The organism is Pseudomonas sp. 14P_8.1_Bac3, from assembly GCF_025466085.1.
Classification (GTDB): domain Bacteria; phylum Pseudomonadota; class Gammaproteobacteria; order Pseudomonadales; family Pseudomonadaceae; genus Aquipseudomonas.
The window spans coordinates 1-89,084 of the sequence record NZ_JANLOD010000050.1 but is presented as its reverse complement, the minus strand read 5'-3'; the positions used below and the strand labels follow the sequence as shown (position 1 = coordinate 89,084).

Here is an 89,084-nt window from a genome sequence, read left to right as displayed (position 1 = left end):
CTCCCACATTGGCCATCGCCCACCCTCAAAAAATGCGTATTCCTGACCCGACAATAGCCCAGGAATACCGCTCCACACCGCCAAAGTTCCCGATCTAGAGCCTTGTCCATTCAGTCAATTTTTTTCGGGCGATTGGCCATCTTCTCTGAACTTTTAAAAAATGCTTCGGGTCGTAACCAGTAACCACGCCTGGGACGGCCGTTTCAAAACGTGTCAAAGAGTAAGGTTTGCGGCTCCTTGCCCAGGATGGATTTTTAGTTTTTCAGGAGTTATTCCAATGGAGTTGAAGACCATGAAGATCAGCACTTCCAAGTTCCCGTCCAATCACCTGCGCGGTCTGAAACTGGCCGCCCTGGCCATCGGCAGCAGCTTCGTTCTGGCCGGTTGCGCCGGTAACCCGCCGACCGAACAGTACGCCGTGACCCAATCGGCCGTGAACAGCGCCGTCAGCGCTGGCGGCACCGAGTTCGCCGCGGTTGAGATGAAGTCCGCCCAGGACAAACTCAAACAAGCTGAAATCGCCATGCACGACAAGAAATATGAAGAAGCCAGAGTACTGGCCGAACAGGCCGAGTGGGACGCTCGTGTAGCCGAACGTAAAGCCCAGGCCGTCAAAGCTGAACAAGCGGTGAAGGACTCTCAGAAAGGGGTTCAGGAACTGCGTCAGGAAAGCCAGCGCACTGTGCAATAAGCGCCGCCACGACGTACTTCTTACTCGACTTAAAAGGACGAAACCAACATGCGCAAACAATTGATGATCCCTGCCCTGCTGGCTGCAAGTGTTGCACTGGCTGCCTGCTCGACGCCGCCTAACCAGAACCTGGAACAGGCCCGTACCAACTACAGCGGCCTGCAGGCCAACCCGCAGGCAAGCAAAGTCGCGGCGCTGGAAACCAAAGACGCCAGCGATTACCTGGACAAGGCCGACAAGGCTTATCTGGACAAGAAAGACAAAAACGAGGTCGACCAACTGGCCTACCTGACCAACCAGCGTGTCGAAGTGGCGAAGCAAACCATCGCCCTGCGCACCGCTGAAGCCAATCTGAAGAATGCCGCCGCACAACGCGCCCAGGCTCGTCTGGATGCTCGCGATGCACAGATCAAGCAGCTGCAGGACAGCCTGAACGCCAAGCAGACCGATCGCGGCACGCTGGTGACCTTTGGTGATGTGCTGTTCGCCACCGACCGCGCCGATCTGAAATCCAGCGGCCTGGTCAACATCAACAAACTGGCGCAGTTCCTTCAGGAAAACCCGGACCGTAAAGTGATCGTCGAAGGCTATACCGACAGCACCGGTACGGCTTCGCACAACCAGTCGCTGTCCGAGCGTCGTGCCGGTGCCGTGCGCACCGCGCTGGTGAAGATGGGTGTCGATCCAGCACGCATCGTGGTCCAGGGTTATGGCAAGGAATATCCGGTAGCGGAGAACGGCAGCGCCTCGGGCCGTGCAATGAACCGTCGGGTGGAAGTGACTATCTCCAACGACAACCAGCCGGTGATGCCACGTTCGGCGGTCAGCTCGAACTAAGCGGCATGCAGTAACCAAAAAGCCCCGCCTGAGTTGATCAGGCGGGGTTTTCTACATCTGGCGATCACTGCTTCCTGTGAGAGCGGGCTCGCTCGCGAAAGCAGTGTCTCAGTCGACAACAATGTGACTGGAAAACCGCTTTCGCGCGCGGCCAGCGCCCACAGAGATCGGGTTACTGCTCGAGCTTCTGCGGGGTTTCCTGGCCCATGCAACGCACGGCCTGTTTCTTGTTGTTGACCAATACGCCGGTCAAGCCTTTCTGTTCGGTGTCGAACATCACCAGCACGCCATCGATGCACTGGGCCACTTGCGCGGCAGGTTCCAGGGAGACTTTGTAGTCTTCGCCCGGCACGGTCTTGAGCATGGTGAAGTCGCTGAGCAGCAGCGCATCTTCGGGTTTGGCGAAGTGCAGGTAACCGTAGTACCACAGGGCGCCGACGGTGCCGAGGATGCTGCAGATACCGGTGATGATCAGCGGGATGGCGTTGCGTTCTTCACTCATTGCGGACTCTCTGGTGGTTCATCTTCTGAATTCGGGGGTGCCGGATAATTGGGGATCTCCCCCAGGCGGCGCAGACCGTTGAAGTGCTGCGGGTCGTCGAGGTAGCGCAGCATGACTTTGCGCCACACCGGATCGGCGAAGGTCTGCACGTGCCCACCACGGGTCAGTTGCAGCACCCGCGGCGGCGGCGCAGCTTGATACAAGCGGATGCCGTTGGAAAGGGGCACGATCGGGTCGTCGATGCTGTGGTAGATCAGTTTCGGCACGCCGTTGAGCTGCGCCATGGAGTTGATCGCGCTGTCACCGTCCGGCACCAGCCACGACAGCGGCACCTGGAACGCCCAGGTCAGCCAGGAATTGCTCAGGGCGAACTGGCCGATGCTGCGGTAACTCGCGGGCACGCCATCGAGAACAAAGGCCTTGAGCTGCTTCTGGCGTTCCGGGTGTTGCATCAGGTAATGCACGGCCATCGAGCCGCCCAGGCTTTGCCCAAGCAGGATCAACGGCTTGCCTTTGACCTCCGGCGCCTCGTCGAGCCACTTGAACGCGGCGTCGATGTCCTGATAAATCGCCGGCAAGCTCGGCTCGCCCTCGGACAAACCGTAACCGCGGTAATCGATCAGCAGGACCTGATAGCCCTCTTCCGGCAACCACCAGCTCCCACCGAGATGCATCGGCAGGTTACCGCCGTTGCCGTGCAGGTGCAGCACCGTGCCTTTGACCTCGACGCCTTTTTTCGCCGGCAGCCACCAGCCGTTGAGCTTGAGGCCATCGGCCGTGGTGAGGGTGACGACCCGGTAGTCGAGCTTGGCTTTTTCCGGGGTGAATATCTGCCCGGGCTCGGGGTAGAACAGCAGCGAGCTGCAACCGTTCAGGGTCAGAAGAAGGCAGATGATGCCGAGGATTCTCATCCGTTGGAACCTCGCAGGAAATAGGGCAGGAGCACAAAAAACTGTGGGAGCGAGCCTGCTCGCGATGGCGGCGTGTCAGGCAACATTAATATCAAATGTTATACCGCTATCGCGAGCAGGCTCGCTCCCACAGGTAATGAGTGACTCACAGAATGTTGGAGTAATCCGCCTCGATCCGGTCCAGGCTCAAGTGGTTGAGGAAGTTGGAGAAGCACATCCACGCCGACAACGCGTTCATGTCGCGGAACTGTTCCGGCAAATACTTCGGCGGCACCACCAGACCTTCATCGACCAACTGCCGCAAGGTCCGCATGTCTTCCAGTGTGGTCTTGCCACAAAACAGCAGCGGCACTTGCTCAAGCTTGCCTTTACGAACGGCCAACTGAATGTAGTTGTAAACCATGATGAAGCCCTTGAGGTAGGACAAGTCTTTGGTAAATGGCAGACCGTTCGGCACCGAGCCACGGAAAACACGACTGGCGTTGCCGTAGCTTTCCGCCATCTCGAAGCCCTGCTCGCGGAAGAACTCAAAGACCTGCAGGAAGTCCGCGCCCTCCTCCACCATGTGAATGGCCCGGGTGCGGTTGGTCAGCTTGCGCAGGCGGCTCGGGTAGGAGGCGAACGTGATGATTTCCATGAGGATCGCCAGGCCTTCCTGGGTCACCGTCGAGGACGGTGGGCCTTTGGACAGGAACGTGCAGATCGGCTGGTTCAGCCCGTTGAGCGTGGTGCCTACGTGCACCAGCCCTTCGTGAACTTCCAGGGCGCGCACGTCGCGCTCGTTGAACATCGCGTCGGTGCGGATCTTGATGTAGTCGGCGCCCGCCGCCGCGTCGGCGACGATGCCGTCGGACTCGAATACCCGAATGGTTTCCTCGGCCTCGCCAAATACCTTGCTCAAGCGGGTTTGCAGCAGATTCACGGCGTCCTTGGCGGTGAGGATTTTCGGCTCGTCCTTCAGGTCGCCGCGGCCGTCGATGTTGTTGAGGTAATCGGAGAGCATCAGGCCGAGGTCGGACAGGGTCGGGTCACCGGCGTGAAACGCATCGGACGCCGCGCCGTACAACTCCTGGGAAATCAGCCCGAAATCTTCGGTACCGCGCGCTTCGAGCATGCGCACCACCATCCGGTATTCCTTGCACATGCGCCGCATGATCTGGCCGACCGGGTTGAACTGGCCGAGCTGACGGGTGATGTCACGCTCGATGTTCTGGAATTCCAGTTTCACTTTGCTGGAATCGAAGGACAGCGGCCGGTTGAGGTAGTAGTCGCGGTCCACCGCCGGCATTTCCTTGCCCTTGGCCTTGAGGAAACCCTTGCGGATGTTCTCGTCCCATTTCACTGCATCCAGAACGCGAATCGGCGTCTGCGCCAGCACAATGCGATCGGACAAAATGCGTATCGTCTGCTGGTAATCGTCCACCCGAAACTCCTGTAGAAAACGTTACGTGCTGGGTTTATTTGACTTTGGCCAGGCGCTGGTAGCGCACGGCTTCGACGAAGACATCGGAATTGGCCGGGTCATCGAGGTAAGCGAAGACCTGGTCCATGCTGGAGTTGATCAACACGCCGTCGCCATCGTCGGTCTGAATACCCTGGCCACTGAGGACTTTCTGCCCCAGGGCCTGGTTGATCTGCTCGAGGTCGAGGTTGTAGACCACCAGTTCATGCTGGTCGTTGAGTTCGAATCCGAAGAGGCTGAAATGGCCGCCGAACTGCGCCGGCACCTTCGCCGACAGGTACCAGCGGCTGCCATGGCGCGAAACGGTGAAGGGATAGGCTTCACGTTCCTTGGGGCTGGCTTTGAAATAGCCGACCGCCTGATAGCGATTGTCGCCGAGGCGCGTGATTTCCAGGTTTATCGGCTCGCCCCAGGCGTTGGTGCTGGTCCATTTGCCGAGTAATCCTTTGGGCGCGGGATCGCTCGTGGACAGCGGCTCCTTGAAGGTCACCAGACAGCCACTGAGCAGCAGGAACGACAAGGCGATCACAACGACGCGCCAGGCTTTCATTCAACACTCCCTATGAACACACATCGACCTGATGTTCACACCGCCCCCTGTGGGAGCGGGCTCGCTCGCGAAAGTGGTGTATCAGACAACGGAGATGTTGAATGTTAAACCGCATTCGCGAGCAAGCCCGCTCCCACAGGGAATCGCGTTCCCACAAAGGCTTACACCGACGCCAGTACCAGATGAATGTAACGCGTGAGAATGCCAAGCATTTCGGCTTCAGCGTCGGGCTCGGCGTCGTTGAGCAGGCCCTGATATTCCATCCGTCCGATAATCGCCGTCAACACTTTGGCATCCTGTTGTGGCTCACGGGAACCCAACACTTGGAAAAGCTGACACGTGCCTTGCAGGAGAATTTGCTGATGCGAGCGTACCAGCTCGGCCAGACGCGGGTTCAGCAGCGCCTCCTGACGGAACGCCTGTTCGGCCATCAGATGCTCGCGGCGGTTCATCAACTGGCGATGAACATAGTCCGCCATCAACCGCGCAATGTCGTCCGCCAACCGCGAGCGCGATGCCGGGCTGCCGTCGCCGCTGACCACCAGTTCGCGCAGCAGACCTTCATTGTTGACCCACAACTTGGCCATGAACGCCGCGCTGCGCTCCACATATTGAGCGAAGGTATCGGTGAGCAAATCATCGATGTCCTTGAAATAGTAAGTGGTGGCCGACAGCGGCACATTGGCCTCAGCCGCCACCGCGCGGTGACGCACCGCCCGCACGCCATCGCGCACGACAATGCGCATGGCCGCATCGAGAATGTCCTGTCGAAGCTGCTCACTGCCCTGGCGGCTGGCCTTGCGACCCTGGTACTGGACACTTTCAGCGACCGCAGTGGCGATACCCGCTGCACCCTCTTGAGCCATTGCGCGATTCACGACGGGACGTCCTCTCTTACTTCAAAGTAACCAATTGATACGTTTGTACCAGACAGGCAATAAAAAGCCGCCCATGTCAGGCGGCTTTTTATTTGAAACACTTACGCTTGCGGCCGCATGTGCGGGAACAGGATCACGTCGCGGATCGACGGTGAGTTGGTCAGCAGCATCACCAGACGGTCGATGCCGATGCCTTCACCCGCCGTTGGCGGCATGCCGTACTCCAGCGCGCGAACGAAGTCGGCGTCGTAGTGCATCGCTTCGTCGTCGCCGGCGTCCTTGTCGGCCACCTGCGCCATGAAGCGCTCGGCCTGGTCTTCCGCGTCATTCAACTCGGAGTAGGCATTGGCGATTTCACGCCCGCCAATGAACAGCTCGAAACGGTCGGTGACGTTCGGGTTGTCGTCGTTACGACGGGCCAGCGGCGAGACTTCGAACGGGTACTGGGTGATGAAGTGCGGCTGCTCCAGCTTGTGCTCGACCAGCTCTTCGAAAATCATCACCTGCAGCTTGCCCAGGCCTTCGAAGCCCAGCACTTTGGCCCCGGCTTTCTTGGCGATGGCGCGCGCCTTGTCGATGTCGTTAAGGTCGTCGGCAGTCAGCTCAGGGTTGTACTTGAGGATCGAGTCGAACACCGACAGACGCACGAACGGTTCGCCGAAGTGGAACACCTTGTCGCCGTAAGGCACGTCGGTGCTGCCTAGCACCAGCTGCGCCAGTTCGCGGAACAGCTCTTCGGTCAGGTCCATGTTGTCTTCGTAGTCGGCGTACGCCTGGTAGAACTCCAACATGGTGAATTCAGGGTTGTGACGGGTCGAGACGCCTTCGTTACGGAAGTTGCGGTTGATCTCGAAGACCTTTTCAAAACCGCCGACCACCAGACGCTTGAGGTACAGCTCAGGCGCGATACGCAGGAACATTTCCATGTCCAGCGCATTGTGGTGGGTTTCGAACGGCTTGGCCGCCGCGCCACCGGGAATGGTTTGCAGCATTGGCGTTTCGACTTCGAGGAAGTCGCGCTTCATCAGGAAGCTGCGGATGTGCGCAATCACTTGCGAACGCACGCGGAAGGTCTGGCGCACGTCTTCGTTGACGATCAGGTCAACGTAACGCTGGCGATAGCGCTGTTCGGTGTCGGACAGGCCGTGGTGCTTGTCCGGCAGCGGGCGCAAGGATTTGGTCAGCAGGCGCACGTTGGTCATTTCAACGTACAGGTCGCCCTTGCCGGATCGCGCCAGGGTGCCCTCGGCAGCGATGATGTCGCCCAGGTCCCAGGTTTTCACCGCGGCCAGGGTCTCTTCGGACAGGGTTTTACGATTGACGTAAACCTGGATGCGCCCGGACATGTCCTGGATCACCATGAACGAGCCACGGTTGAGCATGATGCGACCGGCAACCTTGACCGGGATTGCAGCCTCGGCGAGTTCTTCCTTGGTCTTGTCCGCGTACCGTTTCTGCAAGTCTGCGCAGTAGCTGTCGCGGCGGAAGTCGTTCGGGAAGGCATTGCCCTTGGCGCGCTCGGCAGCCAGCTTTTCCTTGCGCAGGGCGATCAGGGAGTTTTCTTCCTGTTGCAGGGCTTGCGGGTCGAGTTCTTGGTCGCTCATGTCTTTAGATATTCCATCACGGGTTCATTGCCCCCGGCCTGTGGCCGGGGATCGCCAGCAAGCCGGCTCCTACAGGGGGTCGCGGTGAATCAATACCGCACGTGTTACAGGCCTTGTTTCAGGCTGGCCACCAGGTATTCGTCGATGTCGCCGTCGAGCACCTTGTCGCAGTCGCTGCGTTCGATGTTAGTGCGCAAATCCTTGATGCGCGACGCATCGAGCACATAAGAGCGAATCTGGTGACCCCAGCCGATGTCCGACTTGGTGTCTTCCAGTGCCTGCGAGGCGGCGTTGCGTTTCTGCACTTCCTGCTCGTACAAGCGCGCCCGCAACATTTTCATCGCGGTGTCTTTGTTGGCGTGCTGGGAGCGTTCGTTCTGGCAACTGACCACGGTATTGGTCGGTACGTGGGTGATCCGTACGGCCGAGTCGGTGGTGTTGACGTGCTGACCACCGGCACCGGAGGAACGATAGGTATCGATTCGCAGGTCCGCCGGATTGATGTCGATTTCGATGTTGTCATCGATTTCCGGCGACACGAACACCGCCGAGAATGAAGTATGGCGACGGTTGCCGGAGTCGAACGGGCTCTTGCGTACCAGTCGGTGCACGCCGATTTCGGTACGCAGCCAGCCAAAGGCGTACTCGCCCTTGATGTGCACGGTGGCGCCCTTGATCCCGGCGACTTCACCGGCGGACAGCTCCATGATGGTCGCGTCGAAACCGCGTTTGTCAGCCCAGCGCAGGTACATGCGCAGCAGGATGTTGGCCCAGTCCTGGGCCTCGGTGCCGCCGGAGCCGGCCTGGATGTCCAGGTAGGCGTTGTTGGCGTCCATTTCACCGCTGAACATGCGGCGGAATTCGAGTTTTTCCAGGGACTCGCGCAGGCGCTCGACTTCGGCAGCTACGTCATCGACGGCGGCCTGGTCTTCTTCTTCGGCGGCCATCAGCAGCAAGTCTTTGGCGTCGGCCAGGCCGGAATGCATTTCGTCGAGGGTTTCGACGATCTGCGCCAGCAGGGACCGCTCGCGGCCCAGTTCCTGAGCGTACGACGGGTTGTTCCAGACATTCGGATCTTCAAGCTCGCGATTGACTTCAGTCAGACGCTCATGCTTTTGATCGTAGTCAAAGATACCCCCGAATAGTTTCGGAGCGCTCGGACAGGTCCTTGATGCTGTTAAGGATCGGGTTGATTTCCATGGCGGGCAGCACTCGTTGGCGAACTTTTGAAAGCCGGCGAGTATAACGGCAAACGGCCGGCAACGGCAGCCCGCCTGGCCGAAAAGGCGCCCCCTGTAGGAGCGAGCTTGCTCGCGAAAAACTAAATATCACCGCTGAGCATCTGGATCTGCGCGTTATCGTTCACGACCATCGCGAGCAAGCTCGCTCCTACAGGGGATTTACGCGATTCCCACCTGATTGCGCCCGTTGTTCTTCGCCAGGTACAGCCCCTTGTCCGCCGCGGAGATCAGTTGCCGGCAATCGCCCCCAGGCTGCGGGGTCATGGTCGACAGGCCGATGCTGATGGTCAGGCTGGAGCCTTCGGTCGGTGCAATGTGCGGGATCTTTAGCGCGGCCACGGTCTGGCGCAGTTTTTCCGCCACCAGGCGTGCGCCGCCCGGTGTGGTGTTGGGCAGGACCAGGGCGAATTCTTCACCACCGTAGCGGGCCGGCAAGTCCGAAGGTCGGGCACTGGCGTCACGGATGGCCGTGGCGACCTTGCGCAGGGCTTCGTCGCCTTCAAGATGGCCGAAGCTGTCGTTGTAGGATTTGAAGTAATCCACATCGATCATCAACAACGATAACTGGCTCTGGTCGCGCAATGAGCGGCGCCACTCAAGTTCCAGGTATTCATCGAAGTGGCGGCGGTTCGACAGGCCGGTCAGGCCGTCCGAGTTCATCAGACGTTGCAACACCAGGTTGGTGTCGAGCAATTGCTGTTGGCTCACCCGCAAGGCGCGGTACGCCGCGTCACGTTGCAGCAGGGTCATGTACGAACGCGAGTGATAGCGGATGCGCGCCACCAGTTCGATGTTGTCCGGCAGCTTCACCAGGTAATCGTTGGCCCCGGCCGCGAACGCCGCGCTTTTGATCAGCGGGTCCTCCTTGGTCGACAGGACGATGATCGGGATGTCCTTGGTGGCCGGGTGATTGCGGTATTCGCGCACCAGGCTCAGGCCGTCGAGACCGGGCATGACCAGGTCCTGGAGGATTACGGTCGGCTTGATCCGGATCGCCTGGGCAATCGCCTGGTGCGGGTCGGCGCAGAAGTGGAAGTCGATGTTTTCTTCTTTCGACAACCCGCGGCGCACCGCCTCGCCGATCATGGCCTGATCGTCCACCAACAACACCATGGCGGCATTTTCGTCGGTCTTGAAGCCGTCGAGCTGTAAATCATTCATGTGCGATCACCTGAGTACTGCCTGGACCAGGATTGCTGCAGAGCGTAGTCATTTAATGAAAATCTCCAGCAATCGTGGCGCTATCTTTTCCAACGGACGAATCTCTACAGCCGCATCGATCGCCGCAGCCGCTTTCGGCATGCCATACACGGCGCTGCTGTCCTGGTCCTGAGCGATGGTCAGGTAGCCCTGTTGCCGCATGAGTTTAAGCCCCTGTGCACCATCGCGCCCCATCCCGGTCAACAAAACCCCGACGGCATCGCCATTCCAGTAACGGGCGACACTTTCGAAGAACACGTCGATCGAGGGTCGATAGATCTCGTTGACCGGCTCGGCGGTGTACGCCAGCGTGCCGTTTTTCAACAAGCGAATATGATGGTTGGTGCCCGCCAGCAGCACGGTGCCGGCCTGAGGTGGCTCGCCTTCCTGGGCCAGGCGCACGTTCAGGCCGCTGACGCTGCTGAGCCACTCGGCCATGCCGGCGGCGAACACTTGGTCGACATGCTGCACCAGCACAATGGCCGCCGGAAAATCCCGGGGCAGGCCCTTGAGCAGCACTTCCAGCGCCGCCGGCCCGCCCGCGGACGAGCCGATGGCGATCAGGCGCAGGCGCGAGCCTGAACTGCGCAGTGGGCTCGGCGCCGGTCGCACCCGATTGCCGCGGTCACCGATCAGCCAGCCGATGTTCATGATTTTGCGCAACAACGGCGCGGCGGCCTCCTGAGCATTGCCGGCGCCGACCGCGGGGGTATCCACCACATCCAGCGCGCCGTGCCCCATGGCCTCGAACACCCGATGCACGTTCTGCTGGCGGTCAACGGTGACGATCACGATGGCGCACGGTGTTTCGGCCATGATCCGCCGCGTGGCCTCGACGCCATCCATCACCGGCATGATCAAATCCATCAGGATCAGGTCCGGGGTATATTCCGCGCAACGCTGCACCGCCTCGGCGCCATTGGCGGCGACCCAGACCACTTCATGCGCCGGCTCGAACGCCAGGGCGCGGCGCAGAGCCTCCACCGCCATGGGCATGTCGTTGACGATTGCGATCTTCATGCCCGCGCTCCCCCGATGAGCTCAACCACTGCATCAAGCAGGGCGTCGTCATGAAAACTGGCTTTGGCTAGATAATAGTCGGCTCCGGCGTCCAGTCCACGACGACGGTCTTCCTCCCGGTCTTTATAGGACACCACCATCACCGGCAGCGACTGCAATCGATTGTCCCGGCGCAACAACGACACCAGTTCGATGCCGTCCATGCGCGGCATGTCGATGTCGGTGATCAGCAGATCGAAGTCTTCCGAACGCAGGGCGTTCCAGCCATCCATGCCATCGACCGCCACGGCCACGTCGTAGCCGCGATTGAGCAGCAACTTGCGTTGCAACTCGCGGACGGTCAGGGAATCGTCGACCACCAGAATGCGTTTGCGCGCCGCTTCAACCGCTTGATTGCCTTGCCGGGCAATTCGCTCCAGGCGCCCGGTGTTGAGCAGTTTGTCCACCGAACGCAGCATGTCTTCGACGTCGACGATCAGCACCACCGAACCGTCGTCGAGCAAGGCACCGGCGGAAATGTCCTGCACTTTGCCCAGGCGCTCGTCCAGGGGCAGGACCACCAGCGTGCGCTCGCCGATAAACCGCTCGACCGCTACGCCGTAAATCGCCTCGCGCTCACGGATCACCACGACCTTGAGGGTTTGCGGGTTGTTCTGGCTCGCCGGGCGCTGCAGCAACTGGCTCGCGGCGACCAGGCCGACATGCCGGCCTTCGTACCAGAAGTGCTGGCGACCCTCGACCTGGACGATGTCCGTCGATGCCAGATCGCACATGCGTTCGATGTGAGCCAGCGGAAACGCGTAGGCCTCGTCGCCGACTTCCACCACCAGACTGCGCACCACCGACAGGGTCAGCGGCACTTCGAGGTGGAAGCGGCTGCCCTCGCCCGCCGTCTGTTCCAGCACCACCGCGCCGCGCAATTGCCGGACCATGTGCTGAACCGCGTCCAGGCCGACGCCGCGCCCGGAGACTTCGGTGACTGTGTCCCGCAGGCTGAACCCCGGCAGGAACAGGAACGTCAGCAGCTCCTCTTCGCTGAGTTGCGCAGCGGTGTCGGCCGGCGACAACTGCCGTTCGACGAGGCTGCGGCGGACCTTCTCCAGATCAACGCCGTTGCCGTCATCGCTCAGTTCCAGCACCAGCAAGCCGGCCTGGTGGGACGCACGCAAGCGGATCAGACCTTCTTCCGGCTTACCCGCCAGCAGGCGTTGCTCCGGGGATTCGATGCCATGATCGACGGCGTTGCGCAGCAGGTGCGTCAACGGCGCTTCAAGTTTCTCCAGCACGTCGCGGTCGACCTGGGTTTTCTCACCCTCGATCTCCAGCCGCACCTGCTTGCCGAGGCTGCGACCGAGGTCGCGGACCATGCGCACCTGACCGGTCAGCACATCGGCAAACGGCCGCATGCGACAGGCCAGTGCCGTGTCGTACAACACTTGTGCGCGCTGACTGGCTTGCCAGGCGAACTCGTCCAGCTCGGCGTTTTTTTCCACCAGCAATTGCTGGGATTCCGCCAACAACCGGCGTGCATCGTCGAGGGCTTCCCGGGCTTCCAGGCTCAAGGTCTGAACCTTGAGATGGGCGTTGAGGTTTTCCAGGGCCCGCAGACCGTTGTTCTGCATGCGTTTGAGGCGCTGCATGGTGGCCAGGTGCGGCTTCAGGCGCAGGGTTTCCACCAGGGATTTGCTCGACAGGTCGAGCAGGCTGTTCAAGCGTTCAGCCGTGACCCGCAGGACGCGCTCACCGTTTTCGGTGGTGCGTTTGGTTTTGCGCGGAGGGACGGCGGGCTCTACCGGCGTGTCCGCAACGACCGGCGCGGCGACGACGGGCTCGAGGTCGGGAGTCAATCGTTCGAACGAGGCAGGTTCCGGCTCGGCGATAAAAGGCGCAATCGGCGTGCTGATCGGCGCGGCGAGCGCGAGCGGATCGAGCAGGCGCCCCATCAACGCCACATAGCCGTCGATCTCTTCGGGCGTCGGTGCGTTGGCCGGCGTGGCGATGCGCATCAGCAGATCGGTGCCTTGCAGCAAGGCATCAATGTGTTCGGGCCGCAGGTACAAGCGGCCTTCCTGTGCGCTGACCAGGCAATCTTCCATCACATGGGCGACGCTGACCCCGGCGTCGACCCCGACGATCCGCGCCGCGCCTTTCAGCGAATGCGCCGCACGCATGCACGACTCGAGGTGATCGGCCTGGGTCGGATCACGCTCCAGCGCCAGCAGCCCCGCGCTCAGCACCTGGGTCTGCGCCTCGGCTTCCAGGCTGAACAGCTCCAGCAACGAGGCGTCGCGCATCTGATCGGGGGTCATGTAAGGCTCCGGGTCACGGCGGACAACAGCTGTTCTTCATCCAGCCAACGCAGGCTGCGACCTTTGAACTGCAACACGCCGCGGGTGTATTTGGCGCTGGCCTGCGTACCCGAGCGCGACGCCGCGTCGAGGGTGCGCTCGTCGATGGCGTGGATGCCATCGACTTCGTCCACCGGCACCACCACCGGCCCGCCGACGGCGGCGATGATCAACATCCGCGGCATCACCCGCGCGCCGGACGCCACGCTGCTGGCGCCATCGAGCCCGAGCAACTCGACCAGCGACAGACACGCCACCAGCGCGCCGCGCACGTTGGCCACGCCGAGCAAGGCCCGTGAGCGCTGGTGCGGCAGAGAGTGAATGGCTTGCAGCGGCGCCACTTCCACCAGGCTGCGGGTGGCCAGGCCGAGCCATTCCTCGCCGAGGCGGAACATCAGCAGCGACCGGGTTTTGACCTCGCTTTCGACCGCGACCGAGAATTCTGCACGATCCTCCTGCCGCAAGGCGTAGCGATCCAGCAAACGCGTGGCAGCCGCCGAATACACCGCGCAATTGCGGCAGTGGATGTGTTCGATCAACAGCGGGCAGGACTTGTCACCGTGGATACCGATGCGGTTCCAGCAATCGTCGATGGCCTGGGCATCTTCATGGGTGAGGCTAAAGGCGTCGGCGGCGTTCATCGTTTGCGCTCACTGTCGGCGCGCTCGCTGCGGGCGGCGCGGTCCTGCAATCGTCGGGCACCCGCCGTGTCGCCCTGGGATTGCAGCAAGGCCGCCAGGTGCATCAACGCGTCGGGATGTTGCGGTTCGAGGTACAACGCCTTGCGATAAAACCCCTGGGCTTCGAACGTACTGCCGGCGACATCGCTGAGCAGCCCCAGCCAGTAAAACACCTGCGCCACCGGTTCGTGGCTGCGCAAATAGCTGTCGCAAGCGGCCCGGGCTTCGGCGCTTTTGCCTTCATTGGCCAGCGCGGCGATGTTGGCCAGCAGCGTTGCGGCGTCCGGGTTGGCGGTTTTGCTCGCCACCGGCAGCGGCGCCACGGTCGCGAAGGGCCGACTGCGAACGGGCGGCGGCACGCTACGCACCGGTTGCCGCACCGGCAACGGGGTTGGCACGAAAGCGCGAATGGGCTCAGGCACCGGGGTGTTTTGACGACTGAACGCAAACGACTGCGGGATGCCGATCGAGCGCATGCCGAACCGCCCGAGCAAACTGCCCTCCGCCGGACCGATAAACAGCACGCCGTCGACATGGGTCAGGCGCTTGAGCACCTCAAAGACTTGCTGTTGAGTCGTCTGATCGAAATAGATCAGCAGGTTGCGGCAAAACACGAAGTCATAGGGCGGTTCGTTGGCCAGCAACGCCGGATCCAGCAGATTGCCGACCTGCAAGCGCACTTGCTCCCGCACCCGTTCGCTGAGGCGATAGCCATCGTTTTCGGCGATGAAATGCCGATCGCGAAAGGTGATGTCCTGGCCGCGAAACGAGTTCTTGCCGTACACCGCGCGCCTGGCTTTTTCCACCGACAGCGGGCTGACGTCCATGCCTTCGACCTTGAACTGATGGGGCTGGAATCCCGCATCCAGCAAGGCCATGGCGATGGAATAAGGCTCTTCGCCGGTGGAGCACGGCAAGCTGAGAATCCGCAACGCCCGCATGTGGTTGATGTCGCCAAGCCGTTTGGCCGCCAGTTTGGCCAGGGTGGCGAAGGATTCCGGGTAACGGAAAAACCAGGTCTCGGGCACGATCACCGCTTCGATCAGCGCCTGTTGCTCGTCCCGTGAGCCCTGCAGGGTGTGCCAATACTCGTCGGCCGTCTGCGCCTTCGACGCGGTGGTGCGCTGGCGCACGGCGCGCTCGATGATCGCCGGGCCCACCGAGGTCACGTCGAGGCCGATGCGTTCTTTAAGGAAATCGAAAAACCGCTGATCGCTGCTCATGGCCGCTCCTCAAGCATTGCCGGGTCCAGCGGTGGCGACGGAAACAACAGCGCGCGAACCTGTTCATCCAGTAGATCGGCGACGCGCACCCATTGCAGCAGGCCCTGCGCATCTTCTCGAACCGGCCCGAGGTACGGCGCCTGGCGATTATCCAGACCGTACGGCTGAAAATCCGCCGGGTTGCAGCGCAGCGTGTCGGTGGCCTGTTCCAGGATCAGCCCGAGCAACTGCGTGGTGGCGGTGGCATCCGCACGGTAATTGACCAGCACTAGCCGCGTGCTGGTGCGCGCCTGCGCCGCGACGCCAAACGTCAGCGCACTGAGGTCGATCACCGGCACCACGACACCGCGATAGGCGAACACCCCGGCGACCCAGCCCGGTGCCTGGGGAATCGGCTTCAAGGGCAGGCGCGGCAACACCTCCGCCACTTCGGTCGCTTGCAGGGCATAGCGCTCGCTGCCGATGCGAAACACCAGGAACAACGCCTGCATCGCCGGTTTCACGGCGGCGCGTTTGGCCGCGAGTTCGCTCATCAGACTTTGAATCGCGACACGCCGCTGCGCAGCCCTACGGCCACCTGGCTCAATTCGTCGATGGCGAAACTGGCCTGGCGCAGGGATTCGACGGTCTGGCTGCTGGCATCGCCCAATTGCACCAGCGCGTGATTGATCTGCTCGGCGCCGGTGGCCTGGGCCTGCATCCCTTCATTGACCATCAACACTCGCGGCGCCAGCGCCTGCACTTGATGGATGATCTGCGACAGTTGCTCGCCGACCTGCTGCACCTCGGACATGCCGCGGCGCACCTCTTCGGAGAACTTGTCCATGCCCATGACCCCAGCCGACACTGCCGACTGGATCTCGCGCACCATCTGCTCGATGTCGTACGTGGCCACGGCGGTCTGGTCCGCCAAGCGCCGCACTTCGGTGGCAACCACGGCAAAGCCACGGCCATATTCCCCGGCCTTTTCCGCTTCGATGGCGGCGTTCAGCGACAGCAGGTTGGTCTGGTCGGCGACTTTGACGATGGTCACGACCACTTGGTTGATGTTGCCGGCCTTCTCATTGAGGATCGCCAGTTTGGCGTTCACCAGGTCCGCGGCGCCCATCACCGAGTGCATGGTCTCTTCCATCCGCGCCAGGCCCTGCTGCCCGGAACCGGCGGCGACCGAGGCCTGATCGGCGGCGGTGGAAACTTCGGTCATGGTGCGCACCAGATCACGCGAGGTGGCGGCGATTTCACGGGACGTGGCACCGATTTCAGTGGTGGTGGCCGCGGTTTCGGTGGCGGTGGCTTGTTGCTGTTTGGAGGTTGCAGCGATTTCCGTGACGGACGTGGTGACCTGCACCGACGAGCGCTGGGCCTGGGACACCAGCGCGGTGAGCTCGGTCATCATGTCGTTGAAGCCGGTTTCCACGGCGCCGAACTCGTCCTTGCGCTCCAGGTTCAAGCGATTGCTGAGGTCGCCGGCGCGCATGATTTCGAGGATCTGCACGATGCGGTTCATCGGCGCCATGATCGCGCGCATCAGCAACAGACCGCAGAGGCCAGCCGCCAGGACCGCGACTATCAAGGAAATGACCATGATGACTTTTGCGCTGGCGACGGCGGCGTCGATGTTGGCCATTTCCTGGTCTGCCACGGCCTTGTTTTCACGCAAGATGTCATTGAGCTTCATGCGCCCCGCCGTCCACGCCGGGGTCAATTGTTCGTTGAACACCTTGATGGCGTCGGCTTCCTGATTGCGCTTGTACAAATCGAGCACCGTGGCCAGGATCTTGCCGTAATCCTCATGGAATTTTTCAAAGGCGGCGAATTCGACCTTGTCTTCGTCCGTGGTGACGGTGGTGCGATAGTTATTCATCGCGTCCTGGACACGGGCTTCATAACTTTTGAAGTCTGCGACGTCCTGGGTACTGATGCCCTGCCCTTGCTTGAGGCCCAGCATTTCCTGGATCTGCAGAAAACTGTCGACCCAGGCGCCCCGGATCGTCGAGCTGTAATACACCCCGGGGAGCGCGTCGTTACCCACGCTCGCTTCGCTTTCCTCGATCTTCAATAGCCGCGAATACGAGACGATGACCATCAGCAACATGATGGCGATAATTACCGCAAAGCTCGCCAAAATGCGTTGGCGCAACGTCCAGTTCTTCACAGTCAGTCCTCGGGGCCGTTTCAAATGCTGGGGAGTATAGCCGAGGGCGCTGTTTCATTTATAAGACAGATGAGTCGCGCTTCTCATCTTGAAGATTGAGGATTGCGGCGGTGCGGAAATTGCCATCGCCGGCAAGCCGGCTCCTACAGAATCGGGGACCGTCAAAAAATGCAGGCGCTGGCTTGCCAGCGATGGCGACCTCAAGAACGGTGCAAGGTCACTGTGAAGCCTGACGCACCTGCTTTTCCAGCTCGACCTTGAGGCCCGGTTCCAGCTTCAACTGGCGGGCGAGTTCCTCGAGATATGACTTCTCCATGAAGCTTTCCTCATCCACCAGCATCACGCTGGCGATGTACATCTCGGCGGCCATTTCCGGGGTAGTGGCGGCGCGGGCCACATCGGCGGGATCGAGGGGTTTGTTCAGCTCGGCATGCAGCCAGTGCTGCAGCTCCTGATCGTTGTCGAGTTTGGTGAATTCACCCTCGATCAATGCGCGTTCGCGCTCATCGACATGACCGTCAGCCTTGGCCGCAGCGACCAATGCCTTGAGAATCGCCTGACTGTGTTGCTCGACCTGCGCTGGCGGCAAGCGGTCCACGGTTTGCGGTTCTTTGTTCGACGCCGCGCCCTGCTGCGCCTGCCAATTGCCATAAGCCTTGTAGGCAATCACACCCAATGCCGCGAGGCCCCCATAGAGGGCGACCTTGCCGCCGACCTTGCGAACCTTCTTGTTGCCGATCAACAGGCCCATCGCGCCCGCCGCCAGTGCGCCGCCACCCGCGCCGGACAACAAACTGCCAAGGCCGCCAGCACCACCGCTGCCGCCGAGCAGCCCACCCAGCCCGGCACCGGACGCCTTGTTCTGCGCGCCACCGGCCTTGTTCTGCAGCAGGTCCTGGCCGGACTTGAGGAGTTGATCGAGCAATCCACGGGTATTCATTTTCGCCGTTCTCCACGAAAGGGTCATTCGGACACTTGAGGCCACCAGCCTAGATCGAAAGTGCCTGGCTCCTCCCGGCGAGAGTGCTTCCAGATGTTGCTTATCTTCTGTAATGCCAAAGTGCCCATCGATTAAAAAGATATACACTCAAGCGAATCGAAAAAACCGCCCACCGGGTACTTATTCATGATGACCTTGCGTCAAATTCGTCATTTCATCGCCGTGGCCGAGACCGGCTCGATCTCCGCCGCCGCGCAAACCGCGTTCATTTCCCAATCGACCCTGACCCTGGCCATCCAGCAACTGGAGCAGGAAATCGGCGTCAGCCTGTTCAACCGCCATGCCAAAGGCATGACGCTGACCCACCAAGGGCACCAATTCCTGCGCCAGGCGCACCTGATTCTGGCGACGGTGGACAACGCCAAACGCAGCCTGCAACAAAGCACCGACCAGGTCGCCGGCCAGTTGATCATCGGCGTGACCAGCCTTGTCGCCGGGTATTACCTTGCGGATTTGCTCACCCGTTTCCAGCGCGCCTATCCCAATGTGGAAATCCGTGTAATGGAGGATGAGCGCCCATACATCGAGCATTTGCTGGTCAGCGGCGAGATCGATGTCGGTGTGCTGATCCTCTCCAACCTCGAAGATCGCCACGCCTTGCAGACCGAAGTCCTGACCCACTCGCCCCATCGTCTGTGGCTGCCTGCCCAGCATCCGCTGCTGGAACACGACAGCATCAACCTGGCGGACGTGACCCGCGAGCCGTTGATTCAACTCAACGTCGATGAAATGGACCGCAACGCCCAGCGCATGTGGTCGGCGGCGTCGCTGCAGCCGCGCATCACCCTGAAAACCGCTTCGACCGAAGCGGTTCGGAGCTTGGTGGCGGCCGGGCTCGGCGTGTCGATCCAGCCGGACATGACCTACCGCCCGTGGTCGCTGGAGGGCGACATCATTGAAGCGCGGCCGATCGCCGACCTGAGCCAGACCCTCGACGTCGGCCTGGCCTGGCGCCGCGGCACCGCACGCCCAGCCCTGGTGGACCCGTTCCTGACGGTCGCCCGCGAGCAACCCCACGGCGGCCGCAAGCCATCTATTTAATCGAACGCCACCTTCAGTATTTAGTATTTGTCGACCTCGGGTCCGGGCACTAGTCTTGGTGCATCTATAAGACGGCCGGCCCCAGTCACAGGGAGCAGCATGGCCACACAAGAAAAGAGAATCCGAAAAATGGCTGGCGCGCAGACCCCGTTGTTCACCGCGTTGTTGATCGATGGCGAGCTGGTCGCGGGTCAGGGTTTTGTCGAGCCGATCCTCAACCCGGCCACCGGTGAAGTGCTGACGCATATCGCCGAAGCCAGCACCGAACAAGTCGAAGCCGCGATCCTTGCCGCCCACCGTGCGTTCACCGGTTGGTCGCGGACCACGCCGCAACAACGCTCGAGCCTGCTGCTCGACATCGCCAACGCCATCGAAAAACAAGCCGACCTGCTCGCCCGCCTCGAATCGCTGAATTGTGGCAAGCCGTTGCACCTGGCCCGTCAGGACGACTTGAGCGCGACCGTCGACGTGTTCCGCTTCTTCGCCGGTGCCGTGCGCTGCCAGACCGGGCAACTCAGCGGCGAATACATGCCGGGGTACACCAGCATGGTACGGCGCGACCCGATCGGGGTTGTGGCGTCCATCGCGCCGTGGAATTACCCGATCATGATGGCCGCGTGGAAAATTGCCCCGGCCCTCGCGGCTGGCAACACCCTGGTGTTCAAACCTTCCGAGCACACGCCGCTGTCGATCCTGGCCCTGGCGCCGGCGCTGGCCGAGATTCTGCCGCGCGGCGTAATCAACATTATCTGTGGCGGCGGTGAAGGCGTTGGCAGCCACTTGGTGAGCCACCCCAAAGTGCGCATGGTGTCGCTGACCGGCGATATCGTCACCGGGCAAAAAATCCTGCAGGCCGCGGCGAAAACCCTGAAGCGCACGCACCTCGAACTCGGCGGCAAGGCCCCGGTGATCGTCTGCAACGATGCGGACATCCAGGCAGTCGTCGAAGGCGTGCGCACCTACGGTTACTACAACGCCGGCCAGGATTGCACCGCCGCTTGCCGCGTCTATGCCCAGGCCGGCATTCACGACCGTCTGGTGGCCGAACTCGGCGCGGCGGTCAGCAGCCTGCGGTTTGCAGGGAAACGCGATGCCGACAACGAGATCGGGCCGTTGATCAGCACCCGTCAGCGCGACCGCGTGGCCAGCTTCGTCGAACGCGCCCTCGGCCAGCCACACATCGAGCGGGTGACCGGCGCAGCGGTGCATTCAGGCGCCGGCTTCTATTACCAGCCGACCCTGCTGGCCGGTTGCAAACAGAACGATGAAATCGTCCAGCGCGAAGTGTTCGGGCCGGTGGTCACCGTGACCCGCTTCGATCAACTCGAACAAGCGGTGGACTGGGCCAACGACTCGGAATACGGCCTCGCGTCTTCGGTCTGGACCCAGAACCTGGACAAGGCGATGCAGGTCGCGGCGCGCTTGCAATATGGCTGCACCTGGATCAACAGCCATTTCATGCTGGTCAGCGAAATGCCCCACGGCGGCCTGAAACGCTCGGGCTACGGCAAGGACCTGTCCAGCGATTCGCTTCAGGACTACAGCGTGGTGCGGCACATCATGGCCCGCCACGGACAGCATTTATAAAAGCGCACTACGCTAACAATTAGCCGTAAAGGCATTGGCTTCACCACGTTCAAAACTGCCCCGACCATAATTAAAGAAGAGGGAATTCCCATGTTCGTGCACAAGACCGCACTGCTCAGTGCAATCACCACCGCGCTGCTGGCCAGTGCCAGTATTCAGGCCGCCGAACCGCTGAAGGCTGTCGGCGCCGGCGAAGGTCAACTGGATATCGTCGCCTGGCCTGGCTACATCGAACGTGGCGAAAGCGACAAGGCGTATGACTGGGTGACCGGTTTCGAGAAGGAAACCGGCTGCAAGGTCAACGTGAAAACCGCTGCGACCTCCGACGAGATGGTCAGCCTGATGTCCAAGGGCGGCTACGACCTGGTGACCGCGTCCGGCGATGCGTCGCTGCGGTTGATCGTCGGCAAGCGCGTGCAGCCAATCAACACCGCGTTGATCCCGAACTGGAAAAGCCTCGACCCGCGCCTGAAGGATGCGCCGTGGTACGTGGTCAACAAACAGACCTACGGCACGCCTTACCAGTGGGGCCCGAACGTGCTGATGTACAACACCAACGTGTTCAAAACCGCGCCGACCAGCTGGAGCGTGGTGTTCAACGCGCAAGACCTGCCGGACGGCAAGCCGAACAAAGGCCGCGTGCAGGCTTACGATGGCCCGATCTACATCGCCGACGCGGCGCTGTACCTGAAGAGCACCAAGCCTGAACTGGGCATCAAAGACCCGTATCAACTCAGCGAAGACCAGTACAAAGCCGTCCTCGAACTGCTGCGCGCCCAGCAGCCGCTGATCCATCGCTACTGGCACGACACCACCGTGCAGATGAGCGACTTCAAAAACGAAGGCGTGGTCGCGTCCAGCGCCTGGCCGTATCAGGTCAACGGCCTGATGAACGAGAAACAACCGATCGCCTCGACCATCCCGAAAGAAGGCGCCACCGGTTGGGCCGACACCACCATGCTGCACGCCGACGCCAAGCACCCGAACTGCGCCTACAAGTGGATGGACTGGTCGCTGCAACCGAAAGTCCAGGGTGATGTGGCGGCCTGGTTCGGTTCGTTGCCAGCGGTGCCAGCGGCCTGTACCGGCAGTGAATTGCTGGGCGCCGAGGGCTGCAAAACCAACGGTTTCGACCAGTTCGAGAAGATCGCCTTCTGGAAAACCCCGCAGGCTGAAGGCGGCAAGTTCGTGCCGTACAGCCGCTGGACCCAGGATTACATCGCGATCATGGGCGGAAGATAAAATCGCCCTCCCCCCTGTGGGAGCGAGCCGGCTCCGGGCGGCGTTCCGACGATGCGGTAATCACAGTCGACATCACCGCTGACTGACCCACCGCCATCGCGAGCAGGCTCGCTCCCACAGGTGATCATCGCCAGAGATATATGTTTTTCAGAAGTCCAGGCAGGGCCGCTGCGACGGCCCTCGCCTAATGGGAGCACCGCACCATGACGCTTGCAGTCCAGTTCACCAACGTTTCCCGTCTATTCGGCGATGTGAAAGCCGTCGACCGGGTTTCCATCGACATCCAGGACGGCGAGTTCTTTTCCATGCTGGGCCCTTCCGGCTCGGGCAAAACCACGTGTCTGCGCCTGATCGCCGGTTTCGAACAACCGAGTGCCGGCTCGATCCGGATTCACGGCGAAGAGGCCGCCGGGCTGCCGCCGTATGAACGTGATGTAAACACCGTGTTTCAGGATTACGCGCTGTTCCCGCACATGAACGTGCTCGACAACGTGGCCTACGGTTTGAAAGTCAAAGGCGTCGGCAAGCACGAACGGCAGAAGCGCGCCGAAGAAGCCCTCGACATGGTCGCCCTCGGCGGCTACGGCGAGCGCAAACCGGTGCAACTGTCCGGCGGTCAGCGCCAGCGCGTGGCCCTGGCCCGCGCCTTGGTCAATCGCCCACGAGTGCTGCTGCTCGACGAACCACTCGGCGCCCTCGACCTGAAGCTGCGCGAGCAGATGCAGAGTGAGCTGAAGAAGCTGCAACGCCAGCTCGGTATCACCTTCATTTTTGTCACCCACGATCAGACCGAAGCGTTGTCGATGTCCGACCGCGTGGCCGTGTTCAACAAGGGCCGCATCGAACAAGTCGACACCCCGCGCAACCTCTACATGAAACCGGCGACCACCTTCGTCGCGGAATTCGTCGGCACCTCCAACGTGATTCGTGGCGACCTGGCCAGGCAACTGAGCGGCAATCCGCAGCCCTTTTCGATCCGCCCGGAACACGTACGGTTTGCCGAAGGCCCGCTGGCCAGCCATGAGATCGAAGTCAGCGGCCTGCTCCACGACATCCAGTACCAGGGCAGCGCCACGCGCTACGAAGTGAAGCTGGAAAATGGCCAGACCCTGAACATCAGCCAGGCCAATAACCAGTGGCTGGACACCAGCGCCCAGCGCCAGACCGGGCAACGCGTCAGTGCACGCTGGGCGCGGGAAGCGATGATCGCGCTGCACGACACCGTCGGCGGGGTGTGAGATGACCAGCGTCGCTCTCCCGCAAACCCCGGCCAGCGGCTCGCCGCTGCGCCGGTTTTCCAACCTGCTGTATCGCCGGCCGAACTTCTACCTGTCGCTGCTGCTGGTGCCGCCGCTGTTGTGGTTCGGCGCGATCTACCTCGGCTCGCTGCTTGTATTGTTGTGGCAAGGTTTCTACACCTTCGACGACTTCACCATGGCGGTCACCCCGGACCTGACCCTGGCGAACTTCACCGCGCTGTTCCAGCCGTCGAACTTCGACATCATCCTGCGCACCCTGAGCATGGCCATCGTGGTGTCGATCGCCAGCGCCATCGTCGCGTTCCCGATCGCTTACTACATGGCGCGCTACACCACCGGCAAGACCAAGGCGTTTTTCTACATCGCGGTGATGATGCCGATGTGGGCCAGCTACATCGTCAAGGCCTATGCCTGGACACTGCTGCTGGCCAAGGGCGGCGTGGCGCAGTGGTTTGTCCAGCACCTTGGGCTGGAACCGGTCCTGCAATTTGTCCTGGGCATTCCGGGCGTCGGTGGCAGCACCTTGTCGACCTCGCACCTGGGCCGCTTCATGGTGTTCGTCTACATCTGGCTGCCGTTCATGATCCTGCCGATCCAGGCATCGCTGGAGCGTTTGCCGCCGTCATTGCTGCAAGCCTCCGCGGACCTCGGCGCCAAGCCGCGCCAGACCTTCATGCAGGTGATTCTGCCGCTGTCGATCCCGGGCATCGCCGCCGGCTCGATCTTCACCTTTTCCCTGACCCTGGGTGACTTCATCGTGCCGCAACTGGTGGGCCCGCCAGGGTATTTCGTCGGCAGCATGGTGTACGCCCAGCAAGGCGCGATCGGCAATATGCCGATGGCCGCGGCCTTCACCCTGGTGCCGATTGTGCTGATCGCGATTTACCTGACCATCGTCAAACGACTGGGGGCCTTCGATGCACTCTGAGAAAGCTTCACTGGGTTTGAAAGTCGCAGCCTGGGGCGGGTTGGTGTTCCTGCACTTCCCGATCCTGATCATCTTCCTCTACGCCTTCAACACCGAAGACGCGGCGTTCAGCTTTCCGCCCAAGGGCTTCACCCTGAAGTGGATTGGCGTGGCGTTCTCGCGGCCGGACGTGCTGGAAGCGATCAAGCTGTCACTGCAGATCGCCGCCGTCGCCACGTTGATCGCCCTGGTGCTTGGCACCCTGGCGTCGGCGGCGCTGTACCGGCGGGATTTCTTCGGCAAGCAGGGCATCTCGCTGATGCTGATCCTGCCGATCGCATTGCCGGGGATCATCACCGGCATCGCGCTGCTGGCGACCTTCAAGACGCTGGGGATCGAACCGGGGATGTTCACCATCATCGTCGGCCACGCGACCTTCTGTGTGGTGATCGTCTACAACAACGTCATCGCCCGTTTGCGTCGCACCTCCCACAGTTTGATCGAAGCTTCGATGGACCTTGGCGCCGATGGCTGGCAGACCTTCCGCTACATCGTCCTGCCGAACCTCGGCTCGGCATTGCTGGCCGGCGGCATGCTCGCGTTCGCGCTGTCGTTCGACGAAATCATCGTCACCACTTTCACCGCCGGCCATGAACGCACCTTGCCGCTGTGGCTGCTCAACCAGCTCAGCCGCCCACGGGATGTACCGGTGACGAACGTCGTGGCCATGCTGGTGATGATGGTGACCATGCTGCCGATCCTTGGCGCGTATTACCTGACCCGTGGCGGCGAGAGCGTGGCCGGTAGCGGCGGGAAATAAATCAATTACAGACAACGCAAATCCCCTGTGGGAGCGAGCCTGCTCGCGATGACTGACTGACATTCAACAATGATGTCGACAGACAGGACGCCATCGCGAGCAGGCTCGCTCCCACAGGGGCCGGTTTCAAAACAAGAATTTTTACGAGGACAATGCCATGCAAACCCAACTCCTGATCAACGGCCAGCTCATCAACGGCGAAGGCCCCGCCCAACCGGTGTTCAACCCGGCCCTCGGCCGCGTGCTGGTGGAAATCAACGAAGCCAGCGAAGCCCAGGTCGACGCCGCCGTGCGCGCCGCCGATGCGGCGTTCGACAGCTGGTCGCAAACCCCGCCGAAAGAACGCTCGCTGCTGCTGCTGAAACTCGCCGACGCCATCGAAGCAAACGGCGAGGAGCTGGCCAAACTGGAATCGGACAATTGCGGCAAGCCCTACAGCGCTGCGCTGAACGACGAGATCCCGGCGATTGCCGACGTGTTCCGCTTCTTCGCCGGCGCCAGCCGTTGCATGAGCGGTTCTGCCGGTGGTGAATACCTGGCCGGGCACACCTCGATGATCCGCCGCGACCCGGTGGGCGTGATCGCCTCCATCGCGCCGTGGAACTACCCGCTGATGATGGTCGCCTGGAAAATCGCCCCGGCCCTCGCCGCCGGTAATACCGTGGTGCTCAAGCCGTCGGAACAAACCCCGCTGACCGCGTTGCGCCTGGCACAACTGGCGTCGGAGATTTTCCCGGCCGGTGTGCTCAACCTGGTGTTCGGCCGCGGTCCTACCGTCGGCAGCCCATTGGTTACGCACCCGAAAGTGCGCATGGTGTCGCTGACCGGCTCCATCGCCACTGGCGCGAACATCATTTCCAGCACCGCCGACAGCGTCAAACGCATGCACATGGAACTGGGCGGCAAGGCCCCGGTGATCATTTTCGACGACGCCGACATTGATGCCGCCGTTGAAGGCATCCGCACCTTCGGCTTCTACAACGCTGGCCAGGACTGCACCGCCGCCTGCCGCATCTACGCGCAGGCCGGCATCTACGAAAAATTCGTCGAGAAGCTCGGCGCAGCCGTCAGCAGCATCAAGTATGGGCTGCAGGATGATCCATCGACCGAACTGGGGCCGCTGATCACCGCACAGCACCGCGACCGCGTGGCCGGGTTCGTCGAACGCGCCGTGGCGCAATCGCACATCCGCCTGATCACTGGCGGCAAAGCGGTTGAAGGCAATGGTTTCTTCTTCGAACCGACGGTGCTGGCCGACGCGCAACAGGACGACGAGATCGTCCGTCGCGAAGTGTTCGGGCCGGTGGTGTCGGTGACGCGATTCACCGATGAAGCGCAGGTGCTGGGTTGGGCCAACGATTCGGACTACGGCCTGGCATCGTCGGTGTGGACCGCCGATGTCAGTCGCGCTCATCGCCTGGCGGCCCGCCTGCAGTACGGCTGCACCTGGGTGAACACGCACTTCATGCTCGTTAGCGAAATGCCGCATGGCGGTCAGAAATTGTCCGGTTACGGGAAGGACATGTCGATGTACGGGCTGGAGGATTACACCGTTGTGCGGCATGTGATGTTCAAGCATTAAAAGCATCGCCAGCAGGCTGGCTCCCACATCTGGAATGCACTTTCCCTGTGGGAGCCAGCCTGCTGGCGATGGCGTCACCCCGGTTTCAAGGCCGAAACCGGCACCACGCACCACCAGGTATCAACGCAGGCAACACACAACAATAACCACCGACCCGGGCAGCGCCTGCCAAGGCCCCGCCACGGTGTCGGACATCCGAAATCTGCCGATTTTCCGGAGCTAACACACCATGAACGCATCACCCGAACTCTCCGCAGCCGCTGCCGACAGCGATGCCGAGCAACTCCGCAAGCTGGGTTACACCTCCAACTTCAACCGCAGCATGAGCCTCTGGGAAAACTTTGCCCTGGGCTTCACTTACCTCTCCCCGGTCGTCGGGGTGTATACCCTCTTCGGCCTGTGCCTGGCCGCCGGTGGGCCGCCGATGTTCTGGGCCTACTTGCTGGTCGGTTGCGGCCAGTTGCTGGTGTGCCTGATCTTCGGCGAAGTGGTCTCGCAGTTCCCGATTTCCGGCGGCGTGTACCCGTGGGCTCGCCGCTTGGTGGGCAAACGCTGGGCGTGGATGGTCGGCTGGATCTACTCCATCGCCCTGTGCGTCACCATCGCCGCGGTCGCCGTCGGCGCCGGTCCTTACCTGGCCGCCATGCTGGGTTTTGAACCGAGCAACAACACCAACATCGTGATCGCCCTGGTGCTGACGCTATTCGCCACCCTGGTCAACCTCAGCGGCACCAAAGTGCTGGCGCGCATCGCCATGTTCGGCTTCCTTTGCGAACTGGTCGGCGCGGTCATCGTCGGCGTTTACCTGCTGATCTTCGAACGTCATCAACCGCTCAGCGTACTGTTCAACACCTTCGACATCAGCATCAACGGCTCCTACCTGCCGGCCTTCCTCACCGCCTCGCTGGCGGGGATGTTCCTGTACTACGGCTTCGAGGCCTGCGGTGACGTGGCCGAAGAAACCCCGAACCCGAGCAAGCAAATCCCGGTGGCCATGCGCATGACCATCTACATCGGCGGCGTCGCCGCGATGTTCGCCTGCCTGGCGCTGATCCTCGCCGTACCGGACATGCAAGCCGTGATCAACGGCACCGACAAAGACCCGGTCACCACCATCCTCAACAACGCCTTCGGCCCGGTCGGTTCGAAAGTGGTGATGGGCGTGGTGATGATTTCCTTCATCTCCTGCGTCATCAGCCTGCAAGCCGCAGCGAGTCGTCTGCTGTATTCCTACGCCCGGGACGAAATGGTCATCGGCAGCTCGCTGCTGAAGAAGATTTCTCCTACGACTCAGGTGCCGGTTGCCGCGCTGTTCGTCTCCGGTGTCCTGCCGGCGCTGATCATCATCCTTGGCTTCTTCCTGCAAGACGCGGTCGCCACCATCGTCAGCTTCGCGGCGATCGGCATCTACCTCGCGTTCCAGATGATCGTCCTCGCGGCACTGTATGCCCGCATCAAAGGCTGGAAACCGAGCGGCAAATTCACCCTCGGCGCCTGGGGCTGGGCCGTCAACATCGGCGCCCTGCTCTACGGCATCAGCGCCATCATCAACATGGCCTGGCCGCGCACTCCGGATGCGGCGTGGTACATCAACTATGCGATGGTGCTGAGTACGGCGATCGTGATTGGCCTGGGGTTGCTGTACATGTGGATTGCCAAGCCGTATGACCATGGGACGGCGCCTGCCGGGGATGCCTGGAAGGTTGGTCGCTAACGTGATTTGCCCCGGGATCAAGTAAGGTCCCGGGGCACGCTCTACCCCTGTAACTGAAGACGAAGGCTCCTACAGTTAACGATTCATTGCATTTCGAAATACATCGCAGGATGGGTAAGTGTCGACGTTGAGCCGCGGAGCTTGCCACGGCTGAACGTCGTTCCTCATTTAAAACCTCGAAACGCTCCTCATCGCATCCACCAGATACCGCATCGCTATCCGGTCGTTCTCCGACAGCTCGCGGTAGCGTTCCACCAGCTTCAATTCCTCCGAATTAAGACGGCGCCTTCGCCGCCCGAGGCCCAGGCAGGGGAAGATTCCCAACATTTCGGTGATGCCTTGTACTTTCGACATGGACGATGTCCCTCTCTACGTCAAAGAAAACTTCAGATACCGCATCGCCCTTCCCTTTTTCAGCCGCCTGTTCGTGTCAACTGAAATCCCACCGGCCTGAGGGCAGAAACCGGTCATGCCCATAGAATAGAAACTATCCGGGCGCTGAAAAGCGGTTTTTAGAGTAATTAGTCGAAAAAAGCAGAAATGCCCTCTAAATCAGAAATGGCTGTGGGAAACGTTTCCCGGAAATGTCTTGTTTCATAGCGATGCCATCGTCGCGCCATCAATGATTTTTTCTCGGCGGGCGAACGGTTTAAGCTATTTGGCATCTGTTTAAAGTCCGCAGCGTTTGGCCGAAGGCATGTCCGAACCTCCATTTTTGATCCGGCACGTGCCAGGAACGGCACCGGATTGTTCACGACAGGTTGTACTTATGCACCGCAGGAATTTGCTCAAAGCGTCCATGGCCATTGCGGCCTACACCGGTCTGTCGGCCAGCGGCCTGCTCGCCGCCCGGGCCTGGGCGGCTAACGACACCGCCGACGGTGAAGCGCAGGCCTTCGATTTCGAGACGTTGAAGATCCAGGCCAAGCAGCTCGCCGGCAGCCGCTATGAGGACACCAAGCAGGTGCTCCCGCCGACCTTGGCGACGATGACGCCACAAAATTTCAATGCCATCCGCTACGACGCCAATCATTCCCTGTGGAAGGATCTGAAAGGTCAGCTGGATGTGCAGTTCTTCCACGTCGGCATGGGCTTCAAGCAGCCGGTGCGCATGTACAGCGTCGACCCCAAGACGCGTCAGGCGCGGGAAGTGCATTTCCGCCCTTCGCTGTTCAACTATGAAAACACCAAGGGCGTCGACACCCAGCAGCTTAAGGGCGACCTGGGTTTCTCCGGGTTCAAGCTGTTCAAGGCGCCGGAGCTGGACCGTCACGACGTGTTGTCTTTCCTCGGCGCCAGTTATTTCCGTGCGGTCGATGCCACCGGCCAGTACGGTCTGTCGGCCCGAGGGCTGGCGGTCGATACCTACGCTAAAAAGCGTGAAGAATTCCCCGATTTCACCAAGTTCTGGTTCGAGACCCCGGACAAGGACAGCACCCGGTTCGTGATGTACGCCCTGCTCGACTCGCCGAGCGCCACCGGCGCCTACCGTTTCGACATTGATTGCCAGGCCAGCCAGGTCGTAATGGCCATCGATGCGCACATCAACGCGCGGACCGCCATCGAGCAGTTGGGCATCGCGCCGATGACCAGCATGTTCAGCTGCGGCACCCACGAGCGACGCATGTGCGACACCATTCACCCGCAAATCCACGACTCGGATCGCCTGGCGATGTGGCGCGGCAACGGTGAGTGGATCTGCCGTCCGCTGAACAATCCGGCCACGCTGCAATTCAATGCCTTCGCCGACACCGACCCGAAAGGGTTCGGCCTGGTGCAGACCGATCACGAGTTTGCCAGCTATCAGGACACCGTCGACTGGTACAGCAAGCGCCCGAGCCTGTGGGTCGAACCGACCACCGCGTGGGGCGAAGGCTCTATCGATCTGCTGGAAATTCCGACGACGGGCGAAACGCTGGATAACATCGTCGCCTTCTGGACCCCGAAAAAACCGGTCGCGGCGGGTGACTCGCTGAACTACGGCTACAAGCTCTACTGGAGCGCACTGCCACCGGTCGGCACGCCGCTGGCGCGGGTCAACGCGACCCGTTCGGGCATGGGCGGCTTTACCGAGGGCTGGGCGCCTGGCGAGCATTATCCGGAAGTCTGGGCGCGGCGCTTTGCGGTGGACTTCACCGGTGGCGGGCTGGACCGTTTGCCGGAAGGCACGGGGATCGAGCCGGTGGTCACGTGCTCCAACGGCGAGGTCAAGGACTTCAACGTGCTGGTGCTCGATGACATCAAGGGTTACCGGATTACCTTCGACTGGTTTCCGACCAATGACAGTGTGGAACCGGTGGAGCTGCGGTTGTTCATTCGCACCAATGACCGGACGTTGAGCGAGACGTGGTTGTATCAGTATTTCCCGCCGGCGCCGGAGAAGCGTAAGTACACCTGAGGGTTATTGATTGGCTGATTTGGCCTCTTCGCGAGCAGGCTCGCTCCCACATCTGGAATGCATCCCCTGTGGGAGCGAGCCTGCTCGCGAAGACGGCCGCTCAGACAACAGATCTCTACCCGCAAACGAAAAAGCCCCGGTCACAACAACCGGGGCTTTTTCATTTCAAGCGTCCATCACGAAACCGAACGCACCGTCCCTTGCGTGGCATTGGTCGGCTGCAACTTGAACACATAAAACAACACCGTCAGCAGCAGCAAAAATGCCGGGCCGACGTACAGCGCCACGCGGGTGTCCGGGAAGTACGCCATCAGGCCGACCACCAGCACCAGGAACGCCAGCGCCAGGTACGAGCTGACCGGGTACAACCACATCTTGTATTTCAGGCCGGCACGTTCGCTGGCACTCAGGCCCCTGCGAAATTTCAGCTGCGCCAGCAGGATCATCACCCAGGTCCAGATTGCGCCGAAGGTGGCGATGGCCGTCACCCAGACGAAGACTTTCTCCGGCACCAGGTAGTTGAGCAGCACGCCTAGCAACAGGGCGAAAATCGACAACAGCAACGCCCGACGCGGCACACCGTTATTCGAGGTCTTGGCGAAACCGGCCGGGGCCTGGCCGTTCTGCGCCAGGCTGTAGAGCATGCGCCCGGTGCTGAAGATGCCGCCGTTGCAGGACGACAGCGCCGCCGTGATCACCACGAAGTTGATGATGCCGGCGGCGGTCTTGATGCCCAGACGCTCGAAAGTCATGACGAACGGACTGCCCTGGGTGCCGATTTCGTTCCACGGGTAGATCGACAGGATCACGAACAGCGCGCCGACGTAGAACAGCAGGATCCGCCAGAACACCGAGCCGATGGCGCTGGGAATGGTCTTCTGCGGGTTCTTCGCTTCGCCCGCGGTCAGGCCGATCATCTCGACGCCGAGGTAGGCGAACATCACCATTTGCAGGGACATCAACACGCCTTGCACGCCGTTGGGCATGAAACCGCCATGGGCCCACAGGTTGGAAATGCCCAGCGCCACGCCGTCGTTACCGAAACCGAAGGCGATCACGCCGACGCCGCCAACGACCATGGCGATGATGGTGACGATCTTGATCAGGGCGAACCAGAATTCGAATTCACCGAAGGCCTTGACCGCGATCAGGTTGATCGAGCCCATGCTGATCAACGCCGCCAGCGCCCAGATCCAGCGCGGCACATCCGGGAACCAGACGCCCATGTACACCGCCACCGCGGTGATTTCCGCGATGCACGTCACCAGCCACAGGAACCAGTAGTTCCAGCCGGTCAGGAAGCCCGCCAGCGGGCCGAGATAATCCTGGGCGTAACGGCTGAAGGAGCCGGCGACCGGGTTGTGCACGGCCATCTCGCCGAGGGCGCGCATGATCACCAGGATCGCCAGACCGCCAATGATGTAGGAGAGCATGATGGCGGGGCCGGCCATTTCGATGGCCTTGGCCGAGCCGAGGAACAGGCCGACGCCGATACAGGCACCGAGCGCCATCAAGCGAATATGCCGTTCGCCGAGTTCGCGTTTAAGCGGGCCGCCCTGAGCGGTCTCGCCGTGGGGCAGGTGATTGCCGACTGGCATGGGGTACAACCTCGTCTTGTTATTGGGTAGGGCCACCGAGTGTCGAAGCGCTGGCCGATAAGCCATTGCTTGCCTGAAACCGGCCCTGCTTCGTGGGCAGAACCGTCTTGTAGGACAAACCTCCAAGATCAGCGGGGCGTGCAGTATAAAAAGCTTCCTACAGGAGTTTTCACTCTATAAACCACAACATTCAGCGGGAACTCTCGGCAAAAGCCCAGCTAGCGGAGGCGCATCACCTGGCTTTTGTAGGAATATTCGTCACCGAAACGGCGCGGAGTATTGCACAGCATTGGTGCATCGTCATGTCCCTACGAAGGTAGAACTTGCAGTGCGATGGCTCTAATCCGGCCTTCACAGCCATGAAGCACTCTGGTAGGAGCTGGCTTGCCAGCGAGGGTCGTAAACGATGGCGCATTGCGCCTGGGTAAGCGCGTTGCCCGAGCGTCCATCGCCGGCAAGCCAGCTCCTACAGGATCGGCGTGGATTCGGGAAATTCGCGACAACCGTGTTCACAATTTTTTCACCATCGCCAACCACCGACTAAGCTTCAGACAAGTCCGATCAATCTGCGTGAATGGATCAGTCGACTATGGGCGCTTTGTGGCAAACCGATTCGAGTAAATCTGTGGTTCCGACTGAACGTGTGGATGAAGCGCCTTTACCTGAAAAACCGCCTCGCAGTCGCACGAAGCACGGCTGGAAGGCTTTCTGGTTACTGTTGTTGATTATCGCGGTCGTCGTGGGGCTGGCGGCCGCCAAGGAAATGCGCACCTCGAAGTTTCAATCCCGCGAAGCCAGCAAGTTTGCCGCAACCCTGACCTATGAACTGAAACCCGGCCCCAGCGATGCGATCCGCTACCCCGGCGCCGGGCCTTTCGACCTGCGTCTGGGATACAGCTCGCTGGGGGAATTCCTGCCGCGATTGATCAAGCGTGATTACGTGGTTGCGGCCCAGACGCGCTTTTCCCAGGCGATGATGGACTACAGCGACAAGGGCCTTTTCGTGCCCTATCAGGAGAAAATCCAGGCGGGGTTGTTGATTACCGACTGCCGCGCGGCGCCGTTGTATCAGTACAAATACCCGCAACAACTCTACTCCAGCTTCGATGCCATCCCGCCAGTGGTGGTGAACAGTTTGCTGTTCATCGAAAACCGCTTCCTGCTCGATCCAAAACAGCCCCGGGCCAACCCCGCCGTGGACTGGCCGCGTTTTGGCATGGCCGCGTGGTCGCAGGTGGCCAAGTTGCTCCACATGCCTGGCCAGTCGGCGGGCGGCAGTACGCTGGCGACACAACTCGAGAAGTACCGTCATTCCCCCGACGGGCTGACGGTGTCGGGCGGCGAAAAGATCCGTCAGATGATTTCCGCCAGCATCCGCGCCTATCAGGCCGGGCCGGAAACCCTTGAGGCGCGGAAAAACGTGGTCCGCGATTACCTCAACAGCGTGCCGCTGTCGGCGGTGCCGGGCCATGGTGAAGTGCATGGCATGGCCGAGGGCCTGCGCGTCTGGTACGGCGCCGATTTCAATGAGGCCAACGATGCGCTGGCCAGCACCGACACCGATCCGAAGGCCCTGGCGGCGAGGGGCCTGGCCCTGCGTGAAATGCTCTCGTTGATGATCGCCCAGCGCCGCCCCTCCCATTACCTGACCAAGGGCCATGACGAGCTGGCTGACCTCACCGACAGCCACATTCGCCTGCTGGCCCAGAACAACGTGATCGATGCACCGTTTGCCGCGGCCGCGCTGGCCAGCAAAGTGACCTACCGTGATTGGCAGGCCCAACCGACAATCCAGCCGATCGAAACCAACAAAGGCATCAGCGTGGCGCGCAGCCGACTGGCTGGGCTGCTCAATCGGCCGCTGTACGACCTCGATCGCCTCGACCTCTCGGCCACCAGCACGTTGCAAGGCGACCTGCAGACCCAGGCCACCGAATACCTCAAGCGTTTGGCCGATCCCGCGTACGCCGCGCAGATCGGCCTGATCGGCGAACGCCTGCTCACCCCCACCAGCACCACCCAGGTGCGCTACAGCTTCACCCTGTTCGAACTGACCCCGGACGGCTCGCGCGTACGGGTGCAGACCGACAGCACCGATCAGCCGTTCGACATCAACGAAGGCAGCAAGCTCGAGTTGGGCTCCACCGCGAAAATGCGTGTGCTCACCACTTACCTGCAAATCATCTCCGAGCTGCACGATAAATACGCCGGGATGAGCGTGCCGGAATTGAAGAAAGTCGACGTACCGGATCAGGATCGCCTGAGCCGCTGGGCCGTCGACTACCTGATCCAGAACAAGGATCGTAATCTGCAAAGCATGCTTGGCGCTGCGCTGGACCGCAAATACTCGGCCAGCCCCGGCGAGGCGTTTTTCACCGGTGGCGGGCTGCACGTCTTCCACAACTTCCGTAACGAAGACAACGGCCGCATACCGACCCTGCGCGATGCCCTGCGCGAATCCATCAATCTGCCGTTCATTCGGCTGATGCGTGACCTGGTGCGCTACACCACCTATTCCGGCCCGAACAACAGCGCCGCACTGCTCGGGGATGACCGCGATCCGCGGCGCCAGGAATACCTGGCTTCCTTCGCCGACCGCGAAGGCACTTCGTTCCTGCTGAAGTTCTGGAAAAAGTACAAAAACAAGGACACTCAGGAGCGGCTCGAAACCTTCCTCGACAGCATGCGGCCGACGCCGATCCGCATGGCGGCGGTGCATCGCTATTTGCTGCCGCAGGCCAGCCAGGAAAGCTTCAACAGCTTCGTGCGCTCACACATGAGCGGCGCCAAGCTCACCGAAAAACTCACGGACGAACGCCTGCAACGTCTTTACGAAAGCTACGCCCCCGGCATTTATGACCTGCCGGATCAGGGGTTCATCGCCAAGGTCCACCCGCTGGATCTGTGGCTGATGGGTTATCTGTTGAATCATCCCGACGCCAAGTGGAGCGACGTCGTCAAGGCCAGCCAGTTTGAACGCCAGGAGGTTTACAGCTGGCTGTTCAAGAGCAAACACAAGGGCGCCCGGGATGGCCGCATCCGCACCATGCTGGAGATCGAGGCGTTCCTCGACATTCACCAGCGCTGGCAGAAAGTGGGCTATCCGTTCGATCACCTGGTGCCGTCACTGGCGACCGCCATTGGCAGCTCCGGCGACCGGCCGGCCGCGTTGGCCGAGCTGATCGGCACCATCCTCAACGATGGCGTGCGCATGCCGACCCTGCGCATCGACAGCCTGCACTTCGCGGCGAATACGCCGTATGAAACCAAGCTGATCAACGACCCCGATGTCGGCAAACGGGTGATGCCGGTGGAAGTGGCCAGGGCCATGCGCGAAGCCTTGTCGCAGGTCGTGGATGCCGGTACCGCCAAACGGGTGTCGGGCAGCTTCGTGACACCGGACGGCAAACCGTTGGGCATGGGCGGCAAAACGGGGACCGGGGACAACCGCATCGAAGCCTTCGGTTCCGGCGGGCGGATTCTGAGTTCGAAGTCGATCAACCGCACGGCGACGTTCGTGTTCTACATCGGCGATCACCACTTCGGCACGTTGACCGCGTTCGTGCCCGGGCGCACCGCCGAAGCGTTCAAATTCACCTCGGCGTTGCCGGTGCAGGTGCTCAAGGGCATGGCGCCCATCCTCACGCCGTACTTGCAGCCGGGCAACAACACGGAATGCCTGCCGGTCGAGGTCGCGCGGCGCTGAAGCCCGTCCGTTTGAATCGGATCAATCCCTTCGTTGTCTCAATCGAGGCCGGGCAACCGTGCCCGACCGTTCGTCGTGTGTACTTGCCTCTTTCTTAAGATATATCTTAAGTTGTATCTAAACACGACAGAGAGAAGGAACAATGAGAGACCATCATTCCCCGCACCGCGAACACGGCGACGGTCGCGACGGCTTCGAAAAACGTCCCGGCCGTGAACGCGGCGGTCGCGGCCCACGGGTGTTTGCTCCGGGTGACTTGAAATTGTTGTTGCTGGCGTTGATCGCCGAACAGCCCTGCCACGGCTACGACCTGATCCGCCAGATCGAAGGCATGTTCGACGGCGCCTACAGCCCCAGCCCCGGGGTGATCTACCCGACCCTGACGTTTCTGGAAGAAAGCGAAATGATCCTGGGCGACGCCGAAGGCGGAAAAAAACGCTACAGCGTGACCGACGCCGGACGTCTGTCTTTAAGCGAGCAAGCGATTGCCCTGGACGGCGTGCGCATGCGCATCGACGTCAGCAAGCGTTCGTTACGCGGGCATGACCGGCCGGCCGAGATCCACGAGGCTGTGCATAACCTGCGCCATGCGTTGCAACTGCATCACGGACGCTGGAGCCCCGAAGAAATCCTGCGGGTCGCCGCGCTGCTCAATGACACCGCCAAAGCCATCGTCGACGGCCCTGCCGTGGCGACCGCAACGGAGAAAACCGAATGACTGAAGTGCTCGAGCAAACCATTCACCGCGTCATGCACGAAATCAAACGCCGTCGCCTGGAGGTCCTGCGCGTGGTAGACCTGACGCCGCGCATGCGCCGCATCACCCTGGGCGGCCCGGAGCTGGCCGGTTTCGTCAGCCTCGGTAGCGACGACCACGTCAAGCTGCTGTTTCCGCAAAACGCCGCGGAACAGGCGGCGCTGGAAACGCTGGTGCTGGGTGCCGGCAAGGACAACGGCCCGATGCCGGCGATGCGCGACTACACACCACGCCGCTACGATTTGGACACGCTGGAACTGGACATCGACTTCGTGCTGCACGGCGATGGCCCCGCATCGACCTGGGCCGAGCAGGCCAAGCCAGGTCAATTTCTGCACATCGGAGGGCCACGGGGCTCGATGATCGTGCCGGACATCTTCGACAGCTATTTGCTGATCGGCGACGAAACTGCCCTGCCCGCCATCGCCCGACGCCTGGAGGGCCTGGCGGCGAATCGCCGGGCGTTGGTGGTCGTTGAAGTGGAGAACGGTGCCGAACAGCAGAAGCTGGACAGCCCGGCGCAGATCAATGTGATCTGGGTATTGCGCGAGGGTGGCAGGAACAACCTGCTGGCCACTGTGAAACAGCTGCAAGTGCCGAGCGGCAATCTGTATGCCTGGGTCGCCACCGAGAGCAAGGTCTCACGGCAGATTCGCCGGGTGCTGCTGGATGAGCATGGGTTGAATGAGCAGTTTGTGAAAGCCGCCGGCTATTGGAAGTTGGGTGATAGCGACGAGGAGTGACAACCTTCGGGCCTCTTCGCGAGCAAGCCCGCTCCCACATTGGATCTGTGTCCATCACAAATCCCTGTGGGAGCGGGCTTGCTCGCGAAAGCGTTTAGAGCATCACTGAAGTTTCGTCGATCTGCCGCGCCACCGATCAATCCCGATCACCAGCAAAGCAATCACAACAAACCCCGCCAACAACCCTCCCGCATTCACAAACACCTGTGGATAACCCAACTTATCCACATCAATGAACGGATAGGGATAAACCGCCAGCAAATGCCCGCGCAGCAGCGCATAAGCGAAGTACACGAGTGGGTAAACCAGCCACCGCGCCAGGTGCCGCAAACGCAAGGTGCCTTTGGGCACGGCCAGCCACCACCAAGCCAGAAACAGCAGAGGCATGACGTCGTGCATCAACTCATCGGCCAGCCACTGCCACCCTTCGGGGTGCCACAAATGGCGCAGCAAAATGTTGTACGCCAGGGCGACCACGGCGATGCTCACGGCGATCCCGCTGCTGACCCATGGCTGTAAAAACCAGCGGCGTGCGGCAGATTCGCGGGAGGTCAGTTCGCAGGTCAATACGGTCGCGACCAGGGTATTGGTCAACACGGTGAAGTAGCTGAAAAAACTCAGCAGCCCGCCCAGCAAACTGGCTGCCAGCGTCCAGCGTGAATAGAAAATCAGGTACAGCTGAATGCTCAGTCCCGCCCAGCCGAGGAAGGCGGCGACGGCCACGAAACCACGGCCCACGGCCGGCCGGAGGCGCATGTTCAGAGCGGCCGCTTGGTCCGCATCAATTTCACGTACAGGCGTTCGACTTTCTCCCGCGCCCACGGGGTTTTGCGCAGGAAGGTCAGGCTCGACTTGATGCTCGGGTCACTCTTGAAACACCGGATGTCGATGCGCTCGGCCAGCCCCGACCACTCGTAATGTTCAATCAGCGCATTAAGGATTTGCTCCAGCGTCACGCCGTGCAGCGGGTTGTTGTTCTGTTCGGTCATGCCGGGCCTTCGAGCGGTGATTGAGTGGGAAGCCGCGCACCTTAGCCGAGGGTGTGTTCCGGTGAAAGGGGCACTGTGTGCTATCAGTCAAATGTAGGCCAAACGGAGCGGATCATCTGCACACGATCCACCGTAGGAGCTGGCTTGCCTGCGATGAGGCCATCGAGCCTTGCATTGATTTTCAGACCGCCATCGCTGGCAAGCCAGCGCCTACAGGGAGAGGCGGCGGACGGGAGATCTACCCCCACACTGTTACCGAATTCGAAAGAATTCATGTCGGGAAAAGCGCTTTCTCTATTTGTAACAGAACATTATCCTTGCGCCCGACCCGCTGAAACGCTTCTGCAACCTGCTTTGCTCCTGCCTGCAGTTCATCCCCCAGAAAAGACCAAGAATTTTCCCCATGCCTTACTTTCAATCATTGCGAGACAGCGCTGTCTGCGCAGCCGTTTCCTCCCGAAACTCCCTGAACCTGATCGGCGGATTCACCGCACTCGGCCTCGCCACCTGCGTTCAGGCCGCACCGGCCTTCGACAGCGAATCACCGTGGATGCTCGGCGACTGGAACGGCACACGCAGCGAACTTTCGGAAAAGGGCTACGACTTCAAAGTCGATTACACCGGCGAAATGGGCAGCAATCTGCACGGCGGCTCTGACCATGACCGTACCGCTCGCTACAGCGATCAGTTCGGCCTCGGCACTCACCTCGACTTGCAGAAGATCCTCGGTTGGGACGGCGCGGAATTTCAGCTGACCGTCACCGAACGCAGCGGCAACAACATCAGCAATGACCGGATCAACGATCCGCGGGTGGGCGGCTTCACCTCCGCCCAGGAAGTCTGGGGTCGCGGGCAAACCTGGCGCCTGACGCAGATGTGGTATCAGCAGGCATTCTTCGACCGCAAGCTCGATATCAAGGTCGGCCGTTTTGGTGAAGGCGAAGACTTCAACAGCTTCCCCTGCGATTTCCAGAACCTGGCGTTCTGCGGTTCTCAGGTCGGCAACTGGGTGGGCGGCATCTGGTACAACTGGCCGGTCAGCCAGTGGGCGATGCGGGTCAAATATCACCTGACGCCGGAGCTGTACGCGCAAATCGGCGCGTACGAGCAGAACCCGTCGAACCTGGATCGCGGCAACGGTTTCAAACTCAGCGGCAGCGGCACCCAGGGCGCGGTCTTGCCGGTAGAGCTGGTCTGGGCGCCGAAGCTCGACGGCCTGCCGGGCGAATACCGCGCCGGCTATTACTACAGCAATGCCAATGCGACCGACGCCTACAAGGACCGCAACGGCCAACCGGCAGCCCTGAGCGGCGAGGCTTATCGCAGCGCGTCGAGCAAGCACGGTATGTGGCTGGGTGCGCAGCAACAACTGACCAGCCGCGCCAGCGACCACTCCCGCGGTTTGAGCGTGTTCGCCAACGGCACGATGCACGACAAGAAGACCAACGCCATCGACAACTACGTCCAGGCGGGCGTCGTCTACAAAGGCTTGTTCGATGCTCGCGCCAAAGACGACATCGGCTTCGCCATGGCCCGCGTCCACGTCAACCCGGCCTATCGCAAGAATGCCGAGGCGAGCAACCAGGCCCGTGCGGTCTACGACTTCGACGACCCGTCCTACCTGCCGCCGCAAGACACCGAGTACAGCGCCGAACTCTATTACGGCGTGCACGTCACGAACTGGCTGACCGTGCGCCCGAACCTGCAATACATCCGCCACCCCGGTGGCGTGGACCGGGTCGATGATGCGCTGATCGGCGGGATCAAGATCCAATCTTCCTTCTAATCAGCACCAGCTCCCACAAGGGCAGTGACAGCGGCCCTTTATCTTTAACTGAACCATGCCCGCGCCGGATCGTCATCTACAGTGAACTTGCGCGAAACAATTTGAAACGTCACGGAGAACCACACTATGAGCACTGATGGTGCTTTGAGTCGAAGCCGTCTATTGCCGACCCTGCTCGGCATTCTGCTTCTGCTAATGGGTCTGGCCTTGCTGGCCGGGGGGATCAAGCTGAGCATGCTCGGCGGCTCACTGTATTACCTGCTGGCCGGCATCGGCCTGGTGGTCACCGGCGTGCTGCTGATGCTGGCGCGCCGTGCTGCGCTGGGACTTTATGCACTGGTGCTGTTCGCCAGCACCGTCTGGGCATTGTGGGAAGTCGGCCTCGACTGGTGGCAACTGGTGCCGCGTCTGGCGCTGCTGTTTGCACTGGGCATCGTCATGCTGCTGCCCTGGTTCCGTCGTCCACTGCTGCGCGAAGGCGCCGCACCGAAGGGCACCGGCGCGCTGAGCGTGGCCGTGGTGCTGGCGGGCGTGGCGGCACTGGCAAGCCAGTTCACCAACCCCGGTGAAATCAAGGGCCAACTGGACCGCGACAGCGTGCCGGGGATGACCAACACGGCGCCGGCGATGCCTGACGGTGACTGGAATTCCTACGGCCGCAGCGCCCACGGTGACCGTTACTCGCCTCTGGCGCAGATCACCCCGCAGAACGTGAGCAAGCTGGTTCCGGCCTGGACCTATCGCACCGGCGACATCCCCGGCCCGAACGATCCGGGCGAAACCACCGCCGAAAACACCCCGCTGAAAGTCAACGGCATGCTCTACGTGTGCACGCCGCACAGCCAGGTGATCGCACTGGATCCGGACACCGGCAAGGAAATCTGGCGTTTCAATCCTAAGCTCTCGACGCAGAACGCGGCTAACTTCAAGGGTTGGGCGCACATGACCTGCCGTGGCGTGTCGTATCACGATGACGCCGTGTATGCCTCCGAGCAGAGCCCGACAGGCGCCGCCAGCCCCGCGCCGGCCGGCAGTGTCTGCCCGCGCCGGATCTTCCTGCCGACCGCCGACACCCGTCTGATCGCCCTCGACGCCGACACCGGCAAGATGTGCGAAGACTTCGGCAACAAAGGCCAGATCGACCTGAGCGCCAACATCGGTGGCTTCAATGCCGGCGGCTACTATTCCACCTCGCCGCCAGCCGTCACCAAAGACCTGGTTGTGATTGGCGGCCACGTCACCGACAACGTCTCCACCGACGAACCGAGCGGCGTGATCCGCGCGTTCGACGTGCACACCGGCAAACTGGTGTGGAACTGGGACAGCGGCAACCCGAACGACACCACGCCCATTGCTGAAGGCAAGGTCTATACCCGCAACTCGCCGAACATGTGGTCCATGTTCGCCGTCGATGAAAAACTCGGCATGCTCTACCTGCCGATGGGCAACCAGACCCCGGACCAGTTCGGTGGCGCACGTACCCCTGAGTCGGAACTGCACGCGGCGGGCCTGACCGCCCTCGACATCGCGACCGGCCAGGTGAAATGGCACTTCCAGTTCACCCACCATGACCTGTGGGACATGGACGTCGGTGGCCAGCCCACCCTGATGGACCTGAAAACCGCTGACGGCGTGAAGCCGGCGGTACTCGCATCCACCAAGCAGGGCAGCATCTACGTGCTGGACCGCAGCACCGGCAAAGCGATCGTGCCGATCAACGAAGTGCCGGTGCCACAAGGCGCTGTCGCCGGTGATCACACCTCGCCGACCCAACCGAAGTCCGACCTCAACCTGATGCCGCCACCGCTGCAAGAGCGCGACATGTGGGGCGTGACGCCGTTCGACCAACTGATCTGCCGGATCGACTTCAAATCCATGCGTTATGACGGCCCGTTCACCCCGCCGTCGCTGCAGGGTTCGATCGTTTATCCAGGCAATTTCGGCGTGTTCGACTGGGGGGGTATCTCGGTTGATCCGGTGCGTCAGATCGCTTTCGTGAACCCGAGCTACATGGCGTTCAAATCGAAACTGATCCCGGCCGCGGAAATCGCCGCCCAAGGCCCGCGCAAGAGCGAAACCGAAGGCGTGCAGCCGAACAAAGGCGCGCCGTACGGCGTAATCCTCGAAGCCTTGCTGTCGCCAATGGGCCTGCCGTGCCAAGCGCCAGCCTGGGGTTATGTGGCAGCGATCGACCTGACCACCGCCAAAGTCCTGTGGAAGCACAAGAACGGCACCGTGCGCGACAGCTCGCCGGTACCAATCCCGTTGACCATGGGCGTACCGAGCCTGGGCGGCACTTTCACCACCGCCGGTGGCGTCGGTTTCCTCAGCGGCACCCTCGACCAGTACTTGCGCGCCTATGATGTGAAAAATGGCAAGCAACTGTGGGAAGGCCGCCTGCCTGCCGGCGCGCAAACCACGCCGATGACTTACACCGGCAAGGACGGCAAGCAGTACGTGCTGGTCGTTGCCGGCGGTCACGGTTCGCTGGGCACCAAACAGGGTGACTATGTGATTGCTTACAAACTGTCCGAGTAAGGTTTAGCAACGATAAAACCAGGGCGACTCCCGCAAAGGAGTCGCCTTTTTTTGGCCGCCACCGAACAAGTGTGGGAGCGGGCTTGCTCGCGAATGCGGTGTGTCAGGCAACATCACCGATGAATATGGAATCGCTTTCGCGAGCAAGCCCGCTCCCACCGTTGAACCGCGTATGGCAGCCGTCGCGACCTGTCCAAACCCTGAACACGCCCCCCGAAATATCCCCTGCCATTGAAACCACCCTCAACCTGCCCCATCTAAGACCCATACCCCATTGCGCAGGTGCCCCATGAGCGACCAGCAAGCATTTCCTGAAGACCCGAGCGAATACGCCGACCCCGAGAACGCCGAACACCCTTCCACCGGCAGAGGCCTCGCCCTCCCTGGCCAGAACCTGCCGGACAAGGTCTACATCATCCCGATCCACAACCGCCCGTTCTTCCCGGCCCAGGTGCTGCCGGTCATCGTCAATGAAGAGCCCTGGGCGGAAACCCTGGACCTGGTGAGCAAATCCGATCATCACTCCCTGGCCCTGTTCTACATGGACACGCCCCAGGAAGACCCGCGTCATTTCGACACCTCGGCCCTGCCGCTCTACGGCACGCTGGTCAAGGTGCATCACGCCAGCCGCGAAAACGGCAAGCTGCAATTCGTCGCCCAGGGCCTGACCCGCGTGCGTATTCGCACCTGGCTCAAGCACCATCGCCCACCGTACCTGGTGGAAGTCGAATACCCGCACCAGCCGACCGAGCCGACCGACGAGGTCAAGGCCTACGGCATGGCGCTGATCAATGCGATCAAGGAACTGCTGCCCCTCAACCCGCTGTACAGCGAAGAGTTGAAGAACTACCTCAACCGCTTCAGCCCCAACGACCCGTCGCCGCTGACCGACTTCGCCGCCGCCCTCACCTCGGCGACTGGCAGCGAGCTGCAGGAAGTGCTCGACTGCGTACCGATGCTCAAGCGCATGGAAAAAGTCCTGCCGATGCTGCGCAAGGAAGTCGAAGTCGCGCGTCTGCAAAAAGAAATTTCCGCTGAAGTGAACCGCAAGATCGGCGAGCACCAGCGCGAGTTCTTCCTCAAGGAACAACTCAAGGTCATCCAGCAAGAACTCGGGTTGACCAAGGACGACCGCAGCGCCGACATCGAACAGTTCGAGCAGCGGCTGCAAGGCAAGGTCCTGTCGGCCCAGGCGCAAAAACGCATCGAAGAAGAAATGAACAAGCTGTCGATCCTCGAAACCGGATCGCCAGAATATGCGGTCACCCGCAACTACCTCGACTGGGCGACCTCGGTGCCGTGGGGCGTGTACGGCGAGGACAAACTCGACCTCAAGCATGCGCGCAAGGTGCTGGACAAACACCATGCCGGCCTCGATGACATCAAGGACCGCATCCTCGAATTCCTCGCGGTCGGTGCCTACAAAGGCGAGATCAGCGGCTCCATCGTGCTGTTGGTCGGTCCGCCGGGCGTGGGCAAGACCAGCGTCGGCAAGTCCATCGCCGAATCCCTCGGCCGGCCGTTCTATCGCTTCAGCCTCGGCGGCATGCGCGACGAGGCCGAGATCAAGGGGCACCGTCGTACTTATATCGGCGCGCAGCCGGGCAAACTGGTTCAAGCGTTGAAAGACGTCGAAGTGATGAACCCGGTGATCATGCTCGACGAAATCGACAAGATGGGCCAGAGCTATCAGGGCGATCCGGCCTCGGCGCTCCTGGAAACCCTCGATCCAGAGCAGAACGTCGAATTCCTCGACCACTACCTCGACCTGCGAATGGACCTGTCGAAAGTGCTGTTCATCTGCACCGCGAATACCCTGGACTCGATCCCCGGCCCATTGCTGGACCGGATGGAAATCATTCGCCTGTCGGGTTACATCACCGAAGAAAAAATCGCCATCGCCAAGCGCCACTTGTGGCCCAAGCAGCTGGAAAAGGCCGGCGTGTCCAAAGGCAGCCTGAGCATCAGCGACAGCGCCTTGAAAGCCTTGATCGACGGTTACGCCCGAGAAGCCGGCGTGCGTCAGTTGGAAAAACAACTGGGCAAACTGGTGCGCAAAGCCGTGGTGAAATTGATCGACGAGCCGAAAGCAGTGATCAAGCTCGGGCCGAAAGACCTCGAGTCGTCACTGGGGCATCCGGTGTTCCGCAACGAACAAGTGCTGTCCGGCACCGGCGTGATCACGGGCCTGGCCTGGACCAGCATGGGCGGCGCTACCTTGCCGATCGAAGCCACGCGCATTCACACGCTCAACCGCGGCTTCAAACTCACCGGGCAACTGGGCGACGTGATGAAAGAGTCGGCGGAAATCGCCTACAGCTACGTCAGCTCGAACCTGAAGTCGTTCGGCGGCGATCCGAAGTTCTTCGACGAGGCCTTCGTCCACCTGCACGTGCCGGAAGGCGCCACCCCGAAAGACGGCCCGAGCGCCGGCGTGACCATGGCCAGCGCCCTGCTCTCGCTGGCCCGCAACCAGCCGCCGAAAAAAGGCGTGGCCATGACCGGCGAACTGACGCTGACCGGGCACGTGTTGCCGATTGGCGGGGTGCGCGAGAAGGTGATCGCGGCGCGGCGGCAGAAAATTTTCGAGTTGATCCTGCCGGAGCCGAACCGTGGCAGCTTCGACGAGTTGCCGGATTATCTGAAAGAAGGCATCACCGTGCATTTCGCCAAGCGGTTTGCGGATGTGGCGAAGGTGTTGTTCTGACAGAGCGCTAACGCCTGTTCGATCGCTTTCGCGAGCAAGCCCGCTTCCACATTGGATCTGTGTCAATCACAAACCCCCTGTGGGAGCGAGCCTGCTCGCGATGGCGTCAGCCCTGACACCGCCAGTTTCCGCCGCTGTCACAATTTGTCTCATCTCGGTTATGCTCGCCGTTCGTCGTGAATGCCGGAGCCACTGACCTTATGTCCCCCACCCGCCTGTTTGTCCCCCTCGCCCTCTCCTTGCTGGCCGCCTGCGCCACGCAACCGAAACAGAACGTGACCGTGGAAAAACAAAGCGAGTGCCCGTTGAAGATGGCCAGTGGGCAAAATCTGATCCTGAGCCTTCCGAGCAACCCGACCACGGGCTACCGCTGGGCGATCCAGGATTCCGCCGGTGGCGTGTTGCGCGCGCTGGGCCCGGAGGTCTATCGAAACCCTGAAGACGCCGGCGTCGTCGGTGCAGCCGGTGTGTCGACCTGGCGCTTCCAGGCGTTCGCCGCCGGTTCCGGACGCTTGCGCCTGACCTCGCAACAGCCTTGGGCGCCGGAAGTGCCGGCGGTGGAAACCTTCGACTGCGCGATCTCGGTCAACTGATCATGGGCTGGCTGATCCTGGCGCTGATGGGCGCGGTGACCTTTATCTACGGGCTGAGCGTGCACGCCGCGCTGCTCTGCCTGCTGGTCAAACCGCTGCCGGTGCTGGCCTTGCTGGGATGGCTGCACGATGCGCCGCCCAGCGAATACCGGCGCTGGATCAGCCTGGGCCTGATTTTTTCCCTGCTCGGCGATGTGCTGCTGGCGTGGCCGGGGGATCTGTTCGTGTTCGGCCTCGGGGCATTTCTGGTTGCGCACCTGGCTTATTTGAAAGCCTATCTGAGCGATTGCCGGCGCCTGGCGCTGCTGCCGCTGATCATCGCCCTGGCGGTGGGCGCGGTGCTGTTGGGGATTCTGATCTCCAATGGTTTGGGCCCGCTGCTGATTCCGGTCATCGTGTACGGCCTGGCCATCACGGCAATGCTCTGGAGAGCCCTGGCCCGCCTCGGCACCGACGTACCCAAACGCTCGGCGCTGCTCGCCGCTGCCGGTGCCGTGGCGTTCGTGTTTTCGGACAGCGTGATTGGCATCAACCGCTTCGTTGCGCCGTTTTATGCAGCGCCATACGTGATCATTCTCAGCTACTGGTTGGGGCAATGGGGAATAACCGCCTCGACTTTCAGCCAGTCCTCCACCCGATGGATTCCCGACACCACTCGTCAGGACTAGTATTTCTGACAGGTCCGATTGCCCGAGCCAGTTGATAGCGTTAAAGCTCCAAAAAAAGGAGCTGACTATCATGAAACCACGTATTCGCCGATTAGACGGCGTCGTCATCGACGGCCCGGAGGAATCGACTACCGCCAAAACCAGCCTTGCCGATATTCCTGCACCGGTCATCACTTCGCCTAAAGCGGGGGACGTTCTTTTTGCCGGGACGATCCCCTTCACGGGGACGGGCGTAGTGGGCCTGGAAACTCTGATCAGCCACCATGAAGAACAGGATGTGTGGCGTAGCATGGGTTTTACCAATGCGTCGGGAATGTGGAGCGGGAGTTTGCCGTTTAATCTGAACAGCTCACTCACTGTCCGAGTGCGGCACCTGGACAACAAGGAGTGGGGCGCCATTTCCGAGCCCGTCACTTACAGGATCGTGCTCCCCCCGCCCGTCCGCGAGTCTCCCCCCGACGGTAGTGCCATTCACCTTGGGCATTTGATCAAAGGCACCGCCGAGTGGGGTGCTGAAGTTCAGATCGAAGTCTTCAACAAACGCACGCCGACGATCGTTCACAGAGCAACCACCGCTATAGACGGGCCCTACGGATTTCAGGTCCGCCCTGATTTCCCGCTCACTGACAATGGCGAAGTACACGTGTTGAGGATACGGCAGGAACGAAATGGCCTGTATTCAGACTGGACCACCTCCGAACATATTTTCATTCTCTGAGCGCATCATCACCCAATGGCTCGCGAGGGACGGCGATAGGCCATAGACCGCTGACCCTTCAAGCAGGCCGCTTCCACAGAGATCACGTTCCACCTGTGGGAGCGAGCCTGCTCGCGAAAGCGATCTCACTCAACACACAATCGTCACAGCCAGCCCCACGGTTTATCAGACAACCCGCGCATCCCCGCGCCAAGTTGGCTAAAATGCCGGCCTTTTCCACCTACGCCGCTGGAACCGCCGTGAGCAAAGAACCCGATCGCCTTTTCGCCCAGCCTTTGGCCCAGGTGCCCGACTTCGCCTTCAACGAGGACGTGGTGCGGGTGTTCCCGGACATGATCAAGCGCTCGGTGCCGGGTTATCCAACCATCGTGGAAAACCTTGGCGTGCTCGCCGCGCAATTCGCCCAGCCCCACAGCGTGCTCTATGACCTGGGCTCGTCCCTCGGCGCGGTGACCCAGGCGTTGCGTCGACATGTGCGCACCGACGGCTGCCGCGTCATTGCTGTGGATAACTCAGCGGCGATGGTTGAACGCTGCCGCGAATACCTCAACGGCCAGGACTCGATGTTCCAGGAGTTGCTGCCGGTCGACGTGATCGAAGGCGACATCCTCGCCCTCGAGTTCCAGCCGGCCTCGGTGGTGGCGCTGAACTTCACCCTGCAATTCATCGCCCCGGACCAGCGCACCGCGTTGCTCGCGCGCATCCGTCAGTCGCTGCTGCCCGGCGGCGCGCTGATCCTCTCGGAAAAGCTGCGTTTCAATGATCCCGAAGAACACGCGCTGCTCACCGACCTGCACGTGGCCTTCAAACGCGCCAACGGCTACAGCGAGCTGGAAATCGCCCAGAAGCGCAGCGCCATCGAAAACGTCATGAAGCCCGACAGCCTCGAAGAACACCGCGAGCGCCTGCTGGCCGCCGGGTTCTCGAAAGTCGTGCCGTGGTTCCAGTGTCTTAACTTTGCCTCGTTGATTGCCTTGCCATGATTGATCTGTCTCCCCTCGCCCGCCGCCTGGCCGGGACGCCGCTGGCCGAATGGGCCAACACCCTGCAAGCACAACTCGACAAGAAAATGGAGAAGGGCCACGGCGACCTCGAGCGTTGGCAAAGTGCGCTGGACGCCTTGCCGAAGATCCAGCCGAGCGAAGTCGATCTGCTCAATGGCCTGACGCTGGACACCGACTGCGATGACGCCACCCGCGCGCAGATGCGTACCGCATTGATGGGGTTGTCACCGTGGCGCAAGGGCCCGTTTGACCTGTTTGGCGTGCATGTCGACACCGAATGGCGCTCCGACTGGAAGTGGTCGCGGGTCGCCCCGCATCTGGACCTGAAGGGCAAACGCATCCTCGATGTCGGCTGCGGCAACGGCTACTACATGTGGCGCATGCTCGGCGCCGGTGCCGACAGCGTGATCGGCGTCGATCCGAACTGGCTGTTCTTCTGTCAGTTCCAGGCGGTGCAGCGGTATCTGTCCGAACCGAACGCCTGGCACCTGCCGTTTCCGTTCGAGGACCTGCCGCCGAACCTGGAAGGCTTCGACACGGTGTTTTCGATGGGCGTGTTTTATCACCGTCGTTCGCCGATCGAGCATTTGCTGGCGCTGAAGGATTGCCTGGTCAAGGGCGGTGAACTGGTGCTGGAAACGCTGGTGATTGAGGGCGATCAGCAACAGGTGCTGGTGCCGGAAGACCGTTATGCGCAGATGCGCAACGTGTGGTTCCTGCCGTCGGTGCCGGCGCTGGAGTTGTGGTTGCGGCGTGCGGGATTCAGCGACGTGAAATGCGTGGATGTGAGCGTGACCACGGTCGAGGAACAGCGCGGCACGGAGTGGATGAAGTACCAGTCGCTCAGTGACTTTCTTGATCCGGACGACCACAGCAAGACGATCGAAGGCTTGCCTGCACCGATGCGGGCGGTAATCGTGGCCCGCAAGTAATCCCGGCCACCACATAATCCTGTGGGAGCGGGCTTGCTCGCGAAAGCGGTGGAGCAGGCAATATCAATGCTGACTGACCCTCCGCATTCGCGAGCAAGCCCGCTCCCACCGGGTTCAATGTCGTATTTCAGATTGCGGGTTTCGCCCGGCGCGCCTTGAAGAACTCGCTCAAAACAGTCCCGCACTCTTCAGCCAACACCCCACCTTCAAACAGCACCCGGTGATTCAAGAAGCCCTGGGTAAAGAACTGCCCCTGGCTCTGCACAATCCCGGCTTTCGGCTCCAGCGCGCCATACACCACCCGCGCAATCCGCGAGTGCACGATCAGCCCGGCGCACATGCTGCACGGCTCCAGCGTCACGTAGAGCGTGCTGCCCGGCAGGCGATAATTGCTGGCGGCCGTGGCGGCGGCGCGGATCGCGACCATCTCCGCGTGGGCACTCGGGTCGTTGCCGCTGATCGGGCAATTGAAGCCGCGGCCGATGATTTCACCGTCCTGCACCAGCACCGCGCCCACCGGCACTTCACCCAGCGCCGCGCCTTGTGCCGCGAGCGCCAGGGCTTCATGCATGAAGTCACGGTCACGGCTGCGATCGATGATCGCCGCAGGACGAATCTGCCGCATCACGCCACCTCGATGGCGGCCATCAGGCCGGTTTCCATGTGGTCGATCACATGGCAATGGAACATCCACACGCCCGGATTATCCGCCACGAGCGCGACTTGCGCCCGCTCGTTCTTGCCCAGCAGGTAGGTGTCGGTGAAGTACGGAATCACCTTGTGCCGGTTCGAGGCGATCACCTTGAAGCTCATGCCGTGCAAGTGAATCGGGTGCTGATACTGAGTCATGTTTTTCAATTCGAAAATGTAGCTCTTGCCCTTTTCGAGCCTGGCGATCGGGCGGTCGGCGCAGGTCTTGTCGGTGATGTCCCAGGCTTTGCCGTTGATTTGCCACAGGCTTGGCGGCTTGCCGTTGTCGACATTCACCGACACCGAGCCGACCCATTCGAAATTGAAGTTGAGTTTCTCGGCATTGGCCAGGTCCGGCTCGGCCACCGGATTGGCGGGCAGCGCCGGCGGCCATGCGGTCGGCGCGTCGCTGTTGGCCACTGAACGGAAGGTGCCCAGGCGCACCGGGCCATTGCGCAACGATAATTCTTCACCGGCCGGCGGTGCCTTGATCGCCAGGCAGATCCGCATGCCCGGCCCGAGCCAGTACTCCTTGCCCAAGGGGCGCGGTTCGATGGGGTTGCCGTCCAGCGCGTAGATCTGCGCTTCGACGTCCGGAATGTTCAGGCGATACGTCAGCGTGTTGTCGAGGTTGAGCACGCGCACCCGGCTGATCTGCCCGGCGGGCAAATCGATCACCGCTTGCGCGACACCATTGATCGTCGCCAGACGCCCCGCGGTGCCGCCACGCGCGGCTTCGCGAGGAATGCTGAACGGCAGAAACGCGCCCTGCTCGTCGACATGCCAGCTCTTCAGGCTCAGGGTTTGCTCGTACTTGAAACCGGTGGCCTCGCGCTCTTCGACGATCAACGGCCCGACGAGGCCGCGACCGAGTTCCTCGCTGCTGTTCACATGCGGGTGATACCAGTAGCTGCCGGCATCCGGCACACGGAATTTGTAATCGAAGTATTCCCCCGGCAGCACCGGCAGCTGCGAGACGTACGGCACGCCGTCCATTTCCAGCGGCAGGCGGATGCCGTGCCAGTGGATGGTCGTGGCAACCGGCAGGTGATTGATGAAGCGCACCCGCAGCCATTCGCCCTGGCGGACGCGCAACTCGGTGCCCGGCGCCGAAGGGCCGAACGCCCAGGCTTCAGTCTTGTGCCCGGCGACCAGCTCGACGTCCAGCGGTGCGGCGATCAGCTCGTAGTCGTGGCCCGCGTCGCCATCGGCCATCCTGCCCAGCCAGTAACGCGACGCGCCACCGGCCCCCGCGCCAACTACCACAAGACCGGCCAGACCACCGAGTATTTGTCGACGGGTAAAGGACATGAACTCAACCACCTCACGTATCAGCGCCGACCCACGGGCCCGCAAAAGGCGAATACGATACACCTGCGCTTGCGAAACAGTAAGGGTGGCGTGGCGGATGGTCACAGCCGGATCGGCCTCTACACGGTAGGGGAACGGAAGTGGCGCTATCTATGTAGTGCACCTGCCTTGAGCGCATGGGCGATGCTCGACGCCCATTTCTCAAGGAGAGAACACATGAATTCAGTTGAACCCCGTCCTCTGCCCAACGCCGCGGACATGGCCGCCCTCAAGGTCCTCGCCGCCCACGTCATCCTGGCCTGCCCGAGTCTGCATGACACCGCACATGAAGTGGCCGCCGAGTTGCTGGTCAAGCATGGGCTCGAACATCTCGACCCCGACCAGGTTTATTTCCACCGGTTCAAGGCGGCGCAAAGCAGTTCGACGTCGTTCACCGGCTGGCAGCACAGCCTCGAAAAACCCTATGAATCCCTGACCCTGACGCAACTGGTCATTCATCGCTTCCGCGCCACCGATCAGGACAACGCCGACCTGCTGGACCTCTATGCCGGGTTCTACACGGCAGGTCCGGAAGCCGAGAATTTCAACGAAACCAATGAAGTCCACCTGCACGGTAACGAGGTACTGAAGGCGTTCTGGGACCTCAACTTCAGCGACATTTATCGCAACAAATTACGCACGTTCTGGAACGACTATGCCGGCGACTTTCGCACCCTGGCCAAGTGCAATTTCCTCAGCCATGCCGTGGAGGCACGGGACAGCGGCCAACTGTCGGACGATGATTTTCAAACCGCGATCAAGGCAGTCATCGGACCGCTGACCTGGCCGGTCAGGCTGAACATGTTGCAAACCGAGACTGCGCCTGGCGAGGGCCTGCACGTCGCCGCGCTGGATGTTGCCGGCCATGTCGCCACTAACCTGCTGCGCATCGTTGATGCCAAGGGCCGGCAGATCGTTTACGTGCCGGGCGAAACCCAGGCCTTCGAAGTGTTTGAAACGCCGTCGGAGCTGCACTGGTGGGTCCTCAATCAAATGAACAAGGAAGCGCCCAGGCGCGCCTTCCTCAATCATTTCTCGCTGGCTGACCGTCAGGCCATCAGCGAGGACATCACTGACCTGCTGAATCGCCTGGTGAGCACCTGGGGCCATGCCGACCATCATCTGATCAATCAGACCGATCAAACCATCACCGCCGATGCCTTCAGCTGGCTGCGCGACTCGACCCGCCAGGCGATGTTCGCCGAAGCGGATTTATCCCTGACCTCCAACGGCGATCTGCGGAAAAAATTATGGATCGGTTACCTGAGCGCCGGCCTGAAGCTGTTTGGTCCGATGGCTGCCGTCGGCTGGCCAGTGGCGTTACCCGTGATCGGCGCCAGCCTGGCCAGCATGGGGCTGAACATCGATCAGGCGGTGAACGGCAAGACAGCCTCCGAACGCAAGGACGGGGTCATCGGTGCGGTCCTCAGTGCCATCGATGTACTGTTCAACCTGCCGTTCCTGAAAGGGGTCGGGTCGGAAGCGGAAGTGGGTGCCGAGGTCGACGCTGCTGAAGCCGCCGAATGGGATGAATACAGATCCGCATTGGATGAATCTGCTCCGCCAGAACAACAGACTCCCGTTAATGAGCAGACCGAGGGCGCGTTGCCGCCCGCGGAGGAAATATCCGCCCTGCCCGCTGAAGCGGCCAAACCGTCCGACATACCGCAAGCGTTTGAAACCAACGAGCTGCTCGACGGCAAAACGCCGATCAGTGAATCGGGGAAATTCCAGGGCATCTACGCGCTTGATTCCGATCCGCCTTACGCGATTTTGATGAACGACACCGCTTACTACGTGCGCTACTTCCCCGACTCCCAGGGCGGTGGTTATTGGGCCATCATCGATCCGGCCAGGCCCAACCAGTTCATCCACTCGTTGCCCGTTCGCCTGAATGCCGAAGGTGTATGGGAGCGCATGCCGAAACTGCGTTTGCCGGCCGGCGGGCAATGCCTGGGCAAAACCTGTGAAGTCGAACTGGAAATGACCGAACTACCCGATGCCACCCAGCCTGTGGCAGACACCCCCGAAACGCCGCAGCCCTCGACATCAAGGACTGCACGCCTGGTCAAAACGCCCTACGACGTTGCCCCGCACGCAAGGGCCAGTCTCCGACAATGGGCGCTGGGCATTCGCGAGACTCACGTTCAAGTGCAGATGGGTCCCGGCGGGGCGCTGGTCATTCCGGATCGCTATGCAGTGAATTTCGCCGATAAAGCGGCAACGCTGCTCTCGTCGGCCAGGCGCTTCTATCAGAACCTGCCGTGGGAAAACCTGCCGCCACGCCCGCCCATCCCGACGGTAGACAGTACAACGACCTTCCGTGAGCTGTTCGAGCGCGCACTCAGCGAGGCACCGGGGCTGGTCATCGGTGAAACCCTGGACCGGATCACCAGCATGCGCCTGGTGATCGAAGACATGCCAACGCTGGCCAGCCAGGGCGTAAAAACCCTTTACATGCGTCGTCTGCTCGCCGACTTCGCTCAAACGGAGCTCAACAACTATTTCAATACCGGCGTCATGTCCAACGACCTGGAAGCGTACCTGACCCGGCTCGGCACCGACCCTGCCGGCCAATTCAATGAGCTGGAACTGGTCAAGACCGCCAGGGCACACGGCGTTCGTGTCCAGGCCATCGACTGCGCAGCCAACTATCGAAAACCGATCGCGCAGACGGCGGTGGATGAGCAGATGATCGCCAGCCACCTGGCCCACGAAATCATGTTCTCGGACAAACTGCTGAACGACTCCGGGAAATGGGTAGTGTTGACCGGCGTGGAAAATACCAACACGTTTCGCGGGCTCGCGGGGCTGAGTGAGCTGGAAGGGGGAATCGGCTTGCGGATCGAAGAAGTCTATCCGGGTCAGGGGCAACGGATTGATCTGGACCCTGGCACTGAGATAGAACGCGGCCCCTTTTTCCATAGCCCTGTTTCGCGTGGAAACGTCGACCCCTTCCACGCCGACCTGCGCTTGCAAATGGAAGCGCCTGCGGTGAGCTGGACGGAAGGGCAAACCAGGCGCCTGCTGTTTCGTCAGGGAATGTTTCTGTTCGAGAAGACCGAGGGTGCGTACACCCTGGTCCACCGGAGCAGCAACGGCTCCGTTGTCCGCACCGCCGTGGAAGCCATGGCAGATGGCAACTACCGCATCATTCGTCCGTCATGGCCCACCATCAGCGGCGTGACTTTCGCCAGCGTGGAAGCGCTGTCAAAGGCGCTGAAGTCGATAGGGCTGAGTCTGCAAAGCCGGGTGCCGGCATGATCAGTCACTAGCACCCTCAACGACCCGCCGGGCCGCGCTCGGCCCGCGCGGGTTCATGCTTCGTGCGCGTGCAGCGCCGTTTTCCCATGCACCCCATCACTCGATACGACACCACGTCGACCTGCCGTCTGACAGACCCGTCAGCGTCCGCCCTGAAATGATCGCGGTTGTTTTCAACCCACCACGATCAAGGAAAGCCTGTGGACACGACTCAAGACGCCACACTGCCCAACGCCGCTGACCGAGAGGCACTCAAATCACTGGTTCCGACAATGGTCGAAGCCTGTCCCGATATGTATGAAATGGCCTGCGCCATCGCCCGGGACATACTTGCCAGACATGACCTGACCCACCTGGCGCCCGAGCAGGTTTACTTCCACCGCTTTCGCGCCGCCCAAAGCAACCCGCTGACCTTCACCGGCTGGGAACACCGGCTTGAAACCCCACGCGAATCGATGACCCTGCCGCAACTGGTCATCCAGCGCTTCAGCGTGCACGACCAGGACAACGCCGACCTGCTCGACGCCTACGCCGGTTTCTACATCGCCGGACCGGATGCCGGCACTTATGACCAAACCAATGAAGTGCGGCTGCATGCCAAAGATGTGCTGAAGGTTTTTTGGGAGATCAACTTCGTCGATCGCTACCGGAAAAAAATCCAATCGTTCTGGCACAAACACGACAAGACCTTCCGCACCCTGGCCAAATGCACCTTCCTCGCCAAGGCCATGGAGGACCGTGAAAGAGGGCGACTCTCGGACGAAAACTTCAAGATTGTGGTCAACGCCGTGGCGGGCAACGTCCGCTGGCCGGTGACGCGCCAGATGCTCGAAGACGAAGCCCCGCCAGCCAAGGGCATACGGGTCAGCCTGCTGAAGATCGGCGGATTCGTGGCCACCGACATCCTGTGCATCGTCGATGCCCGGGGCAGAAAGATGATCTATACCCCCGGAGAAGTCTGGGGCGTGCACGCCCTGCAGTCTGATCGCCACGTGCATTGGTGGGTCCTGTCGAAAATCAAGAAACCCTCCGACCGCAAGCGCTTCATGGCGCACTTTCAAGTCGCCGACCACGACATCATGGAGGACACCTCCTCGCGCCAGAGCGCCAAGCGGAGTTGGCTCTCTCTGGGCAATCCGGGGGCAAATCTCGTTGCCCTGCTGTTCCGTGAACCGCACATCGAAAACGTCGGGCTCAATCATGTGCTGGACCTGCTGACCAGCACCTGGCACAGCAACGATCATCAGCTGGTTGAACACAGCGCCGAAGCGCTGAACGGGGATGCGTTCACGTTTTTGGCGCAGGCGACCCATGCCCGGATGATCAGCGACGCCGAGTTCATGATGCATTCCAACGGCGAGCTGCGTAAAAAACTGTGGATCGGTTACCTGAACGCTTTCAACAAAATGTTCGGCCCCATGGCGGCGGTGGGTTGGCCGGTCGCGCTGGCGGTGGTCGGTGCGGGCATTGCCAACGTCGGCCTGCAGATCGATCAGGCGGTCTACGGCAAAACCCCGGGGGCGCGAAAGTCGGCGGTGACCGCAGCGATTTTCACCGCCATCGATACGCTGTTCAACGCCACCTTCCTCAAGGGCCACGAACTGCCGGAGATCGCCGAAACCTCGATGCTCATCGAGGAAGAAGAGCATCTGCTCCTGGCCGATCAGGCCCGCACCCCGCTGCCGACGCTGGAACAGATCGCGCCGAAACAGGTGCTCCCCGCTGCGCCCGAGGATTTTCTCGCGTCCTTCAAAACCACCATCACCGAAGCCACACTCGCCGACAGCGGACATCCGAAACTGCAAGGGATCATCCAGACCCCGTCAGGCAAGCACTACATCTACATGCGTCGTGCCGCGGGCGACGGTTTCTATCAGGTTCGTTATGTCGAGCAGATGCGCGGCTGGGTGATCGTCGACCCGGCGCACCCCCATTCGTTTTACCGCAACGTGCCGGTGCGCTTGAACGAGGCGCTGAAATGGCAACCGGTCGCGCGCCCCGGCCTGCGCGGTGGCATGAAAATCTTCGGTGACTGGCCTTGGGGACACACGGCCGGTCCGCTGCCCGAGACCGCGACGCCATCGATGCCGTATGACGTTCCGCCGACGTCGACAACGGTGCTGCGGCCGCTGGCAGAAGCCCGTGTGGAGGAGTTTCCGCTGGACAGCGTGCACGGCAGCGACAGTCTTTATCAGGATTTCAAGACGCTGCGCCGCAGCCTGTATGACGACGCCATCGACTTTTACAGCGCCCCGAACATACCGCCACGTCCAGCGGTGCCGATATTCAAACCATCGACCCCGTTCGCTGACATGAGCAAGCGCCTGTTCAAGGCAGCGCCCGGTCTGGTGATCGGTCAGGACACTTCGGGCACAGGCGCCCGGCAAGTGCTGATCGACAACTTCAAGCTGCTGAACAAGCAGAAGGTCAGGACGTTGTATGTGGATCATCTGCTGACCGATTTCCATCAAGCGGATCTCGATCTTTTCCATCGGACCGGGAAGATGCCGACCGCGCTCGAGGAGTCGCTGCAAACCCTGGACAGCCGCTTCGGCAGCGATCCGACCGGCCCCCACAGCTACACGGCGCTGGTCAAGGCGGCGCAGAAAAACCATATCCGCGTGCAAGCCATCGATTGCATGGCCAGCCGCCGCTTCCCGCGCATGGAGCGCACCACGGAGGGCAGCAGCCGCAAGATGATGAACTACTTTTCCGACACGGCGATCCGCGCTGACCAGGCCGCGCGCGGGGCCAATCGCTGGGTGGCGTTGGTCGATGAGGAACGCGCCAGCCGCTTCGATCGCGTCGCCGGCGTCAGCGAACTGGAGGGTGCCGTCTCCCTTCGCGTGGAAGAATTGCCCGTGGTCAAGGCCGGCGGGCTGTCGGCCGATCCGGGCAAAAAAGTAAGAGACCTGATGGGTAATCCCATCGATCTGCTCAAGAGCGACCTGCGCCTGCAACTGGACGCCCCGCCGCCAACGATCACCGCCACCAGTCTCGAGAACGCCTTGCCCAGAAGCGGCATGTTCATGATTCAGGACTCCGCCACGCTCATTCATCGCAGCGGCGACGGGTCATTGGTGCATACGCAGATCCAGCACGACGCCGGCGGCTTTTTCATCGTTCGCCCGCGATGGAGTTCGGTCAGTGGCCGTCATTTTGACAGCGTGCACGAACTGGCCTTGGCCCTGGAGGATGAAGGCCTGTCGCTGAGGCGTGTGCGTATCGATCCTCTGGCGGGACCATCGCCGGTGCGCGAACCGACACCATCCACCTCCGACACGAGCGCGATCGCCAGCGCGGAAACGACGCTGCCCGACACCGCGTTGTTTCGTTCGCCCTATGAAGTTCCGCTACCGCTTCGCGGGAAACTGAAGCAAACCGCTGTGGCCCCTGGCGACCGAACACTGCGCGACGATGTCTCCAGTTTCAGCAGCGACTCACCGGTGCAAGCCTTCAAAGCCCTGCGCAAAAAACTGCATGAAGCGGCCACCGGTTTTTATGCCGATCTGGGTCTTGCGCAGCGCCCGGCGATACCGACCATTGACCCGGCGTCCAGCGCCGAGTCATTCATCGATTGGTGGATCGAACATTTCAACGGGCTGGTCATCGGTGAGAGCCATGCCGAAATCGGCAGCAAACAATGGTTGATCGAACAGATGCCGACGCTGTCCCGCAAGGGCGTGAAAACCCTGTACATGGAGCATCTGTTCACGGACTTCCATCAGGCGGCGCTGGATAACTTCGCCAGCACCTCGGTCATGCCCAGAGACCTTGAACTTTATTTGCAAGGCCTGGATCAGGGGCACATGACCGATCCATCACAGCGTTTCAATTTCCTTGAGCTGGTGAAGGAAGCCAACCGCCATGGCATACGGATCCAGGCCCTTGACTGCATGGCCAGTTATCGACTCGAAGGCATGTACGACCTCAATCAAACGACCCGGCAGCAGATGATGAATTTTTACGCCCACACGGTCATCGACGCCGATCAAGCCGTGCGCGGGCCACACAAGTGGGTGGCCCTGATGGGCAACTCCCACGCCAACACCTATGAGGGCGTCACTGGGGTCAGTGAACTGAGTGAGGCTGTCGGGCTGCGTATCGAGGACGTGGCCAAGGGGAAATCGCGTGGATACGAACCGGACCCGGGCAGAACCTTCGTCGATGACGATGACAGGCCGACAGGCCTGGCCAAGAGCGATCTTCGCTTGCAAATCTCCACGCCGTTCATGGCACGCTCCACATCAGACATCGAGCAGTTGCTGAGCCGCCCGGGGATGTACACCCTGAAGAGAGAGCCCGACGGGATTTGGCTGGTTCACCGGGGACGAGACAACCTCCTTGCGCGGACGCCCATTGACTTTGAGTCCGGACGCTTCTACATCGAGCGCCCCGCCTGGCCGACGCTGCACAGGAAACGCTTCGACAGCATGACGGCGTTGCTTGATGCGCTGAACGATCGAGGGATGACACCGGCCAGTTGATCGAACGTTTTAACCGCGCACAAAAAGGCCGCGTGAGCAGTGTTCACGCGGCCGTTTTGTTGTGGCTATGGGTAGGCCGTTAAGCCGTGGGCAGGATCATTCCCACTCAATCGTCGCCGGCGGCTTGCTCGACACGTCGTAAGTGACGCGGGAGATGCCTTCGATTTCGTTGATGATGCGGCCGCTGACGGTTTCCAGCAGTTCGTAAGGCAGGTGTGCCCAACGCGCGGTCATGAAGTCGATGGTTTCCACGGCACGCAGGGCCACGACCCAGGCGTAACGACGGCCATCGCCGACAACGCCAACCGATTTCACTGGCTGGAACACCACGAACGCCTGGCTGACCTTGTGGTACCAGTCGGCCTTGCGCAGTTCTTCGATGAAGATGTGGTCGGCGCGACGCAGCAGGTCGGCGTATTCCTTCTTCACTTCACCGAGAATCCGCACGCCCAGGCCCGGGCCCGGGAACGGGTGACGGTAGACCATGTCGTACGGCAGGCCCAGTTCCAGGCCCAGACGACGAACTTCGTCCTTGAACAGTTCGCGCAACGGCTCGACCAGTTTCAGGTTCATCTCTTCCGGCAGGCCGCCCACGTTGTGGTGCGACTTGATCACGTGGGCCTTGCCGCTTTTCGCGCCAGCCGATTCGATCACGTCCGGGTAAATGGTGCCCTGAGCGAGGTACTTGATGTTGTCCAGTTTGTTGGACTGGGCATCGAAGACGTCGATGAAGGTACGGCCAATGATCTTGCGCTTCTTCTCCGGGTCGGACTCGCCGGCCAGGTTGTTCAGGAACTGATCTTCAGCGTTGGCGCGGATCACTTTGACGCCCATGTTCTCGGCGAACATGGCCATCACTTGCTCGCCTTCGTGCAGACGCAGCAGGCCGTTGTCGACAAAGACGCAGGTCAGTTGATCGCCGATGGCCTTGTGCAGCAGTGCAGCAACGACGGAAGAGTCCACGCCGCCGGACAGGCCGAGCAGGACGTTGTCGGTGCCGACCTGGGCGCGAACCTGGGCGATGGCGTCTTCAGCGATCTTCGACGGGGTCCACAGGGCTTCACAGCCGCAGATGTCGAGGATGAAGCGCGAGAGGATGCGACCGCCCTGCTTGGTGTGGGTCACTTCCGGGTGGAATTGCACGCCGTAGTAGCCGCGAGCGTCGTCGAACATGCCGGCAATCGGGCAGCTCGGGGTGCTGGCCAGGATGTGGAATTCCTGCGGCATCTTGGTGACCTTGTCACCGTGGCTCATCCAGACGTCGAGGCCGAACAGGCCGTCGGCGTCGATGTGGTCTTCGATGCCATCCAGCAGACGGCTCTTGCCGACCACGTCGACACGGGCGTAACCGAACTCACGCAGCTCGGAACCTTCAACCTTGCCACCCAGCTGTTCAGCCATGGTCTGCATGCCGTAGCAGATACCGAAGACCGGTACGCCCAGGTCAAACACCGCTTGCGGGCAGCGCGGGCTGTCGGCGACGTGCACGGACTCGGGGCCGCCGGCGAGAATGACGCCTTTTGGAGCGAATTCGCGAATCGCTTCGTCATCCATGTCGAACGGATGCAGTTCGCAGTACACGCCGATTTCACGCACGCGGCGGGCAATCAGCTGGGTGTACTGGGAACCGAAATCGAGGATCAGGATGCGGTGAGCGTGGATGTCGAGGGCCATGATTCAGTCTCGTCTAAGTCATTCAGAAACAGTCGTGATTCAGAAACAACTCGGGGCTGAATAAAACAGCCCCGGTTACTTAACGTTTTGCTTGAAGCCTCAACCTACGCGGTAGTTTGGCGCTTCTTTGGTGATCTGTACGTCGTGGACGTGGGACTCGGCCATGCCAGCACCGGTGATCCGCACGAACTCAGGCTTGGTGCGCATTTCTTCGATGTCGGCACTGCCGGTGTAGCCCATCGAGGAACGCAGGCCGCCCATCAGTTGATGGATGATGGCGCTCAGGCTGCCCTTGTAGGGAACGCGCCCTTCGATGCCTTCCGGAACCAGCTTCTCGGCACCCGCGGAGGAGTCCTGGAAATAACGGTCGGAAGAGCCCTGGGCCTGGGACATGGCGCCCAGCGAACCCATGCCGCGGTAAGCCTTGTACGAACGCCCCTGGAACAGTTCAATCTCGCCCGGCGCTTCTTCAGTACCGGCGAACATCGAGCCCATCATCACGCAGGACGCACCGGCAACGATGGCCTTGGACAGGTCACCGGAGAAGCGGATGCCGCCGTCGGCGATCAACGGTACGCCAGTGCCTTCAAGGGCAGCGGCGACGTTGGCGATGGCACTGATTTGCGGAACGCCGACACCGGCGACGATACGGGTGGTGCAGATCGAGCCAGGGCCGATACCGACCTTGACCGCATCGGCGCCGGCTTCGGCCAGGGCCTTGGCGGCAGCGCCGGTGGCAATGTTGCCGCCGATGACCTGCACGTCAGGGAAATTCTGCTTGACCCAGCGAACGCGGTCGATCACGCCTTTGGAGTGACCGTGGGCGGTGTCGACCACCACCACGTCAACGCCGGCATTGACCAGCGCGGCGACGCGATCGCCGGTGTCTTTACCGGTGCCGACCGCCGCGCCAACGCGCAGACGACCCTGGTCGTCCTTGCTGGCCAGCGGGTAAGCCTTGGCTTTTTCGATATCGTTGACGGTCATCATGCCCTTGAGGGCGAACTTGTCGTCGACGATCAGCACGCGTTCGATGCGGTGCTTGTGCAGCAGCTCGCGAACGTCGTTCTTGTCGGCGCCTTCCTTGACCGTGACCAGACGCTCTTTAGGCGTCATCACTTCACGGACACTGGCGTCCAGACGGTTTTCGAAACGTACGTCACGGGAAGTGACGATGCCGACCAAGTCGCCATCGTGCAGCACCGGAACGCCGGAAATGTTGTGCATGCGGGTCAGTTCGAACAGATCACGGACCGTGGCGTCAGCCTCGATGGTGATCGGATCCTTGACGACGCCGGCTTCGAACTTCTTGACCTTGCGGACTTCGGCAGCTTGCTGCTCGATGGTCATGTTCTTGTGGATGATGCCGATACCACCTTCCTGAGCCATGGCGATTGCCAGTCGGGCTTCAGTGACGGTGTCCATGGCGGCAGAAACCAGGGGAATGTTCAGCTCGATGCCACGGGTTAGGCGGGTCTTGAGACTGACTTCGTTAGGAAGCACCTCGGAATAACCGGGCACTAGGAGAATGTCGTCGAATGTCAGAGCTTCTTGGCTGATACGCAGCATCGCGGGGGCTCCCGAGCGGGAAAATGGAAGCGCGCCATTATAGTCAGACACCCCCTCGGGTTCAATGTAAAACTCTGTCTATTATCGCTGCGGTGATCGACGGGACTTTTGCCCCACAAATCCCTGTGGAGCGAGCCTGCTCGCGATGGGCGTCAACGATAGCGCTTGCTGTCTGGATGAACGCGGTGTCTGGGCGTTCATCGCGAGCGTGCTCGCTCCTACAGGTCGTCAGAGTTCGACTTTGACGCAGCTCACCGGCTGATCCAGCCAATCGGCGAACTCATCGAGAAAGTTCTGCTTGAACCCCGCCTCCGCCCAGTTGTTAAAGATGAACCCCAGGTTGGAAAAGCCGCACTCCTGCAGGAACAGAAAGCCGTTGATGTCATCTTCATGCCCGCACTCGGGGCAGGTGAAGTTATCGGTGCGCCCCGGCATCCAGTCTTCCAGGCTTTCGAACAACGCCTCGCCCACTTCCTTGCGGCACTCGGCGCAGCCCGCCTCACCCAGGAAACCCTTGGCCGGCGTATAGATGCAGCGCTTGGTGACGATCTCCAGGCCATTGATCGGCTCACCGAACGGCAACGCCTGCGGGTGCAGCACCACGGCGCGGGCGCCATCGGCGATGGCGTGGCCCATGCGGTTGCCGGTCCGGCCGCAGGTGGTCAGTTCTTCCTTGATGATGTTCTTGCGCACCAGCCAGCGCACGACCGCCCTGGCCCGGGGCTCGTGCACCGGCAGCGTGGAGATTTTCGGGACGATGATGCTCTGGGAATTCATGGTGAAAGCCTGTAACGAATACTGAAGGTTTCCCTGTGGGAGCGAGCCTGCTCGCGATAGCGGTGGGCCAGTCACCCTTGAGTCGGCTCAGAAACCGCTATCGCGAGCAGGCTCGCTCCCACATGAGGAAAAGTGGCCGGCAGCTTAATGCCTGACACACCCAGGTCAAGCACTCAAATACCGCCCGATCAAGGCAATCCCGCTGACCAGCACCAGCCAGGTCACCAACCGTACAAACGCCTCCCGAGACAGGCGCAGGGTCAACCGCCGGCCGATCCACAGCCCCAAGGCCATGGCGGGCAGCAAACACAGGGCCAACATCAATAAGGGTAGCTCGGCATACACCCCCGCGACAGCGAACAAGCTCAGGCGCACCACGGTGCTGCAACTGATCAGCGCACTCTGAGTCGCCCGCGCCGCGTCTTTCGACAATCGGCTGTTCAAATAGATCGCATATAAAAAGCCACCGCTGCCAAACAACGCACCGAACATCCCGCCCACCGTGCCCATCGGCACCGCCCAGGCGGCCGACAACTGCGTCGGGCGGGTCTTCACCCACAGGCTGTAAATCGCATAGGCGCTGATAAACAGCCCCATCAACAATAGCAACACATCGGAATGCAGGTTCAACAGAAAGATCACCCCCAGCGTGCACCCCACCGCCATGCACGGCAGCAGTCGCAGCAACTCCGGTTTCGCCACGTCCCGGCGCGACGGCAGCAGATTGCCGAACGCGGCGACGAAATCCAGCAGCACGAGCAACGGCACGATCTTCGACAGCGGCATGAACAGAATCAGAATCGGCCCCGCCACCAGCGCGGTGCCGAACCCGGCAATGCCGAAAACGATGTAAGCGAGGGCGATGGCCAGGCCGATCACCAACCAGTCCGTCGGGCCGAAGGGCCATTGGTTTAACAATTCGAGCACTCTCTTCCCCTGTCGTCCTTGAAACCCGCGGACAACTTTACCCCTTGTAGGAGCGAGCCTGCTCGCGAAAGCGTCGGTACATCCAAGAAAAATGTGTCAGCCAAACCGCTGTCGCGAGCAGGCTCGCCCTACCAAGGGATGGTGTTGGCGATGGAGATTGAGCAGCGAATACCTTTAAACTGCGCCCCATGATTAAAGATCCCTTTGCAAGACTCGGCCTCGATCGTGAAGTTCTGACTGTCAGCCAGCTCAACGGCCGCGCGCGGGTGTTGCTCGAAGACGTGTTCAGCAACATCTGGGTCGAAGGCGAAATCTCCAACCTCGCCCGCCCAGCGTCCGGTCATGTGTATTTCACCCTCAAGGACAGCGGCGCCCAGGTGCGTTGCGCACTGTTCCGGCAGAACGCCGCGCGGGTGCGCCAGGCGTTGAAGGACGGCTTGGCGGTCAAGGTGCGCGGCAAGGTTTCGTTGTTCGAAGGCCGAGGCGACTACCAGTTGATCCTCGACACCGTCGAACCGGCCGGCGACGGTGCGCTGCGCCTGGCGTTCGATGCCCTGAAGGAAAAACTCAGTGCCGAGGGCCTGTTCAGCGCCGAGCGCAAAGTGCCGCTCCCCGCGCACCCACAGCGTATTGGCATCATCAGCTCGCCCACCGGCGCGGTGATCCGCGACATCATCAGTGTGTTCCGCCGTCGTGCGCCGCAGGTGCAACTGACGCTGATCCCCACGGCGGTGCAAGGTCGCGAAGCCACGGCGCAGATTGTCCGCGCCCTGAAACTGGCGGACGCCCGCGGTTTCGATGCGTTGATCCTGGCCCGAGGCGGCGGCTCGCTGGAAGACCTCTGGTGCTTCAACGAAGAAGCCGTGGCGCGTGCCGTGGACGCCTGCGTGACACCGATTGTCAGCGCCGTCGGCCATGAAACCGATGTGTCGATCAGCGACTTCGTGGCCGACGTTCGCGCCCCGACGCCGTCCGCCGCCGCCGAACTGCTCGCCCCGGATTCCAGCGACCTGGTGCATCGGGTCGAAAGCCTGCATCGGCGGTTGGTGATGCGCATGCGTGACCGCCTGATGCGCGATCGGCTGCGCCTCGAAGGTGTCTCTCGTCGCCTGAGGCATCCCGGCGAACGTCTGCGTCAGCAAGCGCAACGCCTGGACGATCTGGACATGCGCATGCGGCGCGCGTTCGAGCGCGGTCTCAATACGCGTCGCGAACGGCTGATTCGCCTGGAAACCCGCCTCGCCGGGCAACATCCGGGACGACAACTGGCAATGCTGCGCCAGCGCCTCGACAGCCTCGCCGAACGCCTGCCCCGGGCCATGCGCGAGGGCCTCAAGGGCCGGCGCCTGCAACTGCAGAATCAAGTGCAGACGCTGCACATCGTCAGCCCGCTGGCAACCCTCGGGCGTGGTTACAGCATCCTGCTGGACGAGCGCGGTCATGCGATTCGCACCGCCGCGCAGACCTATAACGGTCAGCGCCTGAAAGCCAAACTGGGTGAAGGCGAGCTGCATGTGCGGGTCGAAGACAATCACCTGACGCCCGTCACCCTTTCATTACTGGATTGATCCATGCCGCGTTTTCTCGCTCCGCTGCTGTTGCTGTGCCTGACCTTCAATGCCCACGCCGACAGCTACATCACCCGCCTGTTGAACAAACCGGTGCCCGGCGGCGTGGCGGTGGTGGACCTGGGCGCTGCGGCCCAGGCACCGAAAGCCAGCTATCAGGGCAAACCGGTGTTGGTGGTCAAGGAACAGAACAACTGGCTGGCGATTGTCGGCGTGCCATTGACGGTCAAACCGGGCATTCAGCAAGTCAGCAGCGGCGGTCGCACACTGAATTTCACCGTGGGCAGCAAGAAATACCCGGAACAGCGCATCACCTTGAAGAACACCCAGCAGGTCAATCCCGACCCGGAAAACCTCAAGCGCATCGAGCGCGAACTGGCGGTGCAGATTGCCGCGTACCGCACGTTCAGCCCGAATACGCCCAGCAACTTGCTGCTGGACAAACCGGTCAACGGGCCGCTGTCGAGCAAGTTTGGTGTGCGCAGGTTCTTCAATGGCGAAGAACGCAATCCCCATGCCGGGCTGGACTTTGCCGTGCCGGCCGGGACGCCGATCAAAACGCCGGCGGCGGGCAAGGTGATTCTGATCGGTAACTACTTCTTTAACGGCAACACGGTATTCGTCGACCATGGCCAGGGCTTTATCAGCATGTTCTGCCACATGTCGAAGATTGATGTGCAGGTCGGGCAGCAACTGGCCCGCGGTGGCGTGGTGGGTAAGGTGGGTTCGACTGGACGCGCGACCGGGCCGCATATGCACTGGAATGTCAGCCTGAACGATGCGCGGGTGGATCCGGCGATTTTCATCGGGGCGTTCCAACCCTGAATTTTCTGTGTGGCGACTGGCCTCTTCGCGGGCAAGCCCGCTCCCACAGGTTCCGGGGGGCGCACACAGTTGCGATCCACCCTCGCCCACTGTGGGAGCGGGCTTGCCCGCGAAGGCGGTCTCAAAACCACCAAAAACATCCCTGAAAAACCACACCCACAACCCGGCAACACGTTACCTGCCCAATTGCGCACTCCTCAAACCCCGCGCAAACTTCAAAACGATCTCGGGCCTGAAGCACAATAAAATCGCGAAGAACTCTTCATTTCGGGTATTCCTCTCAATTTTTTTCGACTGCTTGCCATCCTCCCCCCTCGCGGTTAGGGTTGAAGGCATGAAAACCTCTCACACCCTCATTCAGCTTCGCCAGCACCGCAGCCTGTGCCTTGTCAGCGCACGACTGCCGGGCTGAATCGCGACGCCTCGTCTTATGCTTTTCCCCAAGAACATTGATCCACCGGCAGGCCGCCTTTTTTCGGCCCACACAATAAGGATTTCCCGATGAGCATGCTCAAAGACCCATCTTCGAAATACCGCGCGTTCCCGACCATCGATATTCCGGACCGCACTTGGCCGTCGAAGACCATCACCGCCGCGCCGATCTGGTGCAGCTCCGACCTGCGCGATGGCAACCAGTCGCTGATCGAACCGATGGACGCCGTCAAGAAGCTGCGTTTCTGGAAAACCCTGGTGCAGGTCGGCGTGAAGGAAATCGAAGCGTCGTTCCCGGCCGCTTCGCAAACCGACTTCGACTTCGTGCGCACCCTGATCGAAGGCAACCACATCCCGGACGACACTACCATTCAGGTGCTGACCCAGGGCCGTGAAGACCTGATCGAGCGCACCTTCGAATCCCTGCGCGGGGCGAAGAAAGCCATCGTTCACTTGTACAACGCGACCTCCCCTTCCTTCCGCCGCATTGTCTTCAACCAGGACAAGGACGGGATCAAGGCCATCGCGGTCAATGCGGCCAAGCTGTTCGTCAAATACGCCGCCCAGCAGCCAGACACCCAGTGGACGTTCGAATACTCGCCGGAAACTTTCAGCGCCACCGAGCTGGAATTCGCCAAGGAAGTCTGCGACGCGGTCATCGAAGTCTGGAACCCGACGCCTGAGCACAAGGTGATCCTCAACCTGCCGGCCACCGTCGAATGTGCGACCCCGAACATCTACGCCGACCAGATCGAATGGTTCGGCCGTCACATCAACCGTCGTGACAGCGTGATCATCAGCCTGCACACCCACAACGACCGTGGCACCGGCGTCGCGGCCACCGAGCTGGGCCTGATGGCGGGCGCGGACCGGGTCGAAGGCTGCCTGTTCGGCAACGGCGAGCGCACCGGTAACGTTGACCTGGTGACCGTGGCGTTGAATCTCTACACCCAGGGCATTCACCCTGAGCTGGACTTCTCTGACATCGACGGCGTACGCAAAGTCGTCGAAGAGTGCAACCAGATCCAGGTGCACCCGCGCCATCCATACGTCGGCGACCTGGTGCACACCGCGTTCTCCGGCTCCCACCAGGACGCCATCCGCAAGGGCTTCGCCCAGCAGAAACCGGACGCCCTGTGGGAAGTGCCGTACTTGCCGATCGACCCGGCCGACATCGGCCGCAGCTACGAGGCGGTGATCCGCGTCAACAGCCAGTCGGGCAAGGGCGGTATCGCTTACCTGCTGGAACAGGAATACGGCATCAGCTTGCCGCGTCGCATGCAGATCGAGTTCAGCCAGGTCGTGCAGCGTGAAACCGACCGTCTGGGCCTGGAAATGACCGCGCAGCAGATCCACGCGCTGTTGCACAGCGAGTACCTGCAAGCCAACACCCCGTACGCGCTGGTCAGCCATCGCTTGCAGGAAGAAAACGGCAACAGCGCCGTGGAAGTGGAAGTCTCCGGCAAAGGCCAGGGCGAAACCAACCTGCACTGGCGCGGCAAGGGCAACGGCGCGCTGGAAGCGCTGGTGGCCGGTCTGCCGATCCCGGTGGAAATCATGGACTACAACGAACACGCGATCGGCGCGGGCACCAACGCCAAGGCCGCGGCTTACATTGAGCTGCGTGTGGACGGTCAACGCGCCGTGCACGGCGTCGGCATCGATGAAAACATCACCACTGCCAGCTTCAAGGCGCTGTTCAGTGCGCTGAACCGCTCGTTGAGCCAGCCGGAAGCGAAAGCGGCGTAAGCGTCGCTGAAATGCGAAAGGCCCCAAGGTGTGAACCTTGGGGCCTTTTTTTGTCTGCCGGTTTTGTGCTGCCTGTTCTGGCCCCATCGCCAGCAGGCTCCCACAGGAGATTGCTTTTCCACTGTGGGAGCCAGCCTGCTGGCGATGAGGTCCTTTCAGGCACCGCGAATATCAGGTGAACTCAAACGTATCGGCATCCAGATTCGCCGGAAACCGCGTGCGGTAAGCCTGAAGGTCAGCCGCGTTCAGCACGACCTGAAACACCCCGTCCGCCTCACCGGCACTGAGCAACGTCTCGCCCTGAAAGTCCAGCACCTGACTGTCGCCGGTATACGCGAAACCCTTGCCATCAGTGCCGATGCGATTCACCGCCGCCACATAGCACAGGTTTTCAATCGCCCGTGCCGGCAGCAAACGGTTCCAATGCTGACGCCGTGCACCCGGCCAATTGGCGGTGTACAGCAACAGGTCAGTGTCCTGGGCATCGCGGCTCCACACCGGGAAGCGCAGGTCGTAGCAAATCAGCGGCCGTACGCGCCAGCCTTTGAGCTCGAACTGCACCTGGCGTTCGCCGGGGGTGTAGTGGTTGTGCTCGCCGGCCATGCGGAACAGGTGACGCTTGTCGTAATGCCAGACTTCGCCGTCAGGCCGCGCCCACAACAAACGATTGCGATGGCTGCCGTCGGCGGCCTGCACGATGACGCTGCCGGTGATCACCGCATCGAGCTTCGCCGCCTGGGCGCGCAGCCATTTGCTGGTGGGACCGTTTTCCGGTTCGGCGAGCGTTTCGGATTCCATGGAGAAACCGGTGGTGAACATCTCCGGCAGGATGATCAGGTCTGCGCCGCGGGCCTGCTCCAGCAACGGCTCGAAGTGCTCCAGGTTGGCCTGCCGGTCGTGCCAGGCGAGGCTGGTCTGGATCAACGCAATGTTCAGATTGGGCAGTGCACTCAGATCACGCATAGTTTTGCCGCTGCTTCACGCAGGGTCTCCTCGCGTTTGGCGAAGCACAGACGCACCAGGCGCTGGCCTTCGGGCGGCGTCTGGTAGAACACCGAGATCGGGATACTCGCCACGCCGTGTTCGCGGGTCATCCACAGGGCCATCTCGACGTCGTTGAGGTCCGGGCGAATTTGCGAATAATCGACCAACTGGAAGTAGGTGCCGGCCACGCGGGTAAAACTGAAGCGCGAAGGCGCCAACAGATCGCAGAACAGATCTCGTTTGGCCTGATAGAACGCCGGCAGTTCTTCCACGTGTTCAGGATGCTCGGCCATGAAGTCGGCCAACGCAAACTGCAGCGGGGTCACGCCGCAGAAACTCACGTATTGGTGCACTTTGCGCAGCTCCGCCGTCAGGGCCGGTGGCGCGACCACGTAACCGGTTTTCCAGCCCGTGACGTGATAGGTCTTGCCGAATGAACTGATCACGAACGCACGCTGATACAACTCTTCATGATTCAGCACGCTGGCGTGGGCGACGCCGTCGAACACCAGGTGTTCATAGACTTCATCGCTGACCAGGTAAATGTCGCGACCACGAATCAGATCCGCCAACTGATCCAGCTCGGCACGGCTGATCAGCGCCCCGCTCGGGTTATGCGGCGAGTTGAGAACGATCATGCGCGTGCGCGGCGTAATCGCATCTGCCAGCTTCTGGAAGTCGATGGAGAAATCATCCAGCCCGAGCTGTACGTGCACGCAGCGACCACCGGCCAGTTCCGTCGCAGGCTCATAACTGTCGTAGCACGGATCGAACACGATCACTTCGTCGCCGCTGTGAATCACCGCATTAATCGCGCAGAAGATCGCCTGGGTGGCGCCGGGGGTGATGGTTACTTCATTGTCGGCATCGACCTGGACGCCGTAGCGGCGAGCGATCTTCGCCGCCACTTGCTGACGCAGCGCTGGCAGACCGGTCATCGGTGAATACTGGTTGTGGCCTTGGGCAATGTGCCGGCCAACCGCATCGCACAAGGCTTGCGGGGCATCGAAATCGGGAAAACCCTGGGACAGGTTGATCGCCCCGGTCTGCGCCGCGAGCTGAGACATCTGAGTGAAGATAGTGATGCCGACATTCGGCAGCTTACTGGTGATCATCGGTGATTCCCTGCTCTACACCCGGCTCTAACGGCGGCGCGGGAGAGCCCGAGGATAGCCCATCCGGCGCCCATAAAAAAAGGGCGCATAAAGCGCCCTTTCTTCTACCCGCGCCCCTGTGGGAGCGAGCCTGCTCGCGATAGCGTCGACAGCTGCAAAATCAACGTGTCAGACAGATTGCCATCGCGAGCAGGCTCGCTCCCAGCCAGGACGGGCCGCCTTGAATCAGCGCTTGTCGCGACGCTTCTTGTCGGCCTTCTTGTGGTGCGACATCAAGCGACGCTTCTTGTTGACCTGGCGGTCGGTCAGCGAGTTCTTGTTGCCTTCATACGGGTTCTCGCCGCCTTTGAACTCGATGCGGATCGGCGTACCAACCAGCTTCAGCACACGACGGTAAGTGTTTTCCAGATAACGGACGTAAGACTTCGGCACCTTTTCGATCTGGTTACCGTGAATCACGATGATCGGCGGGTTCGCGCCCCCCAGGTGGGCATAACGCAGCTTGATCCGGCGGTTGTTGACCATCGGCGGTGCGTGTTCACCGACCGCATCTTCCAGAATCTGGGTCAGGCGGTTGGTTGGCCAGCGGGTGACAGCGGACTTGAACGAGTTCTGTACGGAGGCGTAGAGGTTGCCCACGCCCGTGCCGTGCAGGGCCGAAATGAAGTGGATGTCGGCGAAGTCAACGAAGAACAGCCGACGTTGCAGCTCGACCTTCACGAAATCGCGCTCGCTCGGCGTCATGCCGTCCCACTTGTTGATCGCGATGACCAGCGCACGACCGGCTTCAAGGGCGAAGCCCAGCAAGTTGAGATCGTGATCCACCACGCCTTCGCGGGCATCCATCACGAAGATCACCACGTTGGCGTCTTTGATCGCCTGCAGGGTTTTGACCACGGAGAACTTTTCGACTTCTTCGTGGATCTTGCCGCGCTTGCGGACACCGGCGGTGTCGATCAGCGTGTACTTCTCGTCGTTACGCTCGAACGGGATGTAGATACTGTCGCGGGTGGTACCGGGTTGGTCATACACGATCACCCGGTCTTCACCGAGCATGCGGTTGACCAGGGTCGACTTGCCGACGTTCGGACGGCCAATGATCGCGATCTTAATCCCGTCTTTTTCGCTTGGGCCAGGAATGCGCTTGGCTTCCTCGCCTTCGGCAACGTCCTCTTCTTCGCCGTCCTCCGGTTCCTCGTCGTCTTTCGGGAAGTCGCTCAGGGCGATTTCCAGCATCTGGGTGATACCACGACCATGAGCGCCGGCGATCGGGATCGCGTGGCCCATACCCAACGGGGCGAATTCGGCGCGGGCCATTTCAGGGTCGATGTTGTCGACCTTGTTGGCAACCACGTACGAACGCTTGTTACGTTTGCGCAAATGCTCGGCGATCATCTGGTCGGCGGCGGTGAAACCGGCCTTGGCATCTACCAGGAACAGAACGACATCGGCTTCTTCAATGGCCAGCAGCGACTGCTCGGCCATTTTTTCGTCCATACCGTGCTCGTCACCGGAGATACCGCCGGTGTCGACCAGAATGTAGGAACGCCCTTGCCACTTGGCCTCACCGTATTGGCGATCACGGGTCAGACCGGACAAGTCGCCGACGATGGCGTCACGAGTCCTGGTCAGGCGGTTGAACAAGGTGGACTTGCCGACGTTCGGTCGGCCCACCAGGGCGATTACGGGAACCATGCGGCTCTCCACTTCGTTATTTCAGAAAATACAAAAGCCGCTGCGAGGCAGCGGCTGGTGCTCGGGCGGCAATCTGTAGGAGCGAGCATGCTCGTGAAAAACGTCATGACACCGCGATTAATCAGACTGCCAGCGTTATCGTTGACGTCCATCGCGAGCATGCTCGCCCCTACAGAAGTGCCGCTGCCTGGGGGTTAAACCCCAAGCATAGTCTTACTTGATGGTCAGGGCTTCCAGTTTGCCGCTGTTGCCATACAGATAAATCGTGTTATCCACCACCAGCGGACGGGCACGCAGGCCGTCGCTGTCGATGCGCTCGCGGCCGACGAAACGACCGTCCACCTGGCTCAACAGGTGCAGGTAGCCTTCCATGTCGCCGACTGCAACGTAGCTGGAAAACACTTCCGGCGCGGACAGTTGACGGCGGGCCAGCGAATCGTTGCTCCACAGCGCTGTGGTGGAACGTTCGTCGACGCCTTCAACCGTGCCCGAAGACAGGCTGACATAAACAGTGCCGAAACCCTGGGCTACGCCGGCATAGCTGGAAGCATCACGCTGCCAGAGCTGACGACCGCTTTCCAGGTCCAGTGCCGCGACGCGACCCTGGTAGCTGGCGACGTACAACGTGCCGCCGGACAGCAGCAAGCCGCCGTCGATATCGACAACACGCTCCAGTTCGGAACGACCTTGCGGGATCGCGACCCGTTGTTCCCACACCGGCACGCCGTTGGAAATATCGAGCGCGACCACTTTACCGGTCGACAAGCCAGCCACCGCGAAGCGGTTGGTCACGATCGGCGCACTGGTGCCGCGCAGAGTCAGGACCGCCGGGGTGCTGTCATACAACCAGCGCTGGTTGCCGGTGGCGGCATCCAGACCGATCAGACGGTCGTCCTGGGTCTGAACCACGACCACATCACCGTTGTTGGCCGGCGGTGCGAGCACTTCGCTGGACACGCGAGCGCGCCATTTCTCTTCACCGTTGATGGCGTCCATGGCAACGATTTCGCCCTTGGTCGTGCCGATCAGGAGCAGGCCGTAACCCACGCCAACGGCGCCGGACACGGGCAGATCAAGATCTTTCTTCCATTTGACGTCGCCATTGCTGCGATCCATCGCCATCACCACGCCGGTGACGTCGGCGGCATAGATGGTATCGCCATCGATCGCAGGAACCAGCATGTTGTAGGTTTCGCCCTGACCGTCACCGATCGAACGACTCCACTGCTTTTGCAGGACCACTTCTTCTTTGAAGTCGGTCAGCTCGGCCGGTGGCAATTCTTTTTTGCTGTTGCTGCTGCAACCCGCGGCCAATATGGCCAGAGCCAGCAATGCTGCATGTTTCCAACGGATCACGTCACGCATCCCCTTTGGCCAGGTCGTCCAGCTTGATTTGTAGGCCACCGACTGCCGCTTCATCTGACAGTGCCGCCTTGGCTTTTTGATACGCCGTGTTCGCTTCGTCGGTGCGACCCAACTGCACCAGCAGGTCACCCTTGAGTTCTTCGCGAGTGGCCAGGAACGCCTTGTCGGCATCGCCGTCGAGCAGCTTCAGGGCTTCATCGGCCTTGTTCTGCGCGGCCAGCACCTGTGCCAGGCGCTGACGGGCGATTTCGCCCAGTGCCGGGTTGGCCGGTTTGGCGACGATAGCGTTGAGCTCGCTGGCCGCGTCGTCCAGTTTGCCGCTGTCGACCGCGACTTTCGCCACGAACAGGCTGCCGTACTGGGCGTAGGCGGTGCCGGCGAACTCGCTGTTAAGCTTGCCGGCCAGGTCCGAAACACGGGCGGCATCAGGCTTGCCGTCAGGCGTCAGCGTGGTTTCGAGCAATTGCTGATAGAGCATCGAGGCGCCTTGCGACTGATTGCTCTGATACTTGTGAAAGGCCTGCCAGCCGAACACGATGACCAGCGCCAACAGGCCGCCAGTAACCAGGGGCTTGCCGTTGCGTGTCCACCAGTCCTTCAAATCCGCCAGCTGTTCGTCTTCGGTACTCGACACCCCAATACTCCTTAATCGCTAAATCGGCTGTTTGACAGCTTCAACCCTGCACGACGCAGGTGGCCAGGTGTGCAGCAAGCGCATCCCAGGCAATGCTTTGTTGTTCGCCCTGGCCACGCAGGGGTTTGAAACCTACCACTTGCTGGGCCATTTCGTCGTCACCGAGGATCAGCGCGTACAGCGCACCGCTCTTGTCGGCTTTCTTGAACTGGCTTTTGAAGCTGCCGGCGCCGGCATTGATCTGCAGACGCAGGTTGGGTAACTGATCGCGCACTTTCTCGCTCAGGGTCAGGGCCGCCAGTTCGGCTGCCTCGCCGAAGGCGCAGAGATAAACGTCGACCTGACGGGAAATCTCTTGCGGAATCTGTTGCAGGGTTTCCAGCAGCAGCACCAGACGCTCGATGCCCATGGCGAAACCGACGCCCGGGGTTGGCTTGCCGCCCATCTGCTCCACCAGACCGTCGTAGCGGCCACCGGCACATACCGTGCCTTGCGCGCCCAACTTGTCGGTGACCCATTCGAAAACGGTCTTGCTGTAGTAATCCAGGCCGCGCACCAGCTTCGGGTTGATCACATATGGAATGCCGGCTGCCTCGAGGCGCGCCTTGAGGCCCTCGAAGTGCAGGCGGGATTCGTCGTCGAGGTAATCAGCCATTTTCGGCGCATCGACCAGGATCGCCTGAGTCTCGGCGTTCTTGGTGTCCAGCACCCGCAGCGGATTGGTCTTCAAGCGACGCTGGCTGTCTTCGTCCAGCTTGTCCAGATGCGCAGACAGGAACTCGACCAGCGCTTCGCGGTAGCGACCACGGGATTCGCTGGTGCCCAGGCTGTTGAGCTCGAGCTTGACCGCATCACGGATGCCCAGCTCGCCCCACAGGCGCCAGGTCAGCACGATCAGCTCGGCGTCGATGTCCGGACCGTCGAGGTTGAACACCTCGACACCAATCTGGTGGAACTGACGATAACGGCCTTTCTGCGGGCGTTCGTGGCGGAACATCGGGCCGATGTACCAGAGTTTCTGCACCTGGCCACCACCGGTGATGCCGTGCTCGAGCACCGCACGCACGCAGGCCGCCGTTCCTTCAGGACGCAAGGTCAGGGAATCGCCGTTGCGGTCTTCGAAGGTGTACATCTCTTTTTCGACGATATCGGTCACTTCACCGATCGAGCGCTTGAACAGCTCGGTGAACTCGACGATCGGCATGCGGATCTGCTTGTAACCGTAGTTATCCAGCAGGCGCGCAACGGTGCCCTCGAAATGACGCCACAGGGGAGTCTGCTCGGGCAGGATGTCGTTCATGCCACGTATGGCTTGCAGAGACTTGCTCACTTTAAATCCTTAAATTCGTTCGGCTCTTCAGTCGGGCTTAGCCGCGAGCGATTACAGCAGCGTCGGCCTCGACCTTTTCGGCCGCTTTCTGGCGGATCAAGCGTTCAAGCTCATCCACCAGATTGTCATTCGTCAGTTTCTGCGACGGCTTGCCGTCGATGTAAATCAGGTTGGGCGTGCCGCCGGTCAAGCCGATATGGGCTTCCTTGGCTTCGCCCGGCCCGTTGACCACGCAACCGATGACCGCGACATCCAGCGGCACCAGCAGGTCTTCGAGGCGCCCTTCCAGCTCGTTCATGGTCTTGACCACATCGAAGTTCTGCCGCGAGCAGCTCGGGCAGGCGATGAAGTTGATCCCACGGGAACGCAGGTGCAGGGATTTGAGAATGTCGTAGCCGACTTTCACTTCCTCGACCGGATCGGCCGCCAACGAGATGCGGATAGTATCGCCAATCCCTTCGGCGAGCAGCATACCGAGGCCCACGGCGGATTTCACTGTGCCTGAACGCAAACCACCGGCTTCGGTGATGCCCAGGTGCAGCGGCTGGACGATTTCCTTGGCCAGCAAGCGGTAGGCGGCGACGGCCATGAACACATCGGAGGCTTTCACGCTGACCTTGAAGTCCTGGAAATTCAGGCGTTCAAGGTGCTCGACATGACGCAGGGCGGACTCGACCAGCGCGGCCGGGGTTGGCTCGCCATATTTCTTTTGCAGGTCTTTTTCCAGGGAACCGGCGTTGACGCCGATGCGGATCGGAATCCCGCGGTCACGGGCGGCATCGACCACCGCACGCACGCGGTCTTCACGACCGATGTTGCCCGGGTTGATCCGCAGGCAATCGACACCCAGTTCGGCGACGCGCAAGGCGATCTTGTAGTCGAAGTGAATGTCGGCCACCAGCGGCACTTTGACCAGTTGCTTGATCTTGCCGAACGCCTCGGCGGCGTCCATGTCCGGCACGGACACCCGCACGATATCGACGCCAGCGGCTTCCAGACGATTGATCTGGGCGACCGTGGCAGCCACGTCATTGGTGTCGCTGTTGGTCATGCTCTGCACAGCGATAGGCGCATCGCCGCCCACAGGCACGTTACCGACCCAGATCTTGCGGGACTCGCGACGTTTGATTGGAGATTCGCCGTGCATGACTTATTGACCCAACTTCAGGCGAGCAGTCTCGCCACTGGTGAACGGAGCGACATCAACCACCTGTCCGTTGTAACTGACCTGCGCGCCACGGGCGAAGCCCAGGCGCACGGCGAACGGCGGCTTGCCGCTGACGCTGACGTTTTCGCCTTTACGCTTCAAACCACTCAACAGCACCTTGCCGGTGCCATCGGTGACTTGCGTCCAGCAATCAGCGGTGAATTGCAGTTGAACCTGACCCTGGCCGGCCACCGGAGCCGCCGCTGCCGGAGCAGGAATGGTCGGAGTGACCGAAGCGCTGGCAGGCGGGTTCGATACGACAGGAGCGGTCGGCGCTACCGGCGTCGTGACAACCGGGGCGGTGCCGTGCGCCGGTGCCGCAGGCGCAGCGTTGTGGGTCGGTGCGGCGGGCGCCGGCGCAACCGGTGCCGTTGGAGTTGCGGGCGTAGTGGCTTCAGCTTCGGCCGGTGCTTCAGTGGAATTCTCGGCTTGCGGCAATGCCAGCGACGTCGAGCCTTCAGCCTGACCTTCCGCGACCGCCTGGTCTTCCGGCTCGTCCAGCGGATGGATCTGGGTGGTGCCGTCGGCGCCTTCGACTTCAACGTGTTCCGGGCTCAGGCTGGTCACGTCTTTGGCGCGCTGCGAGGTTTGATCCTGCCACCAGACGAAACCACCGCCGATCACGGCGATCAGTAGCAACAGGCTGACAATACGCAAAATGGTGTGGGACACCCGCACCGGCTCTTCGATACGGCCCAGGCTGTGGACGTTGCTGCCTTGGGAGTCGGTGCCGGTGGATTGGTCGAACTGCTGGACCAGAACGGTCTGGTCCATGCCCAGCAACTTGGCATACGCGCGAATGTAACCGCGAGCGAAGGTATGCCCAGGCAGCTTGTCGAAAGCGCCGGCTTCAAGATTGCTCAGGGAATTGACGGTGAGGTTGAGCTTGAGGGCCACTTCGGCCAGCGACCAGCCATTGCTTTCGCGGGCCTGGCGCAATGTCTCACCGGGATTAACGCGATTCGCTGCTACAACTTCGGGATGCGCCGCTTTCATCATTGCTCCGACAGGTATTGCTGATATTCCGGCGTACCGGGATAGAGTCGTTTTAGTTGCAGGCCAAAACTGGCGGCCTTGTCGCGATCTTCGAACACTTTTGCCAGCCGGACGCCGAGCAATAGACTACGTGCATTTTGCTCGGTGAGCAGGCTAAAACGGTCGTAATAGTCACGTGCGGGCACATAATGCCTGTCTTCGTAAGACAACTCAGCCATTTCCAGCAATGCACGGGGTTGTTGACGGTTCAAACGCAGGGCTTTTTCCAGTTGCTGCTGGGCCAGGTCGCGCTGACCAAGCTTCGAAGCGGTCATGCCCAGGTTCTCGAACACTCGTGAACGCTCAGGATACAGGGTATCGGCAGCGGCTTGCTCGAAGCGCTCGTAAGCCTCTTTATAGCGCTGCTGTTCGAAAAGAAAACTGCCGTAGTTATTCAGGATTCGCGCATCTTTAGGCCGAGAGGACAGCGCCTTGCGAAAATGTTCGTCCGCCAGCTCCGGCTCCATTTCCGCCTGAAACACCAGCCCCAGCGCAGCGTTGGCGTCAGGGTCAGAATTGTCCAGCTCCAGTGCCTTTTTCAGCGGCACCTTGGCGCGCTCGGTCATGCCCTGCTGCAAGTAACCCAGCCCCAGTTGCACGTAGGCAACACGCGCTTCGTCGCGGCCCTTGCTGGTCTTCATCGGGTTGAAATCGCCCGAAAGGACGCAGCCAGTACAAAGACTGGCCAACAGCACAAGCAGCGCGAAGCGCAGGGACATAGAGATCCTCTCTTGATTTATTTCGCGGCGTTCTGCGCCATATCGTTTTCGGCGCTCAACTCGCGCACGGCGATATAACGTTCGCTGCGACGGGTGCGATCCAGCACCTGCCCTACCAATTGGCCACACGCGGCATCGATGTCTTCACCGCGGGTGGTGCGCACAGTGACGTTGAAGCCTGCATGGTGAAGCTGATCCTGGAACCGGCGAATCGCGTTGTTGCTCGGACGCTCGTAACCGGAATGCGGGAACGGATTGAACGGAATCAGGTTGATCTTGCACGGGATGTTCTTGAGCAACTCGATCATCTCGACGGCATGTTCAACCTTGTCGTTGATGTCCTTGAGCAAGGTGTACTCGATGGTCAGCACGCGCTTTTCGCCCAGGGACGACATGTAGCGCTGGCACGACTCGAGGAGCATCTTAAGCGGATATTTCTTGTTGATCGGCACCAATTGGTTACGCAATGCGTCGTTCGGTGCGTGCAGGGACAACGCCAGGGAGACGTCGATGTGCTTGGCCAGCTCATCGATCATCGGCACCACGCCGGAGGTCGACAGGGTCACACGGCGTTTGGAAATGCCGTAACCGAGGTCGTCCATCATCAGATGCATGGCCGCCACGACGTTGTCGAAGTTCAGCAGCGGCTCGCCCATGCCCATCATCACTACGTTGGTGATGGCACGGTCGGCGGTCGCCGGGATGCTGCCGAACGATTTATTGGCAATCCACACCTGGCCGATGACTTCGGCGGCGGTGAGGTTGCTGTTGAAACCTTGCTTGCCGGTGGAGCAGAAACTGCAATCCAGGGCACAGCCTGCCTGGGACGAAACGCACAAGGTGCCGCGTTTGCCCTGGGGAATGTAGACGGTCTCGACGCAGCTGCCGGACGCCACGCGCACCACCCACTTACGGGTGCCGTCGCTGGATATGTCCTCGCTGACGACTTCAGGACCGCGAACTTCGGCAATAGCCTTGAGCTTGTCGCGCAAGGCCTTGCTGACGTTCGTCATGGCGTCGAAATCATCGACGCCAAGGTGGTGAATCCATTTCATTACCTGACCGGCACGGAAACGCTTCTCCCCGATCGAGTCGAAGAATTTTTCCATTTCCTGCTGAGTCAGCCCCAGCAGGTTGGTTTTTACAGTCGATGTAGTCATGGATTCACCTTCACTCTTAAGCCAATGCTTAGCGAGTGGTTACTTCAGTAGCGGCGAAGAAGTACGAGATTTCGCGAGCAGCAGCGGCTTCGGAGTCCGAACCGTGTACAGCGTTGGCGTCGATGGAATCAGCGAAGTCAGCGCGGATGGTGCCGGCAGCGGCTTCTTTAGGGTTGGTAGCGCCCATCAGCTCACGGTTCAGAGCGATAGCGTTCTCGCCTTCCAGAACCTGAACGACAACCGGACCGGAGATCATGAAAGCAACCAGGTCGCCGAAGAAACCACGAGCGCTGTGCTCAGCGTAGAAGCCTTCAGCTTCGGCTTTGGACAGTTGCTTCAGTTTCGAAGCTACAACGCGCAGGCCTGCTTTTTCGAAACGAGTGGTGATCTCGCCGATGACGTTTTTTGCAACAGCGTCAGGCTTGATGATGGAGAAAGTACGTTGAACAGCCATGGTGTAACTCCAGAAACGGTAATTTGTGAAAAATTAAACCCGCGAATTATACGCGGGTTCTTGGGTATTGCCTAACTGCGTACGGTTCAGACTCAGTCTGCTTCTTCGATCCAGGCGGCCTGAATGGCTTCAAGCACCTTCTCGCCACCGCGATTCGGATCATCGTTGAATTCCGGCAATGCCTGCACCCAACGCGACAGTTCGACGAAGTTCACGTAGCGCGGATCGACATCCGGCTTCGATTCTGCCAGCTGGATGGCGATTTCCAGCACATCAACCCATTTCAGACTCATGACAGCTCCTTTGAATCAGTGCGGCGCTTCGGCTGCATGGTTGAGCGAGTATTTCGGAATTTCGACGGTCAGGTCTTCGGTCCCGACGATTGCCTGACAGGCCAGGCGCGATTGCGCTTCCAGACCCCAGGCGCGATCGAGGAAATCTTCTTCCAGTTCGTCCGCTTCTTCCAGCGAATCAAACCCTTCGCGAATGATGCAGTGACAGGTGGTGCAGGCGCAGACGCCGCCACAGGCATTTTCCATCTCGATGTGGTGCTCGTGCGCCAGATCGAGAATCGACGTACCGGGCTCGGCTTCCACAACCATGCCGTCCGGGCAAAACTTATCGTGTGGCAGAAAAATGACCTGCGGCATCAGTTATCCTCGATTTCATTCAGGTTGCGCCCCGCCAGCGCGGCTTTCACCGTCGAGTCCAGGCGGCGGGCAGCAAAGGCGTCGGTCACTTGCGACAGACGCTTGGTCTGCTGCTCGATGGCGTAACCATCGGTGCCTTTCATCAATTCGGTCAGTTCCTGCGTCTGCAATTCGATGACCATGCGCTCTTCGGCATCGAGCAAGCGCTCGCCGTCGACATCGAGAGCGGCCTGTACCGCTTCGATCAGGCGCTGAGCATCGACCTGCTGCTCACGCAGTACGCGGGCGACCTTGTCGTCGTTGGCGTGCTGGAACGAATCCTTGAGCATCTTGGCGATCTCGCCGTCGGTCAGGCCGTAGGACGGCTTGACCTGAATGCTCGCCTCAACGCCTGAACCCAATTCCCGGGCCGACACGCTGAGCAGGCCATCGGCATCGACCTGGAAGGTCACGCGAATCTTCGCTGCACCCGCTACCATCGCCGGAATGCCGCGCAATTCGAAGCGCGCCAGGGAGCGGCAGTCGCTGATCAGCTCGCGCTCGCCCTGCAACACGTGAATCGCCATGGCCGACTGGCCGTCTTTGTACGTGGTGAAGTCCTGGGCGCGGGCGACGGGGATCGTAGTGTTACGCGGAATCACCTTCTCCATCAGGCCGCCCATGGTTTCCAGGCCCAGGGACAACGGAATCACATCGAGCAGCAGCAGTTCGCCACCATCGCGCTTGTTGCCTGCCAGCGTGTCAGCCTGGATCGCGGCACCAATGGCCACCACTTGATCCGGGTCGATTTCGGTCAACGGTTCCCGACCGAAGGCTTCAGCGACGGCTTCGCGGACGCGAGGTACACGTGTCGAGCCACCCACCATCACCACGGCGTGCACTTCTTCCAGCTCGACGCCGGAGTCACGCACGGCGCGACGGCAGGCTTTCAGGCTGCGCGCGACCATTGGCTCGATCAGCGCATTGAAGGCTTCGCGCGTCAGCTCGGCTTTCCAGTCGCCATAAGCGACTTCAACCGATGACGCATGGGTCAGCGCTTCTTTCGCCGCACAAGCGGTTTGCAGCAGATGGCGTTGCGCACCCGGATCGAGGTCAGCGGACAAACCGGCGCTCTCGATGATCCAGCCAGCGATCGCATGATCGAAGTCGTCGCCGCCCAGGGCACTGTCGCCGCCGGTGGCCAGCACTTCGAACACGCCGCCGGTCAGGCGCAGGATCGAAATATCGAAAGTGCCGCCGCCCAGGTCATAAATCGCGACCAGGCCTTCAGCGTGTTGATCCAGACCGTAGGCCACCGCCGCGGCGGTCGGCTCATTGAGCAAACGCAACACGTTGAGGCCGGCAAGCTTCGCCGCGTCCTTGGTGGCTTGGCGCTGGGCGTCGTCGAAGTAGGCCGGAACGGTGATCACCGCACCCACCAGTTCGCCACCCAACGCTTCTTCGGCGCGCTGACGCAACACTTTCAGAATATCGGCAGAGACCTCAACCGGGCTTTTCGGACCCTGGATGGTGTCGATGAACGGCATGTGCGACTCGCCGCCGACAAAGCGGTACGGCAGTTGTTCGCCCAATTGCTTGACGTCGGACAGACCACGACCCATCAAGCGCTTGACCGACAGCACGGTGTTCAAAGGATCGGTAGCAGCCGCCAGCTTGGCCGATTCGCCGACTTCGACGCGATCGGCGTGGTAGCGCACGGCGGATGGCAGGATGACCTGGCCATCAGCGTCAGCCAGAGGCTCGGAAAGACCACTGCGCAACGCAGCGACCAGCGAATTGGTAGTGCCCAAGTCGATCCCCACAGCCAGACGACGCTGGTGCGGTTGAGGACTTTGGCCGGGTTCGGCGATCTGCAGTAGGGCCATCGTGATCAGGACTTATCTGTATATCAGGCGTGCGACCGGAGCGGCACTGGGTTAATCGTCGAGGCGCTCTTCTAACTGGCGCACTTCGTAGGTGAGCTTGTCGAGGAACTGCATGCGCCGCATCAGGCGCTCGGCCTGCTCGCGTTGCGCTGCATCATTCCAACAGGCTGCGAAGCTTTGGTTCAGCTCATCCTGCGCCGATTTAAGGCGACGCTTGAATACCGCAACACCGGCCAGATCGGCACTGTCCTGCAGGTCTTCGAGCTCTTCACGCAGCGCCATCTGCTGCAGAAGAAACTCCGGATCATGCACCGTGACCTCCAGTGGCAGCTCGCCACCGTTCAAAGCGAGCAAGTATCGCGCGCGCTTCGGGGGGCTCTTGAGCGTCTGGTAGGCCTCGTTGAGGCTCGCGGATTGCTCTAGCGCCAACCGCTGCTCGCGCTCGGAAGCGTCCGCAAAACGGTCCGGATGAACACTGCGCGCCAACTCACGGTAGCGCGTCGCCAGCTGGTCGAGGTCCAGGTTGAAACTCGGTTGCAGCTCGAATAAAGCGAAATGACAAGGAGTACCCACAAGAAGCCTCAGATATTGAAGCTTTCGCCGCAGCCACATTCACCGCGGACGTTGGGGTTGTTGAACTTGAAGCCTTCGTTCAACCCTTCCTTGACGAAATCGAGCTCGGTGCCGTCGAGGTAGGACAGGCTCTTGGGGTCGATAATCACTTTCTCGCCGTGACTTTCGAACACCTGATCCTCTTCCACCACCTCGTCGACAAACTCCAGCACGTAGGCAAGGCCGGAACAGCCTGTGGTGCGAACACCCAGACGAATCCCTTCACCTTTGCCGCGCCCGTCTAGGGAGCGTCGCACGTGTCGAGCAGCCGCTTCTGTCATGCTGATAGCCATCGTTGACTCCTTACTCGTCGCAAAATCTTGAAGATCAGATCAAGCCTTTCTTCTGCTTGTAGTCGCGAACGGCCGCTTTGATAGCGTCTTCAGCGAGTACGGAGCAGTGAATTTTCACTGGCGGCAGGGCCAGTTCTTCGGCCAGTTGAGTGTTCTTGATGGTCTCTGCTTCATCCAGAGTCTTGCCTTTCATCCACTCGGTCGCCAGGGAGCTGGAGGCGATGGCCGAACCGCAACCGTAGGTCTTGAACTTGGCGTCTTCGATGATGCCTTGCTCATTGACCTTGATCTGCAGGCGCATTACGTCGCCGCACGCTGGAGCGCCGACCATGCCGGTACCGACATCCGGGTCTTCTGCGTCCATCTTGCCGACGTTACGCGGGTTTTCGTAGTGGTCGATGACCTTTTCGCTGTAAGCCATGATTCTCAATCCTCACTCATCAGAGAGTCGCTCTTGAAGCCCCGGGAACTGCGTTCGACGGGGCTGGTTTGCGGCGACTTGAAATCAGTGTGCCGCCCACTCGATTTTCGAAATGTCGACACCGTCTTTGTACATGTCCCACAGCGGCGACAGAGCGCGCAGCTTGGTAACGGCCTCGCAGACTTTCTGCGCGGCGTAGTCGATTTCTTCTTCGGTGGTGAAGCGACCGAAGGTGAAGCGAATCGAGCTGTGTGCCAATTCATCGTTGCGGCCCAGGGCGCGCAGTACGTACGAAGGCTCAAGCGAAGCCGAGGTGCAGGCCGAACCGGACGAAACCGCCAGATCCTTGAGTGCCATGATCAGCGACTCGCCTTCAACGTAGTTGAAGCTCAGGTTCAGGTTGTGCGGGACGCGGGCGGTCAGGCTGCCGTTGACGTACAGCTCTTCCAGGCCTTCGACCTGCTTGAAGAAGCGGTCGCTCAGGGCTTTGATCCGGACGTTCTCGGCCGCCATGTCTTCCTTGGCTACGCGGAACGCTTCACCCATGCCGACGATCTGGTGGGTCGCCAGGGTGCCGGAACGCATGCCGCGCTCGTGACCGCCGCCGTGCATGGTCGCTTCGATGCGCACACGCGGCTTGCGGCTCACGTAAAGCGCGCCGATGCCTTTAGGACCGTAGGTTTTGTGGGCGGAGAACGACATCATGTCGACTTTCAGCTTCTGCAGGTCGATCTCGACCTTGCCGGTGGACTGAGCGGCGTCGACGTGGAACAGGATGCCCTTGGAGCGGGTCAGTTCGCCGATCGCTGCGATGTCGTTAATGGTGCCGATTTCGTTGTTCACGTGCATGATCGAAACCAGGATGGTGTCGTCGCGCAGGGCGGCTTCGACCATCTCCGGGGTGACCAGGCCGTCGGTGCGAGGCTCGAGGTAGGTTACTTCAAAGCCTTCACGCTCCAGTTGGCGCATGGTGTCGAGGACAGCCTTGTGCTCAATCTTGGTGGTGATCAGGTGCTTGCCTTTGGTGGCGTAGAAATGCGCCGCACCCTTGATTGCCAGGTTGTCGGATTCGGTGGCGCCGGAGGTCCAGACGATTTCACGCGGGTCGGCGTTGACCAGGTCTGCGACCTGACGACGGGCGTTTTCGACGGACTCTTCAGCTTTCCAGCCGAATACGTGGGAACGGGACGCCGGGTTACCGAAGTTTCCGTCAACCAGCAGGCATTCACTCATCTTTTGCGCGACACGCGGATCAACCGGGGTGGTCGCAGAGTAATCAAGGTAAATCGGCAATTTCATGGACTATCTCCTAAATCAGGCTGGCTGGCGTGCCGTTAGCTCTTTGGCTGTCATTCGACGGCGGACGCTTCAATCTTGTCCAGGCGCGGCGTCTTGCTGCTGCAACGACGCTGGTCCTGACGCTGGGCTACCTCTTGTACCTCACGGCGAGTGACAAGATCAGCCAAGCTGATACCGCTCAGAAATTCGTGAATCTGCAGGCTCAGGTCGCACCACAAGTGGTGAGTCAGGCAGGTGTCGCCTTGATGGCAATCGCCCTGGCCCTGGCATTTGGTGGCATCGACCGATTCGTTGACCGCATCGATCACCTGGGCCACCTGAATGCCCTGCATGTCGCGGGACAGCTGATAGCCGCCGCCGGGACCCCGGACGCTGGACACCAGATTGCTGCGGCGCAACTTGGCGAAAAGCTGTTCGAGGTAGGACAGGGAGATGCCTTGACGCTCGGAGATATCGGCCAGGGACACCGGCCCGTGCTGCGCGTGCAACGCCAGATCGAGCATGGCGGTCACGGCGTATCGGCCTTTTGTAGTCAGTCGCATGGACAATTACCACGGAGTTCGGAATTGGGGCGAGTATGCAATTCCCGAGTATTTAAGTCAACTATAAGACCTAGTACTTTAGTCAGGTTTACCCGCAAAAGAGCGGCCGCATCATAGCAAAGGCTGGCTGGTTACAGCCAGCAGTACCGCGTTACCGTCCCTTGTAGGAGCGAGCATGCTCGCGATGGACTCAAGAGCGCCGCTGGGTGTCAGGTGACCAGCGTCATCGTTGACGACCTTCGCGAGCAAGCTCGCTCCTACAGGGATCGTGGCGAACCCTTAGCCGGCCTGGCTCTGGTCCTTGTCCTTCACACACGCAAAGTCTTCTTCACGCAGCTCAGGCAGATCTTTCGCACAGTAATTGCTGCCCAGATCCTTCAGCGCCCCGCACATCCCCTCCAGACGACCATCGACCGCCTGCAGGTGGTCGAGCAACTGGTTAATGGCGCGGGCCACCGGGTCCGGCATGTCTTCACCGACACCGTAGGCATCGAAACCGATCTTCTCGGCCATGGCTTTGCGCCTGGCATCCTGCTCTTCATCGGACTTGACGATGATCCGCCCAGGAATGCCGACCACGGTCGCGCCAGCAGGCACGGCCTTGGTCACCACGGCATTGGAACCAACCTTGGCACCCGCTCCCACGGTGAACGGGCCCAGCACCTTGGCACCGGCGCCAACCACCACGCCATCTTCCAGAGTCGGATGGCGCTTGCCCTTGTTCCAGCTGGTGCCGCCGAGTGTCACGCCCTGATAAAGCGTGACGTCGTCGCCGATCTCAGCGGTTTCGCCGATGACGATGCCCATGCCATGGTCAATAAAGAAGCGACGCCCCACCTTCGCCCCCGGATGAATCTCGATCCCGGTCAACCAGCGACCGAAGTTCGACACCAGCCGCGCCAGCCATTTCAGCTCGGCACGCCAGAATGTGGCGGACAGGCGATGAATCCAGATCGCGTGCATGCCGGGGTAGCAGGTCAGGACTTCAAAGGCGTTGCGCGCTGCCGGGTCTCGATGGAAAACACTCTGGATATCTTCACGCAAACGCTCGAACATTTTTAATCCTTCCGCTTCAGAAGCTCGCCACGGGCCGCTTTTTGGGTTTCCGTGAGGATGCCACGCAATATATTCATTTCCGCCCGGCTGACCGAGCTTCGTCCGTACAACCGACGCAGGCGCGCCATCAAGTGCCGCGGTTTTTCCGGATCGAGGAATTCGATGGCCACCAGGGTTTGCTCCAGGTGTTCATAGAATCGCTCCAGCTCGTCCATAGTCGCCAGCTCAGCGCTTTTGACGGAGGCCACTTCTTCCTTCTCGACCTTGCTCGGCTGGCCTTGGGCCGCGAGCCAGGACATGCGCACTTCATAGCTCAACACCTGCACCGCTGCCCCGAGGTTCAGCGAACTGAACTCGGGGTCTGATGGGATGTGCACGTGATAATGACATCGCTGCAGCTCTTCATTGGTCAGGCCGGAATCTTCACGACCAAAGACCAAAGCGATCTCGGCGCCCTGCCCCGCTTCCTCGACCACTTTCCCACCGCATTCGCGGGGATCGAGCAATGGCCAGGGGATGCGCCGGTCTCTGGCACTGGTGCCGAGCACCAGATTGCAGCCGACCAGGGCATCTTCCAGGGTGGCGACGACTTGGGCGTTTTCAAGGATGTCTCCGGCGCCGGAGGCACGAGCATCGGCCTCGTGGTGCGGGAACAACCGTGGTTCGACCAGCACCAGCCGCGACAGGCCCATGTTCTTCATGGCACGCGCAGCCCCGCCGATATTGCCGGGATGGCTGGTATTGACCAGGACGACACGAATGTTATGCAGCAAGGGAGGCGCTCTCGAACACAATAAAGGGGAGCAGAATCTTACAGAGCATCCTACCGTTAAGCTATGAAAGCGAACACCGACCTTCACCTGTAGAAAAGTTCTGATAGAATGCCCGGCTTTCTTTAACAACCTTAGGTGACACATCCATGCAGCCCATGCTGAATATCGCGCTGCGCGCCGCCCGCAGCGCCAGTGAATTGATCTTCCGCTCCATCGAGCGCCTGGATACCATCAAGGTCGACGAAAAAGACGCCAAGGATTACGTATCCGAGGTGGATCGCGCCGCTGAACAGAAAATCATTGACGCGCTGCGCAAGGCGTACCCGAACCACTCGATTCGCGGCGAAGAAACCGGCCTGCACGCCGGAACCGGGATCGAAGGCGAAGAATACCTGTGGATCATCGATCCGCTGGACGGCACCACCAACTTCCTGCGCGGCATTCCTCACTTCGCTGTCAGCATCGCCTGCAAATACCGCGGTCGCCTGGAACACGCCGTTGTTCTGGACCCGGTTCGCCAAGAAGAATTCACCGCCAGCCGTGGTCGCGGCGCTCAACTGAACGGTCGTCGCCTGCGCGTCAGCGGCCGCACCAGCCTGGACGGCGCCCTGCTGGGTACCGGCTTCCCGTTCCGTGACGACCAAATGGACAACCTCGACAACTACCTGGGCATGTTCCGCGCCCTGGTCGGCCAGACCGCCGGCATCCGCCGCGCCGGTTCGGCGAGCCTGGACCTGGCCTACGTGGCTGCCGGCCGCTTCGACGCGTTCTGGGAGTCGGGCCTGTCCGAGTGGGACATGGCCGCAGGCGCCCTGCTGATCCAGGAAGCGGGCGGCCTGGTGAGCGATTTCACCGGCGGTCACGATTTCCTTGAAAAAGGCCACATCGTTGCCGGCAACACCAAATGCTTCAAAGCAGTCCTGACGGCCATCCAGCCGCACCTGCCAGCCTCGCTGAAACGCTAAGCAAGCG

74 protein-coding genes are annotated in these 89,084 nt (G+C 61.1%); 28 read left to right on the top strand and 46 right to left on the bottom strand.

The features are described from left to right. The first annotated feature begins 277 nt into the window (after positions 1-277). Together NTD84_RS16385 and NTD84_RS16380 are read left to right on the top strand one after the other, a co-directional pair. A complete protein-coding gene (locus tag NTD84_RS16385; protein ID WP_262167432.1) occupies positions 278-691 on the top strand; it encodes a DUF4398 domain-containing protein in 414 nt (137 codons plus the stop codon). A 48-nt stretch (positions 692-739) separates the two neighbouring features. Beyond that, the gene (locus NTD84_RS16380) at positions 740-1,528 is read left to right on the top strand and encodes an OmpA family protein (protein WP_262167431.1); all 789 of its coding nucleotides are present in this window, start codon (positions 740-742) and stop codon (positions 1,526-1,528) included. Positions 1,529-1,700: 172 nt separating this feature from the next. Here NTD84_RS16380 and NTD84_RS16375 read toward each other — a convergent pair whose 3' ends face one another. The 15 genes from NTD84_RS16375 to NTD84_RS16305 all read right to left on the bottom strand — a co-directional run bounded on the left by NTD84_RS16375 (position 1,701) and on the right by NTD84_RS16305 (position 18,242). Then, complete coding sequence (locus NTD84_RS16375) at positions 1,701-2,030, bottom strand: hypothetical protein (protein WP_262167430.1); 330 nt, start codon at positions 2,028-2,030, stop codon at positions 1,701-1,703. Beyond that, positions 2,027-2,941: an alpha/beta hydrolase gene (locus NTD84_RS16370; protein ID WP_262167429.1), complete on the bottom strand. Its 915-nt coding sequence runs from the start codon at positions 2,939-2,941 to the stop codon at positions 2,027-2,029. The genes NTD84_RS16375 and NTD84_RS16370 overlap by 4 nt, the downstream gene beginning before the upstream one ends. A gap of 145 nt (positions 2,942-3,086) precedes the next feature. Continuing rightward, positions 3,087-4,364, bottom strand: coding sequence for a flavohemoglobin expression-modulating QEGLA motif protein (locus tag NTD84_RS16365; protein ID WP_262167428.1), 1,278 nt, complete (start codon positions 4,362-4,364; stop codon positions 3,087-3,089). A 34-nt stretch (positions 4,365-4,398) separates the two neighbouring features. After that, on the bottom strand, positions 4,399-4,953 hold the full coding sequence (locus tag NTD84_RS16360) for a hypothetical protein (protein WP_262167427.1): 555 nt from the start codon (positions 4,951-4,953) through the stop codon (positions 4,399-4,401). A 161-nt stretch (positions 4,954-5,114) separates the two neighbouring features. Continuing rightward, complete coding sequence (locus NTD84_RS16355) at positions 5,115-5,831, bottom strand: TetR/AcrR family transcriptional regulator (protein WP_262167425.1); 717 nt, start codon at positions 5,829-5,831, stop codon at positions 5,115-5,117. 101 nt (positions 5,832-5,932) lie between these two features. Continuing rightward, the gene (gene lysS, locus NTD84_RS16350; RefSeq protein WP_262167422.1) at positions 5,933-7,435 is read right to left on the bottom strand and encodes a lysine--tRNA ligase; all 1,503 of its coding nucleotides are present in this window, start codon (positions 7,433-7,435) and stop codon (positions 5,933-5,935) included. A 104-nt stretch (positions 7,436-7,539) separates the two neighbouring features. Further along, positions 7,540-8,635, bottom strand: a protein-coding gene (gene prfB / locus NTD84_RS16345; RefSeq protein WP_262167421.1) for a peptide chain release factor 2 whose coding sequence is annotated in 2 segments (ribosomal slippage) — positions 7,540-8,562 and positions 8,564-8,635 — 1,095 coding nt in all. Because the reading frame shifts where the segments join, the coding sequence is not laid out codon by codon here. A 200-nt stretch (positions 8,636-8,835) separates the two neighbouring features. Next, positions 8,836-9,837 (bottom strand): PleD family two-component system response regulator, encoded by a 1,002-nt coding sequence (locus NTD84_RS16340; RefSeq protein WP_262167419.1) that lies wholly within the window; start codon positions 9,835-9,837, stop codon positions 8,836-8,838. 48 nt (positions 9,838-9,885) lie between these two features. Further along, a complete protein-coding gene (locus tag NTD84_RS16335) occupies positions 9,886-10,896 on the bottom strand; it encodes a chemotaxis response regulator protein-glutamate methylesterase (RefSeq protein WP_262167416.1) in 1,011 nt (336 codons plus the stop codon). After that, entirely contained in the window at positions 10,893-13,205 is a 2,313-nt protein-coding gene (locus NTD84_RS16330) for a hybrid sensor histidine kinase/response regulator (RefSeq protein WP_262167413.1), read from the bottom strand. The genes NTD84_RS16335 and NTD84_RS16330 overlap by 4 nt, the downstream gene beginning before the upstream one ends. Next, positions 13,202-13,885: a chemotaxis protein CheW gene (locus NTD84_RS16325; protein WP_262167410.1), complete on the bottom strand. Its 684-nt coding sequence runs from the start codon at positions 13,883-13,885 to the stop codon at positions 13,202-13,204. Before NTD84_RS16325 ends, NTD84_RS16330 begins: the two co-directional genes overlap by 4 nt. After that, positions 13,882-15,147 (bottom strand): CheR family methyltransferase, encoded by a 1,266-nt coding sequence (locus tag NTD84_RS16320; protein WP_262167406.1) that lies wholly within the window; start codon positions 15,145-15,147, stop codon positions 13,882-13,884. Before NTD84_RS16320 ends, NTD84_RS16325 begins: the two co-directional genes overlap by 4 nt. Further along, positions 15,144-15,680 (bottom strand): chemotaxis protein CheW, encoded by a 537-nt coding sequence (locus NTD84_RS16315; RefSeq protein ID WP_262167404.1) that lies wholly within the window; start codon positions 15,678-15,680, stop codon positions 15,144-15,146. Before NTD84_RS16315 ends, NTD84_RS16320 begins: the two co-directional genes overlap by 4 nt. Further along, the gene (locus NTD84_RS16310) at positions 15,680-17,302 is read right to left on the bottom strand and encodes a methyl-accepting chemotaxis protein (RefSeq protein WP_262167401.1); all 1,623 of its coding nucleotides are present in this window, start codon (positions 17,300-17,302) and stop codon (positions 15,680-15,682) included. Before NTD84_RS16310 ends, NTD84_RS16315 begins: the two co-directional genes overlap by 1 nt. Before the next feature lie 217 nt (positions 17,303-17,519). Further along, complete coding sequence (locus tag NTD84_RS16305) at positions 17,520-18,242, bottom strand: tellurite resistance TerB family protein (RefSeq protein ID WP_262167398.1); 723 nt, start codon at positions 18,240-18,242, stop codon at positions 17,520-17,522. A 186-nt stretch (positions 18,243-18,428) separates the two neighbouring features. On the opposite strand from NTD84_RS16305, the gene NTD84_RS16300 reads away from it, so the two are divergent. The 8 genes from NTD84_RS16300 to NTD84_RS16265 all read left to right on the top strand — a co-directional run bounded on the left by NTD84_RS16300 (position 18,429) and on the right by NTD84_RS16265 (position 28,454). Next, positions 18,429-19,343, top strand: coding sequence for a LysR family transcriptional regulator (locus tag NTD84_RS16300; protein WP_109503160.1), 915 nt, complete (start codon positions 18,429-18,431; stop codon positions 19,341-19,343). Between the two features lie 129 nt (positions 19,344-19,472). Further along, positions 19,473-20,930 carry a gamma-aminobutyraldehyde dehydrogenase gene (locus tag NTD84_RS16295; protein ID WP_262167393.1) on the top strand — a complete coding sequence of 486 codons (1,458 nt, stop codon included), beginning with the start codon at positions 19,473-19,475 and terminating at the stop codon, positions 20,928-20,930. A 90-nt stretch (positions 20,931-21,020) separates the two neighbouring features. Beyond that, the gene (ydcS, locus tag NTD84_RS16290) at positions 21,021-22,172 is read left to right on the top strand and encodes a putative ABC transporter substrate-binding protein YdcS (protein ID WP_262167391.1); all 1,152 of its coding nucleotides are present in this window, start codon (positions 21,021-21,023) and stop codon (positions 22,170-22,172) included. Positions 22,173-22,375: 203 nt separating this feature from the next. Further along, complete coding sequence (locus tag NTD84_RS16285) at positions 22,376-23,410, top strand: ABC transporter ATP-binding protein (protein ID WP_262167388.1); 1,035 nt, start codon at positions 22,376-22,378, stop codon at positions 23,408-23,410. 1 nt (position 23,411) lies between these two features. Next, positions 23,412-24,359 (top strand): ABC transporter permease, encoded by a 948-nt coding sequence (locus tag NTD84_RS16280; protein ID WP_262167385.1) that lies wholly within the window; start codon positions 23,412-23,414, stop codon positions 24,357-24,359. Beyond that, the gene (locus tag NTD84_RS16275) at positions 24,349-25,158 is read left to right on the top strand and encodes an ABC transporter permease (protein ID WP_262167382.1); all 810 of its coding nucleotides are present in this window, start codon (positions 24,349-24,351) and stop codon (positions 25,156-25,158) included. The genes NTD84_RS16280 and NTD84_RS16275 overlap by 11 nt, the downstream gene beginning before the upstream one ends. A 157-nt stretch (positions 25,159-25,315) precedes the next feature. Further along, positions 25,316-26,740, top strand: coding sequence for a gamma-aminobutyraldehyde dehydrogenase (locus NTD84_RS16270; RefSeq protein WP_262167380.1), 1,425 nt, complete (start codon positions 25,316-25,318; stop codon positions 26,738-26,740). Positions 26,741-26,969: 229 nt separating this feature from the next. Then, on the top strand, positions 26,970-28,454 hold the full coding sequence (locus NTD84_RS16265) for an APC family permease (protein ID WP_262167377.1): 1,485 nt from the start codon (positions 26,970-26,972) through the stop codon (positions 28,452-28,454). Between the two features lie 168 nt (positions 28,455-28,622). Here the strand turns inward: NTD84_RS16265 and NTD84_RS16260 are convergent, their stop codons facing one another. Next, complete coding sequence (locus tag NTD84_RS16260) at positions 28,623-28,808, bottom strand: hypothetical protein (protein ID WP_262167374.1); 186 nt, start codon at positions 28,806-28,808, stop codon at positions 28,623-28,625. A 415-nt stretch (positions 28,809-29,223) separates the two neighbouring features. Between NTD84_RS16260 and NTD84_RS16255 the strand changes: the two genes are divergently transcribed. Continuing rightward, entirely contained in the window at positions 29,224-30,852 is a 1,629-nt protein-coding gene (locus NTD84_RS16255) for a glucan biosynthesis protein D (RefSeq protein ID WP_262167371.1), read from the top strand. Positions 30,853-31,028: 176 nt separating this feature from the next. Here NTD84_RS16255 and NTD84_RS16250 read toward each other — a convergent pair whose 3' ends face one another. Next, a complete protein-coding gene (locus tag NTD84_RS16250) occupies positions 31,029-32,450 on the bottom strand; it encodes an amino acid permease (RefSeq protein ID WP_262167369.1) in 1,422 nt (473 codons plus the stop codon). A 589-nt stretch (positions 32,451-33,039) separates the two neighbouring features. On the opposite strand from NTD84_RS16250, the gene NTD84_RS16245 reads away from it, so the two are divergent. The 3 genes from NTD84_RS16245 to NTD84_RS16235 all read left to right on the top strand — a co-directional run bounded on the left by NTD84_RS16245 (position 33,040) and on the right by NTD84_RS16235 (position 37,656). After that, complete coding sequence (locus tag NTD84_RS16245) at positions 33,040-36,156, top strand: transglycosylase domain-containing protein (protein WP_262167366.1); 3,117 nt, start codon at positions 33,040-33,042, stop codon at positions 36,154-36,156. 142 nt (positions 36,157-36,298) lie between these two features. After that, positions 36,299-36,874, top strand: coding sequence for a PadR family transcriptional regulator (locus NTD84_RS16240; RefSeq protein ID WP_262167363.1), 576 nt, complete (start codon positions 36,299-36,301; stop codon positions 36,872-36,874). Beyond that, entirely contained in the window at positions 36,871-37,656 is a 786-nt protein-coding gene (locus NTD84_RS16235; RefSeq protein WP_262167360.1) for a siderophore-interacting protein, read from the top strand. Before NTD84_RS16240 ends, NTD84_RS16235 begins: the two co-directional genes overlap by 4 nt. 102 nt (positions 37,657-37,758) lie before the next feature. Here the strand turns inward: NTD84_RS16235 and NTD84_RS16230 are convergent, their stop codons facing one another. Then, positions 37,759-38,412 carry a Pr6Pr family membrane protein gene (locus NTD84_RS16230; protein ID WP_262167357.1) on the bottom strand — a complete coding sequence of 218 codons (654 nt, stop codon included), beginning with the start codon at positions 38,410-38,412 and terminating at the stop codon, positions 37,759-37,761. A gap of 2 nt (positions 38,413-38,414) precedes the next feature. Beyond that, positions 38,415-38,645, bottom strand: a complete 231-nt coding sequence (locus tag NTD84_RS16225) for a VF530 family protein (protein ID WP_262167354.1) — start codon at positions 38,643-38,645, stop codon at positions 38,415-38,417. A 403-nt stretch (positions 38,646-39,048) separates the two neighbouring features. On the opposite strand from NTD84_RS16225, the gene NTD84_RS16220 reads away from it, so the two are divergent. From NTD84_RS16220 to cmoB, 8 genes are all read left to right on the top strand, one after another. Next, complete coding sequence (locus tag NTD84_RS16220; RefSeq protein ID WP_262167351.1) at positions 39,049-40,431, top strand: carbohydrate porin; 1,383 nt, start codon at positions 39,049-39,051, stop codon at positions 40,429-40,431. A gap of 126 nt (positions 40,432-40,557) precedes the next feature. Then, positions 40,558-42,969, top strand: coding sequence for a glucose/quinate/shikimate family membrane-bound PQQ-dependent dehydrogenase (locus NTD84_RS16215; protein ID WP_262167349.1), 2,412 nt, complete (start codon positions 40,558-40,560; stop codon positions 42,967-42,969). 289 nt (positions 42,970-43,258) lie between these two features. Beyond that, positions 43,259-45,676 carry an endopeptidase La gene (lon, locus tag NTD84_RS16210; RefSeq protein ID WP_262167346.1) on the top strand — a complete coding sequence of 806 codons (2,418 nt, stop codon included), beginning with the start codon at positions 43,259-43,261 and terminating at the stop codon, positions 45,674-45,676. Between the two features lie 200 nt (positions 45,677-45,876). Then, positions 45,877-46,269 (top strand): protease inhibitor I42 family protein, encoded by a 393-nt coding sequence (locus NTD84_RS16205; RefSeq protein ID WP_262167343.1) that lies wholly within the window; start codon positions 45,877-45,879, stop codon positions 46,267-46,269. Between the two features lie 2 nt (positions 46,270-46,271). Continuing rightward, the gene (locus tag NTD84_RS16200) at positions 46,272-46,937 is read left to right on the top strand and encodes a lysoplasmalogenase (RefSeq protein ID WP_262167340.1); all 666 of its coding nucleotides are present in this window, start codon (positions 46,272-46,274) and stop codon (positions 46,935-46,937) included. Positions 46,938-47,007: 70 nt separating this feature from the next. Next, the gene (locus NTD84_RS16195; protein ID WP_262167337.1) at positions 47,008-47,655 is read left to right on the top strand and encodes a hypothetical protein; all 648 of its coding nucleotides are present in this window, start codon (positions 47,008-47,010) and stop codon (positions 47,653-47,655) included. Positions 47,656-47,858: 203 nt separating this feature from the next. After that, on the top strand, positions 47,859-48,638 hold the full coding sequence (cmoA, locus tag NTD84_RS16190; protein WP_262167334.1) for a carboxy-S-adenosyl-L-methionine synthase CmoA: 780 nt from the start codon (positions 47,859-47,861) through the stop codon (positions 48,636-48,638). Continuing rightward, entirely contained in the window at positions 48,635-49,591 is a 957-nt protein-coding gene (cmoB, locus tag NTD84_RS16185) for a tRNA 5-methoxyuridine(34)/uridine 5-oxyacetic acid(34) synthase CmoB (protein ID WP_262167332.1), read from the top strand. Before cmoA ends, cmoB begins: the two co-directional genes overlap by 4 nt. 127 nt (positions 49,592-49,718) lie before the next feature. Here the strand turns inward: cmoB and tadA are convergent, their stop codons facing one another. After that, positions 49,719-50,216, bottom strand: a complete 498-nt coding sequence (gene tadA / locus NTD84_RS16180; RefSeq protein WP_262167329.1) for a tRNA adenosine(34) deaminase TadA — start codon at positions 50,214-50,216, stop codon at positions 49,719-49,721. After that, the gene (locus NTD84_RS16175) at positions 50,216-51,592 is read right to left on the bottom strand and encodes a multicopper oxidase family protein (RefSeq protein WP_262167327.1); all 1,377 of its coding nucleotides are present in this window, start codon (positions 51,590-51,592) and stop codon (positions 50,216-50,218) included. The genes tadA and NTD84_RS16175 overlap by 1 nt, the downstream gene beginning before the upstream one ends. Positions 51,593-51,808: 216 nt before the next feature. Here NTD84_RS16175 and NTD84_RS16170 point away from each other — a divergent pair, with 216 nt between their 5' ends. Next, a complete protein-coding gene (locus NTD84_RS16170) occupies positions 51,809-54,895 on the top strand; it encodes a membrane-targeted effector domain-containing toxin (RefSeq protein WP_262167326.1) in 3,087 nt (1,028 codons plus the stop codon). Positions 54,896-55,095: 200 nt separating this feature from the next. Continuing rightward, positions 55,096-59,382: a membrane-targeted effector domain-containing toxin gene (locus tag NTD84_RS16165; RefSeq protein ID WP_262167324.1), complete on the top strand. Its 4,287-nt coding sequence runs from the start codon at positions 55,096-55,098 to the stop codon at positions 59,380-59,382. Positions 59,383-59,478: 96 nt separating this feature from the next. On the opposite strand, the gene guaA is transcribed toward NTD84_RS16165, so the two are convergent. From guaA to NTD84_RS16145, 4 genes are all read right to left on the bottom strand, one after another. Beyond that, on the bottom strand, positions 59,479-61,056 hold the full coding sequence (guaA, locus tag NTD84_RS16160; protein ID WP_262167321.1) for a glutamine-hydrolyzing GMP synthase: 1,578 nt from the start codon (positions 61,054-61,056) through the stop codon (positions 59,479-59,481). 99 nt (positions 61,057-61,155) lie between these two features. Further along, positions 61,156-62,625: an IMP dehydrogenase gene (guaB, locus tag NTD84_RS16155; protein WP_262167318.1), complete on the bottom strand. Its 1,470-nt coding sequence runs from the start codon at positions 62,623-62,625 to the stop codon at positions 61,156-61,158. 228 nt (positions 62,626-62,853) lie between these two features. Further along, positions 62,854-63,402, bottom strand: a complete 549-nt coding sequence (locus tag NTD84_RS16150) for a sugar ABC transporter ATPase (protein ID WP_262167315.1) — start codon at positions 63,400-63,402, stop codon at positions 62,854-62,856. Between the two features lie 165 nt (positions 63,403-63,567). After that, on the bottom strand, positions 63,568-64,329 hold the full coding sequence (locus tag NTD84_RS16145; protein ID WP_262167312.1) for a sulfite exporter TauE/SafE family protein: 762 nt from the start codon (positions 64,327-64,329) through the stop codon (positions 63,568-63,570). Between the two features lie 188 nt (positions 64,330-64,517). Between NTD84_RS16145 and xseA the strand changes: the two genes are divergently transcribed. From xseA to leuA, 3 genes are all read left to right on the top strand, one after another. After that, complete coding sequence (gene xseA, locus NTD84_RS16140) at positions 64,518-65,897, top strand: exodeoxyribonuclease VII large subunit (protein WP_262167309.1); 1,380 nt, start codon at positions 64,518-64,520, stop codon at positions 65,895-65,897. Positions 65,898-65,900: 3 nt separating this feature from the next. Next, entirely contained in the window at positions 65,901-66,722 is an 822-nt protein-coding gene (locus tag NTD84_RS16135) for a M23 family metallopeptidase (protein ID WP_262167306.1), read from the top strand. A gap of 501 nt (positions 66,723-67,223) precedes the next feature. Continuing rightward, the gene (gene leuA, locus NTD84_RS16130; protein ID WP_262167304.1) at positions 67,224-68,903 is read left to right on the top strand and encodes a 2-isopropylmalate synthase; all 1,680 of its coding nucleotides are present in this window, start codon (positions 67,224-67,226) and stop codon (positions 68,901-68,903) included. A 171-nt stretch (positions 68,904-69,074) separates the two neighbouring features. On the opposite strand, the gene NTD84_RS16125 is transcribed toward leuA, so the two are convergent. The 21 genes from NTD84_RS16125 to trmJ all read right to left on the bottom strand — a co-directional run bounded on the left by NTD84_RS16125 (position 69,075) and on the right by trmJ (position 88,112). Further along, a complete protein-coding gene (locus NTD84_RS16125) occupies positions 69,075-69,866 on the bottom strand; it encodes an amidohydrolase (RefSeq protein ID WP_262167301.1) in 792 nt (263 codons plus the stop codon). Further along, positions 69,854-71,002, bottom strand: a complete 1,149-nt coding sequence (locus NTD84_RS16120) for a pyridoxal phosphate-dependent aminotransferase (RefSeq protein WP_262167298.1) — start codon at positions 71,000-71,002, stop codon at positions 69,854-69,856. The genes NTD84_RS16125 and NTD84_RS16120 overlap by 13 nt, the downstream gene beginning before the upstream one ends. Before the next feature lie 225 nt (positions 71,003-71,227). Further along, positions 71,228-72,697: a ribosome biogenesis GTPase Der gene (gene der / locus NTD84_RS16115; protein WP_262167295.1), complete on the bottom strand. Its 1,470-nt coding sequence runs from the start codon at positions 72,695-72,697 to the stop codon at positions 71,228-71,230. 213 nt (positions 72,698-72,910) lie between these two features. After that, entirely contained in the window at positions 72,911-74,062 is a 1,152-nt protein-coding gene (gene bamB / locus NTD84_RS16110) for an outer membrane protein assembly factor BamB (RefSeq protein WP_262167292.1), read from the bottom strand. Then, positions 74,055-74,696 carry a tetratricopeptide repeat protein gene (locus NTD84_RS16105; protein WP_262167289.1) on the bottom strand — a complete coding sequence of 214 codons (642 nt, stop codon included), beginning with the start codon at positions 74,694-74,696 and terminating at the stop codon, positions 74,055-74,057. The genes bamB and NTD84_RS16105 overlap by 8 nt, the downstream gene beginning before the upstream one ends. Positions 74,697-74,736: 40 nt before the next feature. Further along, positions 74,737-76,026 carry a histidine--tRNA ligase gene (hisS, locus tag NTD84_RS16100; RefSeq protein ID WP_262167286.1) on the bottom strand — a complete coding sequence of 430 codons (1,290 nt, stop codon included), beginning with the start codon at positions 76,024-76,026 and terminating at the stop codon, positions 74,737-74,739. 37 nt (positions 76,027-76,063) lie between these two features. Beyond that, entirely contained in the window at positions 76,064-77,173 is a 1,110-nt protein-coding gene (ispG, locus tag NTD84_RS16095) for a flavodoxin-dependent (E)-4-hydroxy-3-methylbut-2-enyl-diphosphate synthase (RefSeq protein ID WP_007903603.1), read from the bottom strand. A gap of 3 nt (positions 77,174-77,176) precedes the next feature. Beyond that, entirely contained in the window at positions 77,177-78,229 is a 1,053-nt protein-coding gene (locus NTD84_RS16090; protein ID WP_262167281.1) for a helix-turn-helix domain-containing protein, read from the bottom strand. Beyond that, positions 78,229-78,987 carry a type IV pilus biogenesis/stability protein PilW gene (pilW, locus tag NTD84_RS16085; RefSeq protein WP_262167278.1) on the bottom strand — a complete coding sequence of 253 codons (759 nt, stop codon included), beginning with the start codon at positions 78,985-78,987 and terminating at the stop codon, positions 78,229-78,231. The genes NTD84_RS16090 and pilW overlap by 1 nt, the downstream gene beginning before the upstream one ends. A 17-nt stretch (positions 78,988-79,004) precedes the next feature. Further along, positions 79,005-80,147, bottom strand: coding sequence for a 23S rRNA (adenine(2503)-C(2))-methyltransferase RlmN (gene rlmN / locus NTD84_RS16080; RefSeq protein ID WP_262167276.1), 1,143 nt, complete (start codon positions 80,145-80,147; stop codon positions 79,005-79,007). Positions 80,148-80,175: 28 nt separating this feature from the next. After that, complete coding sequence (gene ndk / locus NTD84_RS16075) at positions 80,176-80,601, bottom strand: nucleoside-diphosphate kinase (protein ID WP_007916882.1); 426 nt, start codon at positions 80,599-80,601, stop codon at positions 80,176-80,178. A gap of 92 nt (positions 80,602-80,693) precedes the next feature. After that, on the bottom strand, positions 80,694-80,894 hold the full coding sequence (gene iscX, locus NTD84_RS16070) for a Fe-S cluster assembly protein IscX (protein WP_262167272.1): 201 nt from the start codon (positions 80,892-80,894) through the stop codon (positions 80,694-80,696). Between the two features lie 15 nt (positions 80,895-80,909). Continuing rightward, on the bottom strand, positions 80,910-81,251 hold the full coding sequence (gene fdx, locus NTD84_RS16065) for an ISC system 2Fe-2S type ferredoxin (protein WP_262167269.1): 342 nt from the start codon (positions 81,249-81,251) through the stop codon (positions 80,910-80,912). Beyond that, on the bottom strand, positions 81,251-83,116 hold the full coding sequence (gene hscA / locus NTD84_RS16060; RefSeq protein WP_262167267.1) for a Fe-S protein assembly chaperone HscA: 1,866 nt from the start codon (positions 83,114-83,116) through the stop codon (positions 81,251-81,253). The genes fdx and hscA overlap by 1 nt, the downstream gene beginning before the upstream one ends. A gap of 51 nt (positions 83,117-83,167) precedes the next feature. Continuing rightward, positions 83,168-83,689, bottom strand: a complete 522-nt coding sequence (hscB, locus tag NTD84_RS16055) for a co-chaperone HscB (RefSeq protein ID WP_262167433.1) — start codon at positions 83,687-83,689, stop codon at positions 83,168-83,170. Between the two features lie 8 nt (positions 83,690-83,697). Beyond that, positions 83,698-84,021 (bottom strand): iron-sulfur cluster assembly protein IscA, encoded by a 324-nt coding sequence (iscA, locus tag NTD84_RS16050; RefSeq protein WP_123435026.1) that lies wholly within the window; start codon positions 84,019-84,021, stop codon positions 83,698-83,700. A 34-nt stretch (positions 84,022-84,055) separates the two neighbouring features. Further along, on the bottom strand, positions 84,056-84,442 hold the full coding sequence (gene iscU / locus NTD84_RS16045; RefSeq protein ID WP_003443374.1) for a Fe-S cluster assembly scaffold IscU: 387 nt from the start codon (positions 84,440-84,442) through the stop codon (positions 84,056-84,058). 84 nt (positions 84,443-84,526) lie between these two features. Further along, complete coding sequence (locus NTD84_RS16040) at positions 84,527-85,741, bottom strand: IscS subfamily cysteine desulfurase (protein ID WP_262167261.1); 1,215 nt, start codon at positions 85,739-85,741, stop codon at positions 84,527-84,529. Between the two features lie 50 nt (positions 85,742-85,791). Then, a complete protein-coding gene (gene iscR, locus NTD84_RS16035; RefSeq protein WP_262167258.1) occupies positions 85,792-86,283 on the bottom strand; it encodes a Fe-S cluster assembly transcriptional regulator IscR in 492 nt (163 codons plus the stop codon). Between the two features lie 279 nt (positions 86,284-86,562). Further along, entirely contained in the window at positions 86,563-87,339 is a 777-nt protein-coding gene (gene cysE, locus NTD84_RS16030) for a serine O-acetyltransferase (RefSeq protein WP_262167256.1), read from the bottom strand. Positions 87,340-87,341: 2 nt separating this feature from the next. Then, on the bottom strand, positions 87,342-88,112 hold the full coding sequence (trmJ, locus tag NTD84_RS16025; protein WP_262167254.1) for a tRNA (cytosine(32)/uridine(32)-2'-O)-methyltransferase TrmJ: 771 nt from the start codon (positions 88,110-88,112) through the stop codon (positions 87,342-87,344). A 146-nt stretch (positions 88,113-88,258) separates the two neighbouring features. Between trmJ and suhB the strand changes: the two genes are divergently transcribed. Continuing rightward, a complete protein-coding gene (gene suhB, locus NTD84_RS16020; RefSeq protein ID WP_016984379.1) occupies positions 88,259-89,077 on the top strand; it encodes an inositol-phosphate phosphatase in 819 nt (272 codons plus the stop codon). Positions 89,078-89,084 lie beyond the last annotated feature (7 nt).

What these genes read in the sequence shown, in the direction of transcription:
- der (WP_262167295.1), bottom strand. Translation starts at nt 72,697, where the DNA reads ATGGTTCCCGTAATCGCCCTGGTGGGCCGACCGAACGTCGGCAAGTCC.
- pilW (WP_262167278.1), bottom strand. Translation starts at nt 78,987, where the DNA reads ATGTCCCTGCGCTTCGCGCTGCTTGTGCTGTTGGCCAGTCTTTGTACT.
- NTD84_RS16270 (WP_262167380.1), top strand. Translation starts at nt 25,316, where the DNA reads ATGCAAACCCAACTCCTGATCAACGGCCAGCTCATCAACGGCGAAGGC.
- NTD84_RS16255 (WP_262167371.1), top strand. Translation starts at nt 29,224, where the DNA reads ATGCACCGCAGGAATTTGCTCAAAGCGTCCATGGCCATTGCGGCCTAC.
- NTD84_RS16280 (WP_262167385.1), top strand. Translation starts at nt 23,412, where the DNA reads ATGACCAGCGTCGCTCTCCCGCAAACCCCGGCCAGCGGCTCGCCGCTG.
- hscA (WP_262167267.1), bottom strand. Translation starts at nt 83,116, where the DNA reads ATGGCCCTACTGCAGATCGCCGAACCCGGCCAAAGTCCTCAACCGCAC.
- NTD84_RS16360 (WP_262167427.1), bottom strand. Translation starts at nt 4,953, where the DNA reads ATGAAAGCCTGGCGCGTCGTTGTGATCGCCTTGTCGTTCCTGCTGCTC.
- fdx (WP_262167269.1), bottom strand. Translation starts at nt 81,251, where the DNA reads ATGCCGCAGGTCATTTTTCTGCCACACGATAAGTTTTGCCCGGACGGC.
- NTD84_RS16125 (WP_262167301.1), bottom strand. Translation starts at nt 69,866, where the DNA reads ATGCGTGATCTGAGTGCACTGCCCAATCTGAACATTGCGTTGATCCAG.
- NTD84_RS16200 (WP_262167340.1), top strand. Translation starts at nt 46,272, where the DNA reads ATGGGCTGGCTGATCCTGGCGCTGATGGGCGCGGTGACCTTTATCTAC.
- iscA (WP_123435026.1), bottom strand. Translation starts at nt 84,021, where the DNA reads ATGGCTATCAGCATGACAGAAGCGGCTGCTCGACACGTGCGACGCTCC.
- xseA (WP_262167309.1), top strand. Translation starts at nt 64,518, where the DNA reads ATGATTAAAGATCCCTTTGCAAGACTCGGCCTCGATCGTGAAGTTCTG.
- NTD84_RS16040 (WP_262167261.1), bottom strand. Translation starts at nt 85,741, where the DNA reads ATGAAATTGCCGATTTACCTTGATTACTCTGCGACCACCCCGGTTGAT.
- bamB (WP_262167292.1), bottom strand. Translation starts at nt 74,062, where the DNA reads ATGCGTGACGTGATCCGTTGGAAACATGCAGCATTGCTGGCTCTGGCC.
- NTD84_RS16370 (WP_262167429.1), bottom strand. Translation starts at nt 2,941, where the DNA reads ATGAGAATCCTCGGCATCATCTGCCTTCTTCTGACCCTGAACGGTTGC.
- iscX (WP_262167272.1), bottom strand. Translation starts at nt 80,894, where the DNA reads ATGAGTCTGAAATGGGTTGATGTGCTGGAAATCGCCATCCAGCTGGCA.
- lon (WP_262167346.1), top strand. Translation starts at nt 43,259, where the DNA reads ATGAGCGACCAGCAAGCATTTCCTGAAGACCCGAGCGAATACGCCGAC.
- NTD84_RS16135 (WP_262167306.1), top strand. Translation starts at nt 65,901, where the DNA reads ATGCCGCGTTTTCTCGCTCCGCTGCTGTTGCTGTGCCTGACCTTCAAT.
- NTD84_RS16175 (WP_262167327.1), bottom strand. Translation starts at nt 51,592, where the DNA reads ATGTCCTTTACCCGTCGACAAATACTCGGTGGTCTGGCCGGTCTTGTG.
- NTD84_RS16220 (WP_262167351.1), top strand. Translation starts at nt 39,049, where the DNA reads ATGCCTTACTTTCAATCATTGCGAGACAGCGCTGTCTGCGCAGCCGTT.
- NTD84_RS16380 (WP_262167431.1), top strand. Translation starts at nt 740, where the DNA reads ATGCGCAAACAATTGATGATCCCTGCCCTGCTGGCTGCAAGTGTTGCA.
- ispG (WP_007903603.1), bottom strand. Translation starts at nt 77,173, where the DNA reads ATGCACGGCGAATCTCCAATCAAACGTCGCGAGTCCCGCAAGATCTGG.
- NTD84_RS16320 (WP_262167406.1), bottom strand. Translation starts at nt 15,147, where the DNA reads ATGAGCAGCGATCAGCGGTTTTTCGATTTCCTTAAAGAACGCATCGGC.
- NTD84_RS16305 (WP_262167398.1), bottom strand. Translation starts at nt 18,242, where the DNA reads ATGAATACCCGTGGATTGCTCGATCAACTCCTCAAGTCCGGCCAGGAC.
- NTD84_RS16205 (WP_262167343.1), top strand. Translation starts at nt 45,877, where the DNA reads ATGTCCCCCACCCGCCTGTTTGTCCCCCTCGCCCTCTCCTTGCTGGCC.
- NTD84_RS16330 (WP_262167413.1), bottom strand. Translation starts at nt 13,205, where the DNA reads ATGACCCCCGATCAGATGCGCGACGCCTCGTTGCTGGAGCTGTTCAGC.
- NTD84_RS16225 (WP_262167354.1), bottom strand. Translation starts at nt 38,645, where the DNA reads ATGACCGAACAGAACAACAACCCGCTGCACGGCGTGACGCTGGAGCAA.
- NTD84_RS16230 (WP_262167357.1), bottom strand. Translation starts at nt 38,412, where the DNA reads ATGCGCCTCCGGCCGGCCGTGGGCCGTGGTTTCGTGGCCGTCGCCGCC.
- NTD84_RS16265 (WP_262167377.1), top strand. Translation starts at nt 26,970, where the DNA reads ATGAACGCATCACCCGAACTCTCCGCAGCCGCTGCCGACAGCGATGCC.
- NTD84_RS16235 (WP_262167360.1), top strand. Translation starts at nt 36,871, where the DNA reads ATGACTGAAGTGCTCGAGCAAACCATTCACCGCGTCATGCACGAAATC.
- NTD84_RS16245 (WP_262167366.1), top strand. Translation starts at nt 33,040, where the DNA reads ATGGGCGCTTTGTGGCAAACCGATTCGAGTAAATCTGTGGTTCCGACT.
- NTD84_RS16340 (WP_262167419.1), bottom strand. Translation starts at nt 9,837, where the DNA reads ATGAATGATTTACAGCTCGACGGCTTCAAGACCGACGAAAATGCCGCC.
- iscU (WP_003443374.1), bottom strand. Translation starts at nt 84,442, where the DNA reads ATGGCTTACAGCGAAAAGGTCATCGACCACTACGAAAACCCGCGTAAC.
- NTD84_RS16295 (WP_262167393.1), top strand. Translation starts at nt 19,473, where the DNA reads ATGGCTGGCGCGCAGACCCCGTTGTTCACCGCGTTGTTGATCGATGGC.
- NTD84_RS16215 (WP_262167349.1), top strand. Translation starts at nt 40,558, where the DNA reads ATGAGCACTGATGGTGCTTTGAGTCGAAGCCGTCTATTGCCGACCCTG.
- NTD84_RS16300 (WP_109503160.1), top strand. Translation starts at nt 18,429, where the DNA reads ATGATGACCTTGCGTCAAATTCGTCATTTCATCGCCGTGGCCGAGACC.
- NTD84_RS16170 (WP_262167326.1), top strand. Translation starts at nt 51,809, where the DNA reads ATGAATTCAGTTGAACCCCGTCCTCTGCCCAACGCCGCGGACATGGCC.
- guaB (WP_262167318.1), bottom strand. Translation starts at nt 62,625, where the DNA reads ATGCTGCGTATCAGCCAAGAAGCTCTGACATTCGACGACATTCTCCTA.
- NTD84_RS16090 (WP_262167281.1), bottom strand. Translation starts at nt 78,229, where the DNA reads ATGAAAGCGGCGCATCCCGAAGTTGTAGCAGCGAATCGCGTTAATCCC.
- iscR (WP_262167258.1), bottom strand. Translation starts at nt 86,283, where the DNA reads ATGCGACTGACTACAAAAGGCCGATACGCCGTGACCGCCATGCTCGAT.
- NTD84_RS16120 (WP_262167298.1), bottom strand. Translation starts at nt 71,002, where the DNA reads ATGATCACCAGTAAGCTGCCGAATGTCGGCATCACTATCTTCACTCAG.
- NTD84_RS16335 (WP_262167416.1), bottom strand. Translation starts at nt 10,896, where the DNA reads ATGAAGATCGCAATCGTCAACGACATGCCCATGGCGGTGGAGGCTCTG.
- NTD84_RS16260 (WP_262167374.1), bottom strand. Translation starts at nt 28,808, where the DNA reads ATGTCGAAAGTACAAGGCATCACCGAAATGTTGGGAATCTTCCCCTGC.
- NTD84_RS16285 (WP_262167388.1), top strand. Translation starts at nt 22,376, where the DNA reads ATGACGCTTGCAGTCCAGTTCACCAACGTTTCCCGTCTATTCGGCGAT.
- suhB (WP_016984379.1), top strand. Translation starts at nt 88,259, where the DNA reads ATGCAGCCCATGCTGAATATCGCGCTGCGCGCCGCCCGCAGCGCCAGT.
- NTD84_RS16250 (WP_262167369.1), bottom strand. Translation starts at nt 32,450, where the DNA reads ATGCCAGTCGGCAATCACCTGCCCCACGGCGAGACCGCTCAGGGCGGC.
- NTD84_RS16375 (WP_262167430.1), bottom strand. Translation starts at nt 2,030, where the DNA reads ATGAGTGAAGAACGCAACGCCATCCCGCTGATCATCACCGGTATCTGC.
- NTD84_RS16240 (WP_262167363.1), top strand. Translation starts at nt 36,299, where the DNA reads ATGAGAGACCATCATTCCCCGCACCGCGAACACGGCGACGGTCGCGAC.
- cysE (WP_262167256.1), bottom strand. Translation starts at nt 87,339, where the DNA reads ATGTTCGAGCGTTTGCGTGAAGATATCCAGAGTGTTTTCCATCGAGAC.
- NTD84_RS16195 (WP_262167337.1), top strand. Translation starts at nt 47,008, where the DNA reads ATGAAACCACGTATTCGCCGATTAGACGGCGTCGTCATCGACGGCCCG.
- lysS (WP_262167422.1), bottom strand. Translation starts at nt 7,435, where the DNA reads ATGAGCGACCAAGAACTCGACCCGCAAGCCCTGCAACAGGAAGAAAAC.
- NTD84_RS16325 (WP_262167410.1), bottom strand. Translation starts at nt 13,885, where the DNA reads ATGAACGCCGCCGACGCCTTTAGCCTCACCCATGAAGATGCCCAGGCC.
- NTD84_RS16315 (WP_262167404.1), bottom strand. Translation starts at nt 15,680, where the DNA reads ATGAGCGAACTCGCGGCCAAACGCGCCGCCGTGAAACCGGCGATGCAG.
- NTD84_RS16150 (WP_262167315.1), bottom strand. Translation starts at nt 63,402, where the DNA reads ATGAATTCCCAGAGCATCATCGTCCCGAAAATCTCCACGCTGCCGGTG.
- tadA (WP_262167329.1), bottom strand. Translation starts at nt 50,216, where the DNA reads ATGCGGCAGATTCGTCCTGCGGCGATCATCGATCGCAGCCGTGACCGT.
- cmoA (WP_262167334.1), top strand. Translation starts at nt 47,859, where the DNA reads ATGCCGGCCTTTTCCACCTACGCCGCTGGAACCGCCGTGAGCAAAGAA.
- NTD84_RS16385 (WP_262167432.1), top strand. Translation starts at nt 278, where the DNA reads ATGGAGTTGAAGACCATGAAGATCAGCACTTCCAAGTTCCCGTCCAAT.
- rlmN (WP_262167276.1), bottom strand. Translation starts at nt 80,147, where the DNA reads ATGACTACATCGACTGTAAAAACCAACCTGCTGGGGCTGACTCAGCAG.
- ydcS (WP_262167391.1), top strand. Translation starts at nt 21,021, where the DNA reads ATGTTCGTGCACAAGACCGCACTGCTCAGTGCAATCACCACCGCGCTG.
- NTD84_RS16275 (WP_262167382.1), top strand. Translation starts at nt 24,349, where the DNA reads ATGCACTCTGAGAAAGCTTCACTGGGTTTGAAAGTCGCAGCCTGGGGC.
- guaA (WP_262167321.1), bottom strand. Translation starts at nt 61,056, where the DNA reads ATGGCCCTCGACATCCACGCTCACCGCATCCTGATCCTCGATTTCGGT.
- cmoB (WP_262167332.1), top strand. Translation starts at nt 48,635, where the DNA reads ATGATTGATCTGTCTCCCCTCGCCCGCCGCCTGGCCGGGACGCCGCTG.
- leuA (WP_262167304.1), top strand. Translation starts at nt 67,224, where the DNA reads ATGAGCATGCTCAAAGACCCATCTTCGAAATACCGCGCGTTCCCGACC.
- ndk (WP_007916882.1), bottom strand. Translation starts at nt 80,601, where the DNA reads ATGGCTGTTCAACGTACTTTCTCCATCATCAAGCCTGACGCTGTTGCA.